The organism is Roseibium sp., from assembly GCF_965276855.1.
In the GTDB taxonomy this organism is placed as follows: Bacteria; Pseudomonadota; Alphaproteobacteria; order Rhizobiales; family Stappiaceae; genus Roseibium.
The window spans coordinates 3,435,142-3,547,732 of record NZ_OZ255700.1 but is presented as its reverse complement, the minus strand read 5'-3'; the positions used below and the strand labels follow the sequence as shown (position 1 = coordinate 3,547,732).

Annotated in this window: 114 protein-coding genes (1 of these 114 cut by a window edge); 54 read left to right on the top strand and 60 right to left on the bottom strand. The window is 56.9% G+C overall.

What is annotated here, in order from left to right:
- Positions 1–86 precede the first annotated feature (86 nt).
- The 5 genes from ACQY4Z_RS16420 (at position 87) to ACQY4Z_RS16400 (ending at position 5,740) form a co-directional block, all read left to right on the top strand.
- Positions 87–1,007, top strand: a complete 921-nt coding sequence (locus tag ACQY4Z_RS16420) for a sugar ABC transporter substrate-binding protein (RefSeq protein ID WP_428522994.1) — start codon at positions 87–89, stop codon at positions 1,005–1,007.
- Between the two features lie 81 nt (positions 1,008–1,088).
- Entirely contained in the window at positions 1,089–2,657 is a 1,569-nt protein-coding gene (locus ACQY4Z_RS16415) for a sugar ABC transporter ATP-binding protein (protein ID WP_428522992.1), read from the top strand.
- Complete coding sequence (locus ACQY4Z_RS16410; protein WP_428522990.1) at positions 2,654–3,652, top strand: ABC transporter permease; 999 nt, start codon at positions 2,654–2,656, stop codon at positions 3,650–3,652. The genes ACQY4Z_RS16415 and ACQY4Z_RS16410 overlap by 4 nt, the downstream gene beginning before the upstream one ends.
- Positions 3,653–3,744: 92 nt before the next feature.
- Positions 3,745–4,671, top strand: a complete 927-nt coding sequence (rbsK, locus tag ACQY4Z_RS16405) for a ribokinase (protein ID WP_428522988.1) — start codon at positions 3,745–3,747, stop codon at positions 4,669–4,671.
- A gap of 79 nt (positions 4,672–4,750) precedes the next feature.
- The gene (locus ACQY4Z_RS16400; protein WP_428522986.1) at positions 4,751–5,740 is read left to right on the top strand and encodes a LacI family DNA-binding transcriptional regulator; all 990 of its coding nucleotides are present in this window, start codon (positions 4,751–4,753) and stop codon (positions 5,738–5,740) included.
- A gap of 5 nt (positions 5,741–5,745) precedes the next feature.
- Here the strand turns inward: ACQY4Z_RS16400 and ACQY4Z_RS16395 are convergent, their stop codons facing one another.
- The 5 genes from ACQY4Z_RS16395 to ACQY4Z_RS16375 form a co-directional block, all read right to left on the bottom strand.
- On the bottom strand, positions 5,746–6,447 hold the full coding sequence (locus ACQY4Z_RS16395; protein ID WP_306147605.1) for an ABC transporter ATP-binding protein: 702 nt from the start codon (positions 6,445–6,447) through the stop codon (positions 5,746–5,748).
- Complete coding sequence (locus ACQY4Z_RS16390; protein ID WP_428522983.1) at positions 6,434–7,216, bottom strand: ABC transporter ATP-binding protein; 783 nt, start codon at positions 7,214–7,216, stop codon at positions 6,434–6,436. Before ACQY4Z_RS16390 ends, ACQY4Z_RS16395 begins: the two co-directional genes overlap by 14 nt.
- The gene (locus ACQY4Z_RS16385) at positions 7,216–8,172 is read right to left on the bottom strand and encodes a branched-chain amino acid ABC transporter permease (protein ID WP_428522981.1); all 957 of its coding nucleotides are present in this window, start codon (positions 8,170–8,172) and stop codon (positions 7,216–7,218) included. The genes ACQY4Z_RS16390 and ACQY4Z_RS16385 overlap by 1 nt, the downstream gene beginning before the upstream one ends.
- A gap of 3 nt (positions 8,173–8,175) precedes the next feature.
- The gene (locus ACQY4Z_RS16380; protein WP_428522979.1) at positions 8,176–9,048 is read right to left on the bottom strand and encodes a branched-chain amino acid ABC transporter permease; all 873 of its coding nucleotides are present in this window, start codon (positions 9,046–9,048) and stop codon (positions 8,176–8,178) included.
- Between the two features lie 71 nt (positions 9,049–9,119).
- On the bottom strand, positions 9,120–10,259 hold the full coding sequence (locus ACQY4Z_RS16375) for an ABC transporter substrate-binding protein (RefSeq protein WP_428522977.1): 1,140 nt from the start codon (positions 10,257–10,259) through the stop codon (positions 9,120–9,122).
- 430 nt (positions 10,260–10,689) lie between these two features.
- Between ACQY4Z_RS16375 and paaG the strand changes: the two genes are divergently transcribed.
- From paaG to ACQY4Z_RS16355, 4 genes are all read left to right on the top strand, one after another.
- Positions 10,690–11,484: a 2-(1,2-epoxy-1,2-dihydrophenyl)acetyl-CoA isomerase PaaG gene (gene paaG, locus ACQY4Z_RS16370; RefSeq protein WP_428522975.1), complete on the top strand. Its 795-nt coding sequence runs from the start codon at positions 10,690–10,692 to the stop codon at positions 11,482–11,484.
- A 1-nt stretch (position 11,485) separates the two neighbouring features.
- On the top strand, positions 11,486–11,932 hold the full coding sequence (gene paaI / locus ACQY4Z_RS16365) for a hydroxyphenylacetyl-CoA thioesterase PaaI (protein WP_428522973.1): 447 nt from the start codon (positions 11,486–11,488) through the stop codon (positions 11,930–11,932).
- A 35-nt stretch (positions 11,933–11,967) separates the two neighbouring features.
- Positions 11,968–13,278, top strand: coding sequence for a phenylacetate--CoA ligase PaaK (gene paaK / locus ACQY4Z_RS16360; protein WP_428522971.1), 1,311 nt, complete (start codon positions 11,968–11,970; stop codon positions 13,276–13,278).
- 131 nt (positions 13,279–13,409) lie between these two features.
- Positions 13,410–14,009: a TetR/AcrR family transcriptional regulator gene (locus tag ACQY4Z_RS16355; protein ID WP_133951805.1), complete on the top strand. Its 600-nt coding sequence runs from the start codon at positions 13,410–13,412 to the stop codon at positions 14,007–14,009.
- Between the two features lie 50 nt (positions 14,010–14,059).
- Here ACQY4Z_RS16355 and paaZ read toward each other — a convergent pair whose 3' ends face one another.
- The 8 genes from paaZ to pcaF all read right to left on the bottom strand — a co-directional run bounded on the left by paaZ (position 14,060) and on the right by pcaF (position 22,000).
- Complete coding sequence (paaZ, locus tag ACQY4Z_RS16350) at positions 14,060–16,114, bottom strand: phenylacetic acid degradation bifunctional protein PaaZ (RefSeq protein ID WP_428529586.1); 2,055 nt, start codon at positions 16,112–16,114, stop codon at positions 14,060–14,062.
- Positions 16,115–16,143: 29 nt separating this feature from the next.
- Positions 16,144–16,923: a Phenylacetic acid catabolic protein gene (locus ACQY4Z_RS16345; RefSeq protein WP_428522969.1), complete on the bottom strand. Its 780-nt coding sequence runs from the start codon at positions 16,921–16,923 to the stop codon at positions 16,144–16,146.
- The gene (paaE, locus tag ACQY4Z_RS16340) at positions 16,913–17,989 is read right to left on the bottom strand and encodes a 1,2-phenylacetyl-CoA epoxidase subunit PaaE (RefSeq protein WP_428522967.1); all 1,077 of its coding nucleotides are present in this window, start codon (positions 17,987–17,989) and stop codon (positions 16,913–16,915) included. Before paaE ends, ACQY4Z_RS16345 begins: the two co-directional genes overlap by 11 nt.
- Positions 17,990–18,012: 23 nt before the next feature.
- Positions 18,013–18,534: a 1,2-phenylacetyl-CoA epoxidase subunit PaaD gene (gene paaD / locus ACQY4Z_RS16335; protein WP_428522965.1), complete on the bottom strand. Its 522-nt coding sequence runs from the start codon at positions 18,532–18,534 to the stop codon at positions 18,013–18,015.
- Positions 18,535–18,545: 11 nt separating this feature from the next.
- Positions 18,546–19,364 carry a 1,2-phenylacetyl-CoA epoxidase subunit PaaC gene (gene paaC / locus ACQY4Z_RS16330; RefSeq protein WP_428522963.1) on the bottom strand — a complete coding sequence of 273 codons (819 nt, stop codon included), beginning with the start codon at positions 19,362–19,364 and terminating at the stop codon, positions 18,546–18,548.
- On the bottom strand, positions 19,364–19,651 hold the full coding sequence (gene paaB, locus ACQY4Z_RS16325; RefSeq protein ID WP_040450973.1) for a 1,2-phenylacetyl-CoA epoxidase subunit PaaB: 288 nt from the start codon (positions 19,649–19,651) through the stop codon (positions 19,364–19,366). The genes paaC and paaB overlap by 1 nt, the downstream gene beginning before the upstream one ends.
- A 29-nt stretch (positions 19,652–19,680) precedes the next feature.
- Positions 19,681–20,679, bottom strand: coding sequence for a 1,2-phenylacetyl-CoA epoxidase subunit PaaA (gene paaA / locus ACQY4Z_RS16320; protein WP_209179677.1), 999 nt, complete (start codon positions 20,677–20,679; stop codon positions 19,681–19,683).
- 115 nt (positions 20,680–20,794) lie between these two features.
- Positions 20,795–22,000, bottom strand: a complete 1,206-nt coding sequence (gene pcaF, locus ACQY4Z_RS16315) for a 3-oxoadipyl-CoA thiolase (protein WP_428522960.1) — start codon at positions 21,998–22,000, stop codon at positions 20,795–20,797.
- Positions 22,001–22,328: 328 nt separating this feature from the next.
- Here pcaF and ACQY4Z_RS16310 point away from each other — a divergent pair, with 328 nt between their 5' ends.
- On the top strand, positions 22,329–23,009 hold the full coding sequence (locus ACQY4Z_RS16310) for a GntR family transcriptional regulator (protein ID WP_428522958.1): 681 nt from the start codon (positions 22,329–22,331) through the stop codon (positions 23,007–23,009).
- Positions 23,010–23,096: 87 nt separating this feature from the next.
- Here ACQY4Z_RS16310 and ACQY4Z_RS16305 read toward each other — a convergent pair whose 3' ends face one another.
- The 7 genes from ACQY4Z_RS16305 to ACQY4Z_RS16275 are packed head-to-tail and all read right to left on the bottom strand — an operon-like array spanning position 23,097 to position 29,008.
- On the bottom strand, positions 23,097–23,966 hold the full coding sequence (locus tag ACQY4Z_RS16305) for a dioxygenase (RefSeq protein ID WP_428522956.1): 870 nt from the start codon (positions 23,964–23,966) through the stop codon (positions 23,097–23,099).
- 10 nt (positions 23,967–23,976) lie between these two features.
- On the bottom strand, positions 23,977–25,284 hold the full coding sequence (locus ACQY4Z_RS16300) for a TRAP transporter large permease (protein WP_133951788.1): 1,308 nt from the start codon (positions 25,282–25,284) through the stop codon (positions 23,977–23,979).
- Positions 25,281–25,841: a TRAP transporter small permease gene (locus ACQY4Z_RS16295; RefSeq protein WP_209174642.1), complete on the bottom strand. Its 561-nt coding sequence runs from the start codon at positions 25,839–25,841 to the stop codon at positions 25,281–25,283. Before ACQY4Z_RS16295 ends, ACQY4Z_RS16300 begins: the two co-directional genes overlap by 4 nt.
- Before the next feature lie 29 nt (positions 25,842–25,870).
- A complete protein-coding gene (locus ACQY4Z_RS16290; protein WP_428522953.1) occupies positions 25,871–26,956 on the bottom strand; it encodes a C4-dicarboxylate TRAP transporter substrate-binding protein in 1,086 nt (361 codons plus the stop codon).
- Positions 26,957–26,984: 28 nt separating this feature from the next.
- The gene (locus ACQY4Z_RS16285; protein ID WP_428522951.1) at positions 26,985–27,443 is read right to left on the bottom strand and encodes an OsmC family protein; all 459 of its coding nucleotides are present in this window, start codon (positions 27,441–27,443) and stop codon (positions 26,985–26,987) included.
- A 6-nt stretch (positions 27,444–27,449) separates the two neighbouring features.
- A complete protein-coding gene (locus ACQY4Z_RS16280; RefSeq protein WP_133951780.1) occupies positions 27,450–28,130 on the bottom strand; it encodes a malonic semialdehyde reductase in 681 nt (226 codons plus the stop codon).
- Positions 28,127–29,008 (bottom strand): fumarylacetoacetate hydrolase family protein, encoded by an 882-nt coding sequence (locus tag ACQY4Z_RS16275; RefSeq protein WP_428522948.1) that lies wholly within the window; start codon positions 29,006–29,008, stop codon positions 28,127–28,129. Before ACQY4Z_RS16275 ends, ACQY4Z_RS16280 begins: the two co-directional genes overlap by 4 nt.
- 103 nt (positions 29,009–29,111) lie before the next feature.
- Here ACQY4Z_RS16275 and ACQY4Z_RS16270 point away from each other — a divergent pair, with 103 nt between their 5' ends.
- A complete protein-coding gene (locus tag ACQY4Z_RS16270) occupies positions 29,112–29,498 on the top strand; it encodes a YciI family protein (RefSeq protein ID WP_428522946.1) in 387 nt (128 codons plus the stop codon).
- A gap of 101 nt (positions 29,499–29,599) precedes the next feature.
- A complete protein-coding gene (locus ACQY4Z_RS16265; RefSeq protein WP_428522944.1) occupies positions 29,600–30,658 on the top strand; it encodes an MBL fold metallo-hydrolase in 1,059 nt (352 codons plus the stop codon).
- Between the two features lie 103 nt (positions 30,659–30,761).
- Here ACQY4Z_RS16265 and ACQY4Z_RS16260 read toward each other — a convergent pair whose 3' ends face one another.
- The 4 genes from ACQY4Z_RS16260 to ACQY4Z_RS16245 all read right to left on the bottom strand — a co-directional run bounded on the left by ACQY4Z_RS16260 (position 30,762) and on the right by ACQY4Z_RS16245 (position 34,357).
- A complete protein-coding gene (locus tag ACQY4Z_RS16260; RefSeq protein ID WP_428522942.1) occupies positions 30,762–31,628 on the bottom strand; it encodes a metal ABC transporter permease in 867 nt (288 codons plus the stop codon).
- Positions 31,628–32,530: a metal ABC transporter permease gene (locus ACQY4Z_RS16255; RefSeq protein WP_428522940.1), complete on the bottom strand. Its 903-nt coding sequence runs from the start codon at positions 32,528–32,530 to the stop codon at positions 31,628–31,630. Before ACQY4Z_RS16255 ends, ACQY4Z_RS16260 begins: the two co-directional genes overlap by 1 nt.
- Positions 32,527–33,426: a manganese/iron ABC transporter ATP-binding protein gene (locus ACQY4Z_RS16250; protein WP_306147629.1), complete on the bottom strand. Its 900-nt coding sequence runs from the start codon at positions 33,424–33,426 to the stop codon at positions 32,527–32,529. Before ACQY4Z_RS16250 ends, ACQY4Z_RS16255 begins: the two co-directional genes overlap by 4 nt.
- 73 nt (positions 33,427–33,499) lie before the next feature.
- A complete protein-coding gene (locus ACQY4Z_RS16245; protein ID WP_428529584.1) occupies positions 33,500–34,357 on the bottom strand; it encodes a metal ABC transporter substrate-binding protein in 858 nt (285 codons plus the stop codon).
- Between the two features lie 229 nt (positions 34,358–34,586).
- On the opposite strand from ACQY4Z_RS16245, the gene ACQY4Z_RS16240 reads away from it, so the two are divergent.
- The 10 genes from ACQY4Z_RS16240 (at position 34,587) to ACQY4Z_RS16195 (ending at position 44,149) form a co-directional block, all read left to right on the top strand.
- On the top strand, positions 34,587–35,855 hold the full coding sequence (locus ACQY4Z_RS16240; protein WP_428522938.1) for an MHYT domain-containing protein: 1,269 nt from the start codon (positions 34,587–34,589) through the stop codon (positions 35,853–35,855).
- 426 nt (positions 35,856–36,281) lie between these two features.
- Positions 36,282–37,148: an FAD binding domain-containing protein gene (locus tag ACQY4Z_RS16235; protein WP_428522936.1), complete on the top strand. Its 867-nt coding sequence runs from the start codon at positions 36,282–36,284 to the stop codon at positions 37,146–37,148.
- A gap of 23 nt (positions 37,149–37,171) precedes the next feature.
- Positions 37,172–37,681 (top strand): (2Fe-2S)-binding protein, encoded by a 510-nt coding sequence (locus ACQY4Z_RS16230; protein ID WP_428522934.1) that lies wholly within the window; start codon positions 37,172–37,174, stop codon positions 37,679–37,681.
- Positions 37,678–40,098 (top strand): aerobic carbon-monoxide dehydrogenase large subunit, encoded by a 2,421-nt coding sequence (locus tag ACQY4Z_RS16225; RefSeq protein ID WP_428522932.1) that lies wholly within the window; start codon positions 37,678–37,680, stop codon positions 40,096–40,098. Before ACQY4Z_RS16230 ends, ACQY4Z_RS16225 begins: the two co-directional genes overlap by 4 nt.
- 58 nt (positions 40,099–40,156) lie before the next feature.
- Positions 40,157–40,309, top strand: a complete 153-nt coding sequence (locus ACQY4Z_RS16220; protein WP_428522930.1) for a hypothetical protein — start codon at positions 40,157–40,159, stop codon at positions 40,307–40,309.
- A 19-nt stretch (positions 40,310–40,328) separates the two neighbouring features.
- The gene (locus ACQY4Z_RS16215) at positions 40,329–41,213 is read left to right on the top strand and encodes an AAA family ATPase (RefSeq protein WP_428522928.1); all 885 of its coding nucleotides are present in this window, start codon (positions 40,329–40,331) and stop codon (positions 41,211–41,213) included.
- 3 nt (positions 41,214–41,216) lie between these two features.
- Positions 41,217–42,416 carry a vWA domain-containing protein gene (locus ACQY4Z_RS16210; protein WP_428522926.1) on the top strand — a complete coding sequence of 400 codons (1,200 nt, stop codon included), beginning with the start codon at positions 41,217–41,219 and terminating at the stop codon, positions 42,414–42,416.
- A gap of 19 nt (positions 42,417–42,435) precedes the next feature.
- Complete coding sequence (locus ACQY4Z_RS16205) at positions 42,436–43,308, top strand: XdhC family protein (RefSeq protein WP_428522924.1); 873 nt, start codon at positions 42,436–42,438, stop codon at positions 43,306–43,308.
- 23 nt (positions 43,309–43,331) lie between these two features.
- Entirely contained in the window at positions 43,332–43,907 is a 576-nt protein-coding gene (locus ACQY4Z_RS16200; protein ID WP_428522922.1) for an SRPBCC family protein, read from the top strand.
- Between the two features lie 56 nt (positions 43,908–43,963).
- Positions 43,964–44,149 carry a hypothetical protein gene (locus ACQY4Z_RS16195; protein WP_428522920.1) on the top strand — a complete coding sequence of 62 codons (186 nt, stop codon included), beginning with the start codon at positions 43,964–43,966 and terminating at the stop codon, positions 44,147–44,149.
- A 145-nt stretch (positions 44,150–44,294) separates the two neighbouring features.
- Here the strand turns inward: ACQY4Z_RS16195 and ACQY4Z_RS16190 are convergent, their stop codons facing one another.
- Complete coding sequence (locus ACQY4Z_RS16190) at positions 44,295–45,719, bottom strand: aldehyde dehydrogenase family protein (RefSeq protein WP_428522918.1); 1,425 nt, start codon at positions 45,717–45,719, stop codon at positions 44,295–44,297.
- A gap of 21 nt (positions 45,720–45,740) precedes the next feature.
- Positions 45,741–46,715 carry an NAD(P)-dependent oxidoreductase gene (locus ACQY4Z_RS16185; protein ID WP_428522916.1) on the bottom strand — a complete coding sequence of 325 codons (975 nt, stop codon included), beginning with the start codon at positions 46,713–46,715 and terminating at the stop codon, positions 45,741–45,743.
- 118 nt (positions 46,716–46,833) lie between these two features.
- On the opposite strand from ACQY4Z_RS16185, the gene ACQY4Z_RS16180 reads away from it, so the two are divergent.
- Positions 46,834–47,709, top strand: coding sequence for a LysR substrate-binding domain-containing protein (locus ACQY4Z_RS16180; RefSeq protein ID WP_428522914.1), 876 nt, complete (start codon positions 46,834–46,836; stop codon positions 47,707–47,709).
- 6 nt (positions 47,710–47,715) lie between these two features.
- Here the strand turns inward: ACQY4Z_RS16180 and ACQY4Z_RS16175 are convergent, their stop codons facing one another.
- The gene (locus tag ACQY4Z_RS16175) at positions 47,716–48,804 is read right to left on the bottom strand and encodes a YeeE/YedE family protein (RefSeq protein WP_428522912.1); all 1,089 of its coding nucleotides are present in this window, start codon (positions 48,802–48,804) and stop codon (positions 47,716–47,718) included.
- A gap of 123 nt (positions 48,805–48,927) precedes the next feature.
- On the opposite strand from ACQY4Z_RS16175, the gene ACQY4Z_RS16170 reads away from it, so the two are divergent.
- Positions 48,928–49,866: an MBL fold metallo-hydrolase gene (locus ACQY4Z_RS16170; RefSeq protein ID WP_428522910.1), complete on the top strand. Its 939-nt coding sequence runs from the start codon at positions 48,928–48,930 to the stop codon at positions 49,864–49,866.
- 91 nt (positions 49,867–49,957) lie between these two features.
- Here the strand turns inward: ACQY4Z_RS16170 and ACQY4Z_RS16165 are convergent, their stop codons facing one another.
- The 3 genes from ACQY4Z_RS16165 to ACQY4Z_RS16155 form a co-directional block, all read right to left on the bottom strand.
- Positions 49,958–51,064: a YeeE/YedE family protein gene (locus ACQY4Z_RS16165; protein WP_428522908.1), complete on the bottom strand. Its 1,107-nt coding sequence runs from the start codon at positions 51,062–51,064 to the stop codon at positions 49,958–49,960.
- A 140-nt stretch (positions 51,065–51,204) separates the two neighbouring features.
- Entirely contained in the window at positions 51,205–51,564 is a 360-nt protein-coding gene (locus tag ACQY4Z_RS16160) for an ArsR/SmtB family transcription factor (protein ID WP_428529582.1), read from the bottom strand.
- A 93-nt stretch (positions 51,565–51,657) separates the two neighbouring features.
- The gene (locus ACQY4Z_RS16155) at positions 51,658–52,047 is read right to left on the bottom strand and encodes a transcriptional regulator (RefSeq protein ID WP_428522906.1); all 390 of its coding nucleotides are present in this window, start codon (positions 52,045–52,047) and stop codon (positions 51,658–51,660) included.
- A 94-nt stretch (positions 52,048–52,141) separates the two neighbouring features.
- Between ACQY4Z_RS16155 and ACQY4Z_RS16150 the strand changes: the two genes are divergently transcribed.
- The 12 genes from ACQY4Z_RS16150 (at position 52,142) to mgrA (ending at position 63,502) form a co-directional block, all read left to right on the top strand.
- Positions 52,142–52,876, top strand: a complete 735-nt coding sequence (locus tag ACQY4Z_RS16150) for a cytochrome c biogenesis CcdA family protein (RefSeq protein ID WP_209174666.1) — start codon at positions 52,142–52,144, stop codon at positions 52,874–52,876.
- Between the two features lie 22 nt (positions 52,877–52,898).
- Entirely contained in the window at positions 52,899–53,495 is a 597-nt protein-coding gene (locus ACQY4Z_RS16145; protein WP_428522904.1) for a thioredoxin family protein, read from the top strand.
- Between the two features lie 154 nt (positions 53,496–53,649).
- On the top strand, positions 53,650–54,129 hold the full coding sequence (gene soxX / locus ACQY4Z_RS16140) for a sulfur oxidation c-type cytochrome SoxX (protein WP_428522902.1): 480 nt from the start codon (positions 53,650–53,652) through the stop codon (positions 54,127–54,129).
- A gap of 23 nt (positions 54,130–54,152) precedes the next feature.
- Positions 54,153–54,602, top strand: coding sequence for a thiosulfate oxidation carrier protein SoxY (gene soxY, locus ACQY4Z_RS16135; RefSeq protein WP_428522900.1), 450 nt, complete (start codon positions 54,153–54,155; stop codon positions 54,600–54,602).
- A 31-nt stretch (positions 54,603–54,633) separates the two neighbouring features.
- Complete coding sequence (gene soxZ, locus ACQY4Z_RS16130) at positions 54,634–54,963, top strand: thiosulfate oxidation carrier complex protein SoxZ (protein ID WP_428522898.1); 330 nt, start codon at positions 54,634–54,636, stop codon at positions 54,961–54,963.
- 48 nt (positions 54,964–55,011) lie between these two features.
- Positions 55,012–55,869 carry a sulfur oxidation c-type cytochrome SoxA gene (soxA, locus tag ACQY4Z_RS16125; protein WP_428522896.1) on the top strand — a complete coding sequence of 286 codons (858 nt, stop codon included), beginning with the start codon at positions 55,012–55,014 and terminating at the stop codon, positions 55,867–55,869.
- 199 nt (positions 55,870–56,068) lie between these two features.
- Positions 56,069–57,766, top strand: coding sequence for a thiosulfohydrolase SoxB (gene soxB, locus ACQY4Z_RS16120; protein WP_428522894.1), 1,698 nt, complete (start codon positions 56,069–56,071; stop codon positions 57,764–57,766).
- A gap of 27 nt (positions 57,767–57,793) precedes the next feature.
- Complete coding sequence (soxC, locus tag ACQY4Z_RS16115; protein ID WP_428522892.1) at positions 57,794–59,077, top strand: sulfite dehydrogenase; 1,284 nt, start codon at positions 57,794–57,796, stop codon at positions 59,075–59,077.
- Positions 59,061–60,170, top strand: coding sequence for a c-type cytochrome (locus ACQY4Z_RS16110; protein WP_428522890.1), 1,110 nt, complete (start codon positions 59,061–59,063; stop codon positions 60,168–60,170). The genes soxC and ACQY4Z_RS16110 overlap by 17 nt, the downstream gene beginning before the upstream one ends.
- A 28-nt stretch (positions 60,171–60,198) precedes the next feature.
- Positions 60,199–60,960, top strand: coding sequence for a c-type cytochrome (locus ACQY4Z_RS16105; RefSeq protein WP_428522888.1), 762 nt, complete (start codon positions 60,199–60,201; stop codon positions 60,958–60,960).
- Between the two features lie 48 nt (positions 60,961–61,008).
- Complete coding sequence (locus tag ACQY4Z_RS16100) at positions 61,009–62,286, top strand: NAD(P)/FAD-dependent oxidoreductase (RefSeq protein WP_428522886.1); 1,278 nt, start codon at positions 61,009–61,011, stop codon at positions 62,284–62,286.
- 166 nt (positions 62,287–62,452) lie between these two features.
- Positions 62,453–63,502: an L-glyceraldehyde 3-phosphate reductase gene (mgrA, locus tag ACQY4Z_RS16095; RefSeq protein ID WP_428522884.1), complete on the top strand. Its 1,050-nt coding sequence runs from the start codon at positions 62,453–62,455 to the stop codon at positions 63,500–63,502.
- A 45-nt stretch (positions 63,503–63,547) separates the two neighbouring features.
- Here mgrA and ACQY4Z_RS16090 read toward each other — a convergent pair whose 3' ends face one another.
- The 7 genes from ACQY4Z_RS16090 to hutI form a co-directional block, all read right to left on the bottom strand.
- A complete protein-coding gene (locus ACQY4Z_RS16090) occupies positions 63,548–65,098 on the bottom strand; it encodes a TRAP transporter large permease (protein WP_428522882.1) in 1,551 nt (516 codons plus the stop codon).
- Positions 65,095–65,598 carry a TRAP transporter small permease subunit gene (locus ACQY4Z_RS16085; protein ID WP_428522880.1) on the bottom strand — a complete coding sequence of 168 codons (504 nt, stop codon included), beginning with the start codon at positions 65,596–65,598 and terminating at the stop codon, positions 65,095–65,097. The genes ACQY4Z_RS16090 and ACQY4Z_RS16085 overlap by 4 nt, the downstream gene beginning before the upstream one ends.
- A 146-nt stretch (positions 65,599–65,744) precedes the next feature.
- Entirely contained in the window at positions 65,745–66,842 is a 1,098-nt protein-coding gene (locus ACQY4Z_RS16080) for a TRAP transporter substrate-binding protein (RefSeq protein WP_428522878.1), read from the bottom strand.
- Positions 66,843–66,889: 47 nt separating this feature from the next.
- A complete protein-coding gene (gene hutU / locus ACQY4Z_RS16075) occupies positions 66,890–68,563 on the bottom strand; it encodes a urocanate hydratase (protein ID WP_428522876.1) in 1,674 nt (557 codons plus the stop codon).
- A complete protein-coding gene (hutG, locus tag ACQY4Z_RS16070) occupies positions 68,556–69,389 on the bottom strand; it encodes an N-formylglutamate deformylase (RefSeq protein ID WP_428522874.1) in 834 nt (277 codons plus the stop codon). Before hutG ends, hutU begins: the two co-directional genes overlap by 8 nt.
- Complete coding sequence (gene hutH / locus ACQY4Z_RS16065; protein WP_428522872.1) at positions 69,376–70,932, bottom strand: histidine ammonia-lyase; 1,557 nt, start codon at positions 70,930–70,932, stop codon at positions 69,376–69,378. Before hutH ends, hutG begins: the two co-directional genes overlap by 14 nt.
- Positions 70,929–72,134: an imidazolonepropionase gene (gene hutI / locus ACQY4Z_RS16060; RefSeq protein WP_428522870.1), complete on the bottom strand. Its 1,206-nt coding sequence runs from the start codon at positions 72,132–72,134 to the stop codon at positions 70,929–70,931. The genes hutH and hutI overlap by 4 nt, the downstream gene beginning before the upstream one ends.
- An 83-nt stretch (positions 72,135–72,217) precedes the next feature.
- Here hutI and ACQY4Z_RS16055 point away from each other — a divergent pair, with 83 nt between their 5' ends.
- From ACQY4Z_RS16055 to ACQY4Z_RS16045, 3 genes are all read left to right on the top strand, one after another.
- Positions 72,218–73,606 carry a formimidoylglutamate deiminase gene (locus tag ACQY4Z_RS16055; RefSeq protein ID WP_428522868.1) on the top strand — a complete coding sequence of 463 codons (1,389 nt, stop codon included), beginning with the start codon at positions 72,218–72,220 and terminating at the stop codon, positions 73,604–73,606.
- Between the two features lie 18 nt (positions 73,607–73,624).
- Positions 73,625–74,326 (top strand): GntR family transcriptional regulator, encoded by a 702-nt coding sequence (locus tag ACQY4Z_RS16050; RefSeq protein ID WP_133951706.1) that lies wholly within the window; start codon positions 73,625–73,627, stop codon positions 74,324–74,326.
- A gap of 123 nt (positions 74,327–74,449) precedes the next feature.
- Positions 74,450–75,364: an ROK family protein gene (locus ACQY4Z_RS16045; RefSeq protein WP_428522865.1), complete on the top strand. Its 915-nt coding sequence runs from the start codon at positions 74,450–74,452 to the stop codon at positions 75,362–75,364.
- 10 nt (positions 75,365–75,374) lie between these two features.
- Here ACQY4Z_RS16045 and ACQY4Z_RS16040 read toward each other — a convergent pair whose 3' ends face one another.
- From ACQY4Z_RS16040 to ACQY4Z_RS16030, 3 genes are read right to left on the bottom strand one after another with little or no spacing between them, the layout of a single operon-like run.
- Positions 75,375–76,451, bottom strand: coding sequence for an ABC transporter substrate-binding protein (locus ACQY4Z_RS16040; protein WP_428522863.1), 1,077 nt, complete (start codon positions 76,449–76,451; stop codon positions 75,375–75,377).
- Positions 76,448–77,845, bottom strand: a complete 1,398-nt coding sequence (locus tag ACQY4Z_RS16035; protein WP_428522861.1) for a sensor histidine kinase — start codon at positions 77,843–77,845, stop codon at positions 76,448–76,450. The genes ACQY4Z_RS16040 and ACQY4Z_RS16035 overlap by 4 nt, the downstream gene beginning before the upstream one ends.
- A complete protein-coding gene (locus ACQY4Z_RS16030; protein ID WP_428522859.1) occupies positions 77,838–78,509 on the bottom strand; it encodes a response regulator in 672 nt (223 codons plus the stop codon). Before ACQY4Z_RS16030 ends, ACQY4Z_RS16035 begins: the two co-directional genes overlap by 8 nt.
- Before the next feature lie 184 nt (positions 78,510–78,693).
- Between ACQY4Z_RS16030 and ACQY4Z_RS16025 the strand changes: the two genes are divergently transcribed.
- From ACQY4Z_RS16025 to ACQY4Z_RS15985, 9 genes are all read left to right on the top strand, one after another.
- Positions 78,694–79,680: a tripartite tricarboxylate transporter substrate binding protein gene (locus tag ACQY4Z_RS16025; RefSeq protein ID WP_428522857.1), complete on the top strand. Its 987-nt coding sequence runs from the start codon at positions 78,694–78,696 to the stop codon at positions 79,678–79,680.
- Positions 79,681–79,795: 115 nt separating this feature from the next.
- On the top strand, positions 79,796–80,290 hold the full coding sequence (locus ACQY4Z_RS16020) for a tripartite tricarboxylate transporter TctB family protein (RefSeq protein ID WP_133951700.1): 495 nt from the start codon (positions 79,796–79,798) through the stop codon (positions 80,288–80,290).
- A 1-nt stretch (position 80,291) separates the two neighbouring features.
- Positions 80,292–81,809 carry a tripartite tricarboxylate transporter permease gene (locus ACQY4Z_RS16015; protein WP_428522854.1) on the top strand — a complete coding sequence of 506 codons (1,518 nt, stop codon included), beginning with the start codon at positions 80,292–80,294 and terminating at the stop codon, positions 81,807–81,809.
- Positions 81,810–81,834: 25 nt separating this feature from the next.
- Complete coding sequence (locus ACQY4Z_RS16010) at positions 81,835–83,028, top strand: CaiB/BaiF CoA transferase family protein (RefSeq protein ID WP_428522852.1); 1,194 nt, start codon at positions 81,835–81,837, stop codon at positions 83,026–83,028.
- Complete coding sequence (locus ACQY4Z_RS16005) at positions 83,025–83,816, top strand: citryl-CoA lyase (protein WP_428522850.1); 792 nt, start codon at positions 83,025–83,027, stop codon at positions 83,814–83,816. Before ACQY4Z_RS16010 ends, ACQY4Z_RS16005 begins: the two co-directional genes overlap by 4 nt.
- 193 nt (positions 83,817–84,009) lie before the next feature.
- Positions 84,010–84,717: an ABC transporter permease gene (locus ACQY4Z_RS16000; RefSeq protein ID WP_428522848.1), complete on the top strand. Its 708-nt coding sequence runs from the start codon at positions 84,010–84,012 to the stop codon at positions 84,715–84,717.
- Positions 84,710–85,489, top strand: coding sequence for an ATP-binding cassette domain-containing protein (locus tag ACQY4Z_RS15995; protein WP_428522846.1), 780 nt, complete (start codon positions 84,710–84,712; stop codon positions 85,487–85,489). Before ACQY4Z_RS16000 ends, ACQY4Z_RS15995 begins: the two co-directional genes overlap by 8 nt.
- 25 nt (positions 85,490–85,514) lie before the next feature.
- Positions 85,515–86,351 (top strand): substrate-binding domain-containing protein, encoded by an 837-nt coding sequence (locus ACQY4Z_RS15990; RefSeq protein WP_428522844.1) that lies wholly within the window; start codon positions 85,515–85,517, stop codon positions 86,349–86,351.
- Between the two features lie 209 nt (positions 86,352–86,560).
- Positions 86,561–87,529, top strand: a complete 969-nt coding sequence (locus ACQY4Z_RS15985; protein ID WP_428529580.1) for an NAD(P)H-binding protein — start codon at positions 86,561–86,563, stop codon at positions 87,527–87,529.
- Between the two features lie 25 nt (positions 87,530–87,554).
- Here the strand turns inward: ACQY4Z_RS15985 and ACQY4Z_RS15980 are convergent, their stop codons facing one another.
- The 10 genes from ACQY4Z_RS15980 to ACQY4Z_RS15935 form a co-directional block, all read right to left on the bottom strand.
- Positions 87,555–87,683 (bottom strand): hypothetical protein, encoded by a 129-nt coding sequence (locus ACQY4Z_RS15980; protein ID WP_428522842.1) that lies wholly within the window; start codon positions 87,681–87,683, stop codon positions 87,555–87,557.
- Positions 87,680–88,999, bottom strand: a complete 1,320-nt coding sequence (locus ACQY4Z_RS15975; protein ID WP_428529578.1) for a c-type cytochrome — start codon at positions 88,997–88,999, stop codon at positions 87,680–87,682. Before ACQY4Z_RS15975 ends, ACQY4Z_RS15980 begins: the two co-directional genes overlap by 4 nt.
- An 83-nt stretch (positions 89,000–89,082) precedes the next feature.
- Positions 89,083–90,297 (bottom strand): formate dehydrogenase subunit gamma, encoded by a 1,215-nt coding sequence (locus tag ACQY4Z_RS15970; protein WP_428522840.1) that lies wholly within the window; start codon positions 90,295–90,297, stop codon positions 89,083–89,085.
- Between the two features lie 139 nt (positions 90,298–90,436).
- Complete coding sequence (fdh3B, locus tag ACQY4Z_RS15965) at positions 90,437–91,045, bottom strand: formate dehydrogenase FDH3 subunit beta (protein ID WP_040450988.1); 609 nt, start codon at positions 91,043–91,045, stop codon at positions 90,437–90,439.
- Positions 91,046–91,057: 12 nt separating this feature from the next.
- Positions 91,058–93,952, bottom strand: a complete 2,895-nt coding sequence (locus tag ACQY4Z_RS15960) for a molybdopterin-dependent oxidoreductase (protein ID WP_133951686.1) — start codon at positions 93,950–93,952, stop codon at positions 91,058–91,060.
- 104 nt (positions 93,953–94,056) lie between these two features.
- Positions 94,057–94,257, bottom strand: coding sequence for a hypothetical protein (locus ACQY4Z_RS15955; protein WP_008190930.1), 201 nt, complete (start codon positions 94,255–94,257; stop codon positions 94,057–94,059).
- Between the two features lie 92 nt (positions 94,258–94,349).
- A complete protein-coding gene (locus ACQY4Z_RS15950; protein WP_428522837.1) occupies positions 94,350–94,733 on the bottom strand; it encodes a TorD/DmsD family molecular chaperone in 384 nt (127 codons plus the stop codon).
- Between the two features lie 27 nt (positions 94,734–94,760).
- Positions 94,761–94,958, bottom strand: a complete 198-nt coding sequence (locus tag ACQY4Z_RS15945) for a hypothetical protein (protein WP_428522835.1) — start codon at positions 94,956–94,958, stop codon at positions 94,761–94,763.
- A 57-nt stretch (positions 94,959–95,015) separates the two neighbouring features.
- Positions 95,016–95,693, bottom strand: coding sequence for a DUF3306 domain-containing protein (locus ACQY4Z_RS15940; protein WP_428522833.1), 678 nt, complete (start codon positions 95,691–95,693; stop codon positions 95,016–95,018).
- The gene (locus tag ACQY4Z_RS15935) at positions 95,690–96,235 is read right to left on the bottom strand and encodes a DUF3305 domain-containing protein (protein WP_133951682.1); all 546 of its coding nucleotides are present in this window, start codon (positions 96,233–96,235) and stop codon (positions 95,690–95,692) included. Before ACQY4Z_RS15935 ends, ACQY4Z_RS15940 begins: the two co-directional genes overlap by 4 nt.
- Positions 96,236–96,455: 220 nt before the next feature.
- Here ACQY4Z_RS15935 and ACQY4Z_RS15930 point away from each other — a divergent pair, with 220 nt between their 5' ends.
- Complete coding sequence (locus ACQY4Z_RS15930; protein ID WP_428522830.1) at positions 96,456–98,414, top strand: 4Fe-4S binding protein; 1,959 nt, start codon at positions 96,456–96,458, stop codon at positions 98,412–98,414.
- A 16-nt stretch (positions 98,415–98,430) separates the two neighbouring features.
- Here the strand turns inward: ACQY4Z_RS15930 and ACQY4Z_RS15925 are convergent, their stop codons facing one another.
- A complete protein-coding gene (locus ACQY4Z_RS15925) occupies positions 98,431–99,144 on the bottom strand; it encodes a c-type cytochrome (protein ID WP_428522828.1) in 714 nt (237 codons plus the stop codon).
- A gap of 138 nt (positions 99,145–99,282) precedes the next feature.
- On the opposite strand from ACQY4Z_RS15925, the gene ACQY4Z_RS15920 reads away from it, so the two are divergent.
- From ACQY4Z_RS15920 to ACQY4Z_RS15905, 4 genes are read left to right on the top strand one after another with little or no spacing between them, the layout of a single operon-like run.
- Positions 99,283–99,471: a DUF6494 family protein gene (locus ACQY4Z_RS15920; RefSeq protein WP_008193496.1), complete on the top strand. Its 189-nt coding sequence runs from the start codon at positions 99,283–99,285 to the stop codon at positions 99,469–99,471.
- A 7-nt stretch (positions 99,472–99,478) separates the two neighbouring features.
- Positions 99,479–100,618 (top strand): Mrp/NBP35 family ATP-binding protein, encoded by a 1,140-nt coding sequence (locus ACQY4Z_RS15915; RefSeq protein ID WP_428522826.1) that lies wholly within the window; start codon positions 99,479–99,481, stop codon positions 100,616–100,618.
- Positions 100,615–101,322, top strand: coding sequence for a DUF4444 domain-containing protein (locus ACQY4Z_RS15910; protein WP_428522824.1), 708 nt, complete (start codon positions 100,615–100,617; stop codon positions 101,320–101,322). The genes ACQY4Z_RS15915 and ACQY4Z_RS15910 overlap by 4 nt, the downstream gene beginning before the upstream one ends.
- Entirely contained in the window at positions 101,319–101,801 is a 483-nt protein-coding gene (locus ACQY4Z_RS15905) for a DUF6505 family protein (protein ID WP_008193811.1), read from the top strand. Before ACQY4Z_RS15910 ends, ACQY4Z_RS15905 begins: the two co-directional genes overlap by 4 nt.
- Positions 101,802–101,876: 75 nt before the next feature.
- Here ACQY4Z_RS15905 and ACQY4Z_RS15900 read toward each other — a convergent pair whose 3' ends face one another.
- The 7 genes from ACQY4Z_RS15900 to ACQY4Z_RS15870 form a co-directional block, all read right to left on the bottom strand.
- Complete coding sequence (locus ACQY4Z_RS15900) at positions 101,877–103,022, bottom strand: iron-containing alcohol dehydrogenase (protein ID WP_422021269.1); 1,146 nt, start codon at positions 103,020–103,022, stop codon at positions 101,877–101,879.
- Position 103,023: 1 nt separating this feature from the next.
- The gene (locus ACQY4Z_RS15895) at positions 103,024–104,409 is read right to left on the bottom strand and encodes an aldehyde dehydrogenase family protein (RefSeq protein WP_428522821.1); all 1,386 of its coding nucleotides are present in this window, start codon (positions 104,407–104,409) and stop codon (positions 103,024–103,026) included.
- A 2-nt stretch (positions 104,410–104,411) separates the two neighbouring features.
- Entirely contained in the window at positions 104,412–105,779 is a 1,368-nt protein-coding gene (locus ACQY4Z_RS15890; protein ID WP_428522819.1) for a glutamine synthetase family protein, read from the bottom strand.
- Positions 105,780–105,918: 139 nt separating this feature from the next.
- Positions 105,919–106,968, bottom strand: a complete 1,050-nt coding sequence (locus ACQY4Z_RS15885; protein ID WP_055670853.1) for a TRAP transporter substrate-binding protein — start codon at positions 106,966–106,968, stop codon at positions 105,919–105,921.
- Between the two features lie 119 nt (positions 106,969–107,087).
- Positions 107,088–108,428 carry a TRAP transporter large permease gene (locus ACQY4Z_RS15880; protein WP_428522816.1) on the bottom strand — a complete coding sequence of 447 codons (1,341 nt, stop codon included), beginning with the start codon at positions 108,426–108,428 and terminating at the stop codon, positions 107,088–107,090.
- On the bottom strand, positions 108,428–109,024 hold the full coding sequence (locus ACQY4Z_RS15875; protein WP_428522814.1) for a TRAP transporter small permease subunit: 597 nt from the start codon (positions 109,022–109,024) through the stop codon (positions 108,428–108,430). Before ACQY4Z_RS15875 ends, ACQY4Z_RS15880 begins: the two co-directional genes overlap by 1 nt.
- A complete protein-coding gene (locus ACQY4Z_RS15870) occupies positions 109,017–109,811 on the bottom strand; it encodes an N-formylglutamate amidohydrolase (RefSeq protein WP_428522812.1) in 795 nt (264 codons plus the stop codon). Before ACQY4Z_RS15870 ends, ACQY4Z_RS15875 begins: the two co-directional genes overlap by 8 nt.
- Before the next feature lie 145 nt (positions 109,812–109,956).
- On the opposite strand from ACQY4Z_RS15870, the gene ACQY4Z_RS15865 reads away from it, so the two are divergent.
- Entirely contained in the window at positions 109,957–110,826 is an 870-nt protein-coding gene (locus ACQY4Z_RS15865; RefSeq protein WP_428522810.1) for a MurR/RpiR family transcriptional regulator, read from the top strand.
- 3 nt (positions 110,827–110,829) lie between these two features.
- Here ACQY4Z_RS15865 and ACQY4Z_RS15860 read toward each other — a convergent pair whose 3' ends face one another.
- A complete protein-coding gene (locus ACQY4Z_RS15860; protein WP_428522808.1) occupies positions 110,830–111,270 on the bottom strand; it encodes a hydrogenase maturation protease in 441 nt (146 codons plus the stop codon).
- A 10-nt stretch (positions 111,271–111,280) separates the two neighbouring features.
- Positions 111,281–112,591, bottom strand: partial view of a Ni/Fe hydrogenase subunit alpha gene (locus ACQY4Z_RS15855; protein ID WP_428522806.1) — the 3' portion only. It continues 132 nt past the right edge of the window; the window shows 1,311 of its 1,443 coding nt (coding positions 133–1,443); its start codon lies off the right edge, out of view; it ends in the stop codon at positions 111,281–111,283.

Sequence of the window (112,591 nt, the reverse complement as noted above, 5' to 3'; positions counted from 1 at the left end):
CTGTTTCGGGAGTCATGGTTTCACTTATGAGCCTGTTCACCTGCCAGTCTGGATAGAGGGACGGCAGTCTTCTTTGGGAGGAAATAATGAAGATATTCAAGCTCGCTGCCGCCGCAGCGACCGGTCTCGCTTTGCTTGCTGGCACCGCCATGGCAGATGAGAAGCCGAAAGTCGGCCTCATCATGAAATCGCTCGCAAACGAGTTCTTTCAAAACATGATGGCAGGTGCCGAAGCCCACCAGGAAAAGCGTGGCGACTATGAACTTCTGGCCGTCGGCATGCAGAACGAAACCGACTTCGAGAGCCAGATCAACGCCGTCGAAAACTTCATCACGCAGGGCGTGGACGCAATCGTGGTAGCTCCTGCTGACAGCCGTGCCATGGTGCGCCCGCTGAAGAAGGCGATGGAAGCGGGCATTGTCGTGGTCAACTTCGACGTCGCGCTCGATGAAGATGCCAAGAAACAGCAGGGCATCGAGCTGGCGTTTGTCGGCCCGGACAACCGCGGTGGTGCGAAACTTGCCGGTGATGCATTGGGCAAAAAACTTGGCGAAGGCGGCAAGGTCGTCATCATCGAGGGCAACCCGGGCGCGGACAATGCCAACCAGCGCCGCATGGGCTTTGAAGACTCAGTCGCCGAATACAAGCTCGACCTTCTCGACAGCCGCACCGCGCATTGGGAAACAGAAGAAGCCAACACCGTCTTCTCCAACATGTTGACGGCACACCCGGACATCCAGGGCGTTATGGCTGCCAACGATTCCATGGCCATCGGCGTGGTTAAGGCGCTGGAAAGCGCTGGCCGCACCGACATTATGGTTGTCGGTTTCGATAACATTCCGGCAGTAAGCCCGATGATCGAGGACGGCCGGATGCTAGCAACTGTCGACCAATTCGGAACCGACATGGCCGCAAACGCCATTGATCTGGCGCTCGAAGTCGTCGGCGGCGGTGACGAACTCAAAGGTTGGGTCAAAACCCCAATCGAATTGGTGGCCGCTCAATAATCGGCCCCATGTGCCCCCGCTTGGTCAGCCTTGAGCGGGGGCAAATCAAACTCTTCCAATTACGATATGACTGGACGCACCATGGTAGCAGCGACGCAAACCGCGGCGCAGGCCCCTGCGCATTCCTCGCCGTTTCTATCGGTTGAAGGACTGAAGAAATACTTCGGCGGTGTGAAGGCCCTCGACGGCGTGAGCTTTTTCCTCGAACAAGGAGAAGTGCATGCGCTGGTCGGTGAAAATGGCGCTGGCAAGTCCACCTTGATTAAGATCCTGTCTGGCGTGTTCCCTCATGACCACGGTGCGATCTCCTTGGACGGGCAGATATACCGCCCGCAGTCGCCACATGAGGCCAAGGAACGCGGTGTTCAGGTCGTTCATCAGGAATTCAATCTCCTTGAGCATCTAACAATTGCGGAAAACGTCTCGATCGAGAAGTTGCCACGCAACCGGTTTGGGCTCCTGGACCGGCAAGAACTCAACTCTCGTGCCCGCAAGGCGCTGGACGCCATCGGGTTAACTGATATCGATGTCAAAGCTCCTGTGAGCACCCTTGGCATCGCCCACCGGCAGCTTGTTGAAATCGCAAGGGCTCTACAGTCCGAAAGCCAAATCCTGATCCTTGATGAACCGACCGCTACACTGACGGAGCGTGAAACCAAGCGTCTCTTCGAACTTGTCTCGCGGATCAAGGCAGACGGCGTGACAGTCGTTTTCGTGTCACATCACCTCGATGAAGTCTTCGAAATCTGTGATCGGGTCACGGTGTTTCGCAACGGCCGCACAATCGCAACTGACCTGATCACCGAGACCACACCGGAAGGTATTGTCCAAAGAATGGTCGGCCGCCAGCTCGCCGGGGAGATGGTTTCTGGCGATGAACATAAAGAGTTCGGCGACGTCGCCTTGAGTGTCCAAGATGTCTGCACTCAGGCCAATCCGACCGAAACGGGCGTGTCTTTTGACTTGCGCTATGGCGAGATCCTCGGGATCGCTGGGCTGGTCGGGGCGGGCCGCACTGAAATCCTGCGCGGAATTTTCGGAATTGATCCGATCCGGTCCGGACAAGTGCAACGGGATGGCAAGACTGCCCGTTTTTCCGGTCCAGGTGACGCCATAGCTGCCGGGATTGGCTTCGTAACCGAGGACCGTAAGGACGAAGGCCTGATCCTGGATATGCCGATCTCGGCCAACGTCTCGCTCGCGAATATGAAGGCCGTGTCGCAATCCGGTCTCCTCAAATTCGCAGCTGAGCGGCGACAGGCCATGGAGGCCGGCGAAAAACTGAAACTTAAATACGGCAAGACAGCCGACCCTGCCTCAAGCCTGTCTGGCGGAAACCAGCAAAAGGTCGTGCTGGCCAAGTGGCTCGCACGGGACCCAAAGGTCCTGTTGCTGGATGAGCCCACCAGAGGCGTTGATGTCGGCGCAAAAGCCGAAATCTACGCGATCCTGAAGGATCTGGCCCGCAACGGCGTCGCCCTGTTGGTGGTCTCGTCCGAAATGCCGGAACTCATGACGCTGGCAGATCGCATTCTCGTTCTTGCCGAACACCAGATCCAGGGCACGCTTCAGCGCGCCGATTTCTCTGAAGAAAACATCCTGAAACTGGCCTACGGGCGAACTGAACTGGCCGGAGGAAACAGCCAATGACACTCCAGACAACAACCGACACGCTTCCGGCTCCGTCCAGATTTTCCGTCCGAACCGTCTTGCAAAATGCAGGCATCGGCCTCGCCTTGCTGGCTCTGATCATTTTCTTTTCCGTGTTCACCGAACACTTTCTGACGCCGAACAACATCACCAACATATTGACCCAGATCACCATCAATCTGGTCCTCGCTGTCGGCATGACCTTTGTCATTCTGATCGGCGGCATTGACCTGTCGGTCGGGTCGGTGATGGCGTTTGCAGCGGTCGTAGCCGGTAAAGCCATCACCCTTCCCGGATTTGGACCGGCAGAAGCAATCGCGCTTGCAGTTATTGCCGCAACGCTGACCGGTGTCCTGTGCGGGTTCATCAACGGCGCCATCAGTGCTTATTGGGCGCTGCCGTCGTTCATCATCACTCTTGGCATGTTGAACATTGCCCGCGGTGCGGCATTACAGGTCTCCGATGCGCAAACAATCTACTCCTTCCCCTATGCCTTTGAGGAATTCGGGTCTGCCATGATCTATGGCGTGCCTGTCGTATTCCTGGTGGCGCTGCTCCTGGTGTTCGTGGCCTGGTTCGTCCTGAACTTCACGGTCTTTGGGCGTCTGCTCTACGGCATTGGCAACAACGAGGAAGCCGTCCGCCTGGCTGGACATTCGGTGCGTCGCTACAAGATTGCAGCCTTCACCATATGCGGCTTCACAGCCGGTATCGCGGCCGTTGTCTATATGGCCCGCCTCAACATCTCCAGCCCGATCGCCGGGATCGGTTTTGAACTCAATGCGATCGCTGCAGTGATCATCGGCGGCACCAGTTTGAGTGGCGGCCGAGGTTCGGTAATCGGGACTCTGCTCGGCGCTTTCATTATTGGTGTGCTCGCAAACGGCTTGATCCTGATCGGCTTAAGCGACTTCATGCGCCAGATGATTACCGGTGTGGTCATCATCTTTGCAGTCGTCCTTGATCATTACCGCGCCAAATACGCCGCCACCTGATCGCCTATATTAAATGCCTCAGCGAAGACATCTTCCGCTGAGGCAAAGTAATACGGTATACACAGACCCTCACTGATGTTCGGAGCGCAATTTTGAAGCCGGTTACTGTCGTTGGCAGCATCAATGTCGATCTCTTCAGCTACCTCGATCGCTGGCCGAACATCGGTGAAACCGTGATGGTCCGGGAATCGTCCAACACCCTTGGTGGCAAAGGCGCCAATCAGGCGGTTGCAGCAACCAAGCTCGGCGCCAATGCGACGATGATCGGCGCGGTTGGTGAAGACGGTTTTGGCCGCGTTGCCGCAGATCAGCTGGCGGCTTTCAATGTGACTGCCGAGCTGATTGAAAAACGCGATTCCGGAACGGGTATGGCATTTATAGATGTCGGGCCGGACGGCGATAACATCATCCGGTTGGCAAGTGGTGCCAATGGTCAGATACGCCCCGAAGACCTTAAGCAGCATTCGGGCCACCTGAGCCACAGCGGTGTCGTCCTCCTTCAAAACGAAATCAACCTGGAAACGTCATTGAAAGCCGCGGAACTCGCACGCGCTGGTGGCGCGCTGGTGATTATGGATCCAGCTCCAGCCCCTCACCCGGCCTGGACCAAGGATGTGATTGCCGCCTTTGATGTGCTGACCCCGAACGCAAGTGAGGCTGGTGCCATCTTGGGAAAAACACCAGAAACGCTGGACGAAGCCCGAGACGGCGCACAGCACCTGCGCTCTTTCGGACTGAGTGGTGCGATCATCACGCTCGGGGAAAAAGGCGTCGCCTGGTCCTTTGGAGATGAAGACGGTGTAGAACCTGCTCCGAATGTAACCGCAATTGACACGGTGGCTGCCGGGGATTGCTTTAACGGCGCGCTGGCAACTGCGCTCTCAGAAGGTGCCTCAATGCGGTCCGCGATACGATTTGCTATGCATGCTGCGGCCCTTGCAACCACCCGAAAGGGTGCATCGGCTTCTCTGCCGACCCGAATCGAGGTCGACCGGTTCTACGCGCCCGACCTGGTATAGCGCTGGCATAAAAGAGGCAGTAAAAAGAACAGCAGCCCGCAGTTGGCTGCAACTACTGTATTTAGGGAGAAGCCTGTCTATGCCGACCATAAAGGATGTCGCGCGCAAAGCCGATGTGTCGGTCGGGACGGTTTCAAGGGTCCTCGCGAAAAACGATACGGTCAAACTGCCGCTCAAGCTGCGGGTGCAGGCGGCCATGGACGAACTTGGCTACAAGCCCAACCTGGCAGCCCGCGCGCTGCGCACAAACAGTATCGATGTCGTAGGGCTGGTGGTTCCAGATATTACCAACCCGTTTTTTGCGCAACTGGCCAAGGACATCGAAAAAGAAGCGGCCAGCCGCAGCCACTCTGTTATGCTGGCAAATTCGGATGACGACCTGGAAACCGAAAAGATTCAGATCGCGGCCCTGCTGGACCGCTCCGTGCGCGGTGTCATCGTTGTTGCAACATCAGACAGCAACCATCCTTACGAAGCAGATGTTCCAATCGTGTCGCTTGACCGCCGTCTTGGTGATCATGCGCTGGTCAGCACGAACCATTTCGACGGATCAGCTCAGATTGCCGACCATCTCCATCAGCTTGGCCATCGGCGGATCGCCTACATCGCTGGACCGGACACCATGGATGTGGCCCGCCGCCGCCGCGAAGGGTTCGTGACCCGGATAAAGACACTTTCAACGCCTGATGATCCAATCGAACTAACTATCCACCCAGGCCAATTCGATTATGATTCCGGCGAAGAGGTTTGCCGGGAGATACTTGCAGAAACTGCGGACAGCGGTGATCGCCCGACCGCAATTGCCGCGGCCAGTGACCAGCAGGCGATTGGGGTCTTGCGCGCAGCTCGAGACTTGAAACTGGACGTTCCTGGAGATCTCTCCGTTACAGGTTTCGATGACATCTCGCTGGCAGCTCTTGTCGTCCCCAGGCTGACGACTATCCGCCAGCCGACCGCCGCTTTGGCACGCACAGCAATTGATCGGATCTTCGAACCCGCAGACGCCACCGGAGATGAAGAGATCCCCGGTGACCTTGTTGTGCGGGAATCGACGGCAGCCCTTAACTGATCAGTTTAGATCCCTAGATAGGCTTCACGGATACGCGGATCGGCGATCAGTTCATCCGAGGGCCCAGAAAGCGTGATCCGGCCGGTTTCCATGACATAGCCTCGATCGGCGATTTTGAGAGCGCCAAAGGCGTTCTGTTCAACCAGAAGAACGGTCACTTCCTTTTCCCTCAAGGACTTGACCACATCGAAGATCTGCGCGACCAGAAGTGGCGCCAGGCCCATTGAAGGTTCATCCAGCAACAGGCAATGTGGCCGCCCCATCAAGGCACGGGCAATCGCCAGCATCTGTTGTTGCCCACCTGAAAGGCCACCCGCTGCCAGGTTCCGCTTTTCCCTGAGAATTGGGAACATCTGGAAGGCGTCTTCCATGTCCTTTTCGACCCGATCATCCGTAAATAGAAACGCGCCGAGACGCAGATTTTCTTCAACCGTGATGTTCGTGAAAATCTGGCGCCCCTCCGGCGATTGCGACAATCCACGTTTCAAACGCTTGTAGGCGGGCACGGTTGTCAGCGCATCGCCGCGAAACCGGATGTCTCCGCCGGTGACGGACTGCGTCCCGGACAAGCATTTCAGCAAGGTGGTTTTGCCCGCTCCATTGGCGCCGACCACAGTCACGATCTCTCTGGATGTCACCTCCAGATCGATCCCGTGCAGCACCTCGATATGACCATAGGCCGATCGCAGGCCCTCAACCGTCAACATGGGCGGGCTCCTCTTCCGTGCCGAGATAGGCGGCAATCACATCCGGGTTCCTGGAGACATCCTGGGGCGTCCCCTCGGCGATCTTTTCGCCGTGATCCAGCACCACGATGTGATTGGAGATCCGCATCACCATTTTCATATCGTGCTCCACGAGCAGGATCGCGATGCCGGACTTGGCGAGCTCCGCAATCAGCTCATCGATCTCTTCCGTCTCGACCGCATTGCAGCCAGCAGCCGGTTCATCCAGCAGAAGAACCTGCGGCCCAACGGCCAGGGCACGCGCGATCTCAAGGCGCTTGAGCGCACCATAAGAAAGGTTCCCGGCCTCTTCCTCGGCAGCCTTTGACAGATGCACCTTTTCAAGAAGCTGCAACGCTTGCTCGCGCACTTCCGCAGACCGGCGCCGGGCAGACGGCAGCGACATCAGATCAGCCCAGACGGACGGATTTTCCGTCAGATGAAATCCGGCAACCACATTTTCCAGAACCGTCATTTCCTGGAAGATCTGCAGGTTCTGAAAGGTCCGCGTCAGGCCCTTTTTCGCCAGGATATGCGGGGCCTTAGCGGTCACGTCTTCCCCGTTTAGTTTCACGTACCCCGCATCCGGCAAATAGACACCGGAGATCATGTTGAAGAGGGTTGTTTTGCCAGCCCCGTTCGGACCGATGACCGATACGATTTCACCCGGTTTGACCGAAAACCCGACATCGTTCACCGCCCGGAGCCCGCCGAAACTGATGCCAAGGCCGCTGATTTCGAGAATGCTCATCAGACACCCCTCCATCTGATACGCGCTGCAAGGGACGGCAAAAGGCCAAGCGGCAGGAAGATCATCACCAGGATCATGACGAGGCCAAGCACCAGATGCTCATAGTCGTGGAACACGGTCAGGATCTGCGGCAGGAGCGTCAGGACAGCCGCGCCGAATGTGGCACCGAGGACCGAGCCGACACCTCCGAGAACAGCCATGGTAACCATTTCCACCGAGTGCATGAAACCCGCGACATCCGGTGTGATGAAACCGTTCTGCAAGGCCAGAAGCGAGCCGCCGACCGATGCATAAACAGCTGAAATGATAAAGGCTTGCAGCTTGAAACGCGCGACATCAATGCCGACGGTTTGCGCTGCGGTTTCCGAACCATGCAAGGCCCGCATCGCCCGCCCGGTCGCGCTCTGGTAGAGATTGAGTGCAATCCAGATCCCGATCAAAAGCGCGGCCGCATTGAAGATGTACCAGAATTCACCGCCGGACAGCCGAAGCCCCATGTCCCTGAGGATTGGACGCAAACCAAGACTTGAAACCGCCATTCCATCCGGGCCACCTGTCAATCCGCGTTCATTGGAGAGAACCATGGAGACCAGAATGCCAAATCCAAGCGTTGCAACGCCGAGATAGTAGCCCTTCAAGCGCAGAATTGGGCGGCCGATCAGAAGGGCGAGCACGGCAGAAATCGCAGCGCCGAGCAGAATGGCCAGGACGGGCGGGATACCGAGATGGACGGGTGCCAATGCGCAGGCGTAAGCACCAATCCCGGCGAATCCTGCGTGCCCCAGACTGATCTGTCCGGCGTAACCGATCAGGATCACCAGGCCGACCACGGACAAGGCATTCACGAACACAAGCGCACCGACACGGTAGTAGTAACCGGAAGGGAAAAAGGCTGGCAGGATGACGATGATTGCAGCCAGAATGGCCAGTTGAATCCATTTGTTTTTGAGTGTCATCACCTAGACCCTTTCTGTCGTCTTTTGACCGAAAAGGCCCTGTGGCATGACAAAAAGCACAGCAAGGATCACGACAAAGGCGACCGCTTCCTTGTACTGGGAGGAGATGTATCCAGCCGTTAGGGCTTCAAACAGGCCGAGCAGCAACCCGCCGACCAAAGCCCCTTTCGGATTTCCCATGCCGCCGAGCATTGCAGCCGCAAACCCTTTGAGGGCGAGGCCGACACCGACGTCATAGCTCACCAGGGTGATTGGTGTGACCAGAACACCGGCCAGCGCGCCGATGGCCGCTGACAAGGCAAAAGACAAGGTCATGACAAAACCGGTGTTGATGCCGACGAGCTGTGCGGCCAGCCGATTGTTCGCCGTTGCCAGAACAGCTTTGCCCAAAAGCGTACGCGTGAAAAACAGCCATAGCGCTATGAAAATCGCAATGGCTCCGCCAATCACCCAAAGGCTCTGCGGCAGCAGCGTCGCGCCGAGAAGGTGGATCGGATCATCCCCGGAGAACGCTGGCAGACGGTGCAACTGCTTGTCGAACAGGACCTGTGTCGCACCGCGGATCAGGATCGAAGCGCCGATGGTAATGATGATCAGGGAGACGACCGGCGCGCCCCGCGCAGGCTCGATCGCAAACTTGTTCAGCGCCACACCAATGGCTGCTGTTGCCACGATTGCAATCAAAGCCGCCAAGGGCAACGGCAGACCCGAATCGAAGGCGAAAACGGTGATCATGCCGCCGAGCATGACGAATTCGCCTTGTGCGAAGTTCACCACATCAGAGGCGTTGTAGATGATGGTAAAGCCGAGCGCGACAAGGGCGTAGACCGCGCCGACGGTCAAGCCGGAAAAGACGAACTGCATCAATGCGTCCATCGACGTCTCCTAAGCGGGATATTGGGTGCAAGGTTGGAAGCCGGACTTGTCGCCCGGCTTCCGAAATGGCGTCAGTCGATCGAGGTCCACTTGCCATCGCGAATTTCCAGCATGCGGAACGCACTGAGATCGAGCCCCAGGTGATCGTCCGGGCTGAAGGTATAAGTGCCGGTCGTACCGACCATGCCGCTGGTTGCTTCTAGAGCATCGCGGATGGCACTCGGGTCCGAGCTGCCTGCACGGGCCATAGCATCCGTCATCAGCCGGAAGGCATCATGCGCATAGCCACCAAATGTCGAAACGGCTTCGCCGTACTCTTCCTCGTATGCGGTCTTGTAGGCGATCACCACTTCCTTCTGCGGATCCCCCTCTTCCATGATGTCTGCAATGAGTAGCGCGGTGCCTGGAAGACGCACACCTTCAGCAGCCTCCTTTCCAGCCAGCTCAATGAAACCATCAGAAGCAACTCCATGGCTTTGGTAAAGCGGCAGATCAATCCCAAGCTGGGCATAGTTCCGGGTGACGATGGCCGGCCCCTGACCGAAGCCCGGATTCAGAACGGCCTCAACACCATCGGTAGACTTGATCTTGGTAAGCTGCGGGGTCATGTCAGCGTCCTGACGGGAGTAGGTCTCTTGCACCAGGATCTCGACACCGTAATTGCCAGAAACGTCGACGCATTGGGCTTCCATCGACGCGCCAAATCCGCCGGTACCGGAAATCATTCCGATCTTGGTGATGCCGTTCTTCTGCATATCCGTGAAGATCTTCTCACAGGCCATGCGGTCGGTATGCGGTGTCTTGAAGACATACTCGCGCACCGGATCAATGATTTGGATTGCACCAGCGAGTGAGATGAACGGAATACCCTCATCTTCGGCAACCGACAGGATGGACATGGTCGTGCCCGTCGTGGACCCACCGATGATCGCGACGACTTCATCATCTTCAACCAGACGCGTTGCAAAGGTGCGCGCCTTGTTCGGATCGCCACCATCATCGTAAATCACCAGCTCGATCTTCTCGCCGTTGATCCCGCCCTTGGCGTTTAGATCATCAACGAGCATGTAAAGGGTCTTTGCTTCCGGGTCGCCAAGGAATGCAGCAGGACCGGACGCGGACAGGCTTGCACCCAACTTGATGTCGGCGGCGGCGCCTGTGACTGTTCCCAGAACCAACAAGGTGGCGAGAGCTGTATTGGTAACTTTCATGGTTTCCTCCCAGAGTGTGAAAATTTCGAAGTGACGGGCAGCCGGGGTCAGCGGGTGTGAGTGCCCAGGTCACTGATGCGACGAAGACGGCTGTGGTGAGTAAACGCTCTGCCGGCCACGCTTTGCTGATCATTGCGGATCGAATTGGAGACGCCGGGTGACCTGGGTTTTGCCGGGCGGGGCAGCGCAATGCTGTGTCGGTTTGCCGGTTTAGAAAACACTGAAACCAACATTCGCACGCTCTGGTCCGCGATCACCGAGAACGCAGCGCTCAACATTCTGTAATGCCGGCCAAGCAGTTTTGGCATAATGTCTCCTCCCAAGTCCGTAACGAGCGTTACGCCTCAGTTCTTATAATTGACCGACCGGACGGTTTATGCAACGATTTGTTTTGTCGGCATCGTGAGAAAATGGTGTCAGGGAGAGAAAAATGTCGAAAATTCAGACTGTTATTTCGGAAATAAACAACGGCGTTTTGAAGCTAACCCTCAATCGTCCGGACAAACTCAACTCGTTTAACGAGGAAATGCACCTGTCATTTCGCGCAGAAATTGAGCGCGCGCATTCCGAAAAAGCAGTCCGCTCGGTGTTGTTGACAGGATCCGGGAGGGGCTTTTGTGCCGGGCAGGATCTGGGCGACCGGGACCCAAGAAAAGGCGGCGAGCGCTCTGATCTCGGACATACGATCGAGACCTTTTACAATCCGACCCTGCGTCTGATCCGCAGCCTGGAAAAACCAATCGTCTGCGCGGTGAATGGCGTGGCGGCCGGTGCGGGCGCAAACATCGCCCTTGCCTGTGACATCGTTCTGGCGGCACGCTCGGCAAAGTTTATCCAGGCCTTTTCTAAGATAGGACTGATCCCGGATGCCGGCGGCAGCTGGTCTCTGCCCCGCATTCTAGGAGAACCACGTGCTAAAGCGCTCGCCCTCCTTGGGGAACCGCTACTGGCCGAACAGGCCGAAAGCTGGGGCCTGATCTGGAAAGCGGTCGATGATGCTGCTCTCCTAGAAGAGGCGACAGTACTGGCTGAGAAACTCGCTGCTGGCCCCACCGTCGGACTGGGCCTCACCAAACGTCTCATCCAGGCCGCCGCCGACCAGGATCTCGACACGCATCTCGACATGGAGCGGGATTGCCAGCAGACAGCAGGCTTCACCGACGATTATGCTGAAGGTGTAATTGCGTTTTTGGAAAAACGCCCTGCACGGTTCCGCGGTGAATGACATGAAACACATATCTGAACTCAGCCCGCAGCAGCTGGCAGAAACCTGCGCCAACCTGATGTGGGAGGAGGACAACGCCTCTCAGAAGCTCGGCATGAAACTGCTTCACGTGGCGCCAGGCGAAGCAGATATCTCCATGACCGTGACGAAGGACATGACCAACGGCCATGGCAACTGTCACGGCGGCTATATCTTTGCGTTGGCCGACAGCGCCTTCGCTTTTGCCTGCAACACGTACAATCAAGTCACCGTCGCGCAGCATTGTTCGGTCACCTACATCGCACCGGGCGGCCTGGACGATTTCCTGACCGCTTCAGCACGCGAGGTCTCCCGTACCGGGCGCTCCGGTATTTACGACATCAGCGTTGCCCGCGACGACGGGACCGTGATCGCTGAATTTCGCGGCCACTCCCGCACTATCAATCGCACCTTTTTGCCAACAGAATAACTGCCGGCCTGACCAGCACCTTGTGGAGGAAACACATGATCGATCTCACACCGGATCGCGCCACTCTGGACCCTATCGAAATTGCAAGCCGAGACGAGATTGCAGCCCTTCAGGAAAAGCGCCTCGCCTGGACGCTATCCCACGCCTACGACAACTCTGCTTTCTTCAAGAAGCGCTTTGATGAATACGGCGCGCATCCGGGTGATTTCAAAACGCTGGCAGACATGGCGAAATTTCCCTTTACCGTGAAACAGGATCTGCGCGACACCTATCCGTTCGGCATGTTCGCGACACCGCGTGAAGACCTCGTCCGGATCCATGGTTCCTCCGGCACCACAGGCAAACCCACGGTGGTCGGATACACCGCCAATGACATTTCCAACTGGTCAGATCTGATTGCCCGCTCCATCCGCGCAGCGGGCGGACGCAAAGGCAACATCCTGCACAATGCCTATGGTTATGGCCTCTTCACCGGCGGGCTTGGCGCCCACTATGGTGCGGAAAAGCTTGGCTGCACGGTCGTACCGATTTCCGGCGGTATGACAGAGCGTCAGGTCACCCTGATCGAAGACTTCAAGCCGGACGTCATCATGGTGACGCCATCCTACATGCTGTCCATTTTGGACGAGTACCGGCGCCGTGGCCTCGACGCCCGGCAAAGCTCGCTGAAGGTCGGCATTTTCGGCGCAGAACCCTGGACAAATGCCATGCGTCAGGAAATCGAACAGGCCTTCGACATGCATGCCGTCGACATTTACGGCCTCTCGGAAATCATGGGGCCCGGTGTTGCGCAGGAATGCGTTGAAACCAAGGACGGCCTCCATGTTTGGGAAGACCATTTCTATCCGGAAATCATCGACCCTGTGACGGAAGAGGTCCTGCCAGACGGTGAGATGGGTGAACTGGTCTTCACGACACTGACCAAGGAAGGCCTGCCGATGGTCCGCTACCGGACCCGCGACCTGACCCGCATTCTGCCGGGAACTGCCCGCTCCATGCGCAGAATTGAAAAAATTACCGGCCGCAGCGACGACATGATCATCCTGCGCGGAGTCAATGTTTTCCCGACCCAGATCGAGGAGCAGATCCTTAAGTGTGCGGGTCTTGCGGCGCATTTCCATATCGAGCTCGTCCGTTCTGGCCGCATGGATGCGATGATCGTTCATGGAGAAGCGATGCCGGATGCCAGCAGCAGCGAGGCGCGGGAAGCGTCGGCCAAAGAGCTCGCGCACCACATCAAATCAACGATCGGGATTTCTTCAAAAATCGAGATCCACGAACCAGAAAAACTGCAGCGCTCAGAAGGCAAAGCCAAGCGAGTTATCGACAACCGGCCCAAAGACTGAATCAGTCGTCGCTTTTCTATCCCCAATGAGTTGAAGCCGGCCAGGCATTGGTCGGCTTCGCTTTACGTTGACTTAAAAAAGGCATTGGGTTGCTATGGCGGCACCGTGTCAAGAAATGGAGCTCCAAACACATGGCGAGAACCCGCGCCAATGATTTTGAGGAAAAACAGCATGGCCTTCTGCTGACGGCAGCGAATGTCTTTGCAACACAAGGCATGGAAAAGGCCTCCATGGCGCAGATCGCTCAGGAAGCCGGCGTTTCAAAATCCCTGCTCTATCACTACTACCCGTCGAAAGACGCGCTGATTTTCGAGATCATCCATTCTCACTTGGCAATCCTCGACAAGGCTCTGGAGGAAGCAGACGATCCGACCCTTCCACCAGAAGACCGGCTGCAAACTCTGGTGATGACCGTCCTTGATTCCTACCGGGGAGCAGACGATCAGCATAAGGTGCAGCTAAATGCCGGCCCAGCGTTGTCGGACGAACAAAAGAGTGAAATCGTCGCAATAGAGCGGCGCATTGTCCGGCACTTTTCAAATGCCTTGAAAGACATCCATCCGCACCTCGACACACCGGACCGGCCCCTCCTGATGCCCGTGACAATGTCGCTCTTCGGCATGATGAACTGGGTCTACATGTGGTTCAAAGAAGGTGGGCCGATCTCGCGCGAAGACTACGCCAAGGTAGCCACCACTTTGATCCTGGAAGGCGTCAAGGCCGTCCGCTGAATGGCTTGCCGGTCACGCTTCACCAGCTGACCGGCAACACCACATGGTTTTTATGCCGCCTGCGGCCAGGTCTTGGCGACCATGGTCAGGACGTCGTATTGCGCGACGACTTCTCCCTTCTGGTTGGTCACCTGGCAGTCCCAGCGCACCTCGCCGTGATCGGCGTTCTCGCGCGGATTGATTTCCTTGCATGTAAGCCGGACTTTCAGGCTGTCACCGAAGTAGACCGGTGTCAGGAACCGGAGATTGTCGACGCCATAGTTGGCGAGAACCGGACCCGGCTCCGGATCCACGAACAAACCCGCCGCAAAGGACGCGATCAGATACCCGTGGGCGACCCGATCCTCAAAGAACGGATTTGCCTTAGCCGCTTGGCTGTCCATATGCGCGTAGAAGGTGTCACCGGTAAACTCTGCGAAATGTTCGACGTCTTCCAGCGTTACTTCGCGTGCCTTTGTGGCAATCTGATCGCCAATCTTGAGCTCGGCCAATGACTTGCGGAACGGATGGACGTCGGTGCGCACAGATGCTCCATCGACCCATTGCCCGGTCACTGCGGACAGCATTTCCGGTGTGCCCTGGATCGCGGAGCGCTGCATGAAATGCTTCACGCCGCGCATACCGCCCATTTCTTCGCCGCCACCTGCCCGGCCCGGCCCGCCGTGAACAAGCGGTGCCAATGGTGAGCCGTGCCCTGTAGAGGATTTCGCGGATCCGCGATTGCCGATCAACACACGGCCGTGGAACGGCGCAAGACCAGTGACCACGTCATGAACCAGCGCCCCATCATTGGAAAACAATGAGGATGCAAGCGAGCCCCGGCCTTTGCGGGCTAGTTCCACAGCTTCCTGATTGTCTTCGTAGGACATAATGGTCGCAACCGGTCCGAAAGCCTCAACGGAGTGGACGATCTCAGCGTCGAGCGGCTTGGCGCAGTGAAGCAGTAGCGGCGCCATGAAGGCACCGCGATCTGCTTCGCCGGAAATCAGATCAACCGTGTCAAGCGATCCGGACACAATCTCCGCCTCCGTCGCCAGTTCGGCAACCTTTGCCTTGACGCCGTCGCGATCCTTCAGGGAGACGATTGCGCCCATGCGCACAGCTTCATCATCCGGCAAACCGACTTTCGTCTTGGAAAGCCGGGCGGAAATTGCTTCGACCGCCGCCTGCTCGTGTATCTTCGGAACGATGATCCGGCGAATGGCTGTGCACTTTTGGCCCGCCTTGACAGTCATCTCATTTGCGACTTCGCGGACAAAAAGATCAAACTCGTCCGTGCCGGGACCGGCATCCGAGCCCAGAATGGACGCGTTCAGACTGTCGGCTTCCATTGTAAAGCGAACAGAATGCTTTAGGATCGCGGAACTAGATTTCAGCTTTTGGCCGGTGGATGCGGAGCCGGTGAAGGTGACCACATCCTGTTCATTGACATGATCCAGAAGATCACCGGCTGACCCGGTCACGATCTGCAGCGCGCCTTCTGGCAAGACGCCGGTTTCCAGCATCCGCCGAACCACCAATTCTGTCAGATAGGCGGTTTGCGAGGCCGGTTTGACGATGCACGGCATGCCGGCGATCAGGGACGGTGCGATCTTTTCCAACATTCCCCAGACCGGGAAGTTGTAGGCATTGATGTGCACGGCAACGCCGATGAAAGGCGAGAGAATGTGCTGGGCCACAAAGGATCCATCACGGGACAGGACTTCCACCGGTCCTTCTGTTAGAACCCTGGTGTTCGGCAGTTCGCGGCGGGCCTTGGAGGCGAAGGTCAGCATCGTGCCGATGCCTCCTTCAATGTCGATCCAGCCGTCCCGGCGCGTTGCACCGGTCGCAAAGTTTTCCAGATAGAACTCTTCCTTGAGTTCCATCAGCTTCAGACCGACGGCCTTCAGCATCAAAGCCCGTTCGTGGAGCGTCATGGCTCTCAGCGCAGGTCCACCTTTGGCCCGCCCCCAGGCAAGTGCCGCCTTGAAATCGAGCCCCTCGGTCCCGATCAGCGCGTGAACGTTTCCTGTAGCGGCATTCAAGACCGGTTGACCTTCACCGTCCCCGCGGCGCCAAGCGCCTTCCACATAGCTTTCCAAACGGCGCGCCGTCGTCCCCATGGCCATTCTGGATTTCCCTTTATGTTTTTTTATCTGGTGAGCTTCAATTCGATAAGCCGCTGGTTTGCGTCAGCTTGCCATGCGGCTCGAAGCGTCTCGTTATCTGTCTGGCGCAGCCCCATCTGCTTAAGCCGGTCAAACCGCTGCGACTTGGCCGGACCAATTGTTTCAGAAACCTTGGGCAACCAATAGGCAACAGACGACAGCGCTTCATCGCGCGTTGCCTCGTCGGCAGCCAGAACCTGAAGCCCCTCCAGGCCGAGTTCCATGTGACGCTGTTCCCGCGGCAAGATCTTGCGGAACACTTCTCCAAGTGGCTGGTAAGAGGTTTGGCTGAGGTCCTTGAGCTGGTGGACGGTCGCCAACCCCATCAGGAAGTTCATGACAACAGCGTCTGTCCAGCCTTGCAGCGGGTAATGAAACACCGACAGGCGCATATCTCCGCCCTGGCGTTTTGCATCCACCTGTGCATCCCGCGGCTGACGGGCGGACCACGAGTGCGCCTTGTTATAGAGCGCCTTGTCGGTCCCAAAGTCGCTCATCAGGTCCAGAACCTGTTCGGCGTGGTCGACCTTTTCCAGCGTGATCCGGCTTGCCGCAATCCGCTCTTTCAAGCCCGGCGCCCAATTGATGGCGTCGGCAAACCCGGCAGACCCGGCAAGTTCACTGTCGACAAAAGACGACATCAAACGCAGGAGTTCGGCGCGGTAGCGCGGCGGGACGTTGTTTGGCGACGTCAACTTGCCGCCCCGGGCGAGGTAATCGGCCAAGGGCATGGTGTCTTCGTCCAGAACGGCTTCATTCGTCATAGCTGATCACCACCTTGTCCGAGACCGGGATGCATTGGCAGGAGAGCACGTAACCTGCGCGGACTTCATAGTCCTCCAGCGCATGGTTCACTTCCATCTCCACCTCGCCTTCTATGACCTTTGCCCGGCAGGTGGAGCACACCCCGGCCTTGCAAGAATAGGGCGCGTCCATTGAATTCGCGATGGCCGCCTCAAGCACTGAGTTGCCGTTTTTCTCCATCTGGAAATTCCGCGTGCTGCCATCGAGAGTGACCGAGACCCCGCATGTCCCGGCACCTGCCGCAGCTGCTTGCGACAGGGCGCGCGCTTTTGCCCGGCCGGGCTGGGAAGAGGCAAACAGTTCGAACCGTATCTGTTCGTCGGCAAGGCCGTGTTTGCGCAGGCTGTCCGCAATGGTCAGCATCATCGGCTCCGGGCCGCAGATAAAAGCCGTATCGACCTCCTCGGCGTCGACCCACAGACGGAACAGAAGGTCCATCTTTTCCCCATCGATCCGGCCGGTGAAGAGATCGATGTCCTGGGTTTCCGTTTCCAGAATATGGATCACCGAGAAACGGCCAAGATAGGTGTTCTTTAGATCTTCCAGTTCCTCGCGGAACATGATTGAGCTGGTCTGGCGATTGGCGTAAATCAGGGTAAATGTGCTCTTCGGCTCGCGCGCCAGAACCGTCTTGATGATCGAGAGGACCGGTGTGATGCCTGACCCACCGGCAAAGCCGAGATAGCTTTTGGCTTTCTCCGGCTCCAGTTCGGTAAAGAATCGGCCCATTGGGGGCATGACATCAAGGCGGTCGCCAACTTTCAGCTCTTCATTGGCCCAGGTCGAAAACGCTCCGCCCTCAACCCGTTTGATCCCGACCTTCAGGCATCCGTCATCCTTGCCCGCGCAGATCGAATAGGATCGGCGCAACTCCTCACCGTCGAAGTCGCGGCGAAACGTCAGGTACTGCCCCTGAATGAAGTCAAAAGCGTCTTGATCTGCGGCGTCGGGCTTCAGCGTGACCACAACGGCATCGCGGGTATCGCGGCGGATATCGGTAACTTGTAGCGCGTGAAATCGTGCCATAGGCGAAACCCTCCTCCTGGGTGTCAAATGCACTTGAAATAATCGAACGGTTCCAGACAGTCCTTGCAGCGCCAGGCGGCCTTGCACGGTGTCGACCCGAACTGGCTGACCCGCTCGGTGTGAGCTGAGCCGCATCTTGGGCAGGGAACCACGAGATTTGTCTGGCCGGACAAGCGGGCCGCCTTCGCGCCCATGCCATCGGCAGCGGTTCCGTCGATCGGCGGCGCAATGCCAAATTGTATCAGTTTCTCGCGCGCTTCAGGCGTCACCCAGTCCGTTGTCCAGGGCGGTGAGAGCCGGCGTTCCAGGCGCACATTCGTCATGCCCTTTTCGCGCAGCTTGTCCTCGATCATCAGATCGATGACAGCCGTTGCAGGACATCCCGAATACGTCGGGGTGACCGCCACCACGAGAGTATCGCCGTCATAACGAACATCGCGGACAATACCGAGCTCGGTGACCGAGACAACGGGGATCTCCGGATCCGGGACTTCGGCAAGCCAGTCCCAGACCTGCTCAGCCGAGGTGGTTTGAGGTGCGGGCATGGCGGACTTTCCTACCAGCTCGCGCCCGGGTAGGCGCGTTGCAGGAACTGCATCTCCGCAAGGATGTACCCAAGATGCTCAGTATGCCGGCCCTGCTTGCCGCCCTTATGAACGAAACCAGCTGTCTCGGGCGCTTTCAGCGTCGCCTCATCCAGGATCTCGCGCACGGAAGTTTCCCAGTCCGCTTTCAGATCCTCTGGTTTCGGCGCAATACCGGCTTCAGCTACAGCCGCATCCAGTGCATCACCTTCAAACATCTCGCCCGTGTAAGGCCACAAGAGGTCCAGGGCGTCCTGCATTTTGCGATGGCTTTCCGGCGTCCCGTCGCCCAGGCGCACAACAAGATCAGATGCCCGCTCCAGGTGATAGCTCACTTCTTTCAAAGCTTTTGCGGCAATTTCGGCAACGCGCGGGCTCTTGGAGTTTTCTGCAAGCCAGGAGAGTAAAAGATGATGATAGGCGTCGAACAGGAACTCCCGCATCACCGTGACGGCCATGTCCCCCTTCGGAAGCTCAACGAGCAAGACATTGCGGAACTTGAAGGCATCGCGCAGATAGGCGAGCTTGTCCGCGTCGCGCCCCTCACCTTCAACCTCGCCTGCAAGACCAAGCCACATCTGCGTGTGGCCGATGAGGTCGAGCGCTGTGTTGGCAAGGGCGATGTCTTCTTCCAGAACCGGGCCATGACCGCACCATTCAGACGTCCGGTGACCAAGAACCAGAGCGTTGTCGCCCATGCGGCAGAGCCATTCAAAGAAGGCCGGTTTCAGCTCAGCATCGGAAACGAACGGATCCTGAGTGGCACCGGAAACTGCAATTTGATCGCTCATCACATTTTCCCCACTTCTTCCGGAATATCGAAGAAGGTCGGATGGCGGTATGTCTTGCTTTCTGCCGGATCAAACAGCGGGCCTTTTTCGGACGGGCTGGACGCTGTGATCTCTTTGGACGGCACCACCCAGATGGAAACACCTTCCTTGCGGCGGGTGTAGACATCCCGGGCGTGGTTGATCGCCATCTCCGCATCCGGTGCATGCAGGCTACCGACATGACGGTGGTTCAGGCCATGCTGACCGCGGATAAACACTTCCCAGAGCGGCCACTCTTTCTTGCTCATGACTGTCTCTCCCTCAATCGTCTTGTCGGTTATTCTGCGGCCACGGAGGCAGCCTGACGGCGGTCTGCCGCCTTGTCGGCATAAGCGTTCAAGCCATCGCGGAACCACTCGCCGTCATCCCAGGCCTTGACCCGGGCTTCCAGGCGCTCGCGGTTGCACGGACCATTGCCCTTGATCACTTCAAAGAACTCGTTCCAATCCGGCTCGGCGAAGTCGTAGCCCTGCTTCTCCTCGTTCCAGGCGAGTGTTTCGTCCGGAACGGTCAGCCCGAGATACTCGGCCTGCGGCACGGTCTCGTTAACGAACTTCTGGCGCAATTCGTCGTTGGTGTTGATTTTGATCTTCCAGGCCATCGATTGGGCGGAGTGGACGGAATCTTTGTCGGACGGTCCAAACATCATCAGCGACGGGTACCAAAACCGATTCAGGGCATCCTGCGCCATTTCCTTCTGCTCCGGTGTGCCGAAAGCCATCTTCATCATGATCGAATAGCCCTGACGCTGATGGAAACTTTCCTCCTTGCAGATCCGGATCATCGCGCGGGAATAGGGCCCGAAGGATGTCCGCTGCAGCGGCACCTGGTTCATGATCGCAGCGCCATCGACCAACCATCCAACCGCGCCCATATCGGCCCAGTTCAGTGTTGGGTAGTTGAAGATCGACGAGTATTTCATTTTGCCGGAATGAAGAGCCTCAAAGAGCTCGTCCCGGCTGACGCCCAGTGTCTCGGCCGCTGAATAGAGATAAAGCCCATGCCCGGCTTCGTCCTGCACCTTTGCAAGGAGAATGGCCTTGCGCTCAAGGGTCGGTGCACGGGTGATCCAGTTGCCTTCCGGCAGCTGGCCAACGATTTCGGAATGCGCATGCTGACCAATCTGACGGATCAAGGTCTTGCGGTAGCCTTCCGGCATCCAGTCCTTCGGCTCAATCTTTTCACCGTTGTCGATCCGCTCCTGGAAAGCCTGCTCTTCGGGCGACATTTCCTCGCGGGACTTCAGAGCGTCAGATTTCACAAGCTGTGCGTACATGCCACTTCCTCCAACTGTGCCGGACTTAAATCCAGCGCGTTCCGATTGGGCTTTCCTCAAAGCGACCGCCTGCTTTCAAAGCAACCGGCACCGTCCCGGGCCCTTCAAATCCAATTTACACCCGCTCTAGAACGAGCGCGATCCCCTGACCAACACCGACACACATGGTGCAAAGCGCATACTGCCCGCCGGTCCGCTGTAGCTGATTGGCGGCGTGCAGGACCAGCCGCGATCCGCTCATGCCGAGTGGATGGCCAATGGCAATGGCCCCGCCGTTGGCATTCACGTGGGGCGCATTGTCAGGCAAACCAAGCTCACGCAAAACTGCAAGCGATTGGGATGCAAAGGCCTCATTGAGCTCGATCACGTCCATCTGCTCAAGCGTCAGACCCGCGAGCCCCAAGACCTTTTGCGTCGCCGGCACCGGACCTATGCCCATGACACGCGGCGGAACGCCGGCTGCTGCCATGGCAACAATGCGAGCCTTGGGCGTCAGCCCATTCGCACTTGCGGCTTCTTCCGAAGCGATCAGCGCTGCAGCAGATCCATCGTTGACCCCGGACGCATTTCCAGCCGTAACCGTCAAATCAGGCGCGTTTACGCCACGCAGTTTTGCCAAGGCCTCGACACCCGTACCCGGTCGCGGATGTTCATCCGTATCAACGACAATCGGATCGCCTTTGCGTTGCGGGATCGAAACCGGAACGATTTCATCTTTAAAAACCCCAGCTTCCTGCGCTGCGGCCCATCGGCGTTGGCTTTCCGCTGCAAACTTATCCTGATCCTCGCGGGAGATCTCGTAGTCCTCGGCAACATTGTCCGCCGTCTCCGGCATTGAATGCGTGCCGAAAGCCTTTTCCAGTTTCTTGCTCTTAAAGCGCCAGCCAATAGTGGTGTCATACATCTCGGCATTGCGCGAAAACGCTGTCGTCGCTTTGCCGACAACAAACGGTGCCCGGCTCATGCTTTCAACACCGCCCGCAAGCATCAACTCAGCATCTCCTGCCCGGATCGCGCGGGCGGCCATGCCGATGGCATCCATCCCGGATCCACAAAGCCGGTTCACTGTTGTGCCAGGAACGGAGACCGGCAACCCGGACAAAAGCACAGCCATACGGGCAACATTGCGGTTGTCTTCGCCAGCCTGATTGGCACAGCCGAGGATCACATCAGCAACAGCCTCCCAATCGACATTAGGGTTGCGCTCCTTCAGGGCCTGGAGAGGAATCGCTGCCAGATCATCTGCACGTACTGGAGACAGGGCTCCGCCATACCGGCCGATAGGCGTGCGCACGGCGTCGCAGATGAAGGCATTTGGCATTTGTCTCTCCCATTTCGCGATCTATCAGGCATTCGCCGACCGATCGGTCAGCATTGTATACCACCAAAGCATCACACTTAGAACTGTTTTTTGAAAAAAATGTGATACTTTGAATTTTATAACTGTCTTTCAGCCACTTAAATCAAAAACCGATCTGTTCGGTACGGCTCACAGAACGGTTTGGACGGGCGTCCAGATACGACTGTGGCACCGAACCACGTTATGCGGCAGAACTCTCGGGAATTTGACTGATGATTTACGTATAAGCACGTAGGATTAAGCAAGAAATAACTGGCATTTTTGCAAAAAAATCGATATTATCACACTCATGAATATTCAGCCTCATATCGACCCGGCTCAAGAACCGTCTGCCACCCAGCGCGCCTATCTCGCGATACGGCAGATGATTCTCACCGGAGAAATCCCGCCCGGCGAAAAACTGAAAATCGAAAACCTGCGCAAGAAGCTGGATATGGGCGGTTCACCGATCCGCGAGGCTCTGACCTTGCTTGTATCGGACCTTCTAGTCGAAAGACTGGATCAACGTGGCTTTCGGAGTGCGGAGGTTGGCCGGGAAAACTTTGCCGAAATCCTGAAACTCCGGTGCCATCTGGAAGAGATGGCGCTGCGGGAAAGCATTACCCATGCTGATCAGGTTTGGGAAGACAACCTGGTCATCAGCCACCACCGGATGATGCGCGAACCACGCAACAATGTTGAGCGGTTCGAGGACTTGCACAAGACGTTCCATATGAACCTTCTCGCAGCCTGCACCTCGAAGGTTCTCCTGAAGTTCTGCAATCAGCTCTATGATCTCAATATCCGGTACCGCTATCTGGCCGGAAAGGCATTGGACTACTCGACCCGTGATATCGGCAGTGAACACACTGCGATCATGAATGCAGCTGTCGACCGCGACACAGAAACCGCATGCCATCTATTGCTCGACCACTACCAGCGCACTGGTGCTTTTTTGGAGAGGCTCTTCACCTCAGAAGCTGCCGAATAAAGCAGCAGAGCATCTTTCATAAAGTGGATCAGCTGCAAAAAAGAGGCGGGCCAAAAGACCCGCCGTTGTATTGCCTGGCTGTTGACCTTACTCCCGAACCAGAACCAGGTCGAAGTCCGCCAGAAGATAGGGCCCGTCCACCTTACCGGAGAGTTCAAAACCGTCTGCCGGGAAGCTCCCAGCTGGCTTCTCGACATAGGTCATTACGAGATCTTCACGCACCCCGAACACGGTGTCCTCATCCAGATACGGATCATCATCCGGGAAAATCTCGGTTACGAGCGGACGGAACCCCGGAGCCGTAACAATGTAATGAAGGTGTGAGGGGCGCCACGGATGGCGTCCGCTGGCCCGAAGAATATCGCCAACCGGGCCGTCACTTGGAACCGTGTAACTCACCGGCTTTACAGACGTGAATGCATAACGGCCATCTGCGCCCGTGGTTTGGATTCCGTGGAAGGAGTAAGTGTCCTGATCTGGGTCCTGACTGGAGTACAGACCATTCGGTGCCGTCTGCCAGATATCAAGTTCGGCACCCTCGATGGGATTACCCTCCATATCCCGCACAATGCCCTGAGCCAACAACACGTCCTCCTTGAAATCACCACGGAGATCTCCGCCAATCGGCAGCGGTGGCGATCCCGTGATGTGGAAGGGGCCAAGCACACTGGAAGATGTTCCCTCCGGATGCGAATGCAGCATATCGACCAGAGAGGACAATCCCAGCACATCGGATAGTAGAACGAACTCGTGGCGTTCCTTGTCCGAGATATCGCCCGCCCATTCAAGGAACTCGATACCCTTTCGCCATTCGGCATGGGTAAGGTTCGTCTCCCGGGCAAAGTTGTGCAGATGGGTGACAAGGCTCTGCAATATCTCCCGAAGGCGCGGATCGGTATCCGGCCCGAAATAGTTCATGAAGACGTCTGTTATGTTGTCTTTGGTGACGCTACGCATGAGTGTTCCCTCAGTTCAAAATAGCAAGGCTCAAGGACGGCCAGCGGATCAGCGCGATCAGAACGATCAGCATCACAAGCGCGAAGGGAAACGCGCCGATGAACACATCCTTCAAAGAAATCCTAGGGTCGTTGAGCGTTGCCTTGATCACAAAACACGAAATTCCGAGTGGCGGAGTTAGAAGCCCGATTTCCGCGCCGACCACCGTCACAATGCCGAACCAGACAAGGGACATGCCCATCGGTTCGACCAGCGGCAGGAACAAGGGCACAACGATGAGAATGATCGACGCAGTGTCGAGAATGGTGCCAAGGAAAATCATCATCAGCACATAGATCACCATGACCCAGAAGAAGGTCATTTGCGTTTCCGTCAGGAGATCTCCGAGCTCATTTGGCAGGCCTGCGAGACCGAGCATCCGGCTGTAGATCGATGCGGCAGTGATCAAGAACAGAATAGACGCCGTGATGTGACCGGTTTCCAAAAGCGCCTGCCACAGCGACTGCAATGTCAGCTTTTTGCGGAACGCAGCGATCAGCAATCCAAGAAGAGATCCTGCAGCACCTGCTTCAACCGGGGTTAGCCATCCAGTGTATATCCCGCCGAGAACCGCAACGATCAACAACAGCGTTGGAATGGTTTTGTCCGCAATTTCCAGAGGGCTCATCCACTCTGTTTCATCCGACGTACGACCACCGACATACTTTGGCGTGAAACGTCCCATCAAGAAGATCGCAACAACGTAAGCTGCTGCCAACATCAAGCCCGGAACAACACCGGCAAGGAACATATCGCCGACGCTTTGCTCCGCAACGAAGGAATAGATGATCAACATTGCCGATGGCGGAATGATCATCCCAAGGACCGACGACCCTGCCACCACCCCTACTGCGAAACGCGGGTTGTAGTTGAACGCCAGCATTTGCGGCACGGAAACCTTGGAGAAGACCGAAGCAGAGGCAATGGAAGATCCGGTCACCGCAGCGAAGACCGCATTGGCACCGACGGTCGCCATGCCGATTCCGCCCTTGACCCTCCGGAATCCGGAATTCATGACCTGATAGATATCGGCCCCAAGCCCTGCTTTGGAGACGATCAAACCCATGAATGTGAAGAGTGGCACGGTGGCGAAAGTGTATTCCATCACACTGTCGCCAATGGCTATTTTCAGAAGATTGATCGCGAGATCGAAGTTGTCCCGCATCAGGATGATGGAAACAAAAGACACCAGACCGAGCGCGATCGGGATATAGACGCCGAGATAGACGAGAACGACGATCGCGACGACGGACAGGGTACCGATTTCAAAAGGGGTCACGTCTTGTCCTTTGCCTCGTCCGGCAAACGTGTCTGGCCAAAGCCCTGATCACGTTTGAGAACCCTCAAAACAAACAGCACGGCACAGAGGAACGCACTAAGATAGATGGCCAGTTTGATCGGCCACCAGGGGGCCGTGAAGATACCGGGAACACCGAAGAAGTCTTTTGTCTCATACATTTCGACGAACTCAGGCCAAATTGCATAAGCAACCAAAGCCATGAACACCGCCGAAGCAAAGTCGATAACCCTGCGGATCGTGTCAGCCAGTTTTGGCCGGGTTGTTCCCAGGATCGTCAGAAATCCATCGGAACGTGTGAGCCGGCTCATCCGGACAACATCAGGTAACTGCAAGAAGACGATCAGAACCATCGAGAACTGAACGACTTCGACGGCACCCCGGAATGGCGCGTTGAAGAAACCACGCGCCACCACATCGTAATTGACCACCAGAACCAGACCGAGGACGATCAGGGTGCCAACTGCGTTAGCGCCGATCGCTACCCAGTTGGCTGCTGTTGCCAAGGCCTTGAGGCCGGTGTCCAGAAGACGCAGCATAGAGCTAATCCTGTACTCAAGCCTGCAGCTTACTGCGTCAGTTCCGCGGACCAGTCCCGGACCGGGGTATGGCCAGCTTCCTTCAGTTTGGCCGTATAGGACTTCAGCATGTCACTGCCTGGCTCGCCTTTTGTGTCGAGATCTGCAGCCCATTCGACCGCGATATTCGGCATGTTTGCGGCCCATTGTGCACGTTCAGCCGGGTCCATCTCGACGATCGTACCGCCGGATTCCACATAAGCGGCACGGCTTGCTTCCGCGCGGTCCATGGCAACACCGGCCACGTGATCGCGGTAGGCAACAGCCACGTCCTGCAGCACCTCTTTGACTTCATCCGGGAGCTTGTCCCAGTAGTCCTTGTTCACGGTGATTGTTTTGGAATTCACCGCGCCGAGGTCCGCTTTGAGCATATACGGTGCCACTTCAGCGATCTTGAAGGTTTTGGCAGCTTCCGGCCACAGCATCGCGTTGTCAACCAGTCCGGTCTGCAACATATTGTAGAAGTCCGTCAGACCACCGCGCACACCAGCGGCATTGTCGAGACCTTCCAGGTACCGCAGGTTCATGCCTGCACCAGCAACCTTTGATCCGCTCAAGTCGGACAGGGAGTTGATCGGCTCCTTGGAAAACATCTGGTAGGTGTCGAGCACCACGCCCGTTGCCAGATAGACCTGGTTTTGAGCCTCAAACTCCTTCTGCATGGTCGGGTATTCCTTGGCGATTTCGTCGACCGCTTTGGCAACAGCCCGGGCATCCGGCGCAATGAACGGTGTCACGGCGGACAAAGCCTGACTTGGCAGCTTGGATGAATGGAAGATCGTGGTGACAATCCCGATGTCGCCCAGGCCGAGCTTAACGCCCTCAAGAACACCTTTCGGTTTGACGATTGACCCACCATAGCTCTCTTGCCAGTCGATCTTGTAGTTGCCTTTTTCAGCAAGGCGTTTGTCGACTTCAGGAATAAAGAAGTTTGTGAACTCCTTGACCCACATCGCACGGGCCGGATAGCCATCAATCACAACCGCCTTGATGGTTTCGGTCGCAAAAGACGGCATTGCAGTTGCGCTTAACGCGGCAAGAGCGATTACGCTCCGTCTGGTCAGTTTTCCGATCATCACATTTCCTCCCAAAACATCAGAGACTTCAGGCCTTGGCCCAAGTTGTCTCCATTGAGGTCCCCGACTGTTCAAACAGTTTGGACAGGGGACAGTACTTGGCGACTTCAGATCCGACGCGGTCGAGCTCCTCTTGCGAGACCGTACCATCGCTGGTCACCACCTGCCGCAACGCGACAAAGGGAACATCGATCTCCTCCTCAAGAGTGACGCCCCGGCGATCGAATTCGCAGGTAATTTCGATTGTCAGGTGACCGATGTCGGCCCCCAGTTTGCGGGCACACTTGTGCCCGATTACATTTGTACAACCCGCCAGTGCGGCCAATGCAGCTTCTGTTGGCGCCGGTCCCAGATTTGTGCCACCCCGCGCCTCCGGTTCATCGATCTGAAAGGTCAAGTCGCGTATGGAAACGTCTGTCCGTGAATGGCTGATGCCCAGCCCTTTGGCACGAAGCTTGACGACTGTTTTTTCTCTCAAGCTCGGCATGCGGCCTCACAAGAACTTGCAGGCGGTCTCAAACGGCAACCGCGGCAGTTTTTGGAACAACGCACTCTCATCCGCATATCCAAGATTACACAAGAAGTTTGATTTCAACGTCGTGCCGGCAAAAAACTCCTCATCGACTATCTTGTTTGAAAAGCCGGACATGGCTCCCACATCAAGACCAAGGGCCCGAGCAGCGATCATGAAATATGCGCCTTGCAACGTCCCGTTCCGGAATGCGGTCGTCTCGGAATGTTCGGGCTTGCCTTCAAAATGCGGCCGCCGGTCCTCGTGCGGAAATAGGAATGGCAGCTCTTTCCAGAAGTCCAGATCATGGGCAATGATCACAGCCACCGGTGCCGACATCATCTTGTCGATATTCTTGTCCTTGAGCGACTTGGCCAGCCGCTCTTTTGCAGCCTGGCTCTCGATGAAGAAGAACCGCGCCGGACAGGTGTTCATACTCGTTGGACCTGCAGCGGTGATCTCGTAAAGCAATTCAAGCGTGTCACGGGACACCGGCTTGTCCTGCCAGGCATAATGCGAACGCGCCTGGCGCAGGATCAGATCAATGCCGTCATCATCAAGTTTCGTAACCCGTTCGCGTAGGGACCGGACCACATCCTGGGCCTCAGCACGCAATGTTGCTAGAGCTTCTCCAACCGGTGCTTGCGACGCTGCCATTGTCATTCGGCGGCCTCCGTCGCGCGCATGTCTTCTTCAGCGACAATCGGATTTGCACAAATACCGATGCCTTCGATTTCGACTTCAACCACTTCACCCGGCCGCAGCCAGCGCTGAGGCGTCTTCGCGTGCCCCACGCCAGGGGGTGTCCCCATGGCAAGGTAATCACCCGGCTCCAGGGTTGTATATTCAGAGATGGTGGAGATCGTACGGGCCACGCTCCACAGCATGTCGGACGTGGTCGCGCTTTGCAAAATTTCGCTGCCGACCCGGCTTTCGATCTTCAAGCCTTCAGCGCCCTTTGGCAGCTCGTCTGGCGTCACAACAACTGGACCCACGGGACCTGTGCCGTCAAAGTTCTTGCCAGGCGTCCATTGATGGGTTTTGCGCTGATATTCGCGAACGGAACCATCGTTGAAAAGGGTGTAACCGAAGACGTGATCCAACGCGCTGTCTTCACTGATATGGCGGCCGCCTTTGCCGATGATCACCATAAGTTCGGCCTCATAATCAAGCTGCTCGGAACAGGAAGGACGCACCATCGGAGCCCCGGCGGGGATCATTGACGTCATCGACCGCATGAAGAGCGCTGGATAGGTCGGCACATCGTATCCGCCTTCCTTGATATGATCGACGTAATTCAACCCAAGGCAAATGATCTTGCCGGGTGCCGCCACCGGCAATTCCGGCGTTATCGCGGACAGATCAAAACTGGCACCTTCGTCTTTTTGGGCCACCAGTTCGGAAAGATCCGCTGCGCCGGAAATCAAACCCATCAGATCATGGCCAACTTTGCGGTCCAGAGCCGTCAAGTTCCAAGCCTTTTGACCTTCGACCAGATAAACGCCCTGTCCTCCAGGCCCGGTTCCCACAATGAAGCGCATGATTTCCTCGGTGTTAACGAATACCGCTTCACTTTGACGACGTTTTTTTAGTTTGTCAAATAATATCGATTTTTTTATACTGCTTCAAAATTGGAGGATAAAAATGCCCAAATGGCAGGAATATAAGCAGATCGCCAAAGAGCGCGGTGCGCTTGCTTTGGAGCTTTATGTCGTCAACACAAAACCTGTCGGACCGGACGCGGACATTCCCGGGACCCTCCCTGATCACCTCGCATACCAGGCGCAGTTGGAAGCATCCGGCAGTCTCGCCTTTGCTGGTCCGGTCTCCGATGAAACCGGCGAAGAAATGCAGGGCGAAGGCATGATCATCTATCGAGCGACGTCTCTGGAAGAAGCTCGAGCACTTGCTAATGACGACCCAATGCATGCGCGCGGGGTTCGCAGCTACACACTCCGGCGCTGGATGATCAATGAAGGCAGTTTCACGCTGTCGGTCGGTCTTTCGGCGAAAAAAACGAGTTTCTCGTAAGCAAATATCGGCCGGCGCCGCGCAAAGCACGCAGCAGCGTCCTAAGGCTCAAGAAAAACGGGACTCAAAGAAGGAAGAAACGAAACCATTGGGAGGAAACGATGTTTCGGACACTGATTTCTGGATTACTGCTCAGCGCAGGCACCTTGATGGCGCCGCCCGCACTGGCAGAAAATTGTCTCAAAGTCACCTTAACCGGCACCCAAGGCGGACCACCTGTCTTTCAAGGACAGGCGGGTGCCGGTACTCTTGTGCAGTACGGCTCGGAAGAAAACAAATGCAACGACATGCGCTTGCAGTTCGATACCGGCCGAGGAACCACACAGCGCCTGTCCCAGGCCGGTGTGCCGGTCGGCAAAATCGATGCGATTTTTCTGAGCCATCTGCATTCCGATCACACCGAGGGCCTTGCAGACATGATGCAGCTGCGCTGGCACTTTAATTCTGGCGGGCCAAAGGTTGATCTGGTGTGCAGTGAGGAAACCAAATCTCCGCTTGGCTTCTCCCTAAGCTGCGAGCGCTTTGCCACACATATCGGAGATGCCTTGATCAACTCCGGTGAAATCGCCCAACGGCTAGCTGAAAACAAAAAACGCCTTCCCGGTGGCCCGGCCGAGCTGATCAATGTCAAGGACTTCAAACCTCAAGATGAGGCCCAGGAAGTCTGGTCAAAAGGCGACGTAACAGTCAGCGCCATCCGGTCAACACACATCCCAGGACATGCCTCCTATCGGGTGGATACCCCTGCCGGCAGCGTGGTGATCGGCGGTGATGCAGGCAATGATGTGCGCAAGCCGCCGCGAGAGACATCTACATCAGGCCAGGTCGAAAAGCTGGCACAAGGTGCGGACATTGTCGTGCATTCCACGATCCACCCGGTCATGGGGCCAGACGGTGGCACAGGCTTCCCACCACCGATTTATTTCCGTCAAAGCAATGCCACGGACCTTGGTCATCTTGCCCGCAGGGCCGGGGTAAAACACTTGATGCTTACCCATCTGATTCCGCCGGTCGGCGCCCCGCGCCAAGGCCCCTACAAACTCCCTGAAGGCGCATTGACCAACGAGGACTATACCGGAGCCGTGGCCGAAAGCGGCTTTGACGGCACCACGATTGTCGGCCAGGATCTTGTCTCGTTGACACTTCCGGTCAAAAACTGACCCGGTCAAAAGTCCAAAACGAAAACGCCGTCCCGAACGCTTCGGGGCGGCTTTTTTCGTCACTGTTCCTGAAGGATTTCAAAGGAAACAGACTTTGTAAAATTTACACCTCTTTGAGGGTCCTGTCATCCTCAACCCTGCGCAAAGACATCTGCCGAGTAACAATTTGCCGACGGATGAAGGCTGCAATGAACGCTGCTGTCAGGATCAAGACAATGGTCGGTGCCGGCGCACTGTCGATGAAAAAGCTCAAATACGTACCGGCAAGCATGGAGAGCATGCAGACAACCACGGACACCCAGAGCATCGTGCTGAATTTCCGCACAAGCAAGAATGCGATCGCGCCCGGTGCAATCACCAAACCAATGGCAAGGATCAGCCCGGTCGCCGAGAGGATCGCAACGATCGTCAATGAAAGTGCAGTAAGCAGGCCATAGTGAAGCAAATTGACCGGCAGCCCTGAGGCCTGTGCCTGCGCAGCATCAAAGCTGTGAAGGACGAGATCCTTCCATTTCAAAACCAGACCACCTGCAACAACAAGTGAGATAATGCCGGCGGTCCAGAGGTCCTGATTGCCAACACCCAGCATGTTTCCAAACAGAATGTGGTCAAGGTGAGCGTTGGTTTCGACTGCCACATAGAGCACGATCCCAAGACCGAACATGCCTGAGAAAACAACACCCATGACGGTGTCCTGCTTTACCCGGCTGTTGGTCGAGAGATACCCAGTTGCCACAGCGCACACCATGCCGGCGGCAAAGGCACCCACAATCAAGGGAAGGCCGACGATGTAGGCCAGCACAATGCCGGGAAGAACGGCATGACTGACAGCGTCACCCATCAGCGCCCATCCTTTCATGACCAAAAAACAGGACAACAGCGCGGTCGGAATCGAAACCAGAACGCAGATCAGGAACGCGTTCTGCATGAATGGGAATTTGAACGGCAGAAGAAGAAAATCGAGATCCATCACTGCGGCCCTCCGCCGGGCTGTCCTGGCAACACGGTATCAGAAGGCCCATGGCGAAGCGCTTCAGATGCTTTCCGGCGCGCGGCCAAAAGGCCGTGTTTTGGCGCAAAGACAAAGGCAACAAGAAAGATTAGGGTCTGCAGCACCACGATGATCCCGCCGGTCGCTCCATCCAGAAAGTAGCTGATGTAGGCACCGGAAAAACTGGTGACCGATCCAATCACAACAGACAGTGCGATCAGTCTTGGGAACCTGTCACAAAGAAGATATGCCGTTGCACCCGGCGTGACCACCATAGCGATCACAAGAAACGCACCGACCGTCTGCATGGCCGCCACAACGGAGGCAGAAAGAAGTATGAAAAAAACAGCCTTCAGGAGTCCTGGTCGCAGACCAATGGTGCGCGCGTGGTTCTCGTCAAAGAAAGTGACCATAAGGTCCTTCCACTTGAGCAGCAGCACGCCCAGCGACACAAACCCGATAATCGCAAGCTGAAACGTGTCTTCCGGTGTGATAGCCAGAATGTTGCCCATGGTAATGGTCTGGATCGACACTGACATCGGATTGACCGACACAATGAAGAGGCCCAGTCCGAAAAATGAGGTGAAGATCAATCCGATGATCACATCGACTTTCAATCCGGACCGTTCCGACAGGAACAACATGGCTCCGGCAGCGAGCCCGCCGGCAATGAAAGCCCCAAGAGCAAACGGCAAACCGAGAATATAGGCGCCGGCGACACCCGGCACGACAGAGTGCGAAAGAGCATCGCCAATCAAAGACCAGCCCTTGAGCATGAGATAGGCAGAAAGGAACGCACAAACGCCGCCGACAAGTGCCGACACCCACATGGCGTTGGTCATATAGGCGTAATTGAAAGGCTCAAGCAGAGTGGCAATCATGGCCGTTTCTCGGCCGTTTGCGTCTCATCTCCATATTGAACAAATGGGCGTTCATCATCGGTCAGGATAGTCACCTTCCGCTCATCCCCATCCGTGTGCAACGTCTGATCGCTGATGGTGAAATGCCGGAGAACGCCGCCAAAGGCCTGCTCCAGGTTCTCACGGGTGAACGTCGTTTCGGTCGGGCCAAAGGCCAGCACCGTTCCCTTGACGAGCACAGTGCGATCACAGAATTCCGGTACAGATCCGAGGTTGTGTGTGGAGACCAGCATCACACGTCCTTCGGCCCGCAATTCTCCAAGGAGTTCGATAATCTGTTCCTCGGTTTTGACGTCGACGCCCGTGAACGGTTCATCGAGCAGAATGACTTGGCCGTCTTGTGCTAATGCTCGCGCAAGGAACACACGTTTGCGCTGACCACCAGACAGTTCCCCGATCTGGCGCTTCCGGTAATCCTGCATGTTGACCCGGCTGAGCGCTTCGGCAACAGCATCGTGATCGGACTGTTTGGGACGGCGCAAGAACCCCATGTGGCCATACCGGCCCATCATGACGACGTCTTCAACCAGCACCGGAAACGACCAGTCTACTTCTTCCGACTGCGGTACGTAGGCGACGAGGTTTTTGCGAAGCGCTTCTTTGACGCTCATGCCCAGAAGTTGAATGGTTCCCTTCGCAGCTGGCACAAAGCCCATGATAGCCTTGAAGAGTGTTGATTTACCGGCCCCGTTGACGCCGACGAGTGCGGTGACTGTGCCACGCGGGATCTCAAAACTGGCGTTCCAAAGCGCGGTATGGCCATTGCGGTAGGTTACGGTCACGTCCTCTGCGGAGATCCCGATATCTGACACCATGTTTGTCGATGCCAACTCCGGCTCCTCGATGACCTTCAACATTCAACAAATCCAATCATTACAAAATCCGGTCGGCCGGGGAAGAGCCGCGGCACCGAAAGGCGCCGCGGAAAAATCAATTGGTCGCGCTTTCGAGCCCTTTGGCGACCGTTGTTGAGGTCACCCGCAGAAGGTCGAGATAGGTCGGAACCTGCCCGTCGGCCTCGCTGAGTGAATCGACATAAAGCACCCCGCCATAACTCGCGCCAGTCTCCCGGGCGACCTGTTCAGCAGGCGCTATATTGACCGTGCTTTCACAAAAGACCACCGGGATGTTGTTTTCTTTTACGCCGTCAATAACCGAGCGGACCTGTTGCGGTGTCCCAACCTGATCAGCATTCATCGGCCAAAGATAAAGCTCCTTCATGCCGAAATCGCGCGCAAGATAACTAAACGCACCTTCACAAGTCACAAGCCAACGCTTGTCTTCCGGAACTTGTGCGATTGTCTCACGAAGCGGTTCGATCACGCCGCGCAACTGCTCTTTGTAAGCTTCCGCATTCTGTTTGTAGACGTCCGCGTTGGTCGGATCTTGAGCAGAAAAGGCAGCTGCAATGTTGTCGATGTAGACCTGCGCATTGTTGAGGCCCATCCAGGCGTGGGGATTGGGCTTACCCTCGTAGGAGCCGCTTCTGATGGAGATCGGATCAATGCCGTCTGTCAGTGTCGCCGACGGGATGTCTCCGAGGTTTGCCAGGAACTGTTCAAACCAAAGCTCCAGGTTCATACCGTTCCACAGAATTAGGTCGGCATCGGAGGCCCGTACGATGTCCTGCGGCGTCGGTTCATACCCATGAATTTCAGCGCCTGGCTTGGTGATGGACACCACCTCAGCCGCATCACCGGCAACATTTGAGGCCATGTCGGCAATGACGGTAAAGGTCGTAACGACCTTCATCTTATCTTCTGCCCAAGCGCTCTGCCCGGACATCATCGCGACCGCTGCCACAGCAGCAAATAAAGCAGTCTTCTTCACTGAAACCTCACACACGAAGCGGTTGATCCTGATGCAAGTGATATTGCAACTCATTCGCAAGTGTCAAGCTTATTGCGAATGAGTTGCATTAAAAACTGGAAACTTGGCCTGAGCCACTTCTTCACTTATCCTGAATCCAGAACACTGCTTCGTTCTGAGAATGATGTTGAGTGGGAGGACGCTCACAATGACAGTGACGCACGAGCCCTGGCTCGTGGCGCTTTCCCTGATAATGGCGTTTCAGGGCAGCTTTGTTGGTTTGGGTTTGGCTGTCCAAGTCCGCACGTCGACTGAACCCCGTCGGCGCTTGCTGTTGGCCGGAGCCGCGCTCACACTCGCACTTGCGATTTGGTCGATGCATTTTGTCGGCATGCTCGCCGCCCGCCTGCCCGTCCTGACAAACTTTCTCGTATTGCCGACCCTTCTTTCCTTTCTCGTCTGTGTACTGGTCGTCGGTATCGGCGTGTTTGCGGCCAGCAATCGCCAACTGACGCCCGTTCGCCTTGGGATCGCAGCCTTTGTCATGGGGGCCGGGATATGCACGATGCACTATCTAGGCATGTACGCGTTGCATCTCTCGTTAAGTCTGTCTCATGACACGGCCTATGTATTTGCCAGTTTCTTGATCGCCTTTAACGCCTCAGGCCTTGCGCTCTGGCTCTTATTCGGCCCCGGACGACGACCGCCGATGTTTGTCTCTGCGGTCGTGATGGCGCTTGCGATCTCCGCAATGCATTACATTGCGATGGCCGGCTTGACCGTTGAACCGCTTGTATCGCCAACACCCTCGCTTGCTCCGGCCCTAGACCCCGGAACTCTCGCCATTTTGGTGTCCTGTGTGGCTTTTCTTGTCTCCGGTCTTTTTTTGCTCAAGCTTGTCCCGGAACAGCCTCTTGAAGGGAATGAGGCTCCCCACTTCGATGATGAGCTTGCTTTGCAAGCGGCAACACCAGCGAGCCCTGCGGTTGCGGAAGCGAATTCCGGAGGTTCGTCTTCTGCCAAACCGGAGCAGACCTCCAAACGCACTGCCCATGGCTTACAGTCCGCCGCCACTCCGATCCAAGCGCAGAAATTGACGGCAAAAAGGATGCTGCCGATCGAACATGACGGTCAAAAAACTCAGATCGCCACAACGGAGATCGTGGCCATCCATGCAGATGCGCATTACACGAAGCTGTTCGACGGATCGCGGGAGTATTTCTGTCCCTTATCCATAAGCGAAGCCGAGCGTCAGCTGGACAGCAAAACTTTCAACCGGGTGCACCGGAGCCACATCGTGAACCTTGCATGTGTCGCTTCGTTCAAGAGATCCGGTGATGGTGGCCTACTGATCCTGCAGGGTGAAGGAGGGCAGTCTGTACCAGTTAGCCGCTCTCGCTGGAGCCGTGTCAAATCCCAGCTCACGACAATGTCGGCGACCAACGCTCCAGAGCCCGACCCGGCTCCCGCTCACTAGCATCGTACTATCGGTTTCCTTCGGCAAAACGCCCAGCACGCAGTGCAACATACGCGTGCAAAGGCCGCATTTCGTGAACCAGATCGCTTTTCTGGCCTTTCGCTGCACAGCCACAGGTCAATTGGAAATTCGATATCCTTAAATTACTGACATTTCGAATAAATTTATCTCCACACCAAAGTCAGAAATATCGATTTTTTCACAAAAAACGTCAGCAATGATGACGTAATTCGTGATGGAATAAACGTATTCCGTGCATACTACTAGGTCATTTGTGCAGGTTTCCTTGAGAGTGCGCTGCAGCAACTGCGACGCTTATTGTCAAAGGAGGCGCGTGGGAGAGCGCCGTACTCAAACGAAAGGGCCTGTCCAGATCTCGGAGGACCACCGCCCAACCGTTTAAGCTGCATGAGGGAGGAGAAAGACGTGATCCCAGGTGAATTCACATATCACCGGCCAGCGACTGTCAAAGAAGCAGTGGCGATCCTGGCCGAACACGGCGATGAAGCCCGGCCGCTATCCGGGGGCCACAGCCTGATCCCAATGATGAAGCTGCGCATGGCGGCACCGGAACATCTGATAGATCTCGCCGGTGTCGATAACCTCAAGGGCATCTCGGAAGACGGCGGCACGATCATCATAGGAGCAATGACGACCCAACATGAGATGATCCAGTCGGATCTCCTTGCCGCAAAACTTCCCATCATTCGCGAGACAGCCCTGCTGATCGCCGATCCTCAAATCCGGTATCTCGGTACACTCGGTGGCAACGTCGCTAACGGCGATCCGGGCAACGACATGCCCGCCCTGATGCAATGCCTTAACGCAAATTATGTGCTGACCGGCCCGGACGGCGACCGCGAAGTCGCTGCGCGCGAGTTTTACGAGGCCGCCTATTTCACGGCACTGGCGCCGGAAGAAATTCTGACCGCTGTTCGGATCCCGACACCGGCGACGGGCCATGGTTATGCTTATGAAAAACTGAAGCGCAAGGTGGGTGACTACGCCACCGCCGCCGCAGCGGTTCTCCTCACGATGAATGGCGGAACCGTCGCATCCTGTTCCATAGCCCTCACAAATGTGGCCGACACTCCGCTTTTTGCCGCTGAGGCAGGCGAGATCCTGACCGGGTCTGCTTTGGACGCAGAGACCGTGAAGAAAGCTGTCGCAGCCGCAGAGGCCATAACCGAACCGGCATCCGATGGACGCGGTCCAGCCGAATACCGCACGAGAATGGCGGGCGTGATGCTGGAACGCGCACTTGCCCGCGCAGCAGAGCGCGCAAGCAGCTGACCGGGGACGAGGGAGAGACAAGAATGAGCGATATTGAACAAATCCCGGTCACCCTGACCGTCAACGGAAAGAAAGTGCAGCGCTTCGTGGAGCCGCGCACGCTTCTGATCCACTTCCTGCGGGAAGATCTCGACATCACCGGTCCGCATATTGGTTGCGAAACATCCCACTGTGGGGCCTGCACCATCGAAATGAACGGCATGTCGGTCAAGGCCTGCACGATGTTCGCAGCGCAAGCCAACGGCGCAGACCTCACGACCGTCGAAGGCATGGCGAATGCTGACGGGACACTCTCCGCCTTGCAGGAAGGTTTCCGCCAGATGCACGGTCTCCAGTGCGGCTACTGCACGCCGGGCATGATCATGCGGGCACACGTACTATTGAAGGAAAACCCCAATCCAACAGAAGACGAAATCCGCATGGGGATCGCCGGCAACCTGTGCCGGTGCACCGGATACCAGAACATCGTCAAAGCCATCCAATATGCCGCTGCCAAGCTCAACGGCACTGATTTCCAGGAGGCTGCAGAATGAACGACATGACCCCGACACGGGAACAGCGGGAAGCAGCCCTTGAAGGCATGGGCTGCAAGCGCAAACGCGTTGAAGACATCCGCTTCACGCAAGGCCAAGGCCAGTATGTGGACGATCTGAAACTGCCGGGCATGGTGTTCGGTGATTTCGTGCGCTCGCCCTATCCGCACGCAAAGATCGCCAAGATCGATGCTTCAGAAGCGCTTAAAATCCCAGGCGTGATTGCCGTTTTGACGGCGGAAGACCTGAAGGGTGTGAACCTTGCCTGGATGCCGACACTAGCTGGTGACGTCCAGATGGTTCTGGCCGATGGCAAGGTGCTCTACCAGAACCAGGAAGTCGCGTTCGTTGTCGCGGAAAACCGCTATATTGCGGATGATGCCATCCAGCTTGTTGAAGTCGAATACGAAGAGCTGCCGGTACTGGTCGATCCGTTCAAGGCCATGGACCCGGACGCACCCGTCCTGCGGCCCGATCTTGAAGGCAAGACAGAAGGCGCACACGGACCGCGGGATCACCACAACCACATCTTCAAATGGCAAGTGGGCGACAAGGACGAAACCGCCAAGGCATTTTCCGACGCCGACGTCACCATCAAGGAGATGATCTCCTATCACCGCACGCACCCGTCACCGCTGGAGACCTGCCAGTGCGTGGCCTCCATGGACAAGGTGAAGGGAGAGCTGACGGTCTGGGGAACCTTCCAGGCGCCACATGTCATTCGAACGGTTGCCTCGCTGCTGTCCACCATTCCGGAGCACAAGATCCACGTGATCGCGCCGGATATCGGCGGTGGCTTCGGCAACAAAGTTGGCGCTTACCCGGGCTACATCTGCTCGATTGTTGCGTCGATCGTCACAGGGGTTCCGGTGAAGTGGGTCGAAGACCGGATGGAGAACCTCTCCACCACATCCTTTGCCCGCGACTATCACATGACCACGGAAATCGCCGCAAAGAATGACGGCACCGTGACCGGACTGAAAGTGCACGTGCTCGCCGACCATGGCGGTTTTGATGCCTGCGCCGACCCGTCCAAATGGCCCGCCGGGTTCTTCAACATCGTCACCGGCTCCTATGATTTCCCAACCGCCCATCTTGAGGTCGACGGGGTCTACACCAACAAGGCACCGGGCGGGGTTGCCTACCGCTGTTCCTTCCGGGTGACGGAAGCGGCCTACTGCATTGAACGGGCCATGGACATCCTGGCACAGAAGCTGGAGATGGACCCAGCCGATCTTCGTATGAAGAATTTCGTCAAGCAGGAACAGTTCCCATATCAGTCGGCACTCGGCTGGGAGTATGACAGCGGCGACTATCACACGGCCATGCAAAAGGCGATGGACACCATCGGCTACCGCCAGCTGCGCGAAGAACAAAAAGCCAAACAAGACGCCTTTAAACGCGGAGAAACACGCGAAATCATGGGCATCGGCATTTCGTTCTTCACCGAAATTGTCGGCGCCGGCCCCTCAAAGAACTGTGACATCCTCGGTGTTGCCATGTTTGATAGTGCGGAAATCCGTGTCCACCCGACAGGCTCGGTGATTTCGCGCATGGGCACCAAGTCCCAAGGCCAGGGCCATGAGACCACCTGGGCCCAGATCATCGCGACCGAGATCGGCATCCCGGCCGACGATATCATGGTCGAGGAAGGCAACACGGATACAGCGCCTTATGGTCTCGGGACCTACGGCTCGCGGTCGACGCCGGTCGCAGGTGCTGCTATCGCGCTAGCTGCGCGGAAGATCCGCAACAAGGCCCAGATGATCGCGGCACACATGCTGGAAGTCTCCGAGTACGACCTGGAGTGGGACATCGACGGGTTCCAGGTGAAAGGCAATCCGCAGGCCCGCAAGTCGATGAAGGAAATCGCCTGGGCAGCCTACAATGCTCCACCGCCGAACATGGAGCCAGGTCTGGAAGCTGTCAGCTACTATGACCCGCCCAACATGACATATCCATTCGGCGCGTACTTCTGTGTCATGGACATCGATGTCGACACGGGCGTTGCCAAGACACGGCGGTTCTACGCGCTGGACGATTGCGGCACCCGCATCAACCCGATGATCATCGAGGGTCAGGTGCATGGCGGTCTGACTGAGGCCTTCGCCATCGCGATGGGCCAGGAAATCCGCTACGACGAAACCGGCAATGTCATGGGCGCATCGTTCATGGACTTCTTCCTGCCGACAGCCGTGGAAACGCCACATTGGGAAACCGATCACACGGTCACCCCGAGCCCGCATCACCCGATTGGGGCCAAGGGGGTCGGTGAAAGCCCGAACGTCGGCGGCGTTCCTGCCTTCTCCAATGCGGTCAACGATGCGTTCCAGTTCATGGGCTCCACGCATATCCAGATGCCGCATGATGCGTGGCGTGTCTGGCAGGCGGCCAAGGATCTTGGCGCGCACGGCTAAGAGCGAGCGAAGGATCTCCCTCCCGGGACCGGGAGGGAGACAATTGAAGGAAGACTTCATGACACTGACAAATGCGCTGCAGACCGAGGATCAGCTTGTCCCAATCAACACGTCTTCCAGGCGTGTGTTCGAAATCGCAGTCGCGAACGGTCTTTTAGTCTGGCCGAAACCGGCCAACGAAAAATCCGAAAAGGCGCTGGTGTCCAGCTGATTGGCCCGGCCTAACCACCATGACAACCCATACAAAAGACACTCTCGCCAAAGCGCTCGCTGCCACCGGATATGTTGCCGATGATGGCCTTGCCATGGCCCTTCTCCTCACCGAGATGCTGAACCGGCCTCTGCTTCTGGAAGGGGAAGCCGGGGTCGGCAAAACGGAGGTCGCAAAAGCGCTCGCAAAACTGGACGACACTAACCTGATCCGTTTGCAATGCTACGAGGGTCTGGACCGCTCCGACGCCATATACGAGTGGAACTATCAACGCCAACTCCTCGCAATCAAGGCACGGGAAGGTGCCGATGACGACGCTGAAACCGTTGAAGAGGCAGTGTTTTCCGAGAAATACCTTTTGGAGCGTCCTCTTCTGGCTGCGATCCGCCAGGACAAGGAACCGGTCCTTCTGATCGATGAAGTTGACCGGGCCGACGAAGAATTCGAGGCGTTCCTGTTGGAACTCCTGTCTGACTTTCAGGTCTCAATTCCCGAACTAGGCACGATTGAAGCCAAAAGCATCCCCCGGGTGATCCTGACCTCGAACGGAACACGGGAGCTGTCCGATGCATTGCGCCGCCGGTGCCTTTATCACTATGTCGATTACCCGGACACCAGCCGCGAAGCGCATATCCTTTTGAGCCGGGTGGAGGGACTGGACACTGCCCTTGCCCTGCAAATCGCCGAACTGATGGGAAAGTTGCGCAAGGAAGACCTGACGAAGGTGCCGGGCGTTGCAGAAACCATTGACTGGGCGGCTGCCCTTGTCGGCCTTGGCACAAAAAATCTGCATGAGCAGCGTGAGACGGTTTTCGAAACGCTGGTCTGCGTTCTGAAGACACGCGAAGACCAGGCCCGCATTACTCCGGAAGTCACCGATCGGCTTCTTGGAAAGGTGGCCTGAGCCATGACTTCCGTTCATCTTGACAGCCATGACGAACTCGGCGCTGCAGTCCGGGTGCGCCTTGCCGGGTTCGTGCGTTCCTTGCGCGACAGCGGGTACAAGGTAGGTCTTGGTGAGACGGAAGATGCAATCCGGCTGCTTCGCTCCGATGTCATCAAACGTCCCCAGAGGCTGAAGGAAGCGTTCCGGGCCCTTTTTTGCGGCCGCTTGTCGGACTGGACCAAATTCGATGACGTGTTCGATGCCTATTGGCTCGGACGCGGTGTGAAATCCGGTATCAAGGTCTCCGGCAGCAGTTCCAGGAAGACCATGAAAACCATCCGCGAGATGGTTGATGCCCAAGGCCCGCGTCAGGACACCATCGCAGGTGATGTTGACCGGGTTCCGGGCGAAGAGGACGAACCCAGCGACGAGGCACCGTCGGGACGCCGGGAGGGTGCCAGCATTGCCGACCACCTCGGCAAGACCGACTTCCGCAATATCCATGACCCGGAACAAATGGCCAAGGCACATGAACTGGCGGAAAAACTTGCCAGAGCCATGCGGATCCGCCTCACGCGCCGGGACAAACAAAAGCGCAAGGGTCCCCGGCTCGACTTGCGCAAGACGATCCGTCACTCGATCGCCCATGGCGGCACGCCTATCGAATTGATCCGCAAGGGCCCGCGCGCGCGCCAGCTCCGTCTGGTGATCCTTCTCGATGCTTCCGGGTCGATGAGCAACTACACCGGGGTCTTCACACGGTTCGTGCACGGCCTCCTCGGCAATTTCCGGGAAGCCGAAGCGTTCCTGTTCCACACCCGGCTTGTCCATGTCTCATCCGCTCTTTCAGAACGCGACGCAACGCGAGCGATCGACCGGATGGGCCTGATGGCCCAGGGCATCGGCGGCGGGACGAAGATCGGTGAGGCGCTGTCGGACTTCAACAGGTCCCACGCTGCCCGCGTCATCCACTCACGGACCTGCGTGATGATCCTTTCCGACGGCTATGACACGGGCACGCCGGACCAGCTCGCCGAAGAGATGGCCCGGCTTCGCAAACGCTGCAAGCGGATCGTCTGGCTCAACCCCATGATCGGTTGGGATGGATACGAGCCGGTGACCGGCGGGATGCAGGCCGCCCTGCCCCATGTCGATCTGTTTGCGCCAGCCCATAATCTCGACAGCCTGGCCGCCCTCGAACCTTATCTTGAACGCCTGTGATGCGATGGGAGAGACACCGATGAAACACTCTGCCCCTGAAACACTGAGCGCTGTACAGCAAGCCTCGGCAACCGATGTTTCCGCTTTGGCGGAGCAACTGCGGAAAGATGCAGAACCCTATGCACTGGCGACAGTCGTCCGAACCATTTCGGTGACTGCCGCGAAAGCCGGCGCAAAGGCCGTTATTGCCGCAGACGGCAGCATCGCAGGGGGGTGGATCGGTGGCGGCTGTGCCCGGTCCGCCGTCATCAAGGCTGCGAAGGCTGCCATTGAAGACGGCGAGACAAAGCTGATTTCCATTCAGCCCGAAGATCTGCTCGCGGAACTTGGCGTTAAAGCCGGAGACAACCGGCAAGGCGTAAAGTTTGCGAAGAACATGTGCCCAAGCCAGGGCACGATGGACATCTTCGTCGAACCGGTGTTGCCACGCCCCAAGCTGCTTATCTTGGGTGCCAGTCCGGTGGCCGCCGCCCTTGCACAGCAGGGGCCGAACATCGGCTTTGAGTGTATTGCTCATGCCCCGCTCGAAGACCTGAGTGCATTCCCGGAGTTTTGCGATCTCAAAGACGGTTTTATCGTCCCAGAAAATAGTAACGCAGAGCGCTACCTCGTGGTCTCCACGCAAGGGCGCGGTGATTTGGCGGCGCTTGAGTCCGCCCTTGCTGCGAACTCGAAACACATCGCCTTTGTCGGCAGCCACAGGAAAATCGCCCATCTGAAGTCCAAGCTGCGCGAAAAGGGGATCCGCGAGGAGAGCCTTAACCGGATAGATGGTCCTGCCGGGCTCGACCTTGGTGCGATCACGCCAGAAGAAATCGCCCTTTCGATCCTTGCCGAACTCTTGATGGTCCGCCGCAAGGGCCAACGCGGAACCGACGTTCATCACATTTGAAGTTACAGACGGAGTATAATTCCATGCAAATGACCGACAGCCAACGGATCGAGGCGCCCCGCGAAACGGTTTGGGCGGCGCTGAATGACCCGGAAGTTCTCAAGGCATCGATCCCCGGCTGCGAGGAGTTGATCAAGCACTCCGACACCGAGCTGGAAGCCAAAGTGAAGCTGAAGGTCGGCCCTGTGAAGGCAACGTTCGGCGGCAAGGTGGAACTGCTCGATCTCGATCCGCCGAACGGATATCGCATTGAGGGCGAAGGGTCCGGCGGTGTGGCCGGGTTTGCACGCGGCGGCGCGAAGGTCCAGCTGGAAGCAGATGGGCCGGACGCCACAATTTTGCACTACGAGGTCGACGCCAAAGTCGGCGGCAAGCTCGCGCAGCTCGGCGCTCGCCTGATCGACTCCACGGCCAAGCGCCTAGCTGGTGAATTTTTCACCGCATTTGCAGAACAAGTCGCCCCGAGCGCACCCGAAGAGGCTGAAGAAAGTGCAGATGCTGCCGGTGACGCAGACGCGTCTAAAGAAAAGAAAGGCTGGCTCGGCGGGCTGTTTGGCGGAAAGAAAACCGAAGAAACACCCCACGAAGCAGCCGAGTAACCGGCCTGGTGAATGTCACCCAATGTGAACCTCTGGAACTCGAAAGGAGTGAGTTGATGACCGCACACACCTTGAACTGGAAGGCCGCCGTGGAGGAAGTCCGGCGAGATCTATCTTTGATGCTTGCACTTGGTACCGGCGCAACGCTGACCGCGTTTCTGGCAACCGTTCACGCCTGCTGCCTCGGCCTTGCAACACCGCCAATGGCCGCGCTTCTGCAGATCTGCTCTTCGGCGGGGTGACTGGCCTTCAAAGAGCTATGTAGGTTCAATCACCCAGAACTCACGATTGGCATTCCCGGTCCCGAGCCGGGACCAATTGATGCAACGCAGAGACCCCGGCTCAAGGCCGGGGCAGCGCATACGGCTGATTTCTGTATACTTGGCCTCAGGCCGTAATCGCCTTGAGTTCCAGAAAATCTTCCAAACCAAATTGACCGAATTCGCGGCCGTTGCCGGACTGCTTGTACCCACCGAAAGGAACGTCGTAGTCAATGCCCGCGCCGTTGATATAAACGTTTCCGGCACGCAGTTTTCGGGCCACCCTACCAGCCCGCTCCGGATCGCCGGTCTGGATATAGGCTGCCAGACCATAAGGTGTGTCGTTGGCGATGCGGATTGCGTCTTCTTCGGTCTCAAACGGCAAGATCGCAAGCACCGGCCCAAAGATTTCTTCCCGCGCGACATGCATGTCGTTGGAGACGTCTGCGAATATGGTTGGCTGGACGTAGTAGCCGGTTTCCAGCCCTTCGGGCTTTCCCGCACCGCCGGTAAGCAGTTTGGTGCCTTCCTTGATGCCAGCCTCGATATGTCCCTGGATCCGCTCATATTGCAGCTGACTTACGACCGGCCCAATATGGTCTCCATCCTGCTCCGGATCGCCGACAGCCGTTTCGCCGGCAAATCGTTTGGCCAGCGCGAGGACCTCATCGTAGACAGAACGCTCGACCAGTAGCCGGGTCGGAGCATCGCAAGACTGGCCGGAGTTGGCAAAACAACCTTCGACCGAAAACCGGACGGCTGTTTCTAGGTCAGCATCGGCAAAGAGAATATTGGCCGACTTGCCACCGAGTTCCAAAGCGACACGTTTGACGGTCGCTGCTGCATTTTGGGAGACGGACGTCCCGGCACGGGTCGACCCGGTAAACGATACCATGTCGATATCGGGGTGTGACGACATTGGCACCCCGATCCCGGGACCATCCCCGTTGACCAGATTGAAGACACCTTTGGGGCAGCCGGCCTCGTGCAGGATCTCGGCAAACAGCATCGCCGAGAGCGGCGCAATTTCGCTCGGTTTCAGGACCATAGTGCATCCAGCGGCAAGTGCTGGCGCGACCTTTGCGGCTATCTGATTGATCGGCCAGTTCCAAGGCGTAATGAGACCGCAAATACCGATCGGCTCATCCCGCAAGGTACTGCCACCGCGCGGGCTTGGCCGCTCCCATTGATGGGATTTGAGCGCTTCAAGCGTTGCCTCGAAATGACCAGATCCTGAGGGAGTTTGCTGCTCGCGGGCAAACTTGGCTGGAGCCCCCATTTCAAGGCGGATCGCTTCATCCATTTCAGCGGACCGGCGATTGTAGATTTCGATGATCCGTTCAAAGAGAGCAACACGCTCTTCAACCGAGCTCTCGCCCCAGGTTTGAAACGCTGCTTTTGCGGCATCGACTGCCTTGTTCAGGTCTGCCTCTCCCCCCAAAGAGATGACCGCAACCGGCTGCTCCGTTGCCGGATTGACGACATCGAAGTCTTTGGCTTCAGTTGGCGCAACCCATTGCCCATTGATATAAAATTGGCGTTTATCAAGCATTTCGGTCAGATCACTCCAGAGTCATTCCGCCGCGATGGCAACCGCAGCATTTGGTCTGACTTCGTACCCCGGTTCTTCCGGTTCGTCATCTTCCATTTCAGCCGGAAAGCCATCTCCGAGGACCGTGAGGCCTGTCGCGTCCTCGAGCCGCTTGATGATGTTTGGCGACAGCTCACGTGGACCGTAGCGGGAAATGCCATCGGCGAAGATCTGGTTCAACATGGGTGACAGCTCGAGCGGGACGCTGTGCTCCTCGGCAATCGACTGAAACAATCCGATATCCTTGGCAACCAGATCCATCGTGAATGAAATATCCCGGGACCCGTTGAGGATCACCTGGCCTTCGGTTTCATGAACAAAGGAGGTTCCAGACGAGATCTTGATCGCCTCATAGGCGGTGTTGAGATCCATCCCGGCTGCCTTGCAGGTGGTCAGGGCTTCACAGACGGAGACAAGGTTCGCGGTGGCCAGATAGTTGGTCACCACTTTCAAAACCGAGGCCGAACCGATGTCGCCCGTGTGCAAGACCCGGCGCCCCAGCACGGTCAGGAAAGGCAGGGCGTTTTCAAAGGTCTCGCGGCTGCACCCGGCAAAGATCGAAATATTGCCGGTTGCCGCCCGGTGGCAGCCGCCGGAAACCGGACATTCAATGGCCTCACCGCCCTTTTCTGCAACCAATCCAGCAAGCCGTTTGACTTCGCTGGCGTCCGTTGTAGACATTTCCGCCCAAATGGTGCCCGGACCAATGCCTTCAAGAATGCCATCTGTTCCTTCGACAACTGCAGCACAGGCGGCCGGGCTCGGCAGACAGGTAATCACCACATCGCAGTCTTCAGCCAACTGTCTCGGACTGTGCCCCTTTTTGGCGCCAAGTTCGGCGAACTTCGCCATGAGGTTTTCGTCGAGATCGAGGACCGTGAGATCAAAACCATTGCGCAAGATGCTGCCAGCCAGTTTGCCGCCAACATTACCAAGACCGATAAAACCTACATGCATGTCCGCCTCTCCGAAGTTACAAGGCCAATTCAGGTGGCGAAGAGGATCCCTGACTCCTTACGAAAAGAAAAACGAATAAATAGATGGACATTAGTTCAATTTTTTTATCAATAAGAAGATGTCCAGTCTTCCAAATCTGATGTGGCTCAGAAGCTTCGAGACGGCCGCCCGGCTCGGCAGTTTCACAGCGGCCGCCGAAGACCTGGGCCTCACCCAGGCCGCCGTCAGCACACATATCCGCAATCTGGAGAGCCAGCTTGGGCATGCCCTGTTTCTCCGCTCAACGCGCAGACTCGCTCTGACCGAAATCGGAAAGGCCTATTTGCCCTCCGTACGCAAGGCAATTGACGAGCTATCCTTGTCAACGGCAGGTCTTTTCGGGGCGCGCCAGTCAGGGACTGTCACCCTGCGGGCACCAATCTCCACAACGGTTCTGGTGATCGCGCCACAACTGCCCAGATTTTTGGAGCAACATCCGACAATCAAGGTTCGCCTCCTGTCTGCCATCTGGGCAGAGACGGTTTTGGAGACCGAAGTCGATATCGACATTCGGCTTGGTATCGGAAAATGGCCAGACGGCCACGCAGACCTTCTGGCAAGAGACACGATCATTCCCGTATGCGCCCCCTTGCTTGCCGAAGACATAGACACGCCCGCAGCGCTTCTGACGACACCGCTCATCCACATTCTAGGTTTTGAAGATCACTGGGACCGATACTTTGAAGAATGCGACCTGGAACGTCCGAAGGGGCAGCGGCGTGTTACTGTAGACACCACGCTTGCAGCTGTTGAGCTGGCAGCAGCAGGTGCTGGAGTCGCTCTCATCCTGGAGCGGGCTGCGATCCGGCTGGAAGAGGCCGGGCGGCTCAAGATTCCCTTGGACATTCGTATTCCACTCGGACAAGACCACTACCTTGTGGAACGGGATCATTCAGCAAGAACACGTCCCGAGGTGGAGACGGTGAAAGACTGGCTGAGATCGATCCTCACATAGCCTTGCTTAGGACGCTCCGACGACCGGCTGCGCTGATCCGGTCTTCGCCGGACGACCATTCAATGCAAAGTCGGTCAACCCCGCAGATAGCCAGATCGCCGAGAGCGTAATCCAGGCAGTCACCGCGAAAACAGAGGCCCCGGTGATACCCGCGCCAACGGCACAGCCGCCTGCCAGCATGCCGCCAAAGCCCATCAGCGCCGCACCCGTTCCATAGCGGGCCATGGACCGGCCACCTTCAAAGCCTTGAAGCTCCAGTTCGCGGGAAAAAAGTGCAGCGAGGAACGAGCCGGCAAAAACGCCGGGGACAAGTCCGATACCAAAATCGAGCGCAGACTGCGCGGGCGACAAGAACAGCATCAGCGTATCAGCCGAGGGGCCGGTAAAGGTGATGCCCTCGATCTGCACCGGCTCAAACGCCTGACTGGCAACAGAAGCTGTGAACCACCATGCGAGCGGTACGGCGAGCCCCGCTCCGCACGCTGCAATTGCTTGCCAAAGGGGTGTTTTGGCCTTGATCGCAATCGCAATTCCGGCGCCCAACCAAAGCAATGCAAAACCAAGTACGACTGCCTGCGACAGCCCTAAATGTGCAATCAAATCATTCCCGCCGATGTCCGCCGTTGTCCAGAGCCCGGCCGCCCATTCGCGCAAGGGTTTCAAGATCCCCCTGAGGCTGGCTTGGGCAATCACCGCAAAGACCAGTCCGGACAGAAGCGCCCGCAAGTTGCCGGTCGCAGAGAGGACGAGAAGCCGGCTGGCGCACCCCCTTGCCAAAACCATTCCAATGCCAAACATCACGCCGCCTAACGCTGCGCCGGAGAGACTTTGCGGAGAAGCGAGTTGACGGGCTTCTTGCGATGGCACTTCGCCGAAGCCAACAAGCAGCTGAGTTCCAAGAAGTGCTGCGGAGAACGCAAACAGCCAGATTGATAAGCGAACACCAAAAACACCGTGCGCAAAGTCAAGCGCTGCGGCCCTCAAACAAAACCGGCTTTGCTGTGCGAACCCACCAAACAATGCACCGGACAGAAAGCCGCCCGCAGTCAATATCGCAGGTTCTGAAAATCGATCCAGAAAGTAGGTCAAATCCATCGCTGTCTACCGATTAGCCGGTGTTGGATCAGCAACACTTGCCTTCCTCTTTCCCCATCTGCATTGACGTTTCTCAAGGAAACATAGATAAATTCATAAATTTGAATATGTGGAGGACTACTCATGCCGGTTGCCTTGAAAGAACACCCCTCGCGCCGCTTTTTGCTAAAGGCCGGACTCGGCATAGGAGCCGCTGCGATCACGGGCCTCCGCCCTTCCTTTGCAGCCTCGGCCCCCATAAAACTCGGCGGCAATGAGGTCAGCGTCTTTTCTGACGGCAACTTGAGCCTACCGATGAATTTCCTTCTGCCTGAGCAAAGCCCGGAGGAGATTGAGGCCCTTTTCAAACCTCATGGTTTGCCAACCGATACAGCATCGCCGGATTGCAACATCACCCTCCTGCGCCATGACGACCGGCTGGTTCTGTTCGATGCAGGCGCCGGAGCCAACTTCCAGCCCAGCGCAGGCGAGCTGTTGTCCGGTCTCGAAGAGGCCGGCATTGATCCTTCAGACGTGACCGATGTGATCTTCACCCATGCGCATCCGGATCATCTCTGGGGTATTCTCGATGACTTTGACGACGTGCTTTATTCAGAAGCGACACTCTGGGTGCCACAAACAGAATGGGACTATTGGCGCGCCGATGACACGCTGGCGAAGACACCGGAAGCCCGTAAAAGCTTCGTCGTCGGGGCGCAGGCACGCTTTGCGGCCATCGAAGACCAGGTGCAGATGGTCACGCCCGGCATGGAAGTCGTACCCGGTGTTGAAGCTGTCGACACGTCCGGTCATACACCGGGTCACACGTCCTACACGATCCATGGAGATGGCGAATCCGTTCTGGTCGTGGGGGATGCAATCACCAATTCAGTGATATCCTTCGAGAAGCCCGACTGGGTGTCCGGATCGGATCAGGACCCGCAAAAGGGTATCCAAACCCGAAAGGCTCTTCTGGATCGACTGGCCACGGACCAAACGCAATTGATCGGCTTTCATCTGCCGAACATGGGCATCGGCCGCGTCGAGCGTGCCGGGTCTGCTTACAAGTTCGTGGCGGGCTAAAGCTGCGCAGCCACCTCGGCCTTGAGCCGGGGCCTCAATAGTGGTCCCGGCTCAAGGCCGGGACTGCACTGTCCTTAGAACTCTGCTGCCGCTATTCCGCTGGATGACGATGATCGGCGCCGTCACTCCGCCGGAAAGCCGCGAGGGCGGAGCCTTCGACGAGCCACGCCAGACCAACCCGAGCGCCGAATGCCATGGACAGCATCACGATCGGTGCCGAGATCGCCATGGTCGAGAAACCCGTAATGCCCTGCCCAACGGTGCAGCCCATCGCGAAAACACCGCCAATACCCATGAGGGTTCCGCCAAGAATGTGACGCCCGAGTTCCCGGGCATCATCACAGGCTTCCCAACGGATATCGCGTTTCCAGAGAGCTGCGAGAACCGCACCAGTGAGCGTGCCCGCAATAAGTCCGACACCATAATCGGGCCAAACACCGGTGTAGGTGATAAGCTGCAGAATACTGTCTCCAACAGGCACAACGAAGGATCCTGCCTCGATCTGCACCGGGTCAAAGGAATTTGCGGCTACGTAAGTTGTGGCCCACCAGCCGAAGGGGATGACCAGACCGATTGCTACGGCAGAGGCAATTTTTGTACGGGCACCACGATAGGCTGTGTCCTTGAATATCCAGCCCAAACCAACTGCAATCATAAAAAGCGCGACCAGCCACCGCAGGTCAAAACCAGCCAGACTGGAGACAATATCGCCTATGGACTGACTGCCGGCGGTTGCGAAGGTAATCATTTGATCATCAACCAATGGCACCCGAATGATGCCGATGATCCCGCGCTGCGCGGCCAATGCGGCCAGTCCTATGACTGTCAGAACCACCAGAGCTCTCAGACTGCCGCCACCAAGGCGCAGCACGGCGCCAAACCCGCACGTGCCGACCAGAGCCGTGCCGAGGCCAAACATTGCCCCACCGAGAATCGCGCCGGTCCAAGGAAACCCCGGATCGAGATAAAAGGAAGCTCCAGTGTCGGCGAGACCGAATGCGACAAGACCCTGCGTTCCAATCAAGGCAACCACGGCTGCAAGCACCCAGGTTCTGAGGCCGGAACTGTCTCCGGCATACCAGTGCCGCTCCAGCGCGGACAGAGTGCAAAAGTGTGAAGCTCGGCCGACGAACCCCAACACGCATCCGGCAAGAACGCCAAATACAGGCAATATAAGCGTCAGGTCTAATTCAGGCATTTTTTTGGCTGCCGTTGCCGGCCCCTTGTCGCGTCCCCACAAAGGCCACTCTCCGGTGGCTCTTTTTAGAGAGTAACAAGGGGGATAAGGCTCTTCAACGCTCAAGCGTGCTGCAATGCACGCGGCAGCATAGTCCAAGCTTAATGATTATCGCTGGGCTGCGGACGCACGTCCTTGCAGAAAAGATCATACAAGGTGGAGATGATTGAGCTCACCTCATCATCGACCAGTCTGTAATAAATCATCCGCCCTTCACGCCTCGTCTGCACAAGACCTTCGAGCCGCAATCGAGCAAGTTGTTGTGAAACGGCAGCCTGTGGCACCGTCAGGATATCTTCCAGTTCTGAAACAGATTTCTCGCCTTCAGACAGTAGGCACAGGATTACAAGACGCACTTCATGCGACAGTGCTTTCAAAAGATCACTTGCCTTGCGCGCCTGACCCATCAACTGGTCAAAGTCTTCGGCGCTCATATCCTTGTTGAAGACGGGCAGGTTCATCGAACGTTTCAGTATCCGTACAGGTTCAGCGAAACTATTGCAGCGCAGCAATTCTGCGCTCATTCGGGTAGATGATGCAAGTGGCAGCAATAATCAACTGCCGCTTTTTCTGTGCTCCTCCAGTTTGTCGAGCATATCGCCGAGCAGTGGCCAGAAAAAATGCTCACCGGGATACCCGCGGAGCCGTGCGATCTCCTTGCCATCTTCAACAAGAATGAAAGTCGGTGTCAGCCGTTCCCGTTGAACGTTTCCCAGATCTTCCGGCCAGCCGTCTGTGATATCCACACGGCGTAAGGGAGCACGTTTGCCCTCATCGGTTTTCGCATAGGCAACGCCGATCTCTTCATTCCAGATCATGCACCAGGAACAACCCGGTTGTTCAACCATGATCAATTCCGCTGCAATCCCGGGCCTCGGAAACGCAGCAAGTCCGGCAAAAAAGGCGCTCGCAACCAGCGCTCTCACAACATTCAAACGACGCACTTGCCATTCTCCGTGTTTTCTGTGATTGCAATATATATGACTTTTTGAATATTTTAAACAAAACACAAAGTCGTCATGTCTGGGAGGACACTTTATGCTCGAGGTTTCGTGGGGCGCGGCGTTTCTGGCGGGATTGCTGTCCTTTGTGTCGCCCTGCGTCTTGCCAATCGTACCACCGTATTTGTGTTACCTCGCCGGAGTGAGCGTGGACGAGTTGAAGGGTGATGCGGCAACGGCCGCCACCGGACGCCGGGTGGTCCTGGCCGCAATTGCATTCGTGCTCGGCTTCTCTGCCGTGTTCGTGGCGCTTGGAGCAACCGCGAGCGTGATCGGTCAATCTATCGCGCGCTATTACGATGTTCTGTCCTACATCGCCGGCACGATCATCATTATCATGGGTCTGCACTTCCTCGGCATTTTCCGGATCGGTCTATTGTTCCGGGAGGCAAGAGTTCACGTGGAGACCAAACCGGCAGGCCTGGTCGGTGCATTCATCATGGGGCTCGCCTTCGCATTTGGCTGGACGCCTTGCGTCGGGCCAGTGCTGGCTGCAATCTTGTTTGTTGCCGGATCCTCGCAAACGACCTGGCATGGCGCAGGCCTTCTGGCCGTCTACGCCTTAGGCATTGGTATTCCGTTCATTCTAGCAGCCGCCTTTGCCAGCCAGTTTTTAGGCTGGGCCAGCCGCTTCCGCAAACATATGGGCACCATCGAAAAAATCATGGGCGGGTTCTTGGTCTTGACCGGAGTTCTGTTCATCACCGGCCAGATGTCAGCCATTGCCTTCTGGCTGTTGGAAACATTTCCGGTTTTTTCACAAATCGGCTGAGCGTATCTGGGAGGAGCACGACATGCATCAGATCATCAAATCAATCGCAGCGGCAGCGGTCTGCTTGACACTGGGCCACACTGCCGGCCTTTCAGCGACCCTCGGCGAAGACGGGCTCCACAAACAGCCCTGGTTCACCATCACTTTCAAGGATATCGCAGAAGACATTGAAACAGCATCCGACGAGGGAAAACGTCTCGCCTTGGTGTTCGAGCAACGCGGATGCATCTACTGCAAGGCGATGCATGAGAAGCTCCTGAGCGACCCGGAAGTGACGGACTACATCAAAGAGCACTTCATGGTCGTGCAATACAACATGTTCGGCGACGAAGAAGTCATCGACATTGACGGAGAAGAGCTGACCGAGAAGACCGCCGCCCGAAAATGGGGCTATGTGTTCACACCGACAATCGTCTTTCTTCCAGACGAAATACCGGAAGATGGAACGGTCGCGGATTCGGCGGTTGCGACAATGCCAGGATCATTCGGCAAGTGGACATTTCTGAATATGTTCCGCTGGGTGAACGAAAAAGGCTACGAAAGTGACGAACACTTTCAGAAATATCACGCTCGTATAATCAATGAGTTACGTGACCAGGGCCGTCTCGGAGGGGACTAAAACTTGCACAAATTTGAAAGTCCGCAAAAAGGCGTATTGCATAACATATGCAAAAAATCATATCTTTTAATGTGAGGAGAACAGATGGACCGTGGAAATGAGTCCATCTTGGGCACGGTGGAGCGTGCCCACACTGAGGAGGAAAGCCGATAATATGACAAAGGGCGCAAGACTATGGGGCGCTGCTTTTGCGACATGCCTGGCCGGGACACTATCGGTCGGCGCATTGCATGCGGAAACCATCGCTCCAACGGCTGTCGAGATTGTCGACATGGAGGCCAAATCATCGCTCACCGGAAGGGCCGGTGACCCCGTTGCAGGCCGGGACACTTTCGCTGACCGGAAGAAGGGCAACTGCCTCGCCTGTCACGCCAACGCGGACCTGGGCGAACTTCTGTTCCACGGCGAGGTAGGCCCGGAACTGGACGGCGTTGGTGATCGGTGGAGCACAGAGCAATTGCGCGCCATCGTGATCAACAGCAAGCAGGTGTTCGGGGACCAGACCATTATGCCCGGATTCTACACGACGGCACTTGGCGCGCGCATTGCCGACAAATTCACCGATAAGACGATCCTTTCCGCTCAGGAAGTTGAGGATGTGGTCGCTTATCTGCTGACACTCAAAGAAAACTGATCTCCGGTTTCAAGGAGCAAGAGATGACCATAACAAGACGCCAGGCTTTGGGCTTGACTGCAGGCGCAGCCGCCTTCCTGACATTCGCCCCGCGAATTTCTTTCGCGGCAACACCTGACACGGACGCTGCTATCAAGGCGTTTACCGGAGGAGCGACCCCGACCGAGGGCACAGTCTCATTGGATACGCCGGAAATCGCTGAAAACGGCAACACAGTGCCCGTCGGTGTGACTGTCGATAGCCCGATGACTTCGGACAGTTACGTTGAATCGGTTCTCATTCTGGCAGACGGAAACCCGAACCCAGCTGTTGCGACGTTCCACTTTTCAGCCATGAGCGGTGCGGCCGAGGCCAAGACCCGGATCCGGCTGGCGAAGACACAAAACGTCATCGCCGTCGCCAAAATGAGCGACGGTTCAACCTTCATGGACACCAAGGAAGTCAAGGTCACCATCGGCGGCTGCGGCGGCTAATCGGCAACGACCGGACGAGAGGAAACGAAAAATGGCATCCCCAAAACCCCGCGTAAAAGTGCCAAAGAAGGCCGAAAAGGGTGAAGTCATCACCATCAAAACACTGATCAGCCATCCGATGGAATCAGGTCAGCGCAAAGACAAGAAAACCGGCGAGTTGATCCCCCGGCAGATCATCAACAAGTTCACCTGCGAGTTCGACGGCCAAGTCGTGTTCTCCTGTGATCTGGACCCTGCGGTATCGGCTAACCCATACCTTCAGTTCAGCGCAAAGGTCGACAACAGCGGAACCTTCAAGTTCACCTGGGTGGACGACAACGGCAGCGTCTATGAGACCGAAAAGAAAATAACGGTCGAATAGGGTCTAAAGCCATCACGGTCGCACAAATCGGGAGGAGACGATTTGACCATGACGAAAAATACAGGACGCTCTGCCGCTGCAATCCTTGCGACAGGTTTGGTAATCGGAATGTCCAACCAAGCCGTTGCGGATGAAAATGCGGAATTGATCGTCGAAGGCGAACAGCTCGTTACAAAAGTGGCGGCACCGGAAGGTCACCCGTTGGATGAACTTCTTTCTGGATGGCGGTTCCGCTCTGATGAAACTCAAGCCCTGCAGACAGACGACTTTGAAAACCCGGCATTTGCAGCAGTCGACTACGGTTCAGAACTCTGGGAGACAGATGCCGGCACTTCTGGGAAATCGTGTGCGTCTTGCCACGGAGATGCCTCGGAAAGCATGAAGGGTTTGCGAGCCTCCATGCCCAAGTGGCACGACGGCGAGAACACCCTGATGACCCTTGAAGACCACATCAATTGGTCGCGGAAGGAACACCAGGGCGCCGATCCGTGGAAATGGGAAAGTGCCGAAATGCTCGCGATGACGGCGTTTCTTGGTCTTCAATCCCGCGGCATGCCGGTCAATGTGAAGATCGACGGCCCAGCCGAAGAGTGGTTCAACAAGGGCAAGGACCTTTACTACACACGTGTCGGTCAGCTCGACATGTCATGTTCCAATTGTCATGAGGACAACTATGGCAACATGATCCGTGCCGACCATCTGAGCCAGGGTCAAATCAACGGCTTCCCGACCTATCGCTTGAAATGGCAAGGGCTTGGATCGACGCACCGACGGTTCAAAGGCTGCATGGACAACATCCGCGCAACGCCGTTCAAACGCGGTTCGGATGAATTCACATCGCTTGAATTGTACCTCGCCTGGCGCGGCTCCGGCCTGTCGGTCGAAACACCGGACGTGCGCCAGTAAGACGGCATTAAAAACTCTGGAAGCGGCGGTGGACTGCCGCTTCCCAAACTCCGGCCACAGCGCCGGCGACGGATCAAATCAACACCGGTCGATAATACGATCAAGGTGCGTAAGCTTTTACGCGCCAACGGAAAAACTATGCCTTTTGCCATTGGCTATTTGGAGGCTTCGGCCTCACCAGGATTCAGGAGTTAAGTGAATGTTTTCAAGACGCGAGTTCTTGATGGCGGCAACCGCAACCAGCGCCCTGCTCGGCTCCGGCATGACCGGGTCGTGGTCAAAGCTGATGGCACAACAGGCGTTGAGCGAAGACCAACTCCTAGCGATGGAGCCGGCGGGATCCCTGACGCTGGTCCACATTACCGACATTCATGCCCAGCTGAAGCCGATCTACTTCCGAGAGCCGTCCATCAATCTCGGCATTGGCGATGTCAACGGCAAACCACCGCATGTGACCGGAGCAGATTTTCTGAAGCTCTATAACATCGAAGCCGGTTCGCCGGACGCCTACGCACTCACATCAGAGGACTTCGCTTCACTGGCTAAATCCTACGGCAAGATGGGCGGCATGGACCGGGTGGCAACCGTGATCAAGCGCATTCGCGCCGAGCGCGGCGATGACAACGTCCTGCTACTGGACGGGGGCGACACCTGGCAGGGCAGTTACACGTCCAATCAAACGCTTGGCCAGGACATGGTAACGGTCATGAACGCCTTGAAACCGGATGCCATGACCGGCCACTGGGAATTCACCTACGGCACGGACCGGGTTCAGGAGATCATCGACGACCTCCCCTTCGCCTTCCTGGGCTCAAACATTTACGACAACGAGTGGGATGAGCCGGCGTTCGAAGCCTGGAAGATGTTTGAGCGTGGCGGGTCGAAGGTTGCGGTCATCGGGCAGGCCTTCCCCTACACGCCGATCGCCAATCCACGCTGGATGATCCCGGGTTGGTCCTTCGGCATCCGCGAGGAAGACATTGCCAAACACGTCGAAGAGGCCCGCGGCGAAGGCGCAGAAGTCATTGTCCTACTCTCTCACAATGGGTTCGACGTTGACCGGAAGCTTGCCTCCAACGTAGCTGGCATCGACGTCATCTTGACCGGCCACACGCACGATGCTCTCCCCGAGCCGGTGATTGTCAATGACACGCTGGTGATTGCATCTGGCTCGAACGGCAAGTTCGTCTCCCGCGTTGATCTGGATGTGAAAGACGGCGCGGTTGTTGGCTACAAATACCGTTTGATCCCGATCTTCTCTGACGTGATTACGCCGGATGCAGAAATGAGTGCGCTGATCGATGAGGTCCGCGCGCCCTTTGAGGCAGACCTTTCGCGGGTTCTCGGCAGGACTGAAAGCCTCCTTTACCGGCGCGGCAACTTCAACGGCACTTTCGATGACCTGATTTGTCAGGCGCTTCTGGAAGAACGCGACGCCCAGATTGCACTGTCGCCCGGCTTCCGCTGGGGCACCAGCCTCCTGCCCGGTCAAGACATTACCTTCGAAGACCTCCACAACGCCTGTGCCATGACCTATCCGGCCGCTTATCGCTCCACCATGAACGGCCAAATGCTCAAGGACATTCTTGAAGACGTTGGCGACAACCTCTTCAACAAGGACCCGTATTACCAGCAAGGCGGCGACATGGTCCGCGTTGGCGGCATGGGGTACACGATCGACCCCAAAATGGAGATCGGCGAACGCATCTCCGACATGACGCTTCTTTCAACCGGTGAGCCGATCGACCCTGCGAAAGACTACGTCGTTGCCGGCTGGGCTTCGGTCAATGAAGACACCGAGGGCCCGGCGATCTGGGACGTCGTTGAAAACCACATCACCAAAAATCCGACCGTGAAGCTTCCGGACAATGAGTCCGTGAAGGTGATCGGTGTCTAGATTTGTTTAAGACCTGAGGACAGAAACATGACTGAGACAAAGGACAAGGGCACTCCCTCCCTCTCTCGGCGGTCCCTTCTCAAGGCCGGCCTCGCGAGTGGTGTTGCCGCAGGTGCCGCCGGAGCTGCAGGTGCAGCGCGCGCAGCAGGTGACCCATTGATCACGGAAATTCAGGACTGGAACCGGTATCTTGGCGACGGTGTCGATGCCGCCCCCTATGGCATGCCGTCAGAGTTCGAGTCGGAAGTGGTCCGGCGCAACGTGCCCTGGCTGACCGCTGATGCCGTCGCCTCAATCAATTTCACACCACTCCATGAATTGGACGGGATCATCACGCCGAACGGGTTGTGTTTTGAGCGCCACCATGGCGGTGTCGCGCATATCCGACCGCAGGATCACCGTCTGATGATTAACGGCCTGGTTGACACTCCTCTGGTTTTCACCATGGAAGACCTGAAGCGCTTCCCGCGCGAAAACCACGTCTACTTCCTGGAATGCGCGGCCAATGGCGGCATGGAGTGGCGCGGGTCTCAGCTCAATGGCTGCCAGTTCACCCACGGCATGGTGCACAACGTGATGTACACCGGCGTGAAGCTTAAGACATTGCTGGAAGAAGCCGGCGTCAAGACCAACGGCAAATGGGTGCTTCCCGAAGGCGCAGACGCTGCCCACATGACCCGCTCCATCCCGATGGAAAAGGCGCTGGATGACTGCTTGGTTGCCTGGAAAATGAACGGCGAAGCCCTGCGCGCTGAACAGGGCTATCCGCTGCGTCTCGTTGTTCCGGGCTGGGAAGGCAACATGTGGGTCAAGTGGTTGCGGCGGCTGGAAGTCGGCGATCAACCGTGGCACCACCGCGAGGAAACATCCAAATACACAGATCTCCTGGAAACAGGAAAAGCCAGGCGCTTTACCTGGGTGATGGATCCCAAGTCCGTCATCACCAGCCCAAGCCCGCAAATGCCGGTTTCGCACGGCAAAGGCCCGATGGTGATCTCAGGCCTCGCCTGGTCCGGCAACGGCCGCATCACTCGAGTAGACGTATCGCTCGACGGCGGCCGGAACTGGAAGAAGGCACGGATCGACGGGCCGAGCCTGTCGAAGTCTCTGCACCGTTTCTACCTCGACATTGATTGGGACGGCTCGGAAATGCTGATCCAATCCCGCGCAATGGATGAACACGGGTTTTACCAGCCAACCAAAAACGAGCTGCGCGCCGCCCGCGGGGAAAACTCCATCTACCACAACAACGGCATTCAGACCTGGTATGTCCAAAAGAACGGGGCGGTTGAAAATGTTGAAGTCTCTTAAAGCGCTTTCGCTCGGCACCGTTCTCGTCGCGCTTGCCTCCACCGCCACCGCGGGCGATGCGGCCAAGGGCGAGAAGGTCTTCAAGAAATGCCAAGCCTGCCATGCAGTAGGTGATGGGGCCAAAAACAAGGTTGGTCCGCATCTAAACGACCTGTTTGGGCGCACGGCCGGCGAGATCGATGGCTACAAATACTCAAAAGCGATGCTCAAGGCAGGTGAGGACGGGCTGGTGTGGGACATGGAAACCACCCGCACTTATCTCGCCAAACCGAAAGCCATGATCAAAGGCACCAAGATGGCCTTTGCTGGGCTCCGCAAGGATGCAGATCTCGACAACATTCTCGCATACCTTGCGACTTACTCTGAAAACGCAGACAACGGTTCAGAACAATCCAAAGCAATTTTACAAGATAGCGGAGCTCAAGTCGCCGCCGCTTCTGCCTCAACAGAACCCGTTGCCGCCGCTGCCTCTAGTACAAGAGACGGTGGTGTCTTCGGCCTTGGCCGTGTTGCCTTGGCTGAGGAAGTGGCTGCGTGGGACATCGACGTCCGTCCAGATGGGCAAGGGCTTCCCGAAGGATCGGGAACTGTTGCCGACGGAGAAGTTCTTTACACAGACAACTGCGCCATGTGTCACGGTGATTTTGGCGAGGCAGTAGACCGCTGGCCGGTTCTCGCAGGTGGCCATGACACCCTGACCGACGATCGCCCAGAAAAGACAATCGGTTCCTACTGGCCCTACTTGTCGACAGTCTATGACTATGTCCGCCGGGCAATGCCTTTTGGCAATGCCAGATCTTTGTCCGACGATGAGGTCTACGCAATCACCGCGTATCTCCTTTACCTGAACGATCTTGTGGACGATGAGGAGTTTGAACTCTCCAAGGACAACTTCCTCGATATCCGCCTGCCCAATGAGGAGAACTTCATTGCGGATGACCGGCCCGAAGAAGCGCATTACGCACAAAAGAGCGAACCATGCATGACCGACTGCAAGCCCGGTCCTGTTGAGATTACCATGCGCGCGCGCATTCTGGATGTGACGCCCGACGACGGCGGCGATGACAACGCCGGTGTCGGCGCGGTAGACTGATCCATACCGGGTCACGGGAGGAACCGGTATGGACCAGAAGCAGGAAAAGGCTGAACGGCCTTATGCCGATTTTCCGACATGGAGAAATGCGGCATGGGCCCGAGCAAGAAAATGGATCGCAGGCGCAGCGTTTTTACTGGCGGCGCCGGCCATGGCATCGGACGGCGATCCAATAAAAGGCGAAAAGCTGTTTAAAGCCTGCAAAGCATGCCACCAAGTTGGAGCCAATGCACGTAATGGCGTTGGTCCTCATCTCGACGGCCTTTTTGAACGCCCGGCCGGGACCCTGGAAGGGTTCAAGTATTCCAGTGCGATGAAGAAACTTGGCAGTGACGGGATGGTCTGGAACGAGTTTTCGTTGGACCTTTATCTCGAAAAGCCGCGGGAATATGTACCCGGAACCCGAATGTCCTATCGCGGCATGCCAAACCGTCAGGATCGCACCCACATCATCGCCTACTTGAGAGAGCTTTCCAAATCCGAACCGGCGTCAGAACCGGAGGCGGAAACTGTGACGCCGGAAATGGGTGCCGTTGCTATGCAGATCGACGGCGACATGGCCTATGGCGAGTATCTTTCGAGTGAATGTGTCACCTGTCATCAGGTCTCCGGCCGGGCCGATGGCATCCCATCCATTATCGGCTGGCCTAAGAAACCGTTCATCCGGGCACTCTTTGAGTACAAGACAAATGTCCGCAGTCATCAGGTCATGCAGAACATGACAGTCAACCTCGGCAACGAGGAAATCGCAGCCTTGGCCGCCTATTTCGGGTCCATCGATCCGCAATGAGGTTTTGTCAAATGCAGGGGCCAAACTGCATACTTGGGAGGAAATGACATGCCAAATCTCACACGCCGTAGTTTTGGGCTTCTGGTTGGCGCCGGGGCGACATCCCTGGCACTGCCGTACTACGCCCGGGCGCAGGGGAAACCTAATGTCGTCGTCATCGGCGGCGGCGCTGGAGGCGCCACAGCCGCCCGGTATATGGCCAAGGATGCTGGTGAGGATCTTGACGTTACTCTGATCGAAGCCAACCCGGCCTACACAACCTGCTTCTTCTCCAACCTATACCTCGGCGGGTTCCGCGATTTCAATTCCATCACACACGGCTACGATACGCTGTCTTCGAACTACGGCATCACCGTTGTAAACGGCATGGCAGATGCGGTTGATCGGGATGCCAAAATGGTTGTCATGGCGGACGGTTCCAAAGTGCCTTACGACCGTCTGGTCGTGTCCCCGGGCATTGATCTCATCTACGATAGTGTGCCCGGTTACTCAGAAGAAGCGGCTGAAATCATGCCGCATTCGTGGAAGGCGGGCCCTCAGACCCAGCTTCTGAAAGCCAAACTGGATGCTATCGAAAACGGCCAGCAAATCGTCATGGTGGCCCCGCCGAACCCATATCGGTGCCCTCCGGGACCGTACGAGCGTGTGTCAATGATGGCGCATATTCTCAAATCCAAGGGACTGAACGACAGCAAGATCGTCATCATTGATCCCAAGCCGAAGTTCTCCAAACAAGCCCTATTCCAGGAAGGCTGGGACAAGCACTATCCGGGCATGATCGAGTGGTATGGACCGGATGTGCATGGCGGTATCGTCAAGGTCGATGCGTCGACCGGGGAGGTCGAAACAGACCTGGACACCTTCCAAGGCGATTTGGTGAACGTTATCCCGGCGCAAAAGGCGGGCATGATCGCCTCTAAGGCCGCACTTACCAACGACAGCGGGTTCTGTGCCATTGATCCGGCTTCCATGCGCTCCAAGAAAGACGATTCCATCTTTGTCATCGGAGATGCCTGCATCGCCGGAGACATGCCGAAGTCCGGTTTCTCGGCGAACAGCCAGGCCAAAGTGGCAGCCATGGCCATTCGCGGAGACCTCACCGGGTCCCGTGTTTTCCCAGCAAAATACTCCAACACCTGCTGGAGCCTGATCGAGACCAACGACGGCGTAAAAGTCGGCGCACAATACGCCCCGACCGAAGAAAAAATCGCGTCCACCTCGAAATTCATTAGCCAGACCGGTGAAGATGCAGGCCTCCGTCAGGCGACCTATGAAGAGTCGATCGGCTGGTACAAAGGCATCACCACCGACATGTTCGGCGCCTAATTCCTCCCCCACCTTGCTTGCGGTGGCGCCGGCTGCCGCAAGCCTCTTTTTCACCAGAACTTCAGTCCATACTTCACATCACCCGTCATTAGTGCGAAGACAGCGTCCCCCTCCATCGACATTCTGAAACAGTGTTGCTTGGAAAAACCAGCCAAATGGAGACGCAATGACCTGGACCGCATCGCCCGACCGTTACACCAGCATGGACTACCGCCGCTGTGGTAAGTCCGGATTGAAACTGCCGCTCATTTCTCTGGGACTTTGGCACAATTTCGGCGATGACACCCCGCACCAACGCAAACAGGAAATTGCGCGGACCGCTTTTGATCTCGGCATCACCCACTTCGACCTTGCCAACAATTATGGTCCGGCAAAGGGCTCCGCGGAGAGCGCATTCGGCGAACTCCTGCGCACCGACTTTGCACCGTATCGGGACGAGATGATCATTTCGTCCAAGGCCGGGTACGACATGTGGCCTGGTCCTTATGGCGAGTGGGGCAGCCGCAAATACCTGATTGCGTCCTGCGACCAATCGCTTAGGCGCATGGGTCTCGACTATGTCGACATCTTCTATTCACACAGGTTCGACCCGGAAACGCCGTTGGAAGAGACCATGATGGCGCTGGACCACATCGTCCGCTCCGGACGGGCCCTATACGTCGGTATTTCCTCTTACAATACGAATAGGACACGAGAAGCAGCAGCAATCCTGAAGGAGCTCGGCACTCCCTGTCTGATCCATCAGCCGAGCTATTCCATGATCAACCGTTGGGTGGAAGAAGACGGCCTTCTCGACACCTTAGACGATCTCGGCATTGGTTCCATCGCCTTTTCCCCACTCGCCCAAGGCATGCTGACAAACAAGTATCTGAAGGACATTCCGGAAGGCAGCCGGGCCACACAGGGCAAATCCCTGCAGAACCAATTCCTCAGTGATGAGAACCTTGCAACCATCCGGGCACTCAACGCCATTGCCGAGCGGCGCGGGCAGACACTGGCGCAGATGGCACTTGCATGGGTCTTGAGAGGCGGCCGCGTCACCACGGCCCTCATTGGGGCAAGCCGAGCAGCCCAAGTGATAGACTGTGTCGGCGCGCTTAATAATCTCGAGTTCACTGAAGCGGAGCTTCAGGAAATCGATGCGACAGCCAAGGACGCCAACATCAATCTTTGGGCGGCCTCGTCTGAGCGCGAAGGCCCTTCCCGGAAGAAATAGATCCAGACACTGGGCGGTTTCGACCGCCCGGTCATCCTAGACGGCCTAATAAAGCCAGCGCGGAAGCCACGTTGCGATAATCGGGAACATCCACAGGATCGCGACGGCAGCGATTTGCAATCCGATGAACGGAACCACACCGCGATAGATCTGTCCGGTGGTGATTTCCTTTGGCGCAGCGCCGCGCAGATAGAATAGCGAAAATCCGAACGGCGGCGTCAGAAACGATGTCTGAAGATTGATTGCGATCAGGACTGTGAGCCAGATCGGATCAATACCCATCAGGATGAGCGGCGGGATCAAAACGGGCAACAGAATCACCGAGATCTCAACAAAGTCGAGGAAAAAGCCCAACACGAAGACGAACAGCATTGCAAAGATCAGTGCGCCCGTCGCGCCCCCAGGCATTTCCTTCAAGAGCTCATGAACACGGTCTTCCCCACCCAGGCCCACAAATACCAGACTGAAAAAACTCGCCATCAGGATGGTTGCAAAGATCATTGATGTGACGGTCAGGGTGGAGAGCAACGACGACTTCAATAGCCCGTCGGCAAATGCTGCGCGCAAAATTCTCAGAACAACGGCCAGCGCAAAGAGAGCAAGCCCGGCATAGATTGCGGCAAGCACATAGCCACCGATCGTCACATCGGATCTCTGGAGCCGCACGGGGAAGGCCGCAGCCGACACTGCAACTACCAGCAAAGCAATGGTCGCCAGAATGATGAGTTTGACCGGAACGCCCAACCGCCGACCGGCCAGCAAAATAGCTCCAACGGCACCAACAGAAGCTGCTTCGTTCGGAGATGCGACCCCGCCGAGGATCGAGCCCAAGACGGCAATAATCAAAAGGATTGGTGGCACGATCGCAGACGCGATTTCTACGCCGCTTGGTGGCTCAACACTCTCCTTCATTGCCGGAGCGTCACCCGGAAAAAGTTTCGCGCGGCCGATGATGTAGACGCAATAGACGGCAACCAGCAGAAGTCCCGGCACCATCGCGGCCGCAAAGGTCTGCCCGACCGAGATGGTTTCGATTGTGAACTTGCCTTGTGCATATTGCGCCTGCTGAAACGCATTCGACATGACATCGGCAAGGATGATCAAAAGGGTCGAGGGCGGGATGATCTGCCCAAGAGTGCCAGCTGTGCAGACCATCCCGGAGGCCAATTTCGGATCATACCCGTTGCGCAACATGGTCGGCAGGGCAATCAAGCCCATTGCAACGACCGTTGCGCCGACGATACCGGTCGACGCAGCCAGAAGGGCGCCCACCAGAACGACGGAAACACCAAGGCCGCCATTCATCTTGCCAAACAGCCGGCCCATCGTTTCAAGAAGGTCCTCGGCAATCCGGCTTTTTTCCAGGATCACCCCCATCAACACGAAGAGTGGGATGGCGGTGAGCACCGGGTTGGTCAGCACTCCAAAGAACCGCTGGCCCATCGCCCCCATAAGCTGAATGTTGAAATCTCCAAGCATCCATCCCAGGAGCGCGAAGCCGGTTGCGACGCCTGCTATCGTGAAGGCCACCGGATATCCCAGCAGAATGAAGGCGATCAGCGCCCCGAACATCATCAAATCAAGAGGAAGGCTCATACAGCGGTGGCTTTCAAGCGGGAAATATCACGGATCAAGGCAGCGGCGCCTTGAACGAGCAAAAGAATGCAGTAGGCCGGGATAAGGGTTTTCAGAAGAAAAGATGCCGGGATCCCGCCGACCGAAATAGGCCCCTCGAGTATTGCCCAGCTGCTGCGCACAGTCGGCCAGGAGAACCACAACAGAATAAGCAACGCTGGCGTCAGCAGAAACAGATGGCCAAAGATGTCGATCCAAGCCTGTGCACGCTCAGTTGCCTTGGCATAAAAAATGTCCACACGCACATGGGCATTGACCAGAAACGTGTACCCTGCGCCCAGCATGAAGATGGCTGCATGGAAATACAAAACACCTTCATCGAGAAAGATGAAGCTGTAGCCGAAAACATAGCGCAGTAGCACAATCACGAACTGCAACATCAGCATGCCCAGCGCTGCCCAGCACAAGGTGTTGCCTATTATCGAATTCACGCGCTCCAGCACACCCGCAAGCTTTTCCATCGCGGTGGGTTCCTGTTTTTGTCTCACAAGGTCACACCCTCATCGTGCGGAGTTGGACCAGATGGTCAAGTCATGCTGTAGCGACCGGAGAGGCGTTTCCACTTCCCCGATCGCCAAAGGCAGGCTGTGCCTTACATTTCCGACGATCAGTCGTATTTGTAGTCCAGCAGCCGGGCGTTCATCTGACCGTTGTCAGCGTAAGGCATGTACTCGCGCATCAGTTTGCGGTAGCCGAGGAAGCTCTCCGTGATCTGCTTGACCAGATCGTCGCTGTCTGCACGCAGGTCAGCGATCACTTCACCGGCAGCATTTCCCATGGCCACGATCACATCGTCCGGGAGCTTGCGCACCATCACGCCATGATCGTTGACGAGACCCGTCAGAGCTTGCGCGTGCTTGGTGTTGTACTCGGTCAGGACATCGTTGTAGAGGCTGGAACAGGCTTGCGTGACGGCCTCTTTAAGATCATCCGGAAGTTCGTTGTAGGCATCCAGATTAACCGCGCATTCTTCAGCGGAAGACGGCTCACCAACACCCGGCCAATAGTAGTTCTTGGCGATCTGGTAGTAGCCGAGCGCGCTGTCGGTCCACGGGCCGATGAACTCGCCAGCATCAAGAGCACCAGACTGCAGCGCCTGGAACATTGCCGGGCCGCTCATGGCCTGTACTGCCATGCCGAGCTTGGAGCACATTTCGGATGCGAGACCCGTTGAGCGGAACTTCAAGCCCTTGAGATCGTCAACGCTGTTGATCTCGTTGCGGAACCAGCCGGCCCATTGCGGACCTGAGTTGCCGCACAAGAACGGCTTCAGATTGAAGCGGCCGTACATTTCATCATAAAGCGCCTGGCCACCACCGTGGATCAACCAGCCGGCTTGTTCGGGAGCTGTCAGACCAAACGGCTGGGACCCAAACAGCAGGATACCCTTGGACTTGGAACCCCAGTAGGCCGGGACCGCATGATAAAGCTCAGCAGTGCCCTGCCCGACGGCATCGAAAACACCATTGCCCGGAACGATTTCGCCGGCCGCAAACAGCTTCACTTCGATGCGCCCGCCCGACAGGGTCGTGATGCGGTCCGCGAGCATTTGCGCAGCGACGCCTGGTCCTGGCAGGTTCTTCGGCCAGGCCGTTACCATGCGCCACTGGCGGACATCTTGAGCAATGGCAGGCGCTGCAAGCGTTGTCGCTGCTGCGCCCGTTGCGCCGATTGCACCGGCTTTCAAAAAGTCACGTCTTTTCATCTTATCCTCTTTGTCAAAGGTGATTGGAGGGCTGTCCGCCATTGTTGTTATCTCCCAAGGATACCCGGCAGGTTCAATCCCTGTTCTTTTGCGCAATCCAGCGCAATTTCGTAGCCCGCATCAGCGTGCCGCATCACACCGGTTGCGGGATCATTCCAAAGCACACGCTCAATCCGGCGTGCAGCATCATCGGTTCCATCGCAGCAAATGACCATGCCCGAATGCTGTGAGAAGCCCATACCGACGCCGCCGCCATGGTGCAAAGACACCCAGGTTGCGCCAGACGCCGTGTTCAAGAGAGCGTTCAGAAGCGGCCAATCTGACACCGCGTCCGAGCCATCTTTCATGGATTCCGTTTCCCGGTTCGGAGACGCCACGGACCCACTATCAAGGTGATCGCGGCCGATGACGACCGGGGCCTTGAGCTCACCGTTGCGGACCATTTCGTTAAAGGCAAGACCCAACCGGTGGCGTTGACCAAGACCCACCCAGCAAATCCGGGCAGGCAAACCCTGGAACGAAATCCGTTCCTTGGCCATGTCGAGCCAGTTGTGTAGATGCTCATCATCTGGAATGAGTTCCTTCACCTTGGCGTCGGTCTTGTAGATATCCTCCGGATCACCGGAAAGCGCGCACCAGCGGAAGGGCCCGATCCCGCGGCAGAAGAGCGGCCGGATATAGGCAGGCACGAAGCCCGGGAACGCGAAAGCGTTTTCAAATCCCTCTTCCAAGGCCACCTGGCGGATGTTGTTGCCGTAATCCAGCGTTGGAACACCGGCATTCCAGAAATCGACCATTGCCTGCACGTGAACTTTCATCGAAGCCCGCGCGGCTTTCTCAACCGCTTTCGGATCTGTCTCAGCCTTTGAACGCCATTCGGCAACGGTCCAGCCTTGCGGCAGATACCCATTCACCGGGTCATGCGCTGACGTCTGGTCGGTGACGATATCCGGTTTGACACCACGTTTGACGAGTTCAGCAAAAACATCTGCAGCGTTGCCGATGAGGGCGACGGATTTCGCGTCACCAGCCTTCGTCCAGCCCTCGATCATCTCCAGCGCTTCGTCGAGAGAATGCGTCTTTTCATCGACGTATTTTGTACGCAGGCGGAAATCGGCGCTCTTTTCATCGCACTCGACCGCGAGACAGCAGGCTCCGGCCATGACGGCAGCAAGCGGTTGCGCACCGCCCATGCCACCAAGACCACCGGTGAGGATCCAGCGGCCTTTCAGGTTACCCTCATAATGCTGGCGGCCGGCTTCCATGAAGGTCTCGTAGGTACCCTGAACGATGCCCTGGGTTCCGATATAGATCCAAGAGCCCGCGGTCATCTGGCCGTACATCGCCAGACCCTTTTTATCGAGCTCGTGGAAGTGGTCCCAGTTCGCCCAGTTCGGCACCAAATTGGAATTCGCGATCAGAACCCGCGGTGCATCCTTATGGGTCTTGAACACGCCTACCGGTTTGCCCGATTGAACCATCAAGGTTTCATCGTCTTCCAGTGACTTCAAACTCGCAACGATTTGGTCGAAATCATCCCAAGTGCGCGCAGCACGGCCGATGCCGCCATAAACAACCAGCTCGTGGGGGTTTTCCGCTACATCTGGATGCAGGTTGTTCATGAGCATCCGCAACGGAGCTTCCGTCAACCAGGACTTGGTATTGAGCTCTGTTCCCGTCGGCGGGAAAACGTCACGTGCATTGTGGCGGCGGTCAACCATGGTTGGCTCCCTCGGAATTTTTTGTGTGTTGGACGAGCGCGGGCGCGAGATCAGCCAGTGCGCTAAGAATTTCTTTCAGATGGACCCGCAAACGCCCGGCTTTCGACTCGTCATAAGCAAACGGCGTGTCTTCGCTCAAAAGATGCGTAGACTGAGCCAGCTCCATCTGGATGGCATGGAAGCCGCGTGCCGGCTGGCCGTAGTGGCGGGTGGTCCAGCCGCCCTTGAAGCGGCCGTTCAGGATCGATGTGTAGCCCTCAGCTTTTGCTGTGAGATCGACAACGGCCTTCTCGATCTCGGGTGCGCATGTGGCGCCGCCATTGGTTCCGGTGTTGAAATCCGGCAGCGTGCCCTCAAACAAGTAGGGCACGACGGAACGGATCGAATGGCAGTCGTAGAGAATTGCGATGCCGTGTTTCGCGTGGACACGCTCCAGTTCGGCCTTCAGTGCAGCGTGATAAGGCGCGTGCCAAGCCAGCCGCCGCTTTTCGATGTCTTCGGGATCCGGCTCGCTGCCGTCCAGATAAATCCGGCGTCCGTCAAAGTCCGTTGTTGGACAGAGCGTTGTCGTGTTTTGACCTGGATAAAGGCTGACGCCCTCAGGGTCCCGGTTGGCATCAATGACATAGCGGTGGAAGTTTGCCTTCACCATTGTCGCGCCTGGCAGGAGGTCAGAATAGAGTTGGTGAACGTGCCAATCGGTATCGGCAAGCTTTTGACCCACTTCATTCAGGCAGGACCAAATCTCAGGTGGCACATACGTTCCGGCATGCGGCACCCCAAGCACCACCGGCCCGTCTCCGTGAAAGACCTCAACCGGCTGCATGGACACCTCCAAGGACCAAGGCGGCATTGTCATCAAGAAACGCAACCAAGCTGCGGGACTTGATCAAATCCGCCGCCGTCTCCAGGTCCGGAGCCAGGTACCGGTCCTTATCCAGTGCGGGCACGTTTTGCCGAAGCTGTTCCAACGCATTTTGCAGCGGCGCGCTGGTTTTGAGTGGTGCGCGATGTTCAATCCCTTCGGCAGCACAAAGCAGCTCAACACCCAAAATATGAGCCAGATTTGCGTTCATTCGAGCCAAACGGCGCGCGCCATGCGCGGCCATAGAAACGTGATCTTCCTGATTGGCGCTTGTCGGGGTGGAGTCTGTCGAGCACGGATTGGCGAGATGTTTGTTTTCGCTCATCAATGCAGCCGTTGTCACTTCGGCGATCATAAGCCCGGAATTCAAACCCGGATCGCACGCAAGAAACGGAGGTAAATCAAAGGACAAAGCCGGATCAACCATCAAGGCGATACGCCGCTGGGCAATCGCCCCGAGCTCGGCAATCGCGAGCGCAATCTGGTCTGCGGCAAAAGCAACAGGTTCCGCGTGAAAGTTGCCACCAGAAACAATCCGGTCTTCTTCAATCAGCACCAGAGGGTTGTCGGTTGCCGCATTCGCCTCAATCTCAAGTGTGCTGGCGGCCATGCGTAGAAGGTCAATGCAGGCACCCGTAACTTGCGGTTGGCAGCGTATACAGTAGGGATCCTGAACACGGGTGTCGCCTTCCCGGTGGCTCTCACGGATTTCAGACCCCTCCATGACGGCGCGCATTGCGGCAGCCACTTCGATCTGACCACGATGGCCACGCAGTGCATGGATCTCCGGAAGAAGTGGCGCGGTTGAGCCCATGATGGCATCGGTCGACATGCTTGCGGTCAATACCGTTGCTTCGGCCAGACGCCAGGCTTCAAAGAGACCGACAAGCGCGCACGCCGTCGAAAACTGTGTTCCGTTGATAAGGCCGAGGCCTTCCTTGGGTCCTAAAACGACGGGCTTCAACCCGGCCCTTTCGAGCGCGGCTCCACCTGACATCCGCTCGCCGCCGAATTCCGCTTCGCCTTCGCCGATGAGGACAGCGGCCATGTGGGCCAAGGGTGCCAAATCACCGGACGCTCCAACAGAACCTTGAGATGGCGTGATCGGCGTAACACCTTTTTCCAGGGAAGCCTCGATCAGCTCCAGCACTTCGAGACGAACCCCGGACGCCCCGCGCCCGAGGGAGAGAAGCTTTAGAACCATCATCAAACGGGTTGTCGCCGTGTCGAGTGGCTCTCCAACACCGCAGCAATGCGACAGGATCAGATTACGTTGAAGTGTCTCTGTGTCTTCAGCGGCAATCTTCACACTCGCCAGCTTGCCGAACCCTGTGTTGACACCATAAACGGCTTCTTCACCGCGTGCGGCTTTCCCGACCCGCTCCGCAGCCAACCGGATTGCAGCTTCCGCAGCCCGGTCGACCCGGACGGGAAGGCTTTCACGGTAGACGCGTTCCAGATCGGCAAGGCGAACAGCGCCTGGAGACACAACAAGAGCGCTCATTCGGCTCCTCCAAAAATGCGTTTTTCTAGGGCGTTAAAGCCGATGCGATAGCTGAGTTCTGCCGGATGCCGAACGTTCCAGATGGCGAGATCGGCGCGTTTTCCGGCCTCCAGCGCACCGCGGTCCGTTAACCTGAGTGCCTTGGCCGCCTCGCGGGTCACACCGGCAAGCGCTTCTTCCGGTGTCATGCGGAATAAAGTGCAGCCCATGTTCATTGTGAGAAGGAGAGAAGCGAGCGGCGAAGACCCTGGATTGCAATCTGTCGCCAGCGCCATGGGCACATTATGTCGGCGCAAAAGGTCAACCGGCGGGGACTGCGTTTCGCGTAAAGTGTAAAACGCGCCGGGCAGGATGACAGCAACCGTGCCGCTTCTGGCCATGGCTTCGACGCCAGCTTCATCCAGATATTCCAGGTGATCTGCGGATAATGCGCCATAAGAGGCCGCAAGGGCAGCTCCGCCCAGGTTTGACAATTGCTCGGCGTGGAGTTTGACCGGCAGGCCAAGTTCCTTCGCCTTATCGAACACTGTTGCGATTTGTTTTGGCGAAAAGGCAATGCCTTCACAGAAGCCGTCGACCGCATCGACAAGACCCTCGGCATGGGCGGCTTCCAACGTGGGCAGGCAAACCTCAAAGAGGTAAGCGTCCGCGCGGTCTTTATAGTCTGCCGGAACAGCGTGCGCGCCGAGGAATGTCGTGCTTACTGAGATTGAGCGCAGGCTGCCGACCTTGCGGGCAACTCTCAGCATCTTGAGTTCGGTTTCCTGATCGAGGCCATAACCCGACTTGATCTCGATCCCCGTGACACCTTCGGCAATCAGCGCATCCACGCGGGATAGCGCACCTTCAAGCAATTCGTCTTCACTGGCTAACCGCGTTGCCTTGACGGTCGAGACGATGCCCCCACCTGCGCGTGCAACCTCTTCGTAGGACGCGCCTTCGAGCCGCATTTCGAATTCGCGGGCCCGGTCACCGCCAAAGACAACATGGGTGTGGCAATCGATAAGCCCCGGCGTCACCAGACGCCCGTTCAAGTTCTCATTCGGATAGGCCGAGAATGCTTCCGGCAGATCTGCTGCCGGACCAGCATAACCAATCGCCTCGCCGTCAATGGCAAGAACACCGTCTTCAATCAAGCCGTACGGTTCTCCCGTCTCCGTGAGTGTGACCAATTTGGCATTTGTCAGCAGCCGCTGTGGCACCGGACATCTCCCGCTTGATTAGATTGCGATAAAAGATAATATGCATGCACATATTAACGTGTCAACGAGGGAAAGAAACCGGCATGCCTACGGCGCAAGACAGCACCATTTTCGCAGACAAGGCGCTGCTTCCCAGTGGCTGGGCCGAAAACGTCCGCGTTGACTTCTTGGCGGGCGGTGAGATTTCTGCGGTTGAAACTAACGCTCTGTCACCGGTCGGAGAAACGCACCGGGTCGGGATCCTGTTACCTGCACCATCCAATCTCCACAGCCATGCGTTTCAGCGCGCGATGGCCGGAATGAGCGAACGCCGGGGTCAGGAGAGCCGCGACAGCTTCTGGACCTGGCGGCAGATCATGTTCCGTTTTCTCGACACGCTCACACCAGATGATGTCGAAGCAATTGCCGCCTTTGTTCAGATGGAAATGCTTGAGGCCGGGTATGCAGCCGTCGGAGAATTCCACTACCTGCATCATCAGCCTGGCGGCGCGCCTTTTGACAATCTCGGCGAAATGTCCGAGCGGATTGTGGCAGCTGCCAGCAAGACCGGCATTGGGTTGACCTTGCTGCCGGTGCTTTACACCCACGGTGGCTGCGACAAGCGCCCGCTGGCACCGGGACAAATCCGCTTCGGCAATGATTTCGACCGGTTCCAAAAACTCCATGACCAAGCGGGTCACGCCCTGCAGTCCCTCGGTAATGATAGCGTTTTGGGCATCGCGCCCCACTCGTTGCGCGCAGTCGATTCGGACGCGTTGAAAAACGCTGTCGTACTCGCGAGGCAGATGCCTTTGCACATGCACTTGGCAGAACAAGTCGCCGAAGTCGAAGAAGTTCTGGAAGCGACGGGCAAGCGGCCAGTCGACTGGCTTTTGGACAATCATGATGTATCGAAAAACTGGTGCCTCATTCACTGCACGCAGATGACACCTGAAGAGACCGTTGGACTGGCTCAGACCGGCGCGGTTGCCGGGCTTTGTCCAATCACCGAATCGAGCCTCGGAGACGGGATCTTCGACGGCGTCCGGTATCTGGATGCCGGCGGGCGGTTCGGAATTGGCTCCGACTCCAACATCCGGATTTCCTTGTCAGAAGAGTTGCGCACGCTCGAGTACTCACAGCGCCTTCGCGACAAATGCCGGGCGTCGGTGGCAAATCCGGAAAACTCGACGGGCCGCGTGTTGTTTGATGGAGCGGTTTCCGGAAGTGCGCAAGCATGTGGACGCCGTGCTGGACAGATCGCTGCCGGTCACCTTGCCGACATGGTCGCCCTAGACGCAAATGCCATCGACCTTGAAGACCGCAAAGGCGACGAGATCCTGGATGCCTACATCTTCGCGGGCGATGACAGAATGATCCAAGATGTCTGGTCGGCAGGCCGCCATGTTGTTACCGCGGGAATCCATGTAAAAGGCGAGGAAATCCGCGTCCGCTACCGGGCGACGATGAAAGCGTTGCGCGGCCGAATCTGAACAAGGAACCGATCACCTGTGGCCCTGACCGATACGAACTCCTGGACTGGCATTCGCGAAGAACTTCTTCGCCGGATCCATGACCGCGTCTGGGAACCGGGCGCGCAGATCCCGCACGAAGCGGATCTGGCAGAAGAATTCGGTTGCGCGCGCACGACCGTCAATAGAGCGCTCAGGGACCTGGCCGAAAGCGGGCTGGTCATCCGCAAACGCCGTGCGGGCACGCGTGTTGCACTCAATCCGCCGCAGCGGGCCACGCTAACGATTCCGATCATCCGGGAAGAGGTGGAAGCGCTCGGCAAGACCTACCGGCACAGTCTTCTGGAACGGGCCTACCAACCGGTTCCACCAATGCTGCACGGAGTATTTCACGCATCGCTCGGTGATGACGTGCTCTATCTAAAAACGCTCCACTTTGCGGACGACCGCCCTTATGCGTTTGAAGAGCGTTACATCAATCTTGATACCGTGCCCGAGGCGCGCCAACGCAAGTTCGAGGTCTCAAGCGCGAACGAATGGCTGGTCCATAATGCGCCCTACAGCCGGGGGGATCTGTCGTTTTCCGCTCTCAACGCCAACGAAGACACCGCCCGGATCCTTGATTGCACACTGGGGACAGCATTGTTTGCCATGGAGCGCATAACTTGGACCGGCGATGCGCCGATCACACATGTAAAACTCATCTTTGCTCCAGGCTACCGAATGCGTAGCCGCATATAAAAGCTGGACGTATTATTCGAGGCAACGGCACCTTCATTCTGCCGAAAAAACTCTGTGCAAGCGGCATGTTGCGGTTTAGTGAGACAAGGTTCCACGACCACTTTGGAAAGACGCAATTTCAGGATGGTGACCTCGTTCGACATCGGCGGCAGCTTTATACGCTACGCGCATCCCGATGCGCATGGTCCGGTGCAAGAGGCTGGGCGGGTTCCAACACCGTTGCACTCGTGGTCTGAGTTTGTCGAAGCACTCCGTAAGTGTCTTCCAGAGACCCGCGGCCCGGCTGTTATATCCCTCGCAGGGGCCTTCGATGCACAAACCGGCATCGCAGACGTCGCCAACATTCCCTGTCTGAACGGCCGCCCGATCGCTTCGGATCTGACGAGAGAACTCGGCACCCCGGTCGCGATCATCAATGATGCAGATGCCTTTGCTCTGGCAGAAGCTGTTGAGGGATCGGGCTCTGGCAAAGAGACTGTCTTTGCCATCATTCTTGGCTCAGGAGTCGGCGGCGGTTTGGTTCACAAGGGCAGCCTTGTTTCCGGGCGTGGCGGGATCGCCGGAGAGTGGGGGCACGGTCCGGTTGTCGATCCAACCGCGGGTGGGACGATTTCAGGCATTCCGCATTTTCAATGCGGGTGCAGTCAAATCGGTTGCCTGGATGCTTACGGTTCGGCGCGAGGTCTGGAGAAAATACACGCCGCTCTTCACAACACATCATACTCAAGCATTGAAGTAACGACCGCTTGGCGCGCCGGAAAGCCGCAAGCGGCAAGAACCATCGACGCCTTTACAACTATTCTGGCTCGAGCGCTCAGCATGGTGGTCAATCTGCTCGGGCCGGATGTAATCCCGGTGAGCGGAGGCTTAAGCGCCGACGACCGGCTTCTGGCAGAAATTGATCGCAAGACCCGCGCAACAACACTTGCGAATTACACCGAACCACTTGTGGTGCGTGGCGTGTTCTCCAAGACCGGCGGCTTGCAAGGGGCGAGTATCCACGCCCGACGCGCGTTTCCAAAAGAATTTACGAATTGATTTTCTGCATTCACGGCCCAGGAAATGTCACGCGCCAGCGTTTCAAGAAAGTTTCCCGGGTCAGCTGATCCCGCGCAACCATGAGCGCCGGAGACAAACCGATCGGGCGAAGCGCTGTCGAGCTTAAGGTCTCTCCCTCAGCCCCCTCTTCTGTCTCAAGAAGCGGGCTGATGAGCAACGCTTGACGCAAGACCCTGCGCCCCTCAGGCGACAACAAAAAGTCCAGAAAATCAGTAGCCGCAGCACCGTTGTCTGCCCCTTTCGGGATCATTAGGGCACGGGACAGCACCAATGTGTAATCGGTTGGCAAAACGATCCCGATCCGATCATCTTGCTGCTGATATCCTTGGGCGTAAGATCCCAGCACATTGTAAGCGATCAGGTAGCGGCCATCGGCCACGCTCCGGATGATATCGGAGGAACAGCACGACCGGACGGCTTGGGTGCGCACAAAGGCTTCCTGCAATGCGCCAAAGGTCGATGCCTCTTGTGCGTCGACAAAAGCAAAAAGATATCCGAGGCCGGAGCGCTCGATGTCATAGGTGGCAACGCGTCCGGCGTAAGGGGTGTTGGCTGGCCGGAGCAAATCCAGGAGATCAAACCGCGACTTTGGCACCTCAGCGGGCGGTACCAAGTCCTGATTATAGATTACGACAGCGGGTTCTCTGGAAATGCCCCACAATTCATCGCGCCACCGCAGCGCAGCTGGCAACTGCTCAGTCTCCCGAGACACATGGCTTTGGGCACAGGCTTCGTTGACCAGCTTGACCATTTGGTGGACGCCGGAACTGATAACGACATCGGCAACCGGTGCCCCTTCCCTACATTCCGTGCGGGATTGGGTGTAGAGGTCGTTCGATCCCCACTGCTCATAGATGAGTGTCAGATCGGACCGTGTTTCCAAAAAAGCCTCGACAACGGGCGCAAAAACCGAGATGTCGGCAGTCGAGCGCACAATGAGGGTCTGTTCGGCATCAGCACCCCCATATTGTTCGACCAACTCAGGTTCTGCCGCAGTTGCAGGGACAATGACGGCAGCCAACAACCAAAGGCTAATACCAAGTAACCTGCACTGAGTATCCTTCATGCAGCCTCCGCCTTGATTTCCGGAAAACACAGAGCTGCGCGAAAGGTCCTGTTGCCGTGTGTTTCCAAAACCAACTGTCCTTCAAAAGACCGGGCAACAGCATGCGCAATGGCGAGCCCAAGACCGGAACTGTTCTGACGGGACAAACCAGATTGATTGAAGCGTGTTCCCAGGGCGGAAAGGATTTCCGGATCGGGCCCACCGCCATCATCTTCCACCCAGATAGAGGCAACACCGTTTTCGGTCGTAGCACCAATGCGCACCGGTGCCCGTCCATATTTCAAGGCATTGCTCAGAAGGTTCTTGACCGCTTCTTGAAGGGACGTCGTATCCGCAAGCACGTGAACCGGTTGGTCTGCCAATTGCGGAACGACTGAAATATCCGGCCGCAGAACTGCATGATCGCCCTCCTCGAAAACGTCCAGCACAACATCCCGCAGATCGATTTTTTCCCGGCGGACACTGTCGCCACGATGGATCACCAACGCCTGGCTCAGCATTTGGTCGAGCAGCCGGCCGAGACTCGCGGACCGGGTCTGAATACGTTCAACAATGCGATCTTTGCGCTCGGGATCCTCCTCATCTGAAAAGAGATCTGCTTGTGCCCTGAGCGCCGCGACGGGTGTTCTCAATTGGTGAGCCGTGTCCGAAATCAGATGCCGCATGGAATCCATCTGCCGATCCAGCCGCCCCATAAAGGCATTCAACGCCTGGATCATCATGGCGGTTTCCCTCGGCACATCTGTATCGAGGGGTGTCAGATCATGAGGATCACGTTCTGCCAATCCTCCCGCGATCCGCTTTAGCGGATTGAAAACAGCACGCACCACCAGAACGGCCAACAGCATCATCGCCAGACCGGACGCCGCCAGCACGTAGAGCGCTTTGCGCGTGATATCCACGGCCATGGCGTTCCGCGCCTTCAGGGTCTGCCCCACAACAACCCGGATGGTCCCGCTCCAAGTGCGTTCGGCAAATCGCCGGGAGACAACAACATATCTGGCCGCTTCGCCAAAAAATGCGCCATCGAAGAAGACGTCGTTGTATCCTGTCAGCCCGGCAGGAAGAGCAATTTCATCGTAACCGGTCAGGGTTTGGCCGTTAGGCCCAACGATCCGGTACCCGATCCGGTCGTCAGGCGCGAGCGCCAGAAGCTCAAATGCAGAATGCGGCAACTCAAGAACCGGATTGCCATCCACCACGGTGATTGCCGAGGCAATGTCATTGGCCGCCCCTACCAGCAAGCGGTCATAAGCCGAGCGGGCAGCTTCGCGGCCATATGCAAAGGCTGCGATCGAAACGATAATCCCACCAAACGTCAAAAGGAACGTGACGCCCAACGCCACACGCGCTGTGAGAGATGTCGCACCAAACCGGCTGAGCAAGCTAGTCATGGACCTCAAGCTTGTATCCAAGCCCTCTTTGCGTCTCGATCACAACAGAACTTCCGGAGAGTTTTTTACGCAGGCGCGCAACATAAAGCTCCAGCGCATTCATGCTGACATCCGTGTCCTGAAAGCTGAAAATGCCCTCAAAAAGCCGTTCCTTGCTCAGAACTTTTCCCCGATTCCGAATGAACAATTCCAGCAGTGAGAATTCCCGCCGTGTCAGGTTGACCGGTGCCTCCTTCAACCGAACAACGCGGGCCGTCGCATTAAAGGTCAGATCCCCTATCGTCAATTCTTCTGCTTTGTCACCCTGCTCACGTCTGTAGAGCGCCTGAATGCGCGCCTCCAGCTCGCGATGATCAAAGGGCTTCACCAGATAATCGTCTGCACCGGAGTTGAGCGTCGACACGCGATCATCCACGGAGAACTCTGCGGTCAGCACCAACACCGGCGTGCGATCGGATTTTTGCCGCAACTCTTTCAAAAGATCGGTTCCAAGCCCGTCCGGTAAATTCAGATCCAGAACAATGACATCATACCGCTGAACATCCAGAAGCGATCGCGCTTCCTCGAGTGTCTTGGCAAGATCGCAGGCTATACCGCTCCGGTCCAGCCGGATCATGATGGCTTCAGCCATGTCAAAGGTGTCTTCAACGAGCAATAGCCGCAAAACTTGGTCCTCCTACCCTCACTCTTGCCTGCCCTCATCACTTCTTGCAAGCGCATAGACCGCCGGTGACAGGTTGGTGACAGGGTTTGCCGCTAGGTTGAATTCAAGCCCAAAGGGAGGCTCCGCGATGCGGACCTGAGGCTGAATAGGCTCATGCAATGAGCCGGTTTATGTGGAGGAAAACATGACATTCATGAAAATGACCCGCCGGGTCGTTCTGGCTGCAGCTGCAGCTTCTATGACATTCGCCAGCCCAGTGCTCGCGGACGGCCACAAGGTTGTCGATTCAATTCACTTCCTGATCCCGGGCGGTGCTGGCGGTGGCTGGGACGGCACGGCACGCGGCACTGGCGAAGCGCTCACCAAAGCAGGGTTGGTTGGCACTGCATCTTACGAAAACATGTCCGGCGGTGGCGGCGGCAAGGCGATTGGCTACCTGATCGAGAATGCTGCGTCAAACCACGGCACGATTATGGTCAACTCGACCCCGATCGTGATCCGTTCTCTGACCGGCGTCTTTCCGCAAAACTTCCGTGACCTGACGCTCGTCGCAGGAACGATCGGCGACTATGCAGCTCTGGTGGTTGGCAAGGACAGCCCGATCAATTCCATGACCGACCTCATCGCAGCCTACAAGGCTGATCCGTCCGGCACCGCTATTGGTGGTGGCTCCGTTCCGGGCGGCATGGACCACCTGGTTGCAGCCATGGCAATGGAAGCCGCTGGCGAAGATCCGACCGCTTTCAAATACATCCCGTATGATGCTGGCGGCAAAGCAATGGCCGCGCTGCTTTCCGGCGAAATTGCTGCTCTGTCGACTGGTTTCTCCGAAGCTGTGGACCTTGCCAACGCCGGCGAAGTCAAGATCATCGGCGTGACGTCTGATGAGCGCGTTGATGCCTATAAAGACGCTCCGACCATGAAGGAACAGGGCATCGACACCACCTTCGTCAACTGGCGCGGTTTCTTTGCAGCACCGGGCCTGCCGGAAGAGCAGCTGGTTGCTTACCAGACTGCACTGACCAAGATGTATGACACTCCGGAGTGGGAAGAAGTTCGTGCCCGCAACGGCTGGGTCAACATTCACAACAATGGTGATGACTTCCGCGCCTTCCTGGAAAACCAGGAACAGGTCATCGGCGATCTGATGAAGAAGCTGGGCTTCCTCTGATCTGAGCGATATGACGGCGCAGACCCAGTCTGCGCCGTCTTTGCATTTGAAGATGATCTCATCCGCCGCACGAGCGGACATCTAACGAAACAAACAAAGACTTGGGGAGGAGGCCATGGCGCTCGATCGATGGATCGCCATGATCATTTTGTTGATCTGTCTCGCATATGGCTATGCGGCATTCTTTACGATGGATGAGGCGCTCGCGCCTTTCATGCGGCGCAATCCGATCTGGCCGTCGACCTTTCCCAAAATCCTCTCGGTCATGGCGATCATATGCTCTTTGCTGATCTTGCTTGGATTTGAGAAGAGCAGTGGCGAACCGAAGCCGAGCGAAATCAACTATCGGCGATTGACCGATTACAAACTCGGACAGGCAATCGCCTTGCTGGGGTTGATGGTTGCTTATGCTCTGCTCCTACGGCCGGCAGGTTTCCTGCTTTCCACGTTCGGCTTCTTGTTCATAGGGTCGTTCATCCTCGGCGAGCGCAAGTACATTGTCATGGCGCTCGCATCCGCAATCGCGGCAGGTGTCGTCTGGTATCTGGTCGATCGGGTCCTCGGGATCTTCCTGAGCCCGATGCCCGTCTTCATGGCTAACGGAGGCTGACATGCTCGAAGGAATCCTGATCGGGCTGAGCACAGCCTTTTCTGTCACCAATTTGCTGATGGTTGTCGGCGGCTGTTTGATCGGCACATTCATTGGCATGCTCCCGGGCCTAGGGCCGATGTCGATCATTGCCATCATGATCCCGGTTGCCATTTCAATTGGCGATCCATCTGCCGCCCTCATTCTGCTTGCCGGTGTTTACTACGGGGCGATTTTCGGCGGCTCAACGTCTTCTATCCTCATCAATGCGCCCGGCGTGGCCTCGACCGTTGCAACGAGTTTCGACGGCTATCCCCTGGCAAGACAGGGCAAGGCCGGCAAGGCATTGACCGTTGCAGCCATCTCGTCATTTGCTGGCGGCTCCATCGGTGCGGTTCTTCTGATGATCTTCGCTCCGGCTCTTGCAACCGTCGCACTTCTATTCCATTCAGCCGAATATTTCGCGCTGATGGTCGTCGGTCTTTCTGCGATCGCAGCTTTTGCCGGAACTGGCCAGGTTATCAAGGCACTTCTGATGACCATCCTTGGAGTCATCATGGCGACGGTCGGTGAAGGTGCGCTCTTTAACATGCCGCGATTCACCATGGGTTTGATGGATCTGCAATCCGGCTTCGGCTTCATCACGCTCGCGATGGCGATGTTTGCGCTGCCCGAGGCCCTCTACCTCGTTCTCGATCCGAACCGCTCTAAAACCGAGAGCGGCAACAACGAGATCAAGGACCTCAGGATCACCAAAGAAGAAGCCAAGGCCATCACTCCGGTTATTGGACGCCAGTCCATCCAGGGGTTCCTGATCGGCGTCCTGCCAGGTGCTGGGGCAACGATCGCATCCTTCCTCGGCTACGCGGTGGAGCGCAACATCGCAACAAAGGAAGAACAAGAGCAGTTCGGCAAAGGCTCCGTCAAAGGTTTGGCCGCGCCGGAAAGTGCCAACAACGCCGCCTGCACAGGCTCCTTCGTTCCGCTCCTGACCCTTGGCATTCCCGGATCCGGCACAACGGCCATTTTGCTTGGTGCACTGATCGCCCTCAACGTATCTCCAGGCCCACGTTTGATGGTCGATCAGCCGGAGATCTTCTGGGCGGTGATTATCTCCATGTATCTCGGCAACGTGATCCTGCTGATCCTGAACCTGCCGCTGATCCCGTACATTGCAAAGATCCTCGCGGTTCCACGCAACTTCCTGATCCCCTTCATCCTGTTCTTCACCTTGATGGGCGCTTACATCGGGCAGAACAATTCGACCGAACTTCTGATCCTGGCAGGCTTCGGGATTTGCGCGACCGTTCTCCGCTTTGCCGACTACCCGCTGGCACCGCTACTGATCGGTTTCATCTTGGGCCGGATGCTGGAAGACAACTTCTCCCGTTCCATGCAGCTTTATGACGGGATCGGTTTCATCCTTGAGCGGCCAATGACGATGGGCCTCTTGATCCTGGCCGTTATCCTCGTTGTCCTGCCGAGCTATCGTGCCCGCCGGGCGCGTGCGCGGGCAGAAGGCGTGGCTGACGGCGATTGAGACGAAACGAAACGAGGACCCGGATATGACAAAACCCCTTGATGGAATCCGGGTTCTCGACCTGACGAATGTGCTTGCTGGGCCTTTCGCCTGCCACCAGTTGGCTCATCTCGGTGCAGAAGTCATCAAGGTTGAAGCCGTTGAGCGGGGCGATCTTGCGCGCAATCTCGGCGCAGATCCGGACCTCTCGGCAAAGGGCATGGGCATTAGCTTCCTTGCCCAGAATGCCGGCAAGAAATCCCTCACCCTCAATCTCAAGGATCCACGCGGTAAAGACGTCTTGAAGCGTCTTGTCGCCGGAGCGGATGTGCTCGTTGAGAACTTTCGCCCAGGGGTCATGGATCGTCTGGGGCTCAGTTATGAAGTTCTGAAAGCGGAAGCTCCAAACCTCATCTACTGCGCAATCTCCGGCTTTGGACAAGATGGCCCCTGGGCTCACCGCCCCGCCTACGATCAGATTGTCCAAGGAGCTTCGGGCGTCATGTCGATCACTGGCGATGCTGACAGTGCTCCTTTGCGCGTCGGGTATCCGCTGGCAGATACTGTGGGTGGTCTGACAGCTGCGATGGCGATTTGCGGTGCGCTCAATGCCGAAAAGCGCGGTGCTTTCATTGATGTATCCATGCTGGAGTCGGTTCTGGCCACCATGGGCTGGGTCGTCTCAAATCATCTGATCGGCGGCGTCGCCCCAACACCCAACGGCAATGAAAACCCAACGTCTGCGCCATCCGGTGCGTTTCAATGCTCGGACGGCCTGATCAACATAGCGGCCAATAAGGATGAGCAGTGGGACCTTCTGGCCAAACACCTTGGCCGGGAAGACCTTGTTGGACACGCTGATTTTGCCTCTCGGGAAGACCGGAAACGCAACAGGCTACGGCTTAAGGCAGAATTGGAAACCGTTCTCACCACAAGGCCTGCGCGGGAATGGGCACGCGAGCTCAACAAGCTGGGCGTGCCTGCTGGCGCGGTCCTGAGCGTGCCTGAAGTTCTTGACCATCCCCAGATCAGGGACCGCGATTTTCTGGCACGCTTCGATGAAACGCCAGGGGTTGGAAAACCCGTCGATCTCTTGCGGATTGGCGCCATGATTGACGGCACACGCCCATCTGTGGACACCCCGCCTCCAGCCCTCGGTGCGGACACCGACCGTATTTTGACAGCCCTTGGATACGCAGCAGACGACATTGAGACCTTGCGCAAGGAGAACGTGGTGTGAGCGAGAACATGGATGTCGCCGATTGGTGGCGCACCTCGATCATTGACATGGAACCCGGCCGCATCGCTCTTCGCGGACACCCGGTCGAAGACCTGATCGGTAACCAGGGTTTTGCCCAGATGATCTGGCTGATGGTCACCGGCAAGGAAATATCCGGGAAACGAGCCAATCTTTTTGAAGCGGCCCTCGTTGCCGCCGTTGATCATGGACCTCAAGCCCCGTCTATCGCGGCAGCACGGATGGCGACGACCTGTGGCATCGGTTTGCAATCGGCCATGGCGACCGGTCTCAATATGCTCGGCGACGTTCACGGTGGCGCGGGCGAACAGGCGGTGGAGCTTTACCGGGCAATAGAGACCGCCGGAATTGATGAACTCGGCACAACGCTTGATACATGGCGGCAAGCTAACGGGCGTTTCATTCCCGGCTTTGGACATCGCTTCCACAAACCTGTCGACCCAAGGGCACCGCGCCTGCTCGGGCTGGTCGATGAAGCTGCAGCCGCTAGCGAGGTCTCCGGGGTATACGCTCAGATCGGTCGAGCCATCGAGGCGCATCTGGCCACTGAACGCGGCAAGCCGGTGCCGATGAACATTGATGGCGCGACCGCAGTGATTTATGCCGAACTTGGCTGTCCAGCTCCCCTTGCCCGCGGCTTCTTCGGATTGTCCCGATCAGTCGGCATCCTGGCGCACGCGTGGGAACAGTCTGAACAAGGTGGACGCAACAAAGGTCCGACCCCACCGCATTACCGCTGGACCTACGACGAAGGCTCCAACTCCGACTGACAGGCATCCCTTTGGCCGGACCGCTTTACCTACTCCGGCCAACCTTAGAGCCCTGCTTTTTCCGAAGCAGGGCTCTTTTTTATAGCAGACGTGGAATTGAATGGCCGTCATACTCCGAACGGCAACTTTTCATGCTATGCACTTTTATGTTTTTTGTGTTATTTTCTCCCAAGAGTTGGGAGGAAAAGCGCATATGGACAGTTTCTGGAACGTGCTGGCAAGTGCCATTGGCCTTGTTTTCGCGTTTGATCCAGACCTCATGGAGATTGTTGGCCTGTCAATGCAGGTCACCTTGAGTGCTGTCGCAATCGCATGCCTGATCGGCTTTCCACTCGGCGCAATCGCAGGTGCCTTCCGGTTCCCCGGCCGAACCTTATTATCGATTGTCCTCAATGCCTTGATGGGACTACCACCTGTCGTCGTCGGGCTTTTGGTATACCTCATGTTGTCGGCTTCGGGCCCGCTCGGACCACTGGGACTTCTCTACACCCCAACTGCCATGATCATCGCCCAGACGGTTCTGGTGACCCCAATCGTTGCGGCATTGACCAAGCAGGTGGTGGAAGACCTCTACCAGGAATATGGCGAGCAGTTTACTTCGCTCGGCGTCGGACCACTCGACCGCGTCATGGCACTCCTTTGGGATGCCCGTTACAGCCTGCTCACTGTCGCGTTAGCCGGGTTTGGCCGTGCTGTCGCTGAAGTTGGCGCAGTGATCATTGTCGGCGGCAACATCAACCATGTCACTCGGGTCATGACCACAACGATTGCTCTGGAAACTTCCAAGGGCAATCTTGAGCTTGCTTTGGCGCTCGGGGTGATCCTTCTGGCGATTGCGTTTGCGGTCAATGCTCTTGTTATGACCCTGCGCGCGTCCGCTGTGAGGGCTGCTTATGCGTAATCTTGTGCAAGACACCCCGTCTGCTCCATCCATAACAGCAATGCCCGATGCGCGAGAGATTCTTCTTGAAACCCGCGGGCTCGGATTTGAAACCAATGGGCACCGCTTGCTCACTGATATTAACCTTCAGATACGGCGCGGTTCGCGCACAGTAATCATGGGGCCGAACGGCGCCGGCAAAAGCCTGCTTCTGCGACTGATGCACGGCCTGATTTCGCCGACACACGGTGACGTTCTATGGCGCGGCCACGCGCTGGACAAAGCCGCCTGGAAGAACCAGGCCATGGTCTTCCAGCGGCCTGTACTGCTCCGGCGATCTGCAAAGGCGAACCTGAAATTCGCGCTTGGGGTTCGCGGCGAGAAGGGCGAAAAGCGCAATGGCTTGATCCAAAAAGCCTTGGTGGTAGCCGGGCTCAGCCATCTTGCGAACCGTCCAGCGCGCGTCCTGTCAGGCGGCGAACAACAGCGCCTTGCCACCGTCCGCGCGCTCGCTTGCCAACCGGATATTCTGTTTCTGGATGAGCCGACGGCAAGCCTCGATCCGGCCTCCACTGCGGCCATTGAGCAGCTCATCCTGGAAGCGAATGCAAACGGTATCACCATCGTACTTGTGACCCACGATGCAGGACAGGCGGGCCGCCTGGGGCAGGAATTGATTTTCCTACAAGATGGAGAAATCGCTGAAACCGGCCCTGCGCAACGGGTGTTAAAGATCCCACAAAGCGCGCCTGCACGTGCTCTTCGGGACGGACAGCTTTTCGTAAAGAGTTAAAACAAAAGCACTTTTGGAGGAAAACATGATCAGACGAGCTTTTTTGAAAATCATTGCTGCCGCGGTTCTCACAACCGGCCTCCTTCAATCCGCCCAGGCGGAAAACCCGTTTATAATCGTTCAATCAACCACCTCGACCCAGAATTCCGGCCTGTTTGACAACTTGCTACCGAAGTTCACCGCCAAGACTGGCATTGACGTCCGCGTGGTTGCAGTCGGAACCGGACAAGCCATCCGCAACGCAGCAAATGGCGACGGCGATGTTCTGTTTGTGCACTCCAAACCATCGGAAGAAAAATTCGTTTCAGACGGATTGGGCGTCTCCCGCGCTGATGTCATGTACAACGATTTTGTGATTGTTGGTCCAGCCAACGACCCAGCTGGCGTCGCGGGCACAAAGAACGTTGCAGAAGCCCTCACCAAAATCGCCGCGAGCAAATCGATATTCGCGTCCCGCGGGGATGACAGCGGCACCCACAAAGCAGAGCTCCGACTTTGGAAGAGCGCAGGGATCGATCCGTCAGAAGCCTCCGGAACCTGGTATCGCGAAACCGGCTCCGGGATGGGGGCAACCCTTAATACAGGAACCGGTATGGGCGCGTATGTGATGACCGACCGGGCAACCTGGATCGCCTTCGGCAACAAAGGCACGCATCAAATCGTTGTTGAGGGAGATGCCAGGATGTTTAACCAGTATGGTGTCATCCTGGTGAATCCTGAAGCACATCCGCACGTCAAGGCTGACATGGCACAAATGTTTATCGACTGGCTTCTCTCGCCAGAAGGCCAGGCGGCAATCGCAGACTATAAGGTGGACGGGCAGCAACTGTTCTTCCCGAATGCCGGATCCGGTCCAAGCTAAGCCGTAAAGATGCGCAAAATTGCACCGCAGTCCTGAAGAGATCCGAAGTCATAGTCCCTACGCAGAATTGACATGATCGCCCGCTTCCGGGCAGTTTGACTGCAGAAACATGGGGAAGGAGACAGACCGTGGAGGCCCGGGGTCCAGAGACGATAGGCTCTACGAACCCAATTGAGCCGAACGGGGACGCGAGAGCGAAACGAATACTGTTGTTTGGCGCAACCGGAACCATCGGACGCGCCACGCTGACCGAGTTGCTGAGCCAAGGTCATCACGTCGTTTGTTTCGTCCGTCCACAGACAGCTGCGAAGATACAACGTGTCGCGCCAGAGACAGTTGTTCGAACTGGTTATGTCACCAATCCAAAGTCGATCCGCCAGGATGCTTTCCGGGGCGATCAGTTTGATGCTGTGATTTCCTGCCTGTCCTCCCGAACGGGTGTTCCCGACGACGCCTGGAAAATCGATCATCAGGCGAACAGCGATATCCTTCAAATCGCGAGAGAAACCGGGAAGCCGCATTTCATATTACTATCGGCAATATGCGTACAAAAACCGAGACTTGCATTTCAGCACGCCAAACTGGCATTCGAAGCAGAGCTCCAAGCCTCAGGCCTGCATTATTCGATCATTCGGCCGACTGCTTTCTTCAAATCGCTATCCGGGCAAGTGGAACGTGTGAAAGCCGGCAAACCGTTCCTCATCTTTGGGGATGGAACGCTAACATCCTGCAAGCCGATCAGCGATCATGATGTCGCGGCCTTTATTGCCGAATGCTTGGAGAACCCGGCGATGAAAAACAAGGTCCTGCCGATTGGCGGCCCGGGTGAGGCGATAACTCCCCGCGCACAGGGCACGTACTTGTTTCAAAGCTTTGGGCTGGAGCCGCGGTTCCGCAAGGTGCCTGTTGCACTGATGGACTTGATTATCAGAGCACTTGAGTTTGCCGGCCGGTTTGGGCCGAAATACCGGGACAAGGCGGAGCTGGCCCGCATCGGCCGTTATTATGCAACTGAATCGATGCTGGTAATCAATCCGAAGACCGGCCTCTATGACGCCGACGCCACACCTTCGTTTGGAAAAGACACGCTTTTCGGGTTTTATAAAAAGCTTGCGAACGGAGACGAAACCCCGTCTCTGGGCGACCACGCGGTTTTCGACCGGAAGTCACGCGTCTAAGACCGGCCTTTAGGTGCCCCTAGCCTTAGTTGCCAAGACGGACTGACGAGCTGCTACCCTGCTCAGCGCTTGAGAACCCTGCCCGATCCAATACCTGACTTGCTCCGATGGTCAGCACGATGATGGCTGCAAAGGCCGTCAGCATGGCTTTCATTGTTGTCCTCCCTCCGCTTCTTTTGGCGCGGTTGCCACCTTAAGATAGTCAACTAGATCTTTACGGTCTTCCGGCAAGGCAATGACCTGCATCGGCATTTTGGAACCAGGAATATAATGGTCCGGACCGTCCAGAAACAATTGGTCGATCGTCTCTTCTGACCAGATGATATCAGATCCGTCCAAGGTTGCAGAATAGCTGTAACCCGGCAGAGCACCGGCCTTTCGCCCAAACACCTTGTAGAGCGTCGGCCCTGCCCGCCGCACACCATCATCGGTCACCGAATGGCAAATGGAGCACTTGCGCGCGAACTGCCGCTCACCGTTGGACATTTCTTCTGGTTTGCGCAAGAACTCGGGTGTTTCGGTTGCCATTGGATCAAAACTGGAAAGGTCGGCAACCGGCCAAGAATAAACAATATTCTCAATGCCGGCAGCATGCAGAACCGACCCGTCATTTGAGAAAGCCAAGGCCCAGATGGGACCTTTGAGCGCGGCGCGAAAATCGGTTTCAATCCCCCAAGACCCCGTCTCGAACACAGTGATGTAACCCTGACCATCCCCTGTTGCGAGCCGTGTACCATCGGGACTGACATCAAGCCCTAAAATCGGCCGACGTTCGAGGGAAAACTCATAAAGCCGGTCCCCTGTTTCAAGATCGAGGATCCGTGTTACGCCATCTTGCGCGCCGTAAGCAAGCCACGTCTCGGGTCCGTCTGCCGCCCCCCCGAGCTTCAGAACGTTAATCCCGAACCCATTGCGATCGACAACCCGCTTTTCAGTGCGTTCTTCAACATCCCAGAGAATGATCGAACCATCCATAGAGGCCGAATAAAGAGATTTGCCGTCTTTGGTAAAAGCAACCGCATTCACGCCCGCATTGTGCCCGCTCAGGAAAATCGGCTCCCCTCCATCAACCGGCCAGAGCCCGACCCGAGCGTCCCAGCTGGCGCTGGCAATGAGGCTCTTGTCCGGCGACACAGCAAGCCCCTGAACTTTGGCGGTATGGCCTTCCAGTCTTTGTTGTGTTCCTGCAACACGGTCCCAGAGGATCAGATCATTGTCGTCGCCCGCTGACACAAGATGGTCAGTATCTATGAACTGGACAACCTTCACCGCAGCTTCATGCCCGTCGAGCCAAGTCGGGTCTCGCCCTGACCAAAGCCCGACAGAATTATCGAAACTGGCGGTTGCGACAGCACCGGTCTCGGGTTCCACCGCAATGTCCATCACCGGACCGCCGTGTCCTTTGAGGGTCTGGAATTCGGTCGCCAGAGCCGGTGCAACTGCCCATACCGAACAGCACACGTAAATCATAAGTGCCACGACGGTTGTTTGCCCAACCGCCGCGAATGACCTTTGGATGAGGGACGCGCACATCGAACTGATCGCCTGAAAGACTATTCAGCAGGAACAGCGTTTTTGGCTTCCCGGTCTTTTTCGGCGGCTTCGACTTCCGCAACCCAAAGTCCGTGGTGCTCCTTCGCCCACTGCAGCTCGACCTCTCCCGAGCCCATGGCGTCGTAGGCACCTTCCATGCCAATTGAACCGATATAGATGTGCGCCAGAATGATTGCCATCATCAGGAATGCGACAATGGAGTGCCAAAGCTGGGCGTACTGCATTTCCTCATGCGGCGCGAGCTGGGTCGGCAAGTCTCCAAATCCAATGAGTTGTGGCAAGCCCGTAGAGTTCAGCACGTTGAATGTCGCCGCAAACATTGGATATTCAAACGGGAAGAGCAGTGAAATACCGGACGCTGAAATAGACGCACCCAGAACAATGACGCTCCAGAAAATCATCTTCTGACCGAAATTGAATTTCTTGGCCGGTGGGTGCACACCTTTTTTCAAAAGACCACCTCCCACGGCAATCCACTTCAGATCGGTCTTGTTAGGAATGTTGTGCACCACCCACATCACGAACACCATCACCAGTGCCAGCATGAATGCCCAGGACACATTGTTGTGGATCCACTTAGAGGCCTGCGCGATTGGCGCAAATGCCTCATGGCCGATCAATGGAATGATCGCCATCCGACCGAACAGTGTGATCAGCCCGGTGATGCCGAGCAGGATGAAAGAGCCGGCCAGTAGCCAATGGCCAAACCGCTCGACTGCCTTGAATCGGGTGATTGTCCGGCCAGTTTTCTCACCGTCGATGCGGATCCGGCCGCGAAGCAAATAGAACAAAGCGAGGAACCCGAGAGTTCCAAGCAGAAGATAGCCGCCATAGGTGGCGAGCGGCCCCTGGCGGAACAGCAGCCACCGCATGCCGCCATCCTGCATGAGAACAGATGCTACCTGACCACCAGATGAGACGGTTACATCGGCAGATCCGTAGCGCAGCGCCCGCCAAAGCTCCGGGTCCGATGCTCCACCGAGTGTCCCGAGTTGAGAGCTCATGCTAGCCGCTGAGTCGGGGTCGCCCGTCGCATTCCTGCGGAAATCATAGTCGACCTTCTCACCGCGCTGGCGCTTCAGGATGTCTTCCAGAGTTTGTGCGCCACCTGTCGCGGAACGGTCGGCGTCAGCACTTGGTGCCGCTGTGTCCTGCGCAAAGGCCTGCATCATGAAAGCAAACAGAACGGCAAATGCCAGCACGAAGCGATTCATCTCTGGTTCCTCACCCAATTGTTCTTGTAGATACGGGTGAGGCGGCAAATCGCCGCCCCACTCTTTTTGCTATTTTCAGATAGGGCGTTTGATCCACCGGCCCAGAGGCAGCTCTGAGCCGGCTTTGACCAATGTGGCCTTAACCGCCGTTTTGGCCGTATGCAGAGCCCCAACCCCAGGCACCGGAGCCGAAGCCACGGGCAACCACGCGCTCGCGGTAAATGTTGGCGACAACGTCGCCATCACCTGCGAGCAGGGCTTTGGTTGAACACATTTCCGCGCAGATCGGCAGCTTGCCTTCCGCAATACGGTTGCGGCCGTATTTCGCGAATTCCGCTGTGGAATGGTTCTCTTCAGGGCCACCAGCACAGAAGGTACACTTGTCCATCTTGCCGCGCGAACCAAAGTTGCCCGCTTGCGGGAACTGCGGTGCGCCGAACGGACAGGCATAGAAGCAATAGCCGCAGCCAATGCAGAGGTCTTTCGAGTGAAGGACCACACCTTCTTCGTTCTGGTAGAAGCAGTCGACCGGGCACACCGCCATACATGGTGCGTCCGAACAGTGCATGCAGGCAACGGAGATCGACCGTTCTCCCGGCTTACCATCATTGATGGTCACAACCCGGCGGCGGTTGATGCCCCACGGCACCTCATGCTCGTTTTTACAGGCGGTCACACAGGCATTGCATTCAATGCAACGCTCAGCGTCACAGAGGAACTTAGCCCTCGCTTGTCCACCAAGTGCCATTGCGTTTCCTCCTTACGCTGCCGAGATCTTGCAGAGAGTGGCTTTGGTCTCCTGCATCTGGGTAACGGAGTCGTAGCCGTAGGTTTGAGCCGTATTCGTGCTCTCGCCGAGAACATACGGGTCGGCCCCTTTTGGATATTTCGACCGCTGGTCTTCGCCTTGATAATGACCACCGAAGTGGAACGGCATGAAGGCAACGCCTTCGCCGACCCGCTCGGTCACCATTGCCATGACCTTGACCTTGCCGCCTTCCGGACCTTCTACCCAGACCTGCGCGCCGTCCCGAATACCAATGTTGTTGGCATCACGTGGATTAATTTCGACGAACATGTCCTGCTGAAGTTCGGCAAGCCACGGGTTCGACCGTGTCTCATCACCACCGCCTTCATACTCGACCAGACGACCGGAGGTCAGGATGATCGGGTAATCGCGGGAGAAGTCCTGCTTCTGGATCGACGCGTAAAGCGTCGGCAGACGATAGAACTTGCGGTCTTCGTAAGTCGGGTAATCCGCCACGAGATCCCTGCGATTGGTGTAGAGCGGCTCGCGGTGAAGCGGAACCGGGTCCGGGAAGGTCCATACAACAGCACGAGCCTTCGCGTTGCCGAACGGTGAGCAGCCGTGCTTGATGGCCACCCGCTGGATACCGCCGGAAAGGTCGGTCTTCCAGTTGGTTTTTGGTCCGGCGACAGCATCAATCGCTGCACGCTCTTCATCGGTCAGGTCACCGTCCCATCCAAGATCCATCAGCATCTGCATGGTGAATTCCGGATAGCCGTCCTGAATTTCCGCACCTGGATTTGAGACACCTTCGGCCAGGAGGTTCTGACCATCGCGCTCGACACCGAAACGTGCCCTGAAGCTCAAGCCCCCTTCGGCGACCGGCTTGGACATGTCGTAAAGGTTCGGTGTGCCCGGGTGTTTCATTTCTGCAGTACCCCAGCACGGCCACGGCATACCGTAGTAGTCGCCATCCGCGGGACCGCCATTTGCCTGCAGCGTCGTCCTGTCGAACGTGTGCTGGTTGGCCATGTGCAGCTTGATCCGCTCCGGAGACTGACCAGTGTATCCGACCGTCCACATACCGCGGTTAAACTCGCGGGTTGTGTCCTCGATGTTCGGCGTGATGCCGTCATCCTCAAGGGCAATGTTGCGGAAGATCCGGTCATGGAAACCGAACTTCTTGGCAAACAGGCCAATGATTTCGTGGTCGGTCTTGGATTCGAACAACGGCTCAATCACCTGGTCGCGCCACTGGATGGAGCGGTTTGAGGCGGTGACAGATCCATAGGTTTCGAACTGTGTCGTTGCCGGGAGCAGGTAGACACCATCCGTCCGGTCATGAAGCACGGCAGAGACGGTCGGGAACGGGTCAATGACGACCAGCGTATCCAGTTTCTCCATCGCGGTTTTCATTTCCGTCATGCGGGTCTGGGAGTTTGGAGCGTGGCCCCAAAGTACCATGGCCCGAACTTCGGCCGGCTGATCGGTGTTCGCCGGATCTTCCAGAACCCCGTCGATCCAACGGCTGACCGGAATACCGGTAAGGTTCATGAGGTTCTTTTCTTTGCCGTCAGCGCCGGTCGTCTTTGCGAACTGCCCTTTCAGCCAATCAAGATCCTCACCCCAGACACGGGACCAGTGCCCCCAAGCACCCGCGCTTAGGCCATAGTAGCCAGGCAGGGTGTGTGACAGAACGCCAAGGTCGGTTGCGCCCTGGACGTTGTCGTGACCGCGGAAGATGTTGGTGCCGCCACCGGTTGTGCCCATGTTGCCAAGAGCCAACTGCAGCACGCAGTAAGCGCGCGTGTTGTTGTTACCGTTGGTGTGCTGTGTTCCACCCATACACCAGATCACGGTGCCTGGACGGTTGTTTGCAAGCGTCCGCGCCACGCGTTTCAGCTGGCTGCCCGGAGTGCCGGTGACACGCTCGACTTCGTCCGGCGTCCACCTAGCGACCTCTTCCTTGATCTGGTCCATGCCCCAGACACGGGTCCGGATGAACTCTTTGTCCTCCCAGCCATTGTCGAAGATATGCCAGAGGATGCCCCAGATGAGCGCCACGTCCGAACCTGGACGGAAACGGACATACTCGTCTGCATGAGCAGCGGTACGGGTGAAGCGCGGGTCACAAACGATCAGCGGTGCGTTGTTCTGCTCCTTGGCGCGCAAGACGTGCAGCAAAGACACAGGGTGCGCCTCAGCCGGGTTACCGCCAATGATGAAGATCGCACGAGAATTGTGGATGTCGTTGTAGCTGTTTGTCATGGCGCCGTAGCCCCATGTGTTTGCTACGCCGGCAACCGTGGTCGAGTGACAAATACGCGCCTGGTGGTCAACGTTGTTGGTTCCCCAGTAGGCCGCGAATTTCCGGAACAGATAAGCCTGCTCATTGTTGTGCTTGGCCGAACCGAGCCAATAAACACTGTCCGGACCGCTTTCTTCGCGGATTTGCATCATCTGGTCGCCGATCTCGTTGATCGCCTGCTCCCAGCTGATCTTCTTCCACTCACCGCCTTCCTTTTTCATCGGATATTTCAGGCGGCGTTCGCCGTGCGCATGCTCACGAACGGCAGCACCCTTGGCGCAGTGTGCACCGAGGTTGAATGGGCTGTCCCAACCCGGTTCCTGGCCGACCCAGACCCCGTTGGAAACTTCAGCCACAACTGTACAACCGACGGAACAGTGTGTGCAGACCGTTTTCACGTTCTTCACGGCACCGGCGCCAGCTTGTGCTTTGGCTTGTGTTACAGAACCGCCCATGGCGGAAATGGCGGCCAATCCGCCAGCTGCGACACCGGAACCCTTAAGGAATGTCCGGCGGTCTACAGATTTATGTGCAGTGTCTCTAAGGATACTTGCACCTTGGGGGCGTCGCGCAACCCCATTGGTCTTTTTCCTAAGCATTTTGCCCTACCTTGCTGATACCCCATTTGGGTACGGCTGGGTGTGTCAGTGAACCGGCCATCGGGCGTCACGCAACCATCGGCCGGTGTGTTCACAGGGTCCAGTTAGAACCGGGCGCTGTCGTAATAGGCGCGGGTGTGCACGGTGTCTTGCATCTTCTCAGAAGCAAGATCCGGCTCAGCGGCTTGCGCAGCTGTTCCAGTCGCGACCACAGCAGCTGCGGCCGGGGCCGAAATGGCCGCCAGTTTCAGGAAGTCACGGCGTCCGGCCTCAAGGCCTGCGCCCGACTGTTCGGGTCGTTTCATCGTTGCAATCCTCCTCTCATTCCAGGCGGCGGCGCCGCCTTAATTGCCAACGTGAATGTTAGATTTTCCGGCATCGCGTCATGCCGGAAAATCTAATTGGGCAGCATCTCGAATGCTTCTGCTTCGATCTCCATAAACTGCCGCCCGAGCGACCCGACGGCCGAATAAAGGACCGACGTCCTTGAGGCCTCCAAGTCACTGAAGAAGTGCACGGCCCAAGGGCCCACATGTGCGTTGAAAAAGGACTTCTGGTCTGCGACCGAAGTGACCTTACCGAAGCGTCCAACGATCAACCCACCCATGATTTCCATGAGCGATGCAATGTTGTCCTCCGGCTCTTTTTTGCCCTCTGCGCGCTGAATACCGCGCTCAGCCATCTCTTGCCGTAGGTTTGCAAGAGGCTTTTCATTCAAAAACCCTGTCAGGTAATGGCTCGCGTAAGGCAAGAGCTCGCCGCGTCCAAGGCCGATGAACAACGCGTTGAACTCGCGCTCGGCGTCCTGCTACGATGTCACCGAAGCAAGTTTTGCAAGGGTTTTGAGGGTCGTGCCCAGCGGGGTGTCGTCGCCTGAAAGCGCAGCAATTTGCTTAAGGAGGCCATTGTCAGCCGGCCTTGCCAGCAGCACCCCCAGAAAATTATATAAGTCTGCTCTCGCCTGGTCTTCCGGGTCGATCACATATTCCGTAACAACAGCGGCCATGCGCCGTCACCTCCCTCAAACGCAAAGAGTTTAGCTCCCACAAGTCGGGTTCGATATTCACGAATAGTCGAACCTCATTCGGCGAGGGCGTTGAGGCGGCTCTGCCTCGACATTGGCTGTATCACCCGCCGAAGACTCAAACTCGTTGCGTATTGGCATATCTTGCAACAAGGCTTCTCCTTGCGTCAATTGCACAAGTGCTTCTTCATTTTCGCCACAATTATGCTGCTCTGCAGTATTTTCATCATCTTGCACTGCAGCAATTCTTTGGTTTGCTTCGTCTGGCTCGACGATCGCATCTGCCACCTCTTCGGCGATCTCGTCTTCCTCGCCTTCTACAAACCGTTCCACCATCCCTTTACCGACTTGATAGACGGTCTGGAGGTTGGAGACGACTGTTGCGGCATCAGTGAAGTCATCTGCGTAATCAACCAAGCCATCCAGGTTGGCGAGAACCGGATTGAGGCCCCAGAGTCTGCGCAGCGCACGCCGCTTAAGCCGCTCAGGAACCGCAGCTGACAAAAATTGGCTAAAGTCATCTTTTTCGGTGAGCGTATCGGGGTCCGGAAGGTTGAGTTCTTCGAGGATCTCAGCATCGCTTTTGGTTTCAAGCTCGGCCCGTTCCTTTGCGACCTCCGCTTCTTCTACCTGAACACGTTCCAGCTCTTCGGACCGCTGCACTGCCGCTTTTCGCCGCGACCAGAAATCCATACCCGCTTTTTCATCGCCGGTCATTGCAAGGTGTCCTTTGGCTTGCGCCGCGGAGAGCGGTAGACATCCGTCATCTGGCGAATACGGGGGTCGCCAATTCCTTCTTCTTGCAGATCGACCCGCTTTTTATCCCGACGGCGCTTGATAAAGATTTCGTCCTCATGATGGGTCTCGGCAAACTCTCGCACCCATGCGATCAGGCCCGGCGGCATCGGAACCTTTTCAACGAGAACGTCGCTCGTATCCGCATAGTCTTGCCCTTCGTAAGCTGAAGCAGTGATCAGCATCACCTCCATGGGGACGTCCCGGTCCAGCTCTTCGGCGGGCCGCATCACGACATAAAGCGAGGGCGTTTTGTCAGAGAGCGCGGTGAGATAGGCCTCGGTTTCGGCGCGGTGCAGCTCAAGCGGAAGGGTGGCCGCATGGTACTCAACTGCGTCTCCTTCCTTGCGCAGCACTTGCCAGTCTGCATCACCTGCGCCTGGCAAAAGCGATACAGCACGCCACGACCATTTCTGCCAGCGCGTCACGCCGGGCAAGCGGCGCACGACAACACCAACCGGCATCGAACGGCTTCTTTCCGTATTCACAGGCGCGCATCCTCCAGATATCCGGTCCGGCCGGAAATTTTATTTTTGCCCATGCTGACGCAACATCTGGAAATTTCAAGTCCTTACAAAGGCCACTTGACGGAAAGACACCTTCGCCCTTGATTAGAAACTGATGAGCCAATTTCCTGCGCGGGAGACGCTGAAATGGCATCATGGGGGAGAGGACGCGCGCTCGATGACAGAAGCGAAGTTGCTGCTGTGCGACTGCTTGAAAAGCCAGTCGATTAACGCAGAAGAGATTGAAAAATATACTGGGCTGGCTTGCTCGAAAGTCCACACAGCCCTGTGTCACACGGAAGCTGCAGTGGCCGAATCAGAGTTGCAGAGCGGCGACGTCGTCATTGCCTGCGCTCAAGAACGAACGTTTTTCGAAGAGCTCGCGCAAGATCTTGAAATTAATGACCCGCATTTTATCGATATCCGCGACCGTGCGGGGTGGACCTCGAACGATGTTGAACCAACGGCAAAAATGGCGGCGCTCATTGCTGAGGCCATGTTGCCGGACCCAGGTGAGCGCGTCGTCGACGTTTCCTCCGAAGGAACTTGCCTGCTACTTGGTGAACCGGACATCGCGTTTGATGCGGCCAAGCTTCTTTGTGACACACTGAGTGTGACTGTTCTGGTCACCCCCGATGTCGAGTTACCGGTTACTGACGATCGCCGCTTTGATGTCGTGCGCGGTCACATCAAATCGGCAACCGGTGCCCTCGGCGGATTTCAAGTCGCTTTCGATGCTCTGCAGGAACGCATTCCAGGAGGCCGGGGCGCATTCAACTGGACAGAACCGAAAGGCGGCGGCCAGAGCGCGTGTGACATCATCGTAGACCTGCGCAGGGATGCACCGTTGTTTCCCGCCGCTGATAAGCGCGAGGGGTATCTTCGCGCGGATCCCGGCAACAAGGATGCTTATTCGAAGGTTATCCTGGAAGCTTCTCAACTCATCGGGACGTTTGAAAAACCAATCTACGTAAAGGTCAACGAAGACCTTTGTGCGCACTCCAGAGCACAGAAAACCGGCTGCAACCGCTGCCTGAACCTTTGCCCAACCGGTGCAATTACTCCCGCTGGAGATCACATCACCATCGACCCGATGGTCTGCGCAGGATGCGGGATGTGCTCAGCGGTGTGTCCATCCGGCGCTGTTTCCTATGACGCTCCGACACCGCAACATGTCTTCAAGCGGATTGAGACGCTTTCAACGACCTGGCGGAAGGCGTCAAACGAGCCTCCACGCCTGCTAGTCCATGATGCGGCCTACGGTCTTGAAATCATCAAACTGTCGGCCCGATACGGCAAAGGCCTGCCGACTGACGTTATTCCGCTGGAAGTATCGGCATTGGCCGCTTTCGGCCACGCAGAGGCTCTTGCAGCCCTTGGATGCGGATTCGCCGCAGTCGACATCCTAGTGTCACCCCAAACAGAACAGGATGGTCTCCCCTTCCAGGTCGATCTCGCAAACTCCATTTCCGGAAACAACCAGATTCGATTGCTCGAACCAACGGATCCGGATGATTTGGAAGCCGCGCTCTATGAAGAGGCGGAACGGACAGAAAACGAGGCCCCAATCCTTCCGCTTGGATCCCGCCGACAGGTGACGCGCCTTGCCGCGAAGACCTTGAATGCACCGGACGCCGTGCTGGAACTTCCTGCCGGAGCCCCTTACGGCGCCGTTGCCATAAACGAAGACGCTTGCACATTGTGCCTTTCGTGCGTGTCCTTGTGCCCCTCTGGTGCCCTTAAGGAAAACCCTGATCAACCGCAACTTCGCTTCCAGGAAGACGCCTGCTTGCAATGCGGCATCTGCACAAACATCTGCCCGGAAAGCGCTCTTTCCCTTGTTCCGCAGCTGAACTTGACCGACGCGGCTTTGACACCGATTGTGCTGAAAGAAGAAGAACCGTTTGAGTGCATCGAATGCGGCAAACCGTTTGGGGTTCGCTCAACTGTCGAACGGATCATGGGGCAGCTCGCCGGCAAGCATTCCATGTTCAAAGATGGCGGGGCCGCCCGGATGATTCAGATGTGTGACGATTGCCGGGTCAATGCGGCTTACCACAGCGAGAACAATCCGTTTGAATCCAACGAACGCCCGCGGGTTCGAACCACCGACGATTACATCAGGCGCGACCATTGACCGTGCCTGATCAGGATCACTGGTACTGGAGCGGCGCGCCCAAATCGGCAGGCGGGATGCGTGAGACAAAGGCGAGGATGGCATCCAGATCGTCCAGCGTCATTTCGACCGGAACAATGGGCGGCGGCCGTGTTTCATCGAACGGCTCCGTTACGTCTTCGATCAGCGTAAATGACGGATGCGGATTGAGCGCGAAAAACGCCTCGAAACGCGGCTTCCAGTCCGCGAGCGTTCGAAGAATCGCGAAAGACGGAGTAGAGCCGATGCCCGCCATGCGCGTTGCGGCATTAACCCGGTGGCACCGCCCGCAATGCACCACGGCGAGCTTTTCGCCTTTTCCCGCATCTCCGGCGATCAGTCCGTCGTCGACTTCCTTTGCGATAGGAGCTGCAGCGGTAAATGCAAAGCCATCCTTAGCCGGAAAACCATCAATGGTCCGCCGGCCGACATCGCCGGTAAGCCACTCCATAAATCTTTTGGTACCGCCCGTTTCCTGTTCGACAAATGCGTACCATGTGCGGTCCAATCCTTCGAATACTGGTGTTCCGCCTTCCTCATCCAATAGCCGCACTTCGGCTGGATCCTCAGGCGAAACCAGTTCGATCCGCGTATTCGTTTTCAAGGAAAACCGGGGCAGCAGGTATTTCAGGAAACCGCTGTCGTTGAGATCTTGCGGCACGCTGAGCCGAAACGGCTCCGCAGAACGCACAGCATTAACTGACGCGCTCATCCAAATGCACGCAAACACGAATATCAAAAGTTTCCGGCAGGCCACGCGCTCCTCCTTCACGCAGCTGACATCAGGCTATAAGCGTAGAAGCGAAAATGCCGATACGTCAATGCATGTCAAAACAACGGGGAGGTCCAAATGAACGACGACTTTAACATGTCCATGCGCAAATTCCTGAAACAGGTTGGTGTCACATCCCAACAAGCCATTGAAAACGCAGTACGCGAAGCTGGCGCACCCGAGGGCAAAAGCTTTAACGTAAAGGCCGTGATCGTGATCGAGGAACTCGGCCTTGAGCATGTCGTTGAAGGCGAAATCAAGGGGTAAGGCGGACGTGTCCCTTTCACGCGAAACTGTTATTGAAACACTCAAGGCGATCGTGGATCCGGTGACGGGGGAAGACCTTCCGGCAACAGGCATGATCCGCGGCCTCAAGGTTGCTGATGGGACTGTGCGGTTCGTCCTTCAGATCGATCAAACTCGGGTTGATGAGATGGAACGGCTCCGTGAGGACGCCGTCCAGCGGCTTGAAGCCTTGCCGGACTGCTCGTCTGCGCAGGTGATCCTGACATCGCACTCTGACCAACCCACCACGCCAGCACCGGCAGCACCTGCTGCCCCAATCCCTAAGGCAGGTCCTGGAGAGCTGAAGCCGATCAAACCGATCCCGGCAGCACCTGGCACTTCCGGACCGCAGCATGTGCCGGGTATCAAGAAGATCATCGCGATTGCGTCCGGCAAGGGCGGTGTCGGAAAGTCGACTGTTGCCTCTAACCTTGCCTGTGCTCTGGCGGCCCAGGGCTTGAAGGTCGGTCTTCTGGATGCGGATGTTTATGGTCCGTCACAACCTGAAATGCTCGGCATCAAAGGACGACCGTCTTCACCGGATGGCCAGACCATTTTGCCATTGCGGAATCACGGCGTGACACTGATGTCGATCGGCCTGATGACATCTGGCGACAAGGCTGTTGTCTGGCGGGGGCCCATGCTGATGGGCGCTTTGCAACAGATGATGACCCAGGTTCAATGGGGCGCCCTGGATGTCCTGATTGTCGATCTGCCACCGGGAACCGGCGACGTCCAGATGACATTGTCGCAGAAGTTCATTGTCGACGGCGCAGTGATTGTCTCCACTCCGCAGGACATTGCCTTGCTGGATGCGCGCAAGGGCATCGACATGTTCCAGGAAATGAAAGTGCCGATCCTTGGCATGGTGGAGAACATGTCGACGCATATCTGTTCGAAATGCGGAAACGAGGAGCATATCTTCGGTCATGGCGGCGTCGCCAAGGAGGCCGCAAACCTGCAGGTTCCAGTGCTTGCGGAGATACCCTTGCACCTCAACATCCGCACTGCGGCAGATGGCGATACACCAGCCGTGATCAAGGCGCCAGATGCGCCGGAATCGGCAGCCTTCAAGAAGCTGGCAACAGCAGTGACAGAACAGCTTGCCGCTCAGGAGAGCTCGGCGTGAACGATCTCCAATTCCCGCCGCTCTTCCAGGGAGAAGCGGTCACCGGTACGGCTGACCCATTCGACCGCGCAATCGCCCTTGCTGTTGCGGGTACAGATCCCGGAACTGTTGTTTATAACCTTGGAGGTGGCACGTTAAGGGCAAGCCTGATCTTCGCTCCGGAAGTTCCGCTGGAAGAAGCGATGAGCATGCTGCCGGTCTGCGGCCTCGGTTTTCAGGCAGCTCTCGGCGCCCTCGCCCCGCCCGAGGTCGCGGTTCATTTGGATTGGGCTGGCGGCATTCGGGTAAACGGGGCCACCTGCGGGCGTTTTCGCGCACGCGCTTCAGGAGCGAACCCGGCCGAAACACCGGACTGGTTGATTATCGGCCTGGAGCTCAATGTTCAAACCCTTGAGGGAAATCCAGGCAACGATCCAGACCGGACCTCCTTGATTGAAGAGGGTTGCGGCGAAGTTGAACCCGAACGGCTTCTGGAAAGCTGGGTTCGCCACACGCTTTACTGGATCAACCGATGGCAGGAAGACGGGCCTCGTCCGGTGCATGCAGAATGGCGCGGCCTTGCAAAAAACCTCGGTGAAGACATCGATTTCAACGGTGAAACCGGGACATTTGTTGGCGTTGATGAGTTTTTCGGTATGCTGATGCGGAGGGATGGTGAAACAAAGCTTATTCCGCTGTCTACCCAACTTGAGGGATCAAAATGAAGCTTGCCCGCGCGATCCATCTCGATGAGAGCGACCAGAACGTTTATTTTTCGCCAGCAAGGACGGGCGAATGGTGCCTATCCGGCGGCTTTGAGTTCTCGGACTGGACGGAGGCGGAGCTGACCGGCAAGGCCAGACAGGCCTTCGTCAACGGCTGGCTCGGGTTGGAAACCTTCGGCCGGGTGACATTTGTGGCAGTTACTCCGATTGAGGAGCCAGAGTTCAACCAACTGGTGGACCGGCTGGCACAACACTTTGTCGACATCTATGGCGCCCCGTCTGTCGAGGCAGCAAGGGGCGTTGCGTCCGAAGAGCTGTCCTACATGGCCTCCATGTGCGCAGAGCACGACGATAACACGCTCCTCGCCGTCCAGCGTGAACTCTCGGACGAAGGCCTCCGGGAGGGCTTCTCGGCAATCAAGCCCCAGGCGGCAGAGCTCGACATGGTCGCCGTGCATGGAGACATGGGCGGGCACTAAGTTCTCTACAGTTTAAAAATAGAAAAGGGCGCCGGTTGGCGCCCTTTACGTGCTGATCGTTCGCTTATGTTGAGATCACATGATCTCTTCGAAAAGCGCTCGCGTGTTTTCGGCGGTCATCTCGATCGGATTACCACCAGTGCTCGGGTCACGAAGAGCCGCCGCGGTCAGTTCCTCGATATTCGGATCCTTGACGCCGAGCTCGGTCAAGGTCTTCGGAATGTTCATCGAAGCGTTGAACTCATCCACGAACGCGCAGAAGCCGTCAAAACCGCCTGAGATACCGAGATAGCCTGCTGCCTTGTCGAACCGGTCCGCAATTGCGGATTTGTTGAACTGAAGAACGGCCGGCATGCACACAGCGTTGGTCGTGCCATGGTGGGTGTGGTGCACCGCGCCGATCGGATGACTGAGGGCGTGAATGGCGCCGAGGCCCTTCTGGAACGCGGTCGCGCCCATGGCCGCGGCAGACATCATGTGTCCGCGTGCTTCCAGATCCGTGCCATCGGCGTAGGCTCGAGGCAGGTAGTCCACAACCAGACGCATGCCTTCCAGCGCAATGCCCTGGCTCATCGGATGGTAGTGCGGGCTGGAATAGGCTTCCACACAGTGGGCAAAGGCATCAAGGCCCGTTCCAGCGGTCAGGAACTTCGGCATTCCGACCGTCAGTTCCGGATCGCAGATCACCACGGACGGCAGCATCTTCGGATGGAAGATGATTTTCTTTTCCGCCGTATCGACCTTGGTGATGATGCTGGCGCGGCCAACTTCGGATCCGGTCCCGGCGGTTGTCGGAACCGCAACGATAGGCGCAATCGCATCGGCGTTTGCCCGGGTCCACCAGTCCCCTATGTCTTCAAAATCCCAAAGCGGACGGGTCTGCCCCGCCATGAAGGCAATCACCTTAGCAAGATCGAGCCCAGAGCCGCCGCCAAAAGCAACAACCCCGTCATACCCACCATCCTGGTAAACCTTAACGCCTTCTGCGGCGTTCAGATCCGTTGGGTTCGGGTCGACTTCGGAAAACAGGCCCCGGCCCAGACCGGCAGCATCCAGCAGGTCCAGGGTCTTGGTGGTGATGTCCATGCTTGCCAGACCTTTGTCCGTAACAAGCAGCGGCTTGGAGATACCGGACGCCTTACAGGCATCGGCGATTTCCGAAATACGTCCCGCGCCGAAGCGCATGGCGGTTGGATATGACCAATTGGCAGTCAGCACCATCTTATTGAGCTTTCTTGAGGTGATAGGATTTCGGACGTGTCAGATTGTGATAGCCGATAATGGACAGACCGCCGCCGCGGCCGGTGTCCTTGCAACCTGTCCAGCACAGCGCCGGATCCAGGTAATCTGCACGATTGAGGAAGACGGTTCCGGTCTCGATCTGATCGCCGATGGCTTCCGCGCGGGCAACATCCCGGGTCCAGAGCGATGCTGTCAGACCGAAATTGCTGTCGTTCATCAGCCGGATAGCTTCCGCATCGTCTTTGACTTTCACGATGCCGACAACGGGGCCGAAGCTCTCATCGCGCATAACGCGCATGGAATGATCCACATCGACGAGGATTTGCGGCATCAAGTAGGCGCCGCCATCATCTTCCGGGAACTTTGCAGGATCGATCAGGGCCTTGGCCCCATCTGCAATGGCTTCTTGCGTCTGGGCACGGACTTCTGCCGCGAAGCGGGCATGGGCCATCGGACCAAGGGTCGTTTCGGGGTCAAGCGGATTGCCGAGCTTGTAGCCTTCGACAATCTTTACCGCCTTTTCGACAAAGGCGTCATAGAGGCTCTCCACCACATAGATCCGCTCAATGCCGCAGCAGCATTGACCGGCATTGAACATGGCACCATCGATCAGTGTATCGACCGCTGCATCAAGATCCGCATCTTCCATGACGTAGCCCGGGTCTTTGCCGCCGAGCTCAAGACCAACCCCGGTAAACGTTCCAGCTGCGGCCTTTTCCATCGCCTGACCGCCCCCTACTGAGCCCGTGAAATTCACGAAACCAAAGGACTTTTCAGCAATCAGCGCAGAGGTTGTAGCGTGATCCAGAAATACATTCTGGAATACGTCTTCCGGAACGCCTGCTTCGTGGAAAGCCTTCGCCATGCGCTCGCCAACCAACAGCGTTTGAGAGGCATGTTTCAGAACAACAGAGTTCCCTGCGATCAACGCGGGTGCGACCGTATTGATCGCGGTCATATAAGGGTAATTCCAAGGAGCCACGACAAGCACCACGCCATGGGGAACGCGCTTGATCATCCGCTTGAATGCCGCATCATCGGCAACTTCGATCGGCGCCAGTGCCTCGGCAGCAATCTCCGCCATGTAAGAGGCACGCTCTGTAAAGCCGCCAAACTCACCACCGTAGCGGACGGGACGGCCCATCTGATGGGCGAGTTCGGGAACGATCTCGTCGTTCATCTCACCGACCTTGGCAACTCCGGCGAGAACAAGAGAGATCCGGTCTTCCAGCGGACGTGCTTGCCAGGCGATCTGAGCGGATCTTGCCCGCGCGACAGCCTCGCGGGCGTCGTCGGCGGACAAGACAGGGCGCTCCGCATAGACCGAACCGTCAATCGGAGAAATACAGGTTACTTTGCTTGTCATGTTTAGGCTCTTTCAAAACCCCGGGCGATTTCATAATCGGTGACAGCCCGGTCGAACTCTTCGATTTCCCATTCCGCTGCGCGGGCATAGTGGTCAATGACCGCGTCGGAGAAAGCTTCCCGCAGGAATTTTGATTTGCGCAGTGTTTCGCGCGCATCCCGCAAGGTGTGTGGGATTTCCTTGGCTTTTTTTGCTTCATAGACGTCGCCGGATGTCGGCTTATCGAGCGGCAGTTCATCCTCAATTCCCTTAAGGCCGGCTGCGATCTGAACTGCAAGCGCCAAATATGGGTTCAGATCCGAACCGCCAATGCGGCACTCGATGCGCAGCGCTTTGGTCCCCTCGCCACACAAGCGGAACCCGGCGGTGCGGTTGTCGACAGACCAGACCATCTTGGTCGGCGCGAAAGTCCCTTTTTGGAAGCGTTTGTAGCTGTTGATGTAAGGTGCCAGGAAGTAGGTGTAGTCGGGCGCGTATTTGATGAGGCCCGCCAGATAATGCTGCATCACCTCCGACATTCCGTATTCGCCGTCGGGATCGCAAAACACGTTGTTGCCGTCTTTGTCGAACAGCGACTGGTGCACGTGAGATGAAGAGCCAACCTTGTCGCTCGCCCATTTCGGCAGGAACGTCGCTGACCGACCCTTTGCCCATGCGATTTCCTTTACCGCGTGCTTTGAGATCGTATGATACTCGGCGGTATCAAGAGCCGGTGCGTACTTGATATTGAGCTCTTCCTGACCGGCTTCGGCCTCACCCTTGGTATTCTCCACCGGAATTCCAGCGGCATAGAGACCGTTGCGGATCGGCCGCATCACGTCCTCTTCCTTCGTTGTTTGAAGGATGTGGTAGTCTTCGTTGTAGCCGGAGATCGGCTCCATATCCCGGTAACCGCTCTTGCGCAGCTCATCGAAGCTCTTCTCGAAAAGGAAGAACTCAAGTTCGGTTGCCATGATAGGTGTAAGGCCCAGGGCGTTCATGCGCGCAACCTGGGTCTTGAGCATCGCGCGCGGCGAGTGCGGAACTTCCTTGTGAGTGTGGTGATCAAGAACATCACAGATCACCATGGCCGTGCCTTCGAGCCACGGGATGCGGCGGATCGTGGAGAGATCCGGCTTCATGACGTAGTCGCCATAGCCGCCCGACCAACTGGTCGCGGCATAACCCTCCACGGTGTACATCTCTAGGTCCGTTGCCAGCAGGTAATTGCAGCAATGGGTTTCTTCGTAAGCGCTGTCCACGAAATGCTGGGCCAGAAAGCGTTTGCCCATCAACCGTCCCTGCATATCGACGATGCAAGCAAGTACTGTGTCGATCTCACCCGATGTCACGAGTGATTTCAGGGCATCAAAGGTCAGATTTCCCGGCATGTTGTCTGGTCCCTATTTGGCGGTTTACGAGCGCTCTTATTCAAAAAAATTCCCGGTCCGGAGGGTTCTATTTTTCCGGACCGGTAGTTGCAAGAACCGGCCACCCCGAAGGGTGAGATGGCCGGCTCCAGGGCTTGCATTAGGTGTAGCGGTAAGGACGTCCAGCTTTCTGCATGTCCTGATTGTACTTCTTGAAGATCTCGACAACTTTCGCCTTTGTCGGAGACTCTGCAGCGATCTCATCCCAGAAGACCATGGCAGCGGCTTCAACTGTTGCCCACTCTTCGTCCGGAATGGATGTCAGTTCCATCTTGGTGCCGTTGACCCGCAGATTCGCTTCACCGCCCCAATACCACCATTGGCGATAGTAGTGCGATGCATCCATGGCGAGCTGCAGCATCGTTTTCAGGTGATCCGGAAGCTCATTCCAACGCTCTTGGTTGGCAAAGAACGAGCCTGCCCAAGCGCCAGAGATGTTGTTGGTCAGGAAGTAATTGGTAACGTCAGCCCAACCGACCGTGTAGTCTTCGGTGATGCCGGACCAGGCAATACCGTCGAGCTCACCGGTCTGAACCGCAACTTCAATATCTTCCCAAGGCAGGGTTACCGGAACAACGCCGAACTGTGCCATGAAGCGGCCGGCCGTCGGGAACGTGAAGACGCGCTTGCCTTTCAGATCTTCCAGCGAGCGGATTGGGTCTTTGGTGGCAAAGTGGCACGGGTCCCAAGCGCCGGCAGAGATGTGCTTGACGCCAACCTTGGCGTATTCTTCTTCCCAGATCTCTTTCAGGCCGTACTGATTGAAGAGCACCGGCACATCCAGGGAATACCGGGACGCAAACGGGAAATAACCCCCGAAGACAGTGACTTCGGTCGGAGATGCCATGGAGTCATCGTCAGACTGCACCGCATCGATTGTTCCCTGTTGCATGGCACGGAAGAGTTCACCCGTTGGGACCAGCTGGTCGGCGGTGTAGAGTTCGATCTCCATTTCACCATTCGCCGCCTTGTTGAAAGCGTCGATGTGCGGTTTGATCACGTGCTCGGCCAGCGCCGGGCCTGCGTAGGTCTGAAGGCGCCACTTGATTGGCGTCTGGCCGTGAACGGCCGGTGCGGCCAGCGTTACGGCACCTGCGGCTGCAACGGTACCTGTCCCGGCTTTTTTGAGAAAATCACGTCTGTTCGTCATTACTGTTCCCCTAATTTTCGGTTCCAAGGTCAAGCGGTCCGTCCGTTTGCCGGATCTCATTTAACCGCACATTCAAATCCGTTTCCTCCGGATATATTGTTTTTGTCCCGCTCCGCGCATCATCGGCTGTAAACCAGTTCAGGCAGCCAAAGAGCGATTTGCGGGAAAGCCATGACAAGGGCCAGCGCAAGAGCCATCACCAGGACAAACGGGGTGATCGACCCGTAAATGTCCCGCATGGTGATGTCCTTGGGCGCCATTGCCCGCATCAGGAAGAGGTTGTAGCCAAACGGTGGCGTCATGTAGGCGATCTGTGTCGTGATCGTGTAAAGCACTCCGTACCAGATCAGCACCTGCCCGACCGGCATGCCCAGATCCAGCGTTGCCACCAGAGGCACATAAAGCGGAGCCACGATCACCAGCATTGCCGTGTCGTCCAGAAACGTTCCCATCACCAAGAACGACAGCTGCATTAGGATTAAGATCATCCAGGGAGACAGGCCAAGCTGTTCGGTGAAAAGGTTCTCGATCGCTTTGACTGCGCCGAGCCCGTCAAAGACGGCACCAAAGCCAAGAGCCGCCAGAATGATCCACATGAACATGCAGGAGATGCCGAGCGTGTTTCGCAGGCAAAGGATCAGAATGTCCATGGTCATGCGGCGTTTGATGATCGATGCAAGCAAGGCCGCCAGAGCCCCGATTGCAGAGCTTTCAACCAGGCTAGTCCAGCCGTTGACGAACGGCACCATCATCACCGCGAAAATGATGAGCGGAAGCAGGCCGGCAAGTAACAGCCGATACTTCTCTTCCTTGGAGGCCTCCCGCTCTTCTACTGTGAGGGCGGGGCCAAGATTGGGCTGAAGCTTGCAGCGGACTGCGATGTAGACAATGAACATGGCCGCCATCATTAGCCCTGGGATGATACCGGCAAGCCAGAGCTGTCCGACAGGTGCCCGTGCGATCATTGCATAAAGCACGAGGACAACGGAGGGCGGCACCAGAATGCCCAACGATGACCCTGCCTGGATCACCCCCGTGACCATGCGCTTGTCGTACCCTCGTTTCAGGAGTTCCGGCAGCGCAATGGTCGCCCCAATCGCCATGCCCGCAACCGACAATCCGTTCATGGCTGAAATCAGAACCATGAGCAGGATCGTCCCGATGGCAAGGCCACCATTGAGCGGGCCCATCCAAACGTGGAACATTTTGTAAAGATCGTCGGCGATCTTTGTTTCGGACAGGACATAGCCCATGAAAATGAACATCGGCAGCGTCAGCAGCGGATACCATTTCATAAGCTTCATCGCCGCGGAAAACGGTATATCCTGACCGCCGACACCCCACAGGCTGATGGCTGCAATGGCTGCAATACCGCCAATGGCTCCGAACACCCTCTGCCCGGTGAGCAGCATGAGCATCATCGATGAGAACATCAAAAGGGCGATCATCTCGTAAGACATCAGATGGTCTCTCCCCGGATGGTCGCAATATCCTTGATCAGCTCAGAAATGGTCTGCAAAAGCATTAGGAAAAAGCCGATACACATGGTCACCTTGATTGGCCAGAGAACTGGCCGCCACGCCGTCGGACTGCGTTCGATATAGCCCATGACCTCTCCGGCGGCAGCAGGCCCGCCGGTAAAGAAGGCGACGACCAGCTCCCAGTAGAACTCCGGAAACTCCCGGCCGAAATAACCGAGAGAATAGGCTGTAGACCCAAGCGCCCCATAAAGGAGAACACCAAGATAGAAGATCAGAAGAAGCACGGTGAAGGCATCGAACCAGGCCTTTTTCTTGATGCTCCACTCCGCATAAAACAGGTCCATGCGGACATTCGACCCAAGCTGAACAGAATAGGGTCCGCCCAGAACGTAGTAGGCGACCATTGCAAACTGCGCCACTTCCAGGGTCCAAAGCGACGGATTGAAAAACGTCTTGGAGATTGAGGACCACAACAGGATCCCCGCCATGACAAAGACACCCCACATGATGACTTTGCCCAGACCGCGATTGAAACCGTCAACCGCGTGAACATACCAATGGGCGATCCTAGGCATGATCGGCAACCTCCTTCCGCAACACCGTTTTGGCAGCGGATTTCAACAAAGGTCCCAAGATGTCCGCCCAGTGCAGCTCCTCATTTGGCGTGCGCACTTCGTCGTTCCGGATTTCGATCATCAGGCATGGCAGCGACTTGTCTTCGCCATGCCGCCTGACGGTGTAATAGACCCCATCGGAGGGGGCATAGGGCTCATTGTCGCCAACTGTCAGATCGCCACGTGCCTTCAACCCGGCCAACACAGGGTCGGCCAGGCGGCGGTCGTTTTCGGAAATCAAACCGATTTCCCAGGGCCGAGATTTGCCTTTGTAAACCGGTGTATAGGTGTGGATGGACACCACTGCAGACGGCAGCCCCTTGTCCGCCCGAAGCGCAAGCACTTTGTCGATCGCATCGTGAAACGGGCGATGAACCAGATTGATCCGGAATGTCCGCTCTTCATCGGATAAATTCTTGTTTCCGGAGATCTCTGTCAGCTCACTCAAGCACGGCGTCAGATCTTCGCGAGTCTCTTCGCGATTGCAGTCAATGACCAGACGGGAAACCGTTGTATAGATCAAAGGCGCATCAAGCGCCTTCGACAACGCCATCGCGACGCCGAGCGCGCCCGGATCCCATGAAATGTGCGCGGATTTCTCTTCATCCGACACACCAAGGCACTGATCATAGGGAGCAGGAAAATGATTCGAAGCATGATCACACAAAAGGACCAGCTCACCGGCACCTTCTGCATTTACAACCTCTACAGCACGGGACATTCCGCCGTTTTGGTGGTTTGATCCCATTCATCCCCCCGGAAAAGCGCCTGCTTGTTTCTGTAATGTTTGTTACAGTATTGCCGACAAATTCAAACTCTGTAATATCTGATACACGAAATGCGGTTCTGTCAAACAGTTTTGATAGCTCCGCCAAAAATTGAGGCAGCAGCCCATGGAACGCCCACTTTTGGACGACATACGTGATCGGCTCGACGAGTTTACCGCGACCGAAAAGAAAGCGGCGCATGCCTTGATGGCAAATTATCCCGTGCAGGGATTGGGGACTGTTGCGGAGTTTGCAAAAGCCGCCGGGGTGAGCGCTCCGACCATCCTCAGGTTTGTGGCCCGGCTGGGGTTTCCAGGCTTCGCGGAATTCCAGAAAAAGCTGCGCAGCGAACTCGCCAATCAGCTGAACTCCCCGCTCGCGCGAAGCACCAGTCTTGCGAAGGATACAACGGGCGACCCGCATGTCGGGCAACTGATCGAGAACATCCGTGAGACATTCGACCATCTACCAAAAGGCGAACTTGACGGTCTTGTCAAACTATTGGCCGACGACCGCAAGACTGTTCACCTGATCGGTGGGCGGTTCACTGACGGCCTTGCAAGGTATATGGCAGCGCACTTGCGTATCGTGCGGCCGAACGTCGTTCATGTGGCCGGACAGCACGGGAACTGGCTCGACCAGTTGCTTGGGATTGGCCCGAAAGATGTTGTGCTGGTCTTCGACATCCGCCGGTACCAGGCAGAGATCATTCAGTTTGCAGAAGATGCGGCCAAACAAGGGGCGACCGTTGCGCTGGTCACAGACAGCTGGATGTCCCCCATTGGCCGAATAGCTTCCTACGTGTTGCCAGCCCGTGTCGCAGTTCCCTCGCCATGGGATTCATCCCTGGCGCTGATGGCTATTGCCGAAGTGTTGATTGCCGGGGTGACGCGGGAAAATCAGGACAAAGCAGAAGAACGGATGCGCGCCCTGGAGGCACTTCGCAATTCCCATGACCCCGCAACTGAGAGCCGGACCGATACACCGGACATCTAAAGTCTAAGGTGTAGAAAGCTTTCCGGCCCAGTCCAGAAAAAATGCCTGTGCCTTCGTGAGGTTGGCGGCAGCCTGATCTGAAAGGCCTTCCTTCACCTCACCGTATTCCACACCGGTTATCCCAAGTACAAAGGCGGTCGGCACCGCGCCATAAAGGGTTTCACACAAGGATAGGACGGTTTCGGGAACCAGACTGTGGCTGCCCAGAACTTCCGGCGCACCAGGTTTGATCTCGCGGAACGAAAAGGGCTCCGAGCTCCCAATCTCTGCGTCTGCAAACACGACAAGCTCATGTCCAGAGACATCAAAGGCGTGCTCTGCGACGAGCTGGTAATCGGTATCGATCGTCCAGGACGTCAGGTCACGCGCTGCCATGCCTTCAGAAAACGCAGGCCCGAGCCCATCGTCTCCCCGACCCGGATTGCCGTACCCAATCAACAACATCCCAGCGCCCTCATACCGACTGCGCCTTGCTATCGACCAGCTCCCCGTCCGCGTTGAACAGCTCCACCTGCAACGGCATCTGGCCCAGTGCATGAGTGGCACAGGAGAGGCACGGATCATAAGCCCGGATCGCAACTTCGACATGGTTGAGCATGCCCTCTGTGATCTGGTCATGACCACTTAAGTGTTTGACGGCGACATCCTTGACCGCCCTATTCATGCCCTCGTTGTTGTGTGTCGTTGACACGATCAGATTGCAATAGGTGACCTGATCGTTTTCATCGACTTGATAATGATGAATAAGGTTTCCGCGCGGTGCTTCGATGACGCCAATCCCCTCGCCGCGCCGGTCCCCGGTCACAACCAAGTCGTCTCCTTGAAGGTCTGGGTCGTTGAGCAGTTCGCGGATCTTCTCAACGCAATGCACGACCTCGATCATCCGGGCCCAGTGATTTGCGAGCGTCGAATTGTTTGGGTGGCCATCCGTGACAGCTTTAAGCTCGTCCAGTGCCGCGTTGGCAATTGGCGTATCTATGAAGCTCGCCGTATTCATACGTGCCAGCGGACCGACCCGGTACCATCCAACGTCCGGCCCTAATTCCTTGATGAAGGGAAACTTCATATAGGACCAGGACCGCACATCCTCGATCAGACGCTCATGATACTGCGTATAGGGTAGTTGATCGAAGATCTCGTCCCCGGTCGAATTCAATGCGCGGAGGTTGCCATGGTAGAGATCAAGCGCACCATCTTCCTCTCGTACGAGAGACATGTAGTTCGACGGAAATGATCCGAACTTGGCGACCAGATCCTCATGTTGGAGCGTGTAGTCTCTGGCAAGCTTGACCGCGTCCTGTGCCCATTCGAGCATCTCATCAATCGTGCTCAGAAAATGATCGCGTCTTTCGATCGGAAGATTGCGGTTGATGCCCCCAGGGATAGCGCCGGTTCCATGGATCTTCTTGCCCGCCGTCGCCTCGATGATCTCCTGACCGTATTTGCGCATCAGGACGGCGCGTTTGCCGAGCTCTGGCTGTTCCCTGATCACTTCGAAGATGTTGCGTTTCTCGGCAGGAGCCCCAAACCCGAACAACAGGTCTGGCGCCGCCAAATGGAAGAAATGCAGTACGTGGCTCTGCATGACCTGCCCGTAGTGCATCAACCGCCGCATTTTCTCAGCGGTTGGCGTCAACTGATCGACGCCCACGATCATGTCCATGGCCTTGGCGGCTGCCAGATGATGGCTGACCGGGCAAATACCACACAGGCGTTGCACGATGACCGGAACTTCCCACATGAGGCGCCCGCGAATGAAGCGTTC

What these genes read in the sequence shown, in the direction of transcription:
- ACQY4Z_RS16160 (WP_428529582.1), bottom strand. Translation starts at nt 51,564, where the DNA reads ATGAACCTGCCCGTCTTCAACAAGGATATGAGCGCCGAAGACTTTGAC.
- ACQY4Z_RS16390 (WP_428522983.1), bottom strand. Translation starts at nt 7,216, where the DNA reads ATGAGCATTCTCGAAATCAGCGGCCTTGGCATCAGTTTCGGCGGGCTC.
- mgrA (WP_428522884.1), top strand. Translation starts at nt 62,453, where the DNA reads ATGACCTGGACCGCATCGCCCGACCGTTACACCAGCATGGACTACCGC.
- hutH (WP_428522872.1), bottom strand. Translation starts at nt 70,932, where the DNA reads ATGAGCGCTCTTGTTGTGTCTCCAGGCGCTGTTCGCCTTGCCGATCTG.
- paaI (WP_428522973.1), top strand. Translation starts at nt 11,486, where the DNA reads ATGAAACACATATCTGAACTCAGCCCGCAGCAGCTGGCAGAAACCTGC.
- ACQY4Z_RS16025 (WP_428522857.1), top strand. Translation starts at nt 78,694, where the DNA reads ATGACATTCATGAAAATGACCCGCCGGGTCGTTCTGGCTGCAGCTGCA.
- ACQY4Z_RS15890 (WP_428522819.1), bottom strand. Translation starts at nt 105,779, where the DNA reads ATGCCGGGAAATCTGACCTTTGATGCCCTGAAATCACTCGTGACATCG.
- paaB (WP_040450973.1), bottom strand. Translation starts at nt 19,651, where the DNA reads ATGAGCAAGAAAGAGTGGCCGCTCTGGGAAGTGTTTATCCGCGGTCAG.
- ACQY4Z_RS16410 (WP_428522990.1), top strand. Translation starts at nt 2,654, where the DNA reads ATGACACTCCAGACAACAACCGACACGCTTCCGGCTCCGTCCAGATTT.
- ACQY4Z_RS15970 (WP_428522840.1), bottom strand. Translation starts at nt 90,297, where the DNA reads ATGAATCGCTTCGTGCTGGCATTTGCCGTTCTGTTTGCTTTCATGATG.
- ACQY4Z_RS15930 (WP_428522830.1), top strand. Translation starts at nt 96,456, where the DNA reads ATGACAGAAGCGAAGTTGCTGCTGTGCGACTGCTTGAAAAGCCAGTCG.
- ACQY4Z_RS16010 (WP_428522852.1), top strand. Translation starts at nt 81,835, where the DNA reads ATGACAAAACCCCTTGATGGAATCCGGGTTCTCGACCTGACGAATGTG.
- ACQY4Z_RS16090 (WP_428522882.1), bottom strand. Translation starts at nt 65,098, where the DNA reads ATGAGCCTTCCTCTTGATTTGATGATGTTCGGGGCGCTGATCGCCTTC.
- ACQY4Z_RS16015 (WP_428522854.1), top strand. Translation starts at nt 80,292, where the DNA reads ATGCTCGAAGGAATCCTGATCGGGCTGAGCACAGCCTTTTCTGTCACC.
- hutU (WP_428522876.1), bottom strand. Translation starts at nt 68,563, where the DNA reads ATGGTTGACCGCCGCCACAATGCACGTGACGTTTTCCCGCCGACGGGA.
- ACQY4Z_RS15865 (WP_428522810.1), top strand. Translation starts at nt 109,957, where the DNA reads ATGGAACGCCCACTTTTGGACGACATACGTGATCGGCTCGACGAGTTT.
- soxY (WP_428522900.1), top strand. Translation starts at nt 54,153, where the DNA reads ATGACCATAACAAGACGCCAGGCTTTGGGCTTGACTGCAGGCGCAGCC.
- ACQY4Z_RS16305 (WP_428522956.1), bottom strand. Translation starts at nt 23,966, where the DNA reads ATGCGTAGCGTCACCAAAGACAACATAACAGACGTCTTCATGAACTAT.
- ACQY4Z_RS16245 (WP_428529584.1), bottom strand. Translation starts at nt 34,357, where the DNA reads ATGATGTCCGGGCAGAGCGCTTGGGCAGAAGATAAGATGAAGGTCGTT.
- ACQY4Z_RS15920 (WP_008193496.1), top strand. Translation starts at nt 99,283, where the DNA reads ATGAACGACGACTTTAACATGTCCATGCGCAAATTCCTGAAACAGGTT.
- ACQY4Z_RS16230 (WP_428522934.1), top strand. Translation starts at nt 37,172, where the DNA reads ATGAGCGATATTGAACAAATCCCGGTCACCCTGACCGTCAACGGAAAG.
- ACQY4Z_RS15885 (WP_055670853.1), bottom strand. Translation starts at nt 106,968, where the DNA reads ATGACGAACAGACGTGATTTTCTCAAAAAAGCCGGGACAGGTACCGTT.
- ACQY4Z_RS16285 (WP_428522951.1), bottom strand. Translation starts at nt 27,443, where the DNA reads ATGCCGAGCTTGAGAGAAAAAACAGTCGTCAAGCTTCGTGCCAAAGGG.
- ACQY4Z_RS16085 (WP_428522880.1), bottom strand. Translation starts at nt 65,598, where the DNA reads ATGGAAAAGCTTGCGGGTGTGCTGGAGCGCGTGAATTCGATAATAGGC.
- ACQY4Z_RS16080 (WP_428522878.1), bottom strand. Translation starts at nt 66,842, where the DNA reads ATGAAAAGACGTGACTTTTTGAAAGCCGGTGCAATCGGCGCAACGGGC.
- paaK (WP_428522971.1), top strand. Translation starts at nt 11,968, where the DNA reads ATGATCGATCTCACACCGGATCGCGCCACTCTGGACCCTATCGAAATT.
- ACQY4Z_RS16310 (WP_428522958.1), top strand. Translation starts at nt 22,329, where the DNA reads ATGAATATTCAGCCTCATATCGACCCGGCTCAAGAACCGTCTGCCACC.
- ACQY4Z_RS15945 (WP_428522835.1), bottom strand. Translation starts at nt 94,958, where the DNA reads ATGGCCGCTGTTGTTACGGAATATGTGATCGACCCGGAAGACCAGGCG.
- soxZ (WP_428522898.1), top strand. Translation starts at nt 54,634, where the DNA reads ATGGCATCCCCAAAACCCCGCGTAAAAGTGCCAAAGAAGGCCGAAAAG.
- ACQY4Z_RS15925 (WP_428522828.1), bottom strand. Translation starts at nt 99,144, where the DNA reads ATGAGCGCGTCAGTTAATGCTGTGCGTTCTGCGGAGCCGTTTCGGCTC.
- soxA (WP_428522896.1), top strand. Translation starts at nt 55,012, where the DNA reads ATGACGAAAAATACAGGACGCTCTGCCGCTGCAATCCTTGCGACAGGT.
- ACQY4Z_RS15875 (WP_428522814.1), bottom strand. Translation starts at nt 109,024, where the DNA reads ATGCCTAGGATCGCCCATTGGTATGTTCACGCGGTTGACGGTTTCAAT.
- ACQY4Z_RS15960 (WP_133951686.1), bottom strand. Translation starts at nt 93,952, where the DNA reads ATGCTTAGGAAAAAGACCAATGGGGTTGCGCGACGCCCCCAAGGTGCA.
- ACQY4Z_RS16255 (WP_428522940.1), bottom strand. Translation starts at nt 32,530, where the DNA reads ATGATTGCCACTCTGCTTGAGCCTTTCAATTACGCCTATATGACCAAC.
- ACQY4Z_RS15935 (WP_133951682.1), bottom strand. Translation starts at nt 96,235, where the DNA reads ATGCCGGTTGGTGTTGTCGTGCGCCGCTTGCCCGGCGTGACGCGCTGG.
- soxB (WP_428522894.1), top strand. Translation starts at nt 56,069, where the DNA reads ATGTTTTCAAGACGCGAGTTCTTGATGGCGGCAACCGCAACCAGCGCC.
- ACQY4Z_RS16290 (WP_428522953.1), bottom strand. Translation starts at nt 26,956, where the DNA reads ATGATCGGAAAACTGACCAGACGGAGCGTAATCGCTCTTGCCGCGTTA.
- ACQY4Z_RS16145 (WP_428522904.1), top strand. Translation starts at nt 52,899, where the DNA reads ATGCATCAGATCATCAAATCAATCGCAGCGGCAGCGGTCTGCTTGACA.
- ACQY4Z_RS16040 (WP_428522863.1), bottom strand. Translation starts at nt 76,451, where the DNA reads ATGAAGGATACTCAGTGCAGGTTACTTGGTATTAGCCTTTGGTTGTTG.
- ACQY4Z_RS16210 (WP_428522926.1), top strand. Translation starts at nt 41,217, where the DNA reads ATGACTTCCGTTCATCTTGACAGCCATGACGAACTCGGCGCTGCAGTC.
- paaG (WP_428522975.1), top strand. Translation starts at nt 10,690, where the DNA reads ATGTCGAAAATTCAGACTGTTATTTCGGAAATAAACAACGGCGTTTTG.
- ACQY4Z_RS16275 (WP_428522948.1), bottom strand. Translation starts at nt 29,008, where the DNA reads ATGCGCTTCATTGTGGGAACCGGGCCTGGAGGACAGGGCGTTTATCTG.
- hutG (WP_428522874.1), bottom strand. Translation starts at nt 69,389, where the DNA reads ATGCAGCCGGTTGAGGTCTTTCACGGAGACGGGCCGGTGGTGCTTGGG.
- ACQY4Z_RS16355 (WP_133951805.1), top strand. Translation starts at nt 13,410, where the DNA reads ATGGCGAGAACCCGCGCCAATGATTTTGAGGAAAAACAGCATGGCCTT.
- ACQY4Z_RS16110 (WP_428522890.1), top strand. Translation starts at nt 59,061, where the DNA reads ATGTTGAAGTCTCTTAAAGCGCTTTCGCTCGGCACCGTTCTCGTCGCG.
- paaZ (WP_428529586.1), bottom strand. Translation starts at nt 16,114, where the DNA reads ATGGGGACGACGGCGCGCCGTTTGGAAAGCTATGTGGAAGGCGCTTGG.
- ACQY4Z_RS16260 (WP_428522942.1), bottom strand. Translation starts at nt 31,628, where the DNA reads ATGGATCTCGATTTTCTTCTTCTGCCGTTCAAATTCCCATTCATGCAG.
- ACQY4Z_RS15870 (WP_428522812.1), bottom strand. Translation starts at nt 109,811, where the DNA reads ATGGGATCAAACCACCAAAACGGCGGAATGTCCCGTGCTGTAGAGGTT.
- ACQY4Z_RS16280 (WP_133951780.1), bottom strand. Translation starts at nt 28,130, where the DNA reads ATGACAATGGCAGCGTCGCAAGCACCGGTTGGAGAAGCTCTAGCAACA.
- ACQY4Z_RS15990 (WP_428522844.1), top strand. Translation starts at nt 85,515, where the DNA reads ATGATCAGACGAGCTTTTTTGAAAATCATTGCTGCCGCGGTTCTCACA.
- ACQY4Z_RS16420 (WP_428522994.1), top strand. Translation starts at nt 87, where the DNA reads ATGAAGATATTCAAGCTCGCTGCCGCCGCAGCGACCGGTCTCGCTTTG.
- ACQY4Z_RS16265 (WP_428522944.1), top strand. Translation starts at nt 29,600, where the DNA reads ATGTTTCGGACACTGATTTCTGGATTACTGCTCAGCGCAGGCACCTTG.
- ACQY4Z_RS16200 (WP_428522922.1), top strand. Translation starts at nt 43,332, where the DNA reads ATGCAAATGACCGACAGCCAACGGATCGAGGCGCCCCGCGAAACGGTT.
- ACQY4Z_RS16020 (WP_133951700.1), top strand. Translation starts at nt 79,796, where the DNA reads ATGGCGCTCGATCGATGGATCGCCATGATCATTTTGTTGATCTGTCTC.
- ACQY4Z_RS16205 (WP_428522924.1), top strand. Translation starts at nt 42,436, where the DNA reads ATGAAACACTCTGCCCCTGAAACACTGAGCGCTGTACAGCAAGCCTCG.
- ACQY4Z_RS16105 (WP_428522888.1), top strand. Translation starts at nt 60,199, where the DNA reads ATGGACCAGAAGCAGGAAAAGGCTGAACGGCCTTATGCCGATTTTCCG.
- ACQY4Z_RS16170 (WP_428522910.1), top strand. Translation starts at nt 48,928, where the DNA reads ATGCCGGTTGCCTTGAAAGAACACCCCTCGCGCCGCTTTTTGCTAAAG.
- paaA (WP_209179677.1), bottom strand. Translation starts at nt 20,679, where the DNA reads ATGTACGCACAGCTTGTGAAATCTGACGCTCTGAAGTCCCGCGAGGAA.
- ACQY4Z_RS15895 (WP_428522821.1), bottom strand. Translation starts at nt 104,409, where the DNA reads ATGACAAGCAAAGTAACCTGTATTTCTCCGATTGACGGTTCGGTCTAT.
- ACQY4Z_RS16180 (WP_428522914.1), top strand. Translation starts at nt 46,834, where the DNA reads ATGTCCAGTCTTCCAAATCTGATGTGGCTCAGAAGCTTCGAGACGGCC.
- ACQY4Z_RS15860 (WP_428522808.1), bottom strand. Translation starts at nt 111,270, where the DNA reads ATGTTGTTGATTGGGTACGGCAATCCGGGTCGGGGAGACGATGGGCTC.
- ACQY4Z_RS15995 (WP_428522846.1), top strand. Translation starts at nt 84,710, where the DNA reads ATGCGTAATCTTGTGCAAGACACCCCGTCTGCTCCATCCATAACAGCA.
- ACQY4Z_RS16175 (WP_428522912.1), bottom strand. Translation starts at nt 48,804, where the DNA reads ATGGATTTGACCTACTTTCTGGATCGATTTTCAGAACCTGCGATATTG.
- soxX (WP_428522902.1), top strand. Translation starts at nt 53,650, where the DNA reads ATGACAAAGGGCGCAAGACTATGGGGCGCTGCTTTTGCGACATGCCTG.
- ACQY4Z_RS16045 (WP_428522865.1), top strand. Translation starts at nt 74,450, where the DNA reads ATGGTGACCTCGTTCGACATCGGCGGCAGCTTTATACGCTACGCGCAT.
- ACQY4Z_RS15940 (WP_428522833.1), bottom strand. Translation starts at nt 95,693, where the DNA reads ATGACCGGCGATGAAAAAGCGGGTATGGATTTCTGGTCGCGGCGAAAA.
- ACQY4Z_RS16150 (WP_209174666.1), top strand. Translation starts at nt 52,142, where the DNA reads ATGCTCGAGGTTTCGTGGGGCGCGGCGTTTCTGGCGGGATTGCTGTCC.
- paaD (WP_428522965.1), bottom strand. Translation starts at nt 18,534, where the DNA reads ATGCCCGCACCTCAAACCACCTCGGCTGAGCAGGTCTGGGACTGGCTT.
- ACQY4Z_RS16395 (WP_306147605.1), bottom strand. Translation starts at nt 6,447, where the DNA reads ATGTTGACGGTTGAGGGCCTGCGATCGGCCTATGGTCATATCGAGGTG.
- ACQY4Z_RS16240 (WP_428522938.1), top strand. Translation starts at nt 34,587, where the DNA reads ATGACAGTGACGCACGAGCCCTGGCTCGTGGCGCTTTCCCTGATAATG.
- ACQY4Z_RS16345 (WP_428522969.1), bottom strand. Translation starts at nt 16,923, where the DNA reads ATGACGAATGAAGCCGTTCTGGACGAAGACACCATGCCCTTGGCCGAT.
- ACQY4Z_RS16380 (WP_428522979.1), bottom strand. Translation starts at nt 9,048, where the DNA reads ATGGACGCATTGATGCAGTTCGTCTTTTCCGGCTTGACCGTCGGCGCG.
- ACQY4Z_RS16225 (WP_428522932.1), top strand. Translation starts at nt 37,678, where the DNA reads ATGAACGACATGACCCCGACACGGGAACAGCGGGAAGCAGCCCTTGAA.
- ACQY4Z_RS16165 (WP_428522908.1), bottom strand. Translation starts at nt 51,064, where the DNA reads ATGCCTGAATTAGACCTGACGCTTATATTGCCTGTATTTGGCGTTCTT.
- ACQY4Z_RS16035 (WP_428522861.1), bottom strand. Translation starts at nt 77,845, where the DNA reads ATGACTAGCTTGCTCAGCCGGTTTGGTGCGACATCTCTCACAGCGCGT.
- ACQY4Z_RS16415 (WP_428522992.1), top strand. Translation starts at nt 1,089, where the DNA reads ATGGTAGCAGCGACGCAAACCGCGGCGCAGGCCCCTGCGCATTCCTCG.
- ACQY4Z_RS15905 (WP_008193811.1), top strand. Translation starts at nt 101,319, where the DNA reads ATGAAGCTTGCCCGCGCGATCCATCTCGATGAGAGCGACCAGAACGTT.
- ACQY4Z_RS15880 (WP_428522816.1), bottom strand. Translation starts at nt 108,428, where the DNA reads ATGTCTTACGAGATGATCGCCCTTTTGATGTTCTCATCGATGATGCTC.
- ACQY4Z_RS16375 (WP_428522977.1), bottom strand. Translation starts at nt 10,259, where the DNA reads ATGAAAGTTACCAATACAGCTCTCGCCACCTTGTTGGTTCTGGGAACA.
- ACQY4Z_RS16250 (WP_306147629.1), bottom strand. Translation starts at nt 33,426, where the DNA reads ATGTTGAAGGTCATCGAGGAGCCGGAGTTGGCATCGACAAACATGGTG.
- ACQY4Z_RS16220 (WP_428522930.1), top strand. Translation starts at nt 40,157, where the DNA reads ATGACACTGACAAATGCGCTGCAGACCGAGGATCAGCTTGTCCCAATC.
- ACQY4Z_RS16400 (WP_428522986.1), top strand. Translation starts at nt 4,751, where the DNA reads ATGCCGACCATAAAGGATGTCGCGCGCAAAGCCGATGTGTCGGTCGGG.
- ACQY4Z_RS15955 (WP_008190930.1), bottom strand. Translation starts at nt 94,257, where the DNA reads ATGAAACGACCCGAACAGTCGGGCGCAGGCCTTGAGGCCGGACGCCGT.
- ACQY4Z_RS16295 (WP_209174642.1), bottom strand. Translation starts at nt 25,841, where the DNA reads ATGCTGCGTCTTCTGGACACCGGCCTCAAGGCCTTGGCAACAGCAGCC.
- paaC (WP_428522963.1), bottom strand. Translation starts at nt 19,364, where the DNA reads ATGAGCGATCAAATTGCAGTTTCCGGTGCCACTCAGGATCCGTTCGTT.
- ACQY4Z_RS16185 (WP_428522916.1), bottom strand. Translation starts at nt 46,715, where the DNA reads ATGCATGTAGGTTTTATCGGTCTTGGTAATGTTGGCGGCAAACTGGCT.
- ACQY4Z_RS16000 (WP_428522848.1), top strand. Translation starts at nt 84,010, where the DNA reads ATGGACAGTTTCTGGAACGTGCTGGCAAGTGCCATTGGCCTTGTTTTC.
- ACQY4Z_RS16055 (WP_428522868.1), top strand. Translation starts at nt 72,218, where the DNA reads ATGCCTACGGCGCAAGACAGCACCATTTTCGCAGACAAGGCGCTGCTT.
- ACQY4Z_RS16195 (WP_428522920.1), top strand. Translation starts at nt 43,964, where the DNA reads ATGACCGCACACACCTTGAACTGGAAGGCCGCCGTGGAGGAAGTCCGG.
- ACQY4Z_RS15900 (WP_422021269.1), bottom strand. Translation starts at nt 103,022, where the DNA reads ATGGTGCTGACTGCCAATTGGTCATATCCAACCGCCATGCGCTTCGGC.
- fdh3B (WP_040450988.1), bottom strand. Translation starts at nt 91,045, where the DNA reads ATGGCACTTGGTGGACAAGCGAGGGCTAAGTTCCTCTGTGACGCTGAG.
- pcaF (WP_428522960.1), bottom strand. Translation starts at nt 22,000, where the DNA reads ATGCCAAATGCCTTCATCTGCGACGCCGTGCGCACGCCTATCGGCCGG.
- ACQY4Z_RS15975 (WP_428529578.1), bottom strand. Translation starts at nt 88,999, where the DNA reads ATGATTTACGTGTGCTGTTCGGTATGGGCAGTTGCACCGGCTCTGGCG.
- ACQY4Z_RS16100 (WP_428522886.1), top strand. Translation starts at nt 61,009, where the DNA reads ATGCCAAATCTCACACGCCGTAGTTTTGGGCTTCTGGTTGGCGCCGGG.
- ACQY4Z_RS16385 (WP_428522981.1), bottom strand. Translation starts at nt 8,172, where the DNA reads ATGACACTCAAAAACAAATGGATTCAACTGGCCATTCTGGCTGCAATC.
- ACQY4Z_RS16270 (WP_428522946.1), top strand. Translation starts at nt 29,112, where the DNA reads ATGCCCAAATGGCAGGAATATAAGCAGATCGCCAAAGAGCGCGGTGCG.
- paaE (WP_428522967.1), bottom strand. Translation starts at nt 17,989, where the DNA reads ATGGCACGATTTCACGCGCTACAAGTTACCGATATCCGCCGCGATACC.
- ACQY4Z_RS15980 (WP_428522842.1), bottom strand. Translation starts at nt 87,683, where the DNA reads ATGAAAGCCATGCTGACGGCCTTTGCAGCCATCATCGTGCTGACCATC.
- ACQY4Z_RS16215 (WP_428522928.1), top strand. Translation starts at nt 40,329, where the DNA reads ATGACAACCCATACAAAAGACACTCTCGCCAAAGCGCTCGCTGCCACC.
- ACQY4Z_RS16190 (WP_428522918.1), bottom strand. Translation starts at nt 45,719, where the DNA reads ATGCTTGATAAACGCCAATTTTATATCAATGGGCAATGGGTTGCGCCA.
- soxC (WP_428522892.1), top strand. Translation starts at nt 57,794, where the DNA reads ATGACTGAGACAAAGGACAAGGGCACTCCCTCCCTCTCTCGGCGGTCC.